The organism is Amnibacterium endophyticum (assembly GCF_042680685.1).
Classification (GTDB): domain Bacteria; phylum Actinomycetota; class Actinomycetes; order Actinomycetales; family Microbacteriaceae; genus Amnibacterium; species Amnibacterium endophyticum.
Genome location: NZ_JBHUEA010000017.1, coordinates 1 through 84,009, shown reverse-complemented (window position 1 = coordinate 84,009; position 84,009 = coordinate 1). Strand labels below are relative to the sequence as shown.

Below are 84,009 nucleotides of genomic sequence, written 5' to 3'. Positions count from 1 at the left end.
GCCCTCCCGCGAGCCCGCGGCCGAGGCGCCGGGCCGTGCGGCCGAGGAGCGCCCGGAGGCGCCGGCCGAGGAGCAGCGGTCGGAGGCGCCCGCCGGGCCCGCCATCGACCTGCCCGAGCCCCAGCGGGACGCGCCGGCGCGCCTCCCTCGGCGCGAGGCGGAGGACCTGCTCGGCAGCGTCCTCGACTCGCTGCCGCAGCCGAAGGCCGCGGGTCAGGGCCGGCGCCGCAGCCGCCGCGTGACGACGAGCACCCTCACCGCCGGCGAGGACTGACCCGTCCTCTCGCGGATCCGCAGAACTTCCGCGGATCCGCGAGAACCGGCCCGACACGCCGTGCCCGACGCGATCGGCACGTCGTGTCGTGCAGGAACTGCGGATCCGCGAGACCCCTCGCGGCTGCGGCTGCGGCTGCGGCTGCGGCGACGGCTGTCGGATGCGGTGCGTCCTCGGCGGATGCGGTGCACCCAGCAGGTCGTGAGGCGTACCGGACCCGACGAGCGGGCACCGGATCCCACGAACACGCGCCCGACCCGGCGAGCGCGCACCGGAGCCGCGGTGCGTCAGCGGCGGTCGCGGGCGCGCACGCGGAGGCCGGAGGCGATGAGGCGGCGGGTCAGCTCGCCCGCCGACACCGCCTCCGCGCCCTGGGCGACCAGATCCGGCACGCGCTCGGCCGGCACGTCGTAGTGGTCGCGGTCGAAGCCGCGCGGAGGCAGGCCCGCGCGCCGGGCGAACGCGTGCAGCTCGTCCAGCGAGGCGTCGCTGACGAGGTGCGCCCAGAGCCGTCCGTGCGCGGGCCACATCGGGGTGTCGACCAGCACCGTCATCCCGTCATCGTGCAGCACCCCGGCCGGGTGGCCGCTGCTGCTCGGATGCGCTAACCTTGCGGGTCGGTGCGTCCGCCGCGATCTCGCGTGGCCGGTGACGCTCCGAACGACTCGAACCGGTCGCGCCGCACGGACCCGTGCAGGCCGGCGCCCGGTGCTCCAGACGTGGGATTGAGGCTGACGAGATGGTGTACGCGATCGTGCGCGCCGGTGGGCGCCAGGAGAAGGTGGAGGTCGGCACCGTGCTGACCGTCGACCGTCAGAAGGCGGGCGAGGACGGCAGCGTCACCTTCGCGCCGGTGCTGCTCGTCGACGGCGAGACCGTGACGCACGCGGCCGACGACCTCGCCAAGGTGACGGTGACGGGCGAGCTGCTGGGCCACACCCGCGGCAAGAAGATCGTCATCCAGAAGTTCAAGAACAAGACCGGCTACAAGAAGCGCCAGGGCCACCGCCAGGAGCTGAGCCGCGTCCGCATCACCGCGATCGGCTGAGGAGGCCCCCGCATGGCACACAAGAAGGGCGCGAGCTCGACCCGCAACGGTCGCGACTCCAACGCGCAGCGGCTCGGCGTGAAGCGCTTTGGCGGCCAGGTCGTGAAGGCCGGCGAGATCATCGTCCGCCAGCGCGGCACGCACTTCCACCCCGGCGCGAACGTCGGCCGGGGCGGCGACGACACCCTGTTCGCCCTCGAGGCGGGCTCGGTGCAGTTCGGCGCCAAGGGCGGCCGCAAGGTCGTCAACATCGTGGCGGTCCCGGCGGAGGCCTCCGCCTGACACGAGCACTGACGGCAACGGGCGGGATCCTTCGGGACCCGCCCGTTTCCGCATGAAGGAGGAGGAGTCGTGGCGACGTTCGTCGATGCGGTGACGCTGCACCTGGCCGCGGGCCGGGGCGGCAACGGCTGCGTGTCCATCCGGCGCGAGAAGTTCAAGCCGCTGGCCGGCCCCGACGGCGGCAACGGCGGGGACGGCGGGGACATCGTGCTCGTCGCCGACCCGCAGGTCACGACGCTGCTCGGCTACCACCGCGGCCCCCACCGGTCCTCCGGCAACGGCGCCGCCGGCGCCGGCGACCTGCGCTCCGGCGCGGACGCGGAGCAGCTCGAGCTGCCCGTCCCGATCGGCACGGTGGTCACCGACGCCGACGGTGAGCCGCTCGCCGACCTCAGCGAGGCCGGCATGCGCTTCGTCGCGGCGGCGGGCGGCCGCGGCGGCCTCGGCAACGCCGCGATCGCGACGCCCAAGCGCAAGGCGCCCGGCTTCGCCCTGCTCGGCACCGACGGCGAGCAGCGGGACGTGCGCCTCGAGCTGAAGACGATCGCGGACGTCGCGCTCGTCGGCTTCCCCTCCGCCGGCAAGTCGAGCCTGATCGCCGCCATGAGCGCGGCCCGTCCGAAGATCGCGGACTACCCCTTCACGACGCTGCAGCCGAACCTCGGCGTCGTCGAGGCCGGCGGCACCCGCTACATGATCGCCGACGTGCCGGGGCTCATCGAGGGGGCGAGCGAGGGGCGCGGCCTCGGGCTCGACTTCCTCCGGCACATCGAGCGCTGCAGCGTCATCGTGCACGTGATCGACTGCGCGACCATCGACCCCGGCCGCGACCCGCTCACGGACCTCGACGTGATCCGCGCGGAGCTCGCGGCGTACCCGGTGCCGGCCGGCGAGGTGCCGCTGATCGACCGACCGCAGCTGATCGCGCTGAACAAGATGGACTCGCCGGACGCGCGCGACCTCGCCGAGCTCGTGCGGCCGGACCTCGAGGAGCGCGGCTTCCGCGTCTTCGCGGTGTCGGCCGCGAGCCACGAGGGGCTGCCGCCGCTGTCCTACGCCCTCGCCGCGCTCGTCGAGGAGGACCGCGAGAGCCGGGCCGCCGAGATCGCCGCGCCGCGCATCGTGATCCGACCCCGCGCCGTCGACGAGCAGGGGTTCACGGTGCGGTTCGAGGGCGGGACCGAGCCGTTCTACCGGGTGCTCGGCGGCAAGCCGGAGCGCTGGGTGCAGCAGACCGACTTCCAGAACGAGGAGGCGATCGGCTACCTGGCCGACCGGCTCGCGAAGCTGGGCGTCGAGGAGTCGCTGTTCGAGGCGGGCGCCCGCGCGGGCGACACCGTGGTGATCGGGGCGGGCGACGGCGTGGTGTTCGACTGGGAGCCGACGCTCTCGTCGGTCGCCGAGCTGGTGACCGCGCCCCGCGGCACGGACGCCCGCATCGGCGGCTCCGACCGTCGCACCACGGCGCAGCGCCGCGAGGGGTACCGGGAGCGGATGGACGCGAAGACGGCCGCCCGAGACGAGCTGGAGCGCGAGCGACTCGGCGAGCGGGCCGTGCGCGAGCGCGACTCGTGACGGCGCCCGCGGGGCCCGAGCAGATCGAGGTCGCGCACCGGATCGTCGTCAAGGTCGGGTCGTCCTCCATCAGCGGGCCCCGCGCCGGGCAGATCGCCCCGCTCGTCGAGGCCCTCGCCGGCGCGCACGCCCGCGGCGCCGAGGTGGTGCTCGTCTCCTCCGGGGCGATCGCGACGGGCCTGCCCTACCTGCGGCTCGACGAGCGGCCGACCGACCTCGCCGTGCAGCAGGCGGCGGCGGCCGTCGGGCAGAGCCTGCTCGTGCACCGCTACCAGGAGCGGCTCGACCCGTTCCGCATCACGGCCGGGCAGGTGCTGCTGACCGCCGGCGACATCGACGACGAGGCGCACCGGGAGAACGCGAAGCGCGCGCTCGACACGCTGCTGCACCTGCGGATCCTGCCGATCGTGAACGAGAACGACACGGTGGCGACCCACGAGATCCGCTTCGGCGACAACGACCGGCTGGCGGCGCTCGTCGCACGGCTGATCGGCGCGGACCTGCTCGTGCTGCTGTCCGACGTCGACGCCCTCTACACGCGACCGCCGGGGGAGCCCGGTGCGGAGCGGATCCCCTTCGTCGCGGCGGGGGACCCGCTCGCCGGCGTCGTCGCGGGCGAGTCGGACACCGGGGTCGGCACCGGCGGCGCGGTCACCAAGCTGTCGGCCGCGCGGCTCGCCGCGGACGCCGGCATCGCGGTGCTGCTGACGGCGACGGACCGCGTCTCGTCCGCGCTCGCGGGCGAGCGCGTCGGCACCTGGTTCGAGCCCGTCCGCTGACCGCTGCGCCGGCCGAGCCCGGTCGGCCGGCCCGGCCTGTCGGTATCAGGACCCCGTCGGTAGGATCCCGGGGCATGACGGACGTGCTCGCCCCCGCCGCCGCGCCCACCGCCGAGGGCCGGTTCCGCGCCGCGAAGGCGGCCTCCGTGCGGCTCGCGACCGCGACGACGCTGCAGAAGGACCGGGGGCTCGAAGCGATCGCCGCCGCCCTGCTGGCCCGCTCGGCCGAGGTCGTCGCCGCGAACGCCCGCGACCTCGAGGCGGCGCGGGCCGCCGGCATGGCGGCCGGGCTCGTGGACCGGCTGAGCCTCGACGAGCGCCGCGTGGCGCGGCTCGCCGACGCGGTGCTCGCGGTCGCGCAGCTGCCGGATCCCGTCGGCGGCGTGGTCCGCGGCGGCGCGCTCGCGAACGGCCTGCAGCTGACGCAGGTGCGGGTGCCGTTCGGTGTTGTCGGCGCGATCTACGAGGCGCGGCCGAACGTCACCGTCGACATCGCGGCGCTCGCGCTGAAGAGCGGCAACGCCGTCGTGCTGCGCGGCGGCACCGCCGCGCAGCACTCGAACGAGGCGCTCGTGGCCGTGCTGCAGGACGCCCTCGCCGAGGCGGGGCTGCCCGCCGACGCCGTGCAGACCATCGACGAGTTCGGACGGGACGGCGCCGCGGAGCTGATGCGGGCGCGCGGGCTCGTCGACGTGCTCGTCCCGCGGGGCAGCGCCGGGCTGATCCAGGCGGTGGTGGAGCAGTCGAAGGTGCCGGTCATCGAGACGGGCGCGGGCGTCGTCCACATCGTGCTCGACGCCTCTGCGGACGAGGCGATGGCCACCGGGATCGTGCTGAACGCGAAGACCCAGCGGGTCGGGGTCTGCAACGCCGTCGAGACCCTGCTCGTGCACGCGGACGCGGCGGAGCGGCTGCTGCCGCCCGTGCTCGGCGCCCTGACCGCGGCCGGGGTGACCGTCCACGCGGACGACCGCACGCGCCGGGTCGTCGACGGGCTCGAGGCGGCCACCGACGAGGACTGGGCGGCGGAGTACGGGTCGATGGACCTCGCGGTCGGCGTCGTCGACGACCTGGACGCCGCGATCGCGCACATCGCCCGCTGGTCCACCCACCACACCGAGTCGATCGTCACGGCCGACCTGGCGTCGGCCGAGCGGTTCCTCGCCGAGGTCGACTCCGCGGTGGTGATGGTGAACGCCTCGACCCGCTTCACCGACGGCGGCGAGTTCGGCTTCGGGGCGGAGGTCGGGATCTCGACGCAGAAGCTGCACGCCCGCGGCCCGATGGGGCTGTCCGAGCTGACGAGCACGAAGTGGCTCGTGCGCGGCACGGGCCAGACGCGACCCTGAGCCGAGCCCTACACTTGTCGAGCCGCGACGCATGCCGCGGCAGGGATGGAGGACGTCGATGTCGATGCTGCCCGCGCTCGTGCTGGCCTCGGCCGAGCACCACGAGCTCGTCGCGCCGAGCGTCATCTTCCCGCTGATCGCGGTCGGCGTGTTCCTGCTGCTCGGCGCCGTCACCTGGTCGTACCGGGACGTCGCGCACCGCCACGCGGACAAGGGCCGCACGCGCGGCGCCGGCCAGGGTCAGGGGCACTGACCCCGGACGAGGTGGGGGAGGAGACGCCGCCCGGCGTCCGCCGTCGCATCGGCGTGATGGGCGGCACGTTCGACCCCATCCACCACGGTCACCTGGTCGCGGCGAGCGAGGTCGCGCGGGTCTTCGCCCTCGACGAGGTCGTCTTCGTGCCGACCGGGCAGCCCTGGCACAAGACGCCCGTCACCGCCGCCGAGCACCGCTACCTGATGACGGTGGTCGCGACCGCTTCGAACCCCCGATTCACCACGAGCAGGGTCGACATCGAGCGCGGCGGGACGACGTACACGGTCGACACGCTGCGCGACCTCACCGCGCAGCACCCGGACGCCGACCTGTTCTTCATCTCGGGCGCCGACGCGATCGCGCAGATCGTGTCCTGGAAGGACCTGGACGAGCTGTGGGGGCTCGCCCACTTCGTCGCGGTCACCCGCCCCGGGCACGTGATGGACACCGCGGGCCTGCCCGCCGAGCACCTGAGCGTGCTCGAGGTGCCCGCACTCGCCATCTCGTCGACGGACTGCCGGGCGCGTGTGCGACACGGCGCCCCGGTTTGGTACCTCGTCCCCGACGGTGTGGTTCAGTACATCAGCAAGCACCGGCTGTACAGGAGCGAAGCATGACGTCGTGGCAGGACGAGCCCATCGGGAGCCCATTCGCTCGAGGCGGAGCCGACCCCTCGGGACGGCCGCTGAGCCGCCGCGAGGCGCGCGAGGCCGAGCGCCGGGCGGCCGAGACGATGCTCGAGAAGCCGCCGCACCCCTCGGGCGTGGTCGACTTCGAGGCGCACGACTTCAGCAGCGACTTCACCCCTGACCAGGACTTCGCCGTCGGCGACACGCAGGACATCTGGCGGGCGCTGACGCGGGGTGCGCAGCCCGAGGCGACGCGGGACGCACGCGCTCCCGAGGCCGGTGCGATGCCTGAGACCATGGACCGGGTCCGCGAGGCGCTGCTGCGCCGCCGGGCGCAGACCGGCCCCGCCGACACCGTGCGGACGCCGCAGCAGCGTCCGCCGGCCTTCGAGGCCTCGGCGTTCCCCGCCGGCGTCTTCGATGAGCAGGCGGCGCCCCAGCAGACCGCCGACCACGGCTTCTCCCGTCGCGAGCTGCGCCGCCGCGAGGCCGCCGGGCAGCGCGAGGACGGGCTGCCGGCCGACCTCTTCGCCGAGCGCCGCCCCGAGCCCGCGCAGCCGGAGTTCGACGAGTACGCGGCCTACGAGCAGGGCCACGCCCAGCAGGGGCAGTACGGGCAGCAGTACGACGACGACTACTACGACGAGCCCTACTCGCCGGAGCCCACCATCGCGATCCCGGTGCGTGACGCCGCGCCCGCGCCCGCGCCCGCGTCCGAGCCGCCGCGCTCCTACGACGAGCCCCGCGGCGACGACGCGCTCACCTTCTCCAGCGCGGCTCCGCAGTCGCGCGCGCAGGCCTGGACCGCCTGGTCGGAGGAGGAGGACGACGACCTCGACGAGGCGGACGACTCGTGGGAGGAGCCGCAGCGAGCGATCGCCCAGCCGCGGCCCGCGTCCGGTCCGGTGTCGTTCCTCGAGCCGCAGCAGTCGGCCTTCGGCGGCGCGCAGGTCGGGCCGCCGAGCGAGGTGACGGACCTCGCCGGGTTCGAGGCGCTGATCCGCAAGGCCCGGCAGCAGCCGGCGCAGCCCGCGGCCCAGGCCCCGAAGCCGGCGCTCGCGTGGGCCGACGACGAGGAGGCCCAGGAGGGCTTCGGCAGCCTGCTGAGCCGCCAGGTCCAGAGCTCCCACGGCACCTCGCCCGCCCTGATCCTGCCGAACGACCCGCAGCCGGTGGACCTCACGCAGGCCGTCAGCGGCACCGGCGACATCTTCATCACCGGCTCGATGAAGCTGTCCAACCGGTTCTCCTCCACGGGCGTCAGCGAGGAGCACTACGACTCCCACGACATCGACCGCCTCTACGACGCGAGCCAGGACGAGCCCGCGGCGGGCGTCGCGCCGAAGCGGGCCGCGAACGCGGTGAGCGGCGCGCCGCACAACCGCGTCGTCACCGGGCGGCCGAGCCGCGGCAACCTCGTGCCGACGGTGCTCGCCATCGTCGCCGGTGCGATGGCTGTGGGTGTGGTGACCCTGCTCGTCGGCAGCTGGATCTTCAAGATATTCTGATCGGCCAGATGGAGCAGTCGATCAGAGCCCAGGTCCAGCAGGCGGCGGACGCCGCCTCGTCCCGCAACGCCACCGATCCGGTCGCGCTGGACGTGTCGGGCCGGCTGCCGCTGACCGACGCGTTCCTCCTCGTCTCCGGCAGCAGCGAACGGAACGTCTCCGCGATCGCGGATGCGATCGACGAGCGGCTCGGCGCCTCCGGGGTGCAGCTGAAGCGCCGGGAGGGCCGCGGGTCGGGCCACTGGGAGCTGCTCGACTTCGGCGACGTCGTCGTGCACGTCTTCCTCGAGGAGGACCGGCAGTTCTACTCGCTCGAGCGCCTGTGGCGGGACTGCCCGCTGATCCCGCTCGAGGAGCCCGCCGCCGCGTCCTGACCCGCCCTCGCCGGCCGACCTCCGCCGGCCGAGCCCGTCGGGACCGCCGTCGGTGGTGCGACCGTCAGGACGCGACGCCGACGTGCTCCCGCGTCCGGTCGCCCTCGGCGAGGTCGACGACCGCGCGGGCGAAGTCGGCGCCCGAGATCGCGGTGGGGGAGCCGTCCTCGTTCGTCAGCGCGACCTCGCCGCCGATCCGGTAGCGCCCGGTCGCGTCGCCGGGCGCGTAGGCGCCGTACACCGCCGCCGGGCTGACGAACAGCCACTGCAGCTCCGGGTCCGCGGTGGGCAGCCACTCGAGCACGCGCACCATCTCGCGCGCCTCGTCGGCGAAGCGCGGGTCGACGTCGCCCTCGCTGAATCGGGGCGCGCCTTCGGCCGGCCGCAACCCGCTCCAGCCGCCGATGACGATCAGCCGCGTGCCCTCGGCCGCGGCCCGCTTCGCGAGGTGCGCGTAGAGCGGGAACAGGGCGCCCGCCAGGTCGCCGCGCGGTGCGAGGGCGGCGACGACGACGTCCGCGTCCACGACCGCGTCGAGCACGCCGTCGTCGGTGGCGTCGGCCTCCAGGTACTCGGCGCCCTCGACGCGCTCAGCCGGCGCGTGGCGCTGCACCGCGACGACGCGGTGGCCGCGCGACGCCGCCTCCCGCACCGTGCTCGAACCGGCGTAGCCGCTCCCGCCCAGCACCGTGATCCGCAGCGCCTCCGCCATGACCGTCCCCGCTCCCGGGGCGCCGGTCGCCCCGCCGATCACGGTAGCCGGGCCGTCGGGGACGGAGCCGAGCGTCGAACCGCCCGGGAACGACGAAGGCGCCGTCCTCGCGGACGGCGCCTCCTGAAGTGGATCTGAGGGGACTCGAACCCCTGACCCCCTGCATGCCATGCAGGTGCGCTACCAGCTGCGCCACAGACCCGTGCTCGCCGCGATGTGCGGCCCGTCGAGTGTACACGGGCGACGCGGCCCCTCGCCTGCTTCGCTGCTCCGTGACGCATTCGGCGCTGCTGACGGCAGAGGACGTCGCTGCGCAGCGGATCCTCCGGGTCAGGCGTTCGCGGTGTCGCGGAGCATCGGGCCGAGCCGCTCGCTGGAGCGCTCCGCGGGCGCCGAGTTGCTGATCTGCGCGATCGCGATCAGCACGATCCCGACGCCGACGACGATCCACCAGAGCGGGTGCGCGTCGGTGACGAACGACTTCGACACCTTCCCGCCGGTGGACGCGCCGGTGATCGAGCCGGCGAGCGCGATGCCGAGGGCGACGCCGATCTGCCGCGCGGTCGAAGCCACGGCCGAGGCGGCGCCCGCCTGCTCGTTCGGCATCCCGCCGACCGCCGTGTTCGTGATCGGGGCGTTCACGAGGCCGAAGCCCGCGCCGAAGACGAGGAACAGGACCGCCACCAGCGCGATCGGGGTCGACGCCGTGGTGAACGCGAGCGCCGCCGCGCCGGCCGCGAGCAGCACCCCGGACAGGGTCATCGGCAGCCGGGTGCCGCGCGAGCCGACGAGGCGGCCGGAGACGGGCGAGAGCACGAGGATCGCGAGCCCGGCGGGCATGAAGAGGAGCCCCGTGACGATGGGGGAGAAGCCGCGGACGCTCTGCAGCACGAGCGTGTTCGTGAAGAGGAACGCGCTCCACCCGCCGAACGCGAGCAGCGCGGCCGCGAAGGCGCCGGAGAACGGGATGCTCGAGAAGAAGCGGGGGTCGATCAGGGGATCCTTGCGCTTCAGCTCGACCGGCACGAACGCGACGAGGGCGGCCCCGGCGATGACGAAGGCGGCGATCGTCCCGGGAGAGGCCCAGCCGAGGCCCGGGCCCTCGATGATCGCGAAGACGAGCCCCGCGAGGCCGACGATGATGAGCGCCTGACCGGGCAGGTCGAAGCGGCGGCGGTGCTCCGCCTTCGACTCCGGCACGAAGACGGCGGTCAGCACGAGCGCGATGACGACGATCGGCACGTTGACCCAGAAGATCGACCGCCAGCCGATCGTCTCCACCAGCAGGCCCCCGACGAGGGGGCCGAAGCCGAGGGAGACGCCGCTGACCGCGCCCCAGACGCCGAGCGCGCCCGCCCTCGCGGCCTTGTCCGTGTAGACGTTCGTGATGATCGACAGCGAGACCGGGTTCAGCATGGAGCCGCCGACGGCCTGCAGCACGCGCGCGGCGATCAGCACCCCGACCGAGGGCGCGAGGCTGCTCGCGAGCGAACCGAGGCCGAAGACGACGAGCCCGATGCGGAACATGCGCCGCCGGCCGAAGCGGTCCCCGCTCGAGCCCGCCAGCACGAGCAGGCTCGCGAGGGTCAGCGTGTACGCGTCGAGCGTCCACTGCAGCCCGGAGACGCTCGCGCCCAGCTCCTTCCCGAGCGTCGGGAGGGCGACGTTCACGACGGTCGCGTCGAGCGTCACGATGAAGAGGCTCAGGCAGCAGGTCGCGAGGATGAGGGCCTTGTTCTGCCGTCGATCGGTCACCGCACGATGCTACGAACGGGTCAGTGGACGTTCGGCAACCATCCAGGTCTCGGGGCTGCTCACCCCGCCGGGGGCCCGAGCACCGCGGTCGCGATGGTCGTGAGGGCCGAGTCGTGGCTGGACGGGTTGAAGGCGCCCGCCAGCACGTCGCGGTAGAGGCGCGACAGCTCCGAGGTCGACGCGTAGCCGCTGCCGCCCGCGACCTGGACCGCCTCGTCCACGACGGCGCGGGCCGTCTCGGTGACCCGCACCTTCAGCCCCGACGCCTTCGCGAACCACCGCGGGCCGTGGTCGACGCGCTCGTCGAGGTCGCGGGCGAGACCGAGCACCTGCGCGTCGAGCCCGTCGTCGAGCAGGGCGGCCGAGGCGACCCGGCGGCGCACCAGCGGATCGTCGGACCGCGCCGCGCCGCCGAGCCGGAGCGAGGTGCGGCGCCGGGCCGCCTCGGCCGCGAGCTCCACGGCGCGGTGCGCGATGCCGGCGTAGACGGCGGCGAGCAGCACCTCGAAGCAGACGAACACGCCGAAGACCAGCGGGTCCGCGTTCGGGCCGGGCGGCAGGCGCCGCACGACGCGCTCGGCCGGCGCGACGGCGCCGTCGAGCCGCACGGAGTCCGAGCGGGTCGCCCGCTGCCCGAGCACGTCCCAGTCCTCGACGACCTCGACGCCGGGGGTCGCGCGGTCGAGGAACGCCCACACGATCCGCGGACCCGCAGGGTCCGCCTCGTCCAGGCCGAAGGTGCCGAGGCGGGTCCAGACCGGGCCGAGCGACACGGGCGTCTTCAGCCCCGTGTAGGCGACCGAGCCGTCGTCGGCGGTCTCGGCGCGCACCGTCGAGCCGAAGAGCACGAGGTCGTTGCCGGGCTCGCTGACGCCGAACGCGAACAGCTCCCCGTCCGCGGCGCCGCGCAGCACGAGGTCGAGCGAGGCGTCCCCGCGGTCGTGCAGGGTGCGGGCCACCGCGGTCCACACCAGGTGCATGTTCACCGCGAGCGCGGTCGCGGGCGCCGCCGAGGAGAGCCGCATCTGCTCCCGCGCGACCTGCTCGATCGTCGCGCCCCCGCCGCCCATCGCCGTCGGGACCAGGGCCGCGAGGTACCCGGCGGCGCGCAGCTCCGCGAGGTCCTCGTGCGGGAAGGACCCGTCGCGGTCGTGCGCGGGCGCGCGCTCGTGCACGCGCCGCAGCAGGTCGTCCGGCAGCGGCGTCACGCCCCCAGCACCTCCTCGAGGAAGGGGTTGCCGAAGACCCGGTCCGGGTCCGCGGCGTCGCGCATCGCGGCGAAGTCGTCGAAGCGGGGCAGCCCCTCGCGCACTTGGTCCCGGCGCGCGTGGAACAGCTTCGCCCAGTGGGGCCGTGCGCCGAGCGGCAGCAGGTGCTCCTCGATCCGCGGCAGCAGGGGCATGACCAGCTCGGGCGCGTCGCGCCAGGTGAAGCCGATGGCGAGCACGTCCCCGCCCGAGGCGGGGGAGAGCCACAGGCGGTCCGCCGCGACCGTCCGCAGCTCCGTGACGTGCAGCGCCTCGTCGATGTCGGCCCCCATGGAGCGCAGCGCGTCGAGCGCGGCGCGCGCCTCCGCCCGCGGGACGAAGTACTCGCTCTGCAGCTCCTCGCCGACGCTCGGGACCGCGGCGATGCGGAAGTGCGGCAGGCGGTCCCAGGAGGGCCCGGGGGCGCCGACCTCCGTGCTCTTCGTGTCCGCCTCGATCTCGGCGGGCGTACGGTGCACCGGCTCCGCGCCGAATAGCTCGGTCACCGGCTCGGCGCCGCGGGACTTCACGAGCGCGTTGCGGGCGTCACCGGTCCACTTCGTGAAGACGCTGACGGAGTAGCCGGACGCGAACACCTCGTCCAGGTGCTCCTCGAGCGCCGACCAGCGCAGCGCGCCGAAGGGGTCCTGCCGCACGTCGAACGCGGGCTCGACCGCGAGCGTCAGGCGGGTGACGACGCCGAGCGCGCCGTAGGACATGACCGCGCCGGCGAGGTCCTCCCCGGCGATCTCCCGCAGCTCGCCGCCCGGCCCGACGACCTGCATCCCGCGGACCAGCGTCGCGAGCATCCCGAGCCCGTCGCCGGAGCCGTGGGTGGCCGTCGCGACGGTGCCGCCGAGGGAGACGTGGGGCAGCGACGGGTAGTTCGCGATCGCGAGGCCCTCGTCGGCGAGCAGGCGGCCGAGGTCGCCGAGCCGGATGCCGGCGCCCACCGTCGCGGTGCCCGCGTCCTGGTCCACGACGAGGTCGGGGTCGATCCGGTCCTGCGCGAGGATCAGGCCGTCGGTGTCCGCGCACGGGCTGAACGCGTGCCGCGTGCCGAGGGCGTGCACCCTGCTCGCGCCCGCCACGGCCTCCCGCAGCGCCTCGACGCTCCCCGGGTGCTCGATGCGGCCCGTGTACTCGAGGTTCCTCGCCCAGTTGCGCTCGCCCGGCATGGCCGCACGGTAGCGCGGGCACCCGGGACGTCCCCAGAGCGCCATCAGTACGCTCCCGGCCGTGACGGCGACGACCACCATGCTCATCCTCGGCGCGAGCGGCGACCTGACGCGCCGGCTGCTGCTGCCCGGCATCGGCAGCCTCATCGCGGGCGGCGAGGACTCGGACCTCGAGCTGCTGCAGGGGCTGAAGCTGATCGGCAGCGGCCGCAGCGAGCACTCCGACGACGAGTGGCGGCAGGAGGTCCGCGACGCGTTCGGCGACGCGGACGCGAGCGGCGACCTCGCGGACGCCCTCGTGGGCGACGCCGAGTACGTGGTCGGCGACCCGACGTCGAAGGACGACTTCGCCCGGCTGCTCGAGCACGTCGAGGGCGACCTGGTCGTCTACTTCGCGCTGCCGCCGAGCGTCGTCGTGAAGGTCGCGGCGGTGCTGCAGGCGATCGACCTGCCGGAGCACACGGTGCTCGCGCTCGAGAAGCCGTTCGGCGACGACGCGGAGGGCGCCGCGCACCTGAACGACGAGCTCGCCAAGGTGGTGCCGGAGGACCGCATCCACCGGGTCGACCACTTCCTCGCCCACCGGGCGGCGCTCGCCATGCTCGCGATGCGCTTCAACAACCGGCTGCTCGAGCGGTCCTGGAGCGCCGAGGACGTCGAGCGCGTCGAGATCGTCTACGACGAGCAGCTCGGCCTCGAGGGCCGGGCCGGCTACTACGACGGCGCGGGCGCGCTGAAGGACATGCTGCAGTCCCACCTGCTGCAGGTGCTCGCGGTCTCCACCGCGGAGGAGCCGCTGGCGTTCGACGCGGAGCACCTCCGCGACGCGCTCGCGACGGCGCTCCAGGCGACCCGCGTGTGGCCGCACGGGCCGGTCTTCCCCGGCACGGACCGGCCCTCGCGGCGCGCCAGGTACACGGCGGGCGAGGTTGACGGCAAGCGCCTGCCCTCCTACGCGGACGAGGACGGGGTCGACCCCGACCGCGGCACCGAGACCCTGGCCGAGATCGCGCTCGAGGTCGCGACCCCGCGCTGGGCGGGCGTCCCGTTCGTGCTGCGCTCCGGCAAGGCGATCGGGTCGCCGCGCAACGAGATCGCGGCCGAGTTCCGCCCCGTCCGCACCCGGCCGGAGGGGCAGCGGGGCAGCGGGCAGCCGGAGCGGCTCGTGCTCGGCTTCAAGCCGCCGCGCGTCGAGATGCGGTTCACGTCCGGCGGCGGCGACATGCCCTTCGAGCTCGAGCCCGTCGAGGTGACGGGCGCGCTGCCGCGGAGCGGGGTGACGGAGTACGGCGAGGTGCTGCGCGGCATCCTCGGCGACGACCCGACCCTGTCGATCCGCGGCGACGTCGCGGTGCGCTGCTGGGAGATCGTGCAGCCGGTGCTCGACGCGTGGGCCTCGGGCGACGTGCCCCTCGAGGAGTACCAGGCGGGCAGCGACGGCCCGGCCGGCTGGTCCGCCCGCTGACGTTCATCTTGTAGGCAGATCTCGGTCCCAGGGCGAGATCTGCCTACAAGATGGAACGGCGTCCTAGAGGAGGCCCCGCGCCTCCAGGGCGCGGGCGAAGTCGTTGCCGTCGGGGGCGAAGATCCAGTCGACCTCGGTGACGTCCTCCCGCCAGCGCTCGCGGGAGCGGCCGCCCGCCAGCACCGCCTCGCTGTCCGAGAGCTGCCGGATGCCGATCGCCGCGACGTTCTCGGGATGGGCCTCGGCGAACCCGCTGTAGGTCTCCTCGTCGTGCTGGCCGTCGTCGCCGATCAGCAGCCACTTCACGTCGGGGAACTCGGCCGCCAGGCGCTCGAGCTCGTCGATCTTGTGCGCGCGCCCGGAGCGGAAGATGCGGTCGGGCTCCGGGCCCCAGTCGGTCAGCAGGAGCGGCCCGGCCGGGTACAGGTTGCGGCTGAGGAAGCGGCGCAGGGTGGGCGCGACGTTCCAGGCGCCGGTCGAGAGGTAGAGGAACGGCGCCGCCGGGTGCGCGCGCCGGATGCGGTCGTAGAGCACCGACATCCCCGGCGTCGGGTTGCGGGCGTGCTCGTTCAGCACGAACGTGTTCCAGGCCGCGAGCAGCGGCCGCGGCAGCGCGGTCACCATCACCGTGTCGTCGATGTCGGACACGACGCCGAACGGCGCGTCCGGGTCGAGCACGAACACGGGCGCCGTGAACTCGTCCGCGTCGGGGACGTCCTCGCAGCGCAGGGTGACGTCGTGCCAGCCGGGCGTCAGCGCCACCTCGATCTTGACGTCGATCACGCCGCCTCGGTCCGCGAGGACGTGGTGGCGGGTGCCTCCCGCCTCGACGAGGACCGGCGCGCGGTCGACGGGGATGCCGGTGAAGCTGCGCCAGCCGCGGATCGACTCGAGCCCCTCCGCCGACGGGTCGCGGTTCGTGATCAGCACGCGGCCGAGCACCCGGATCCAGCTCGTCGACCCGTAGCCGGCGTAGGGGATCACGATGGGCGTGCGCCCCTTGCGGCGGGCCCGCTGCTCGCGGAACTCGCGGATCGCCTGGTCGACGCGCATCGCTCTTCCGACGGCCTGCTCGACCGCGGGGGAGGGCGTGCGCCGGCGGAACCGGCGGCGGTGCGAGGCGGCTTCGGGCGTCGTCGGCACGCGGGCAGTCTCGCAGACACGATTCCTGAGCACTGGCTGCAAGCCTGACCGCCGGTATGGGCCGCGTCCGACCCCTTGGGTAGGTTTGGCGGCCGGCCGGAGCCCGTCCGGTGGAACCGCTCACGAAGGATGCGCCTGTGGGAATCGAGTTCCGCCATGTCCGCAAGACGTACCCGGACGGCACGACCGCCGTCGAGGACTTCTCGCTGACGATCCCGTCGCGGTCCACGACCGTCTTCGTCGGCTCGTCCGGCTGCGGCAAGACGACCCTGCTGCGGATGATCAACCGCATGGTCGACGCCTCCGGCGGCGAGATCCTCATCGACGGCGAGAACGTCTCCGACATCCCGCCCGTCCAGCTGCGGCGGCGCATCGGCTACGTGATGCAGAACTCCGGCCTGCTGCCGCACCGCACCGTCGTCGACAACGTCGCCACCGTGCCGATCCTCACCGGCACACCGAAGGCCGCCGCGCGCGAGGCGGCGCTCGGGCTGCTCGACGTCGTCGGGCTCGACCGCTCCATGGCGAAGCGGTACCCCGCGCAGCTCTCCGGCGGCCAGCAGCAGCGCGTCGGCGTCGCCCGCGGCCTCGCCGCGGACCCGAACATCCTGCTCATGGACGAGCCGTTCGGCGCCGTCGACCCGCTCGTCCGCGACGAGCTGCAGCAGGAGCTGCTGCGGCTGCAGCGCGAGCTCGGCAAGACCGTCGTCTTCGTCACGCACGACATCGACGAGGCGTTCCTGCTCGGCACCCAGGTCGTGATCCTGAGACGCGGCGGGATCGTCGCGCAGATCGGCACGCCGCAGGAGATCCTCGCGCGCCCGGCCGACGACTTCGTCGCGGACTTCATCGGGGCCAAGCGCGGCAAGCGCCGGCTCACCGCCGAGCGCGACGGGGACGGCGACGACGTGCTGCTCGTCGACGGCACCGGCTACCCGGCGGGCCTGGTCAGCGCGCCCGGCGGCAGGCTGGAGCTCGCCGCCGCGGGCGCCGGGCCGAAGTCGCGCAGCGTCTCGAACAAGACGGACCAGGCGGGGGACGCCTGATGGACTGGGTGCTGAGCCATCTCGACGACCTGGCCTCGTACACCGCTGCGCACGTCGCGCAATGCGTCCCGGCCATCGTCATCGGGTTCGTGGTCTCGGTGCCCCTCGGCTACCTCGCCTCCCGCTCGCGGGTGGCGCGCGCGGTGCTGCTGACCGGCGGCAACATCCTCTACACGATCCCCGGCCTCGCCCTCGTGATCCTCGTGCCGGTCACGCTCGGCCTGCCGCTGCTCGACTCGCGCAACGTCGTGTTCGCCCTGCTCATCTACGCCGTCGCGCTCATGGTCCGCTCGGCGACCGACGCCTTCTCGTCGGTGTCGCCGGAGGTGCGGCAGTCCGCGGTCGCGCAGGGCTACTCGCCGGCGCAGCGCTTCTGGCGCGTCGAGCTGCCGCTCGCCGGGCCGGTCCTGCTCGCCGGCGTCCGGGTCGTCAGCGTGAGCACGATCAGCCTCGCCACGATCGGCGCGCTGATCGGCATCCAGAACCTCGGCACCCTCTTCACCGACGCGCAGTCGCGCGCCTTCCTGCTCGAGGCGTTCGTCGGCATCGTGCTGGTGCTGCTGCTCGCGGCGGTCTTCGACGTCGTGCTGACCCTGCTCGGCCGCCTGCTGATGCCGTGGCAGGCGGCGACCTCGACCCGGCGCAGGCGGCGGGCGGTCCGGGCCGCCGCGACCGAGGGGCGGGCCGCCTGATGCTGTTCGTGCAGGCGGTCCAGTGGATCCTCGACCCGGCCAACTGGGCGTCGGTGAACTTCGGGCCCGGCATCCTCGACGCGCTCGGCGCGCACCTGCTGCTCACCGGCCTCAGCGTGCTCGTGGTCGCGCTGGTCGCGCTGCCGATCGGCCTCTACATCGGGCACACCGGCCGCGGCACGCGCTACGCGGTCGTCGTCGCCAACGTCGTCCGGGCCTTCCCGACGCTCGGCCTGCTCGCGCTGCTGTTCATCGCCTTCACGCTCGGCATCGGGCCCGCGGTCTTCGTCTTCGTCCTGCTCGGCGTCCCGCCCCTGCTCGCCGGCGCCTACTCCGGGCTCGCCGCCGTCGACCGGCAGACGATCGACGCGGCCCGGGCGATGGGCTTCACCGAGTGGCAGATCCTGCTGCGCGTCGAGCTGCCGCTCGCGGCGCCGCTGATCCTCGGCGGCCTGCGCAGCACCGTGCTGCAGATCATCGCCTCGGTGACACTCGTCTCGCAGGTCGGCCTCGTCTCGCTCGGCCTGTTCATCATCGGCGGCCAGGCGAGCCGCGACTACGTCCAGGTGGTCGCCGGCTCGATCCTCGTCACCGTCCTCGCACTCCTCGTCGACGGCATCCTGGCCGTCGTCGAGCGGGCGGCCGCACCGCGCGGGGTGTCCCGCGGCGCGGAGCGCACCACAGCACGGAGCCGACGCAGCCGCGTCGCTCCGACCCGGGCACCCGCACCCGAAGGGAACTGAACGCACCATGTCCATCATCCGCAAGGGCCTCACCCGCCGCGGCGTCCTCGGCACCGCCGCGGCCACCGCCGCCGTCGTGCTCGGCCTCGCCGGCTGCGCGAGCTCGGGCAGCATCGGCGCCACGTCCGCCCCGTCCGCCTCCTCCAGCGGCAGCAGCGCCGCGGGCGGCGACAAGTCGCTCGTCGTCGGCTTCGCGAACTTCCCGGAGAACGAGATCCTCGCCCACCTGTACGGCGGGGCGCTGGCAGCCAAGGGCTACGACATCACGTACAAGTCCGCGGGCGCCCGCGACGCCTACCTGCCGGCGCTGAAGAACGGCGAGATCGACCTGATCCCGGAGTACGCGGGCTCGCTGCTGTCGTACCTCGACCAGAGCGCGAACGCGAAGAGCGGCGACGCCGTCAAGCAGGCGATCGACCAGCAGGTCGGCTCCCTGAACGCGACCGCGTACGAGCTGGCCCAGGCGGCCGACTCCGACTCGCTCAACGTGACGCAGGAGTTCGCGAAGAAGAACGGCCTGACCTCGATCGGCGACCTGAAGAAGCTCGACTCCTTCACCCTCGCGGCGAACCCCGAGTTCGCCACGCGGCCGGACGGCATCAAGGGCCTCAAGTCGGTCTACGGCCTGGACAACGTGAAGTTCCGCGCCATCAACGACGGCGGCGGCAACACGACGCTGAAGGCGCTGACGAGCGGTCAGGTCCAGGTCGCCGACATCTACTCGACGACCCCGTCGATCGCCGAGAACGACCTCGTCACGCTCACCGACCCGAAGAACCTCTTCGCGTCGCAGCAGATCGTGCCGCTCGTGTCGAAGTCGAAGGCGTCCGAGGAGGTCGGCCAGGCGCTGAACGCCGTGTCGCAGCAGCTGACGACGAAGGACCTGCTCCAGCTGAACCGCGAGGTGCAGGGCGCCGACAAGACCGACCCGTCGACCGCCGCGGAGCAGTGGCTGAAGGACAAGGACCTGGGCTGATCCGCCCCGCCCGCACGCGGCCGATGCCGTCTCCCGTCCCCGGGAGGCGGCATCGGCCGTCTGCGGCCCGGCTCAGCGCTCGTCGACGCGGTGCAGCAGCCGCTTGCCGAGCGCGACGGCCACGAGGAAGAGCACCAGCGCGCCGAGCACGATCCACCCGACGCTGTGGACCTGGCCCACGAACTGCCGGTAGCCGGAGCCCGCGGCGGTGCCGACCGAGACGTAGAGCAGCGCCCAGGCGACGCAGGCCGGTGTGGTCCACGCCATGAACCGGCCGTAGGGGAACCCGCCCGCACCGGCCGTGACCGGCATCAGCGCGTGCATGATCGGCAGGAAGCGCGACAGCAGGATCGCGACCCCGCCGCGCCGATCCATCCAGCGCTGCGCCCGCAGCACCTGGCGCTCGCCGATGCGCCGCCCGATCCGGCTCAGCCGCAGGCGCTCGCCGAAGAAGCGGCCGATCGCCCAGCCCACGCTCTCGCCGGCGAGCGACCCGACGACGACGGCGGCCAGCATGAGGCCCCACTGCCCCCACCCGTCGTTGCCGGACGAGGCGAGCAGCACGACCGTGTCGCCCGGCACCAGCAGCCCGATGAACAGCGACGTCTCGCAGAACATGCCGACGAAGGCGAGGACGAACCGCCACGCCCCGAGCCCCGCGATCCCGTCGAGCAGGGCGGTCAGCCAGGCGTCCAGCGGGCGCTCCTTCGCGGGTCGAGCGTGACCTTCAGCGTAGGCGCCCGCCCCGTAGGCTGGGCGGCTGTCCCTGCACGACCACCTGAGGAAACGCCATGGCCGAGACCCCCGACGAGCTGCCGACCTTCTCGCAGCTGCAGGACAAGTGGCAGCCGATCTGGCGCGAGGGGGACTTCTTCCGCACGGACCGGGAGGGCGACACCCGCCCCCGCAAGTACATCCTCGACATGTTCCCGTACCCCTCCGGCGACCTGCACATGGGGCACGCGGAGGCGTTCGCCTTCGGCGACATCGTCGCCCGCTACTGGCGGCAGCGCGGCTTCAACGTGCTCCACCCGATCGGCTGGGACAGCTTCGGGCTGCCCGCCGAGAACGCGGCCATCAAGCGCGGGGTCGACCCGAAGGAGTGGACCTACGCGAACATCGCGACGCAGAAGGCGTCGTTCGAGCGGTACGGCATCAGCTTCGACTGGAGCCGCGAGCTCCACACCTCGGACCCCGAGTACTACCGCTGGAACCAGTGGCTGTTCCTCAAGCTGTACGAGAAGGGCCTGGCGTACCGGAAGGACAGCTGGGTCAACTGGGACCCGGTGGACCAGACGGTGCTGGCGAACGAGCAGGTGCTGCCCGACGGCACGAGCGACCGCAGCGGCGCCGTCGTCGAGAAGAAGAAGCTGACGCAGTGGTACTTCCGGATCACGGAGTACGCGGACCGGCTGCTCGACGACCTGAAGCAGCTGGAGGGCACCTGGCCCGCCAAGGTCATCGCGATGCAGCGGAACTGGATCGGCCGCAGCAACGGGGCCGAGGTGGAGTTCCGCGTCGAGGGCCGTGACGAGCCGATCTCCGTGTTCACCACCCGGCCGGACACGCTCCACGGCGCGACCTACATGGTGGTCGCACCGGACTCCGACCTGGCGGCGGAGCTGATCGCGGGCCAGCCCGCCGAGTTCGCGGAGCCGTTCGCCGCCTACCTCGCGCGCGTCCAGTCGACGACCGAGGTCGAGCGGCTGTCCGCCGACCGGGTGAAGACGGGCGTGCCGCTCGGGCGCTGGGCGATCAACCCCGTCAACGGCGACCGGCTGCCGATCTGGAGCGCGGACTACGTGCTGTCCGACTACGGCACCGGCGCGATCATGGCCGTGCCCGCCCACGACCAGCGCGACCTCGACTTCGCCCGGGCCTTCGACCTGCCCGTGAAGACGGTGGTGGACACCTTCCAGCCGGTCACCGGCGTGATCCCCGTCATCCCCCCGGACGGCGAGCTGCCCGACATCGAGACCGTCGACCCGGCGAAGACCGGCATCGCGCTGACGGGCGAGGGCCGGATGGTCAACTCCGGCCCGCTGAACGGGATGTCCAAGGCGAACGCGATCGCCCGCATGATCAAGGACCTCGAGGCCGCGGGCACCGGTCGCGCCGCCAAGAGCTACCGCCTCCGCGACTGGCTGATCAGCCGGCAGCGGTTCTGGGGCACCCCGATCCCGATCATCCACGGGGCGGACGGCACCGAGATCCCGGTGCCCGAGGACCAGCTGCCGGTCGTGCTGCCCGACACCGCCGGGCTCGACCTGAAGCCGAAGGGCACCTCGCCCCTCGGCGCGGCGACCGACTGGGTGAACGTGCCGAACCCGGTGGACGGCACGCCCGCGAGGCGCGACGCGGACACGATGGACACGTTCGTCGACAGCTCCTGGTACTTCCTGCGCTTCCTGTCGGCGACCGACGACCAGCGGGCGTTCGATCCCGCGGCCGCCGACACCTGGGCGCCCGTCGACCAGTACGTGGGCGGCGTCGAGCACGCGATCCTGCACCTGCTGTACTCCCGCTTCATCACGAAGGTGCTGTTCGACCTCGGCCTCGTGCACTTCACCGAGCCCTTCAGCGCCCTGCTGAACCAGGGCATGGTGCTGGCCGGCGGCCAGAAGATGTCGAAGAGCCGCGGCGGCGTCGACCTCGGTGACGAGCTCGCGCGCTTCGGCGTCGACGCGATCCGGCTGACGATGGCCTTCGCCGGGCCGCCCGAGGACACGATCGACTGGGAGGACGTGCGGCCGGGCGGTCAGGTCAAGTTCCTGAACCGCGCGCTGCGGCTCGCGACCGAGGTCACGAGCAGCCCCGACGTCGTCTGGGCGACCGGCGACGCGGCGCTGCGCCGCCAGACGCACCGCTTCCTCGCCGACGCGCCGGGCCTGGCCGAGACGTTCAAGTTCAACGTGCTGATCGCACGGATCATGGAGCTGACGAACGCCGTCCGCAAGGCGGTCGACGGCGACGCGGGTCCCGCCGACGGGGCCGTGCGCGAGGCCGTCGAGACCATCGCGCTGGCCCTCAGCCTCTTCGCGCCCTACACGGCGGAGGAGATGTGGGAGCGGCTGGGCTACGCACCGTCGGTCGCCCTGCACGGCTGGCGCAAGGCGGACCCGACGCTGCTCGTCGAGGAGTCCGTCACCGCGATCGTGCAGGTCGACGGCAAGGTGCGCGACCGGCTCGACGTGTCCCCGAAGATCACGGCGGAGGACCTCGAGCGGCTCGCGACCTCGTCCGACGCGGTGCGGCGCACGGTCGGCACCCGGCGCATCGCCCGCGTCGTGGTGCGCGCGCCGAAGGTCGTGAGCATCGCGACGGAGTGATCCGCTCCTCCCCAGGCGCGGATCCGGCCGAGTCCCGGATCCGCGCCGCCTGACGGCCCGGCGCCGCACCGCGCCTCCCTAGCGTCGCGGCGTGGATCCGCTGCAGCGCCGGTTCGCGAGCGGGCCGCGGCGGCGCCTGGTCGCGGTGGTCGCGGTCGCGGGCGGGGCCGTCGTGCTCGCGATCGCCGTGGCGCTGGCGTCCGCGGGTGCGGCGGGCAGCGAGACGTCGGTGCCGGCCGTCGCGGTCGAGCGGCCTCCGGCACCCGAGCCCACGCCGCTGCTGGTGCACGTGTCGGGCGCGGTCCGCCGACCCGGCCTCGTGTCGCTGCCACCCGGCAGCCGCACCATCGACGCCGTCGCCGCTGCCGGCGGGCCGGCCGCAGGCGCGGACCAGGGCGCGGTGAACCTCGCGGCGCCGGTGGTCGACGGGCAGCAGGTCGTCGTACCCGTTCGGGGCGCCGCGCCGAGAACCGCGAGCGGGCCCGGCGGCGCGGCGGCCGGAGCGGGCGCCGGCACGGTCGCCCTGAACAGCGCGACCGCCGAGCAGCTCGAGACGCTGCCGCGGATCGGCCCCGCGCTCGCGCAGCGCATCGTCGCCTACCGGACGGCGCACGGGCCGTTCCGCTCGGTCGACGAGCTGGGCGAGGTCGGCGGCATCGGCCCGAAGACCCTCGCCGGGCTGCGGGACGCGGTGACGCTGTGAGCCCGGGACTCGTCCGCTCCGGGCTGCTGCTGCCGGCGACCGCCGTGTGGGGCGCCGCGCTGCTCGCGACGGCCGTCCCCGGCGCCGGAGCACCGCTGCTCGCGGTCGCGGCGGTCGTCGCGGCGGTCGCGCTCCCGGTCGCCCGCCGCTCCCGGAGCAGGGCCGCGCACCTGGTCGTCGCGGGCGCGGTGCTCGTCGGCCTCGTCGCCGGCGCGGCCCTCGTCGGTCAGGCGGAGCGGGATCCGCCCGGCCTCGAGACCGGGCGCCGGGTCACCGCGACCGTGCGCGTCGCCTCGACCGGGGCGACCGCCTCCCGCACGGTGCTCCGGGGCACGATCACCGCGGTGGCGGCGGTGGTCGTGCTCCGGCGGGCGCCGCCCGCCGACGCGTCGGCGGTGCTCGGCTCCGTCCGAGGGCGCCTGCGGGTGCTCGCGCCCGCCCCGCCGTGGGAGGCCGCCGCGCAGGCGCTCCGCGACCGCTTCGCCGCGCTGACGGCGGGCCTGCCCGGCGACGGCGGGGCGCTCCTGCCCGGGCTCGCCATCGGCGACACCCGTCGGGTCGGGCGCGACCTGCTGCAGGCGATGCGCGACGCGTCGCTCACGCACCTCACGGCGGTCTCGGGCGCGAACTGCGCGGTCGTCGTGCTCGCCGTCCTCGCGCTCGGTGCGCAGGCGCGGCTCCCGCGGGCCGCCCGCACCGCGCTCGCCGGGGCGGCGCTCGCCGGCTTCGTCGTGCTCGTCACCCCGCAGCCGTCGGTGGTGCGCGCGGCGGTCATGACCGGCATCGGGCTCGGCTGCGTCGTCGCCGGGCGCCGGACCGCCGGGGCCGCTGCGCTCTCGCTGACGACGACGGTCCTGCTGCTGCTCGATCCCTGGATCGCCTGGAGCGCCGGCTTCGTGCTCAGCGTCGCGGCGACGGCGGGGCTGCTGCTCCTCGCCCCGCCGCTCGCCGAGCGCCTCGCCCGGGTGATGCCGCCGCGTCTCGCCCTGCTGCTCGCGGTCCCCGTCGCCGCGCAGGCGGCGTGCCAGCCCGTCCTGGTGCTGCTGCAGCCGGGCATCCCGGTGCTCGGCGTGCTCGCGAACCTGCTGGCAGAGCCCGCGGCACCGGTCGCGACCGTCCTCGGGCTCTGCGCCTGCCTGCTCGCGCCCGCGGTCCCTGCGCTCGCGGCCGGGCTGGCGCTGCTGGCGTGGGTGCCCGCCGCCTGGATCGCGGCGGTCGCCCGCGTCATCGGCGCCCTGCCGCAGCTCGGGTGGCTGCCGGGCCTCGCCGGCGCCGCGCTCGCCGCCCTGCTCACGGTGCTCGGGATCCTCGCGCTGCGGCGCCGCACGGCGAACCGGATCCGGCTGGCCGCAGCAACCTGTGTCGGCGCCGCGGTCCTGGCGCTCGGTGGCGCGGTCGTCGGCGGCGGCGTCGGCCGATCCGTCGGCACCCCGACGGACTGGACGCTCGCCGCCTGCGACGTCGGGCAGGGCGACGGGCTCGTGCTCTCGAGCGCGGGACGCTTCGCCGTCGTCGACACCGGGCGCGAGCCCGGCGCGATCCTCGGCTGCCTCGACCGGCTCGGCGTCCGTCGCATCGACCTGCTGGTGCTCACGCACTGGGACGACGACCACGTCGGCGCCGCCGACGCCGTGGCTCCGCGGGTGGCCACGGCGCTCGTCGGGCCGGCGGACGGCGGCAAGCAGGTCCGCGCGCTCAGCGCCCTGCGCGCCGCGGGGGCGCGCGTCCAGGAAGCCGGTCGAGGCGACGTCGCGCGGGTCGGGGCGCTCCGGCTCGAGGTCCTCTGGCCGCCTCGACCCCTCGGCGGCGTCGAGCCGGGCAACCCGGCGAGCATCACCCTGGCCGTGACCGGCCCCGGGCCCTCCGTGCTGATGACCGGCGACCTGGGGGAGGAGGCGCAGGACGCGCTGCTGGCGCTCGGGCCGCTGCCCCGGGTCGACGTGGTCAAGGTGTCCCACCACGGTTCGGCCGATCAGAGCCCGCGGTTCTACGCCGCAGCGGGCGCGGCGCTCGGGATCGTGTCGGCGGGAGCCGGGAACGACTACGGCCACCCGACCGCCCGGCTGCTCGACATCCTCCGCAGCACGGGCACGGCCCCCGTGCGCACCGACCAGGACGGGATGGTGCTCGTCGGGCAGCGGGACGGGCGGCTGCGGCTGTGGACCGAGCACCCCGTCACCGCGGCGGTGTGGACGCCGGCGAAGTAGGTTCGATCCATGCCCGCTCGCGCCGCCTCGACGAGGGCGACGAAGTCGAAGATCCCGCAGGTCGAGTGGTCGGCGGCGCGTCCGGCCCCGGTCGTCCTCGTGTCGGGGCCGGAGGAGCTGCTGGCCGAGCGGGCGATCCGGGCGATCCGCGACGCGCTCGTCGCCGCCGATCCGAGCGTCGAGGTCAGCGACCTCGACGCGTCGTCGGCTGCGCCCGGCGACCTCGTCACGCTCGCGTCGCCGTCGCTCTTCGGCGAGCCCCGGCTGATCCGGGTGACCTCCGTCGAGCGGCTGGCCGAGTCGTTCCAGGCCGAGGCGCTCCGCTACCTCGAGGCGCCGGCCGACGACACGACGCTCGTGCTCAGGCATGCGGGCGGCCAGCGCGGCAAGAAGCTGCTCGACGCCGTCCGCAGCGGGGCGGGCGGCGGCATCGAGATCCCCTGCGCGGAGGTCAAGCGCGATGCGGACCGGTCCGCGTTCGCCGCCGCCGAGTTCCGCGCCGCCGGGCGGCGCATCAGCCCGGGGGCCCTCCGCATCCTCGTGTCGGCGTTCCAGGCCGACCTCGCGGAGCTCGCAGCCGCCTGCCGCCAGCTGATCGTCGACGTGACCGGCGACATCGGCGAGACGACGGTCCGCACCTACTACGCGGGGCGGATGGAGACCGACGCGTTCGCGGTCGCGGACGCAGCCCTCGCGGGCCGCCGCGGCGACGCGCTCGTGCTGCTGCGGCACGCGATCTCGACCGGCGCGGACCCGGTGCCGATCGTCGCCGCGATCGCCGCCAAGCTGCGCGCGATGGCGAAGGTGCTCGACGCCCACGGGTCGGCGGCGCAGGTCGCGTCGGACCACGGGCTGGCGCCCTGGCAGGTCGACCGCGCGCGGCGCGACGCGCAGGGCTGGCGTCCCGAGGGGGTCGGCCGGGCCATCGTGATGACGGCTCGGACCGACGAGCGCGTCAAGGGCGGCGCACGCGACCCCGAGTTCGCGGTCGAGCGCCTGCTCACCTTCCTCGCGAGCCGCGGCGAGCCCTGATCCCCGCGCCGCCGCCCGCGCCCGCGATGCGCGACACCGGGTGCGGTGCGAGGATCGGCGCGTGAGCGACGACGCGGTGGAGCAGGCGAGGCGAGCTGCCGAGGACGCCGCGGCGGAGGCGGCCCGGCTGCAGGCCGAGGCGCGGGTCGCCCTGCAGCGGGCGCAGGAGGCGGCGGCCGCGGCCGCCGCAGCGGCGCAGGCGGCGATCCCGCCCGCCGCCCCGGCGCGCGCGGCCGAGACCTCCGGCCCGCTCGACGACGACGAGGTCGCCCGCATCCGCGACGGCTACGCCTTCGAGGGCGCGGCGCTCGAGCTCGGCGCGCTGATGAACGGCGCACCCGTGCCCGATGCGCAGATCCGGATCCCGGTCGCGATGCTGAATCGGCACGGCCTCGTCGCCGGCGCCACCGGCACCGGCAAGACGCGCACGCTGCAGGCGCTCGCCGAGCAGCTGTCCGCGCACGGCGTCCCGGTCTTCGCGGCGGACATCAAGGGCGACCTGTCCGGGATCGGCGCTCCGGGAGCCTCCAGCCCGAAGCTGACCGCGCGGACCGCGGCGATCGGGCAGGACTGGAGCGCGACGTCCTTCCCGGTCGAGTTCTTCTCACTCGGTGGCGCCGGCACCGGGGTGCCGATCCGCGCGACGGTCGCCGGCTTCGGCCCGCTGCTGCTGTCGAAGGCCCTCGGGCTGAACGACACGCAGGAGTCGAGCCTCGCGCTCGTGTTCCACTACGCGGAGGCGCACGGCCTCGCGCTCGCCGACCTCGCGGACCTGCGTGCGGTGCTGCAGTGGCTGTCGGGCGACGAGGGCAAGGCGGACCTCGCCGGCCTCGGCGGCATCTCTCCCGCGACCATCGGCGTCATCCTGCGCGAGCTGATCGGCTTCGCCGACGGCGGCGCGGACGCGTTCTTCGGCGAGCCGGAGATCGACACCGCTGAGTTCCTCCGCACCGCGCCGGACGGCCGCGGGATCGTCAGCCTGCTCGAGGTGCCGGGTGTCGCGGACAAGCCGCGGCTGTACTCCACCTTCCTGATGTGGCTGCTCGCGGACCTGTTCAACGACCTGCCCGAGGTCGGGGACGCCGACAAGCCGAAGCTGGTGTTCTTCTTCGACGAGGCGCACCTGCTGTTCGCCGACGCGTCGAAGGACTTCCTCGACCAGGTGATCCGCACCGTGCGGCTGATCCGGTCGAAGGGCGTCGGCATCGTGTTCGTCACCCAGACCCCGAAGGACGTGCCGGGGGAGGTGCTCGGGCAGCTGGGCAGCCGCGTGCAGCACCAGCTGCGCGCCTTCACCCCGGATGACGCGAAGTCGCTGCGGGCGACCGTGCAGACCTACCCGCGGTCGGCGTACGACCTGGAGGAGGTGCTCACGACCCTCGGCATCGGGGAGGCCGTCGTCACCGTGATGAACGAGCGCGGCGCGCCGACTCCGGTCGCCTGGACGCGGCTGCGCGCACCGCAGGCGCTGATGTCGCCGATGGCGGAGGACGCCATGGCGGCGGCCGTCGCGGCCTCCCCGCTGCAGGCGCGGTACGGCGAGGCGCTCGACCGCGAGAGCGCCGCGGAGATCCTGACGGCGCGGATGAACGCCGCTGCGGCGAAGGCGCAGGCCGAGAAGGACGCCGCCGCGGCCGAGAAGGCCCGCGTGGCCGCGGAGCGGCAGGCCGCGGCGGAGGCGCGCAAGCGGGAGGCGGACCGCAAGCGGGAGGAACGGGAGGACGCGGCCGACCGCCGCCAGGCGGAGAAGGAGGCCCGCGATCGCCAGCGCGCCGCCGAGGCCGCTGCCCGCGATCGTCAGCGGCAGATCCAGACCGGCGCGCGCGTGCTCGGCCAGGTGCTGAACTCGAGGGCGACGCGCGGCGTCCTGAACGACGTCATCGGCGGCATCTTCGGGACCCGCCGCCGCCGCTGAGACGCGGCGAGGCGATCCCGCCCCACGACGCCGCCGACCCTCCCGCCGATCGAGCTCCCCGCCGATCGAGCCTGCCGAGATCACCCGGGGACGGCGGAAGGGCCGCCCGCCGATGCGGACAGCCCTTCGTGAGGCACGAGGTCGCAGCTCGCCGCGCGCCTCAGCACGGCGACGCGACACGGCTTCGGAGCGCTCGCGCGTCGAAGCCCATGAACTCAGAGCGCGGCGACCTGCTTGGCGATCGCGGACTTGCGGTTCGCGGCCTGGTTCTTGTGGATGACGCCCTTCGAGGCGGCCTTGTCCAGCTTCTTCGCCGCGAGGGCGAGGGCGCTGCCGGCCTTGTCCTTGTCGCCGGCGGCGACCGCGGTGCGGACGGCGCGGATGTGGGTCTTCAGCTCGCTCTTGACGGCCTTGTTGCGCTCCTGCGCCTTCTGGTTCGTCGCGATGCGCTTGATCTGGCTCTTGATGTTGGCCATGCGGATGCTCCTGCGGTTCGCTCGATGGGGGAGGCGGTGCGCCGCCTCGACGGGGGCCCGTGCGGGGACGCACATGATCGCCCGAAAGCCGACGAGTACCTTACCAGCCCGCCTGCGGCGCCGCGACGGCGGTTGGATGTCCCCGTGCCGTCGTTCACGTCCAACGCGCTGGCCGTCCCCGGCAGCGGGATCCGCCGCGTCCACGAGCTGGCGATCACCCTGCCGGACGTGCTCATGCTCGCCGTCGGGGAGCCGGACGTGCCGGTCGCGCCGCACGTGCTCGCGGCGGCGAGCGAGGCCTGGCTCGCGGACGAGACGGACTACACCGCGAACGGCGGGCTGATCGAGCTGCGGTCCGCGATCGCCTCGCGGCTGGAGGGGTTCGACGCGGGGCCCGACCAGGTGTGGGTCACGCCGGGCGGCACGGAGGCGATCTTCCTGGCCCTCGGCCTGGTGCTGTCGCCGGGCGACGAGGTGCTCGTGCCGGACCCGGGGTACACCACCTTCACGATGGCGCCGCGGATGCTGCACGCGACGCCGGTGCCCTACCGGCTGGAGGCGGCCCGCGGGTTCCTGCCCGAGGCAGCGGACCTCGACGCCCTCGTCACGTCGCGGACCCGGGCGATCATCGTCAACTCGCCGTCGAACCCGCTCGGCGTGGTGTTCCCCGAGCGGGTGGTGGCCGACCTCGTCGCGTTCGCGCAGCGCCACGACCTCTGGGTCCTCTCCGACGAGGTGTACGAGGCCTTCACCTACGGCGCCCCGCACGTGCCGCCCGCCCGGTTCGACCCGGCGAGGACCCTCACGGTGCGCTCGTTCTCGAAGACCTACGCGCTGACCGGCGGCCGGGTCGGGTACCTGGTGACCCCGCCCGGCCGCGGCGACGTGCTCCGGAACTTCCAGGAGGCGCTGATCAGCTGCGTGAACACGCCCGCGCAGCGTGCGGCGATCGCGGCGCTGACGGGGCCGCAGGACGCGGTGCGGGCAGCGGCCGACCGCTACCGAGAGCACCTCGAGGCCGCGACGGCGCTGCTCGACGACCGCGGCATCGGCTACCTGCGGCCGCAGGGCGCCTTCTACCTCTGGATCGACGTGTCGCACGCGTCCGACGGCGGCGTGGCGGGCTGGGCGGAGCGGTTCCTGCTCGAGCAGCGGGTCGCCGTCGCGCCCGGCAGCGCCTTCGGGGCGGCCGGCGAGGGCTGGATCCGCGTCTGCGTCGCGGCCGACCGCGCGACCCTCCTCGAGGGCCTGTCCCGCCTCCCCGCCCCTCGGTGACCCGCTCGGTCAGGCGCGGAGCGCGAGCGCGAAGGGCAGCACGGCCGGCGCGCCGGCCCGCAGCAGCAGGCGAGCCGCCACGGTGAAGGTCCAGCGGCTGTCCGCCGCGTCGTCGACGAGCAGCACGGGACCGGCCAGGCCCTCGAGCCGCTCGCGGAGCGCGTCCGGCACCCGGAACGCGTCCCACACGCCGGCCAGCCGCGCCAGGCTGGCGCCGCCTCCACCGCCCGGTGCCCCCTCGCCCGTCGCCTCGAGCGACCCGAGCAGCGGGAGCCGCCCGATCTCGGACAGCGCCCGAGCGGTCGAGCCGACGAGCAGCGGGTGCGCCGACGACGGCATCGCGACGATCCCGACCGGCCGGGCCGCCCAGTCCCAGTCCCGCAGCACCGCGACCGCGGCGTCGACGAGGCCGCGCGGCACCTCCTGGTCCGGCGCGCCGGCGTCGAGCAGCCGGCGCAGCGGACCGCCCCAGCCGAGGTCGGTGAGCCGGGCGATCGCCCGGCCCTCCTCGGGCCGCTCGCCGGGCGCGATGTTCCCCTTCACGGGCAGGCCGCGGGCGTCCGCACCGCTCGGCCACTGCTTCCGCGCCTCGATCGCGACCCCGACCCGGGTCAGCGCGGCCCCGGCCGCGCCTGCCGCGCCGCCCGAGACGTCGCTCGGGAACCACGCGCCGGCGCAGGAGTCGCAGCGGCCGCACGGCGCCGCGGTCGGGTCGTCGAGCACCCGCTGCAGGAACTGCATCCGGCAGCCGTCGGGCCCCGCGGGCAGCGCCTCGTAGTCGAGCATGTGCTGCTGCTCGGCCCGTCGCGCGGCCGCGATCCGCTCGTACCGCTCCGCGTCGTAGGCCCACGGCCGCCCGGTGGCGACCCAGCCGCCGCGGACGCGCCGCACGGCGCCGTCGACGTCGAGCACCTTCAGCAGCAGCTCGAGCCGGCTGCGCTTCACGTCCACGAGCGCCTCGAGCGCCGGCGTCGAGATCGGGCGCTCCGCGTCCAGCTCGGCCAGCACCGCGGCCGCCCGCTCCTGCGTCGGCATGCTCGCGGTCGCGAAGTACTGCCAGACGGCCTCGTCCTCCGCGCCGGGCAGCAGCAGCACGTCGGCGGAGGCGGTCGCCCTGCCGGCGCGGCCGACCTGCTGGTAGTAGGCGACGGGGGAGGAGGGGGCGCCGAGGTGCACCACGAAGCCGAGGTCGGGCTTGTCGAACCCCATGCCGAGCGCGCTGGTGGCGACGAGCGCCTTGACCCGGTTGTCCTTGAGGGCCTGCTCGGCCGACTCGCGCTCCGCGTTCTCGGTGCGCCCGGTGTAGGCGAGCACGTCGTAGCCGGCCTCGCGCAGGAGCCGCGCGGTGTCCTCCGCCGCCGAGACCGTGAGCGCGTACACGATGCCGGAGCCGGGCAGGTCGCGCAGGTGCTCGACCAGCCAGCCGAGCCGGGTGGCCTGGTCCGGCGTCCGCAGCACGCCGAGCCGGAGCGACGCACGGGCCAGCGGGCCGCGGATCGTCAGCACGTCGTCGGCTCCGAGCTGCGTCGCCACGTCGTCCACGACGCGCCCGTTCGCCGTCGCGGTGGTCGCGAGCACCGGGGTGGCGCCGGCCACGGCGACCAGCTCGCGCAGCCGCCGGTAGTCGGGGCGGAAGTCGTGGCCCCAGTCCGAGATGCAGTGCGCCTCGTCGATCACGATCAGGCCGGTGCGCTCGATCAGGGCGGGCAGCTGCGTGTCGCGGAAGTCGGGGTTATTCAGGCGCTCGGGCGAGACGAGCAGCACGTCGATCTCGTCCGCGTCGAGCGAGGCCCGGACTCCGTCCCACAGGTGCGGGTTCGCGGAGTCGATGGACGCCGCCCGCACGCCGGCCCGGGCGGCGGCCGCGACCTGGTCGCGCATCAGCGCGAGCAGCGGGGACACGAGCAGCGTCGGCCCGGCGCCGCGCTGCCGCAGCAGCCTCGTCGCCACGAAGTAGACGGCGGACTTCCCCCACCCCGTGCGCTGCACGACGAGCGCGCGGCGGGCGTCGTCGACGATCGCCGAGATCGCCTCGAACTGGCCGTCGTGGAAGTCGGCGTCGTCCCGCCCGACGAGCGAGCGGAGCACGTCGAGCGCGGCGGCGCGGGTGTCGGTCCGCAGGTCGGTCATGCGCCCGACCGTGCCACCCGCCTCCGACAGCTTCATCTTGTAGGCGGATCTCGTCGTGACGACGCGATCCGCCTACAAGATGAAAGCGCGTCAGGCCTCGGGGCCGCGGACGAGGATCGTGTCGGCGCGGTCCTCGAGCGCGCGGGCGATGCGCTGCGCGTACCGCTCCGGCATCGGCGGCAGGTCGTCGAGGCGGAACCAGCCGACGGCGGTCGACTCGTCGTCGCCGACCTCGGGCTCGCCCGACACCCAGCGGAGGCGGTAGGTGTGGTCGGTGTACCGGGTGCGGTCGCCGTTCGGGTACTCGTACTCCTCCGTGACCCCGACGGCGGCCAGCCGCTCGACCACGGCCCGCACCCGCGCCTCCTCCCACACCTCGCGCTCGGCGGTGTCGGCGGTGTGCTCGCCCGGCTCGACGATGCCCGCGACGGGCGACCAGTCGCCGCTGTCGGCGCGCTTCACCAGCAGCACCTCCTCCCCGCGGAGCACGACCGCGGTCGTGCCGGTCAGCCAGAGGGGCGCGTTCCCCACTCGCTCGCGCAGCTGCAGGACGAAGTCGGGGGTCGGCACGCGTCCGACGCTACCCGCGGCGTCTTCGATGGGAGACTGTCGGCGCCATGCCCCGTGCCCAGACGCCTCTCGAGCCCGCCGCGACGGACCCGGCTCGCATCCGCAACTTCTGCATCATCGCCCACATCGACCACGGCAAGTCGACGCTGGCGGACCGGATGCTGGGGATCACGGGCGTGCTGTCGGACCGCGACGCGCGGGCGCAGTACCTCGACCGGATGGACATCGAGCGCGAGCGCGGCATCACGATCAAGAGCCAGGCGGTCCGCATGCCGTGGCAGGTGGGCGGCGACGCGTACGCGCTGAACATGATCGACACGCCCGGCCACGTCGACTTCACGTACGAGGTGTCCCGATCGCTCGCCGCCTGCGAGGGCGCGATCCTGCTGGTCGACGCCGCCCAGGGCATCGAGGCGCAGACGCTCGCGAACCTGTACCTGGCGCTCGAGAACGACCTCGAGATCGTGCCGGTGCTGAACAAGATCGACCTGCCCGCGGCCGACCCGGAGAAGTACGCCGAGGAGCTCGCGAACCTGATCGGCGGCGACCCGGCCGACGTGCTCCGCGTCAGCGGCAAGACCGGCATGGGCGTCGAGGCGCTGCTCGACCGCGTCGTGCAGCGCATCCCGCCGCCCACCGGCGACCCCGCGGCGCCCGCGCGCGCGGCGATCTTCGACTCGGTGTACGACGCCTACCGCGGCGTCATCACGTACGTGCGCATGGTCGACGGGAAGCTGAACCCTCGCGAGCGGATCCAGATGATGTCGACGCGCGCCGCCCACGACGTCCTCGAGATCGGCGTCTCCTCGCCGGAGCCCGTGCCGACGAAGGGCCTCGGGGTCGGCGAGGTCGGCTACCTGATCACCGGCGTGAAGGACGTGCGCCAGTCGAAGGTCGGCGACACGGTCACCACGGCGGTGAAGCCGGCGGCCGAGCCGCTCGCCGGGTACACCGAGCCGAAGCCGATGGTCTTCAGCGGCCTCTACCCGATCGACGCCTCCGACTACCCCGAGCTGCGCGAGGCGCTCGACAAGCTGAAGCTGTCGGACGCGGCGCTCGTCTACGAGCCGGAGACCTCGGTCGCGCTGGGCTTCGGCTTCCGCTGCGGCTTCCTCGGCCTGCTGCACCTCGAGATCGTGACCGAGCGCCTGGAGCGCGAGTTCGGGCTCGACCTCATCGCCACCGCCCCGAGCGTGGTCTACGAGGTGGCGACCGACGACGGCAAGCAGGTCACGGTCACGAACCCGTCCGAGTACCCGGTCGGCAAGGTCGCCGAGGTGCGGGAGCCGGTCGTGAAGGCGGCGATCCTCACGCCGAAGGACTACGTCGGCGTGGTGATGGAGCTGTGCCAGAGCCGTCGGGGATCGTTGCAGGGGATGGAGTACCTGTCCGAGGACCGCGTGGAGATCACGTACACGATGCCGCTCGGCGAGATCGTGTTCGACTTCTTCGACAACCTGAAGAGCCGCACCGCCGGCTACGCGAGCCTCGACTACGAGCCGGTGGGGGAGCAGACCGCCGACCTCGTGAAGGTCGACATCCTGCTGCAGGGGGAGCGGGTCGACGCGTTCAGCGCGATCGTGCACCGCGACAAGGCGTACGCCTACGGCGTGCTGATGACGGAGCGGCTGAAGAAGCTGATCCCGCGCCAGCAGTTCGAGGTGCCGATCCAGGCCGCGATCGGCGCCCGGATCATCGCCCGCGAGTCGATCCGCGCGATGCGGAAGGACGTGCTGGCGAAGTGCTACGGCGGTGACATCACCCGCAAGCGCAAGCTGCTCGAGAAGCAGAAGGAGGGCAAGAAGCGGATGAAGACGATCGGACGGGTCGACGTGCCCCAGGAGGCGTTCATCGCGGCGCTCTCCGGGGACACCGAGGTTGCCAAGAAGTGAGCGCGCAGGGCCCTGCGCGCCGGTCCACCGCCGCGCAGGCGGTGCCCGGCCTCAACTACACCGCGCTCGGCGCGAGCGTCTCGCCGGACGTCGTCGCCTACCCGCCGGCCGGCTTCGCGGCGGCGGAGCAGCGGCACCGCCTCGGCAGCGGCGCGCACCGCTTCGAGACCGCGGTGCGCTCGCTGATGACCTGGGGCGCGCTCCGCGCGGCCGGGTTCGGCGTGGAGGACGTGCGCGCGGACGACGCGAGCCGCACCGACGCGCCGCGCTTCCTCGACGACGGCACGCCGTGGGTGACCCCCGGGATGACGGCGACCATCACCTCCGCGGACGCCGCGGCCTGGGCCGGGCCGGTCAAGGTCGTGACCGTGGTGGAGGAGCCCGGCCGCACGGGCTTCGCGTTCGGCTCGATGCCCGGTCACGCGGCCTGCATGGAGCAGTACCTGCAGGTCGAGCACGCCGACGACGACGCCGTCTGGACCGTGCTGCGCACCGTCTGGGCCTCCTCCGGCGGCCGCTTCAGCCCGGCCGCACGGCTCACCGCGACGCGGCTGAAGCGCCTGGACGAGCGGATCGTGCGCGCGCTGCACCCCTCCAACGCGGCATGACGCCGACGTACCGCTTCGCGACCGGAGCGGTGCTCACCGACGCGGTGCCGGTCGGGTTCCGCGCGCTGCGGCGCACCGCGGACGTCGGCCCGGCGGAGGTCTTCGAACGGCAGGGCGCCGCGGTGCTCGACTGGGCCGTGCAGCGGCGCAGCGGCATCGCCGTGCGCGACCCGTCCAGCCGGGACGCGAGGCGGGTCGAGGAGGGGCTGGAGGCGCGGGTCGCGATCCCGCTGCTGCGGCTCGGTGCGGTCCGCCTCGAGGTCGCGGCGCCCGTGCGCGTGGTGCGGGTGCTCGACGGGCCGGACGCGATCGGCTTCGTCTACGGCACGCTGCGCGGGCACCCGGAGGTCGGCGAGGAGTCGTTCGTCGTCCGCCGCGAGCGCGGCCGCTGCGTCCTCGAGCTGCGCGCGCTGTCCCGGCCCGCCTTCCCGTACTCGCTGGCGCCGCTCGTCGGCCGCACGTTCCAGGCGCGGTACACGACCCGCTACCTCGAGGCCCTCGCCGTTCCGCTTTGAAGGTGATCCGGCGCAGCCGGATCACCTTCAAAACGGAACCGGTCAGAGCGCCGTCAGCGTCTCGAGGAGGGCGGGGAGGCCCTCGACGAGGTCGGGGATCACGAGCACCGCGGACGTGGCCCGCAGCGCCTCCTGGTCGTACGCGCCGGTCGCGACCGCGATGAACGGGAAGCCGACCGCGTCGGCCGCCGCACCGTCGGCCGGGGTGTCGCCGAGGATCACCGCCGCGGCGCCGTCGAGCGCGTCCCGCGCCGTCGCGGTGAGGTCCGAGCGCACCGGGGTCCGGTCGCCGAAGAACGAGCGGTCCCAGTCGAAGGCGTCGACGTCGACGCCCGCGCCCTGCAGCTTGACCTGCGCGCGATGGCGGGAGTTGCCGGTGAGCAGGCCGTTCGTCCACCCGGCGCCCGCGACGGCGTGCAGCGCGTCGTCGACGCCGGCCGTGGCGGTGCGGCGCGCGGCGTCGGTGAGGTAGGCGTCCGACAGCTCGTCGAGCCGGCGGGAGACCGCCTCGCGGTAGGCGGGGTCGCCGCCCCACCGCGTCAGGCGCTCGAGCACGATCCCGGCGTCGGTCTTCCCGTGCTCCACCGCGTGCGGCTCGCCCGGCGCCGGTCCGACGCCCGCGACCTGCCGGATCGCGTCGTGGTAGAAGGTCCCGGCCTTCGCCGAGTTGTACAGCAGGGTCCCGTCGACGTCCCAGAGCACGATGCGCACGCGTCCATCCTCCCGGGCTGGGACGATGGGGTCGTCATGCCCAGCGCCCTGCCGATCGCCGACCCGGCGCCCGAGGACGGCCTGCTGCCGGCATCGGCGCGGGACGGCGCCCCGGACCGCCGCTTCGGCGTCTACCTGCACGTGCCCTTCTGCCGCGTCCGCTGCGGCTACTGCGACTTCAACACGTACACGGCCGGCGAGCTGCGCGGGGAGCGCCGCGAGGACTTCGCGGGCCGCGCCGAGGCGGAGCTGGCCTTCGCGCAGCGGGTCCTCGCGGGCAGCGGGCTGCCGGAGCGCCCCGCGAGCACGGTGTTCTTCGGCGGCGGCACCCCGACCCTGCTGCCCGCCCACGACCTCGCCCGGATGCTCGGCGCCGTCCGCGACCGCTTCGGGCTCGCCGACGGCGCCGAGGTGACGACGGAGGCGAATCCCGACTCGATCGACGCCGCCGGCCTCAGGCTGCTCGCCGACGCCGGCTTCACCCGCGTCTCCTTCGGCGTGCAGTCCGCCGTCCCGCACGTGCTCCGCACGCTCGACCGCACCCACGACCCGGAACGGGTGCCGCAGGTCGTGGGGTGGGCGAGGGAGGCGGGCCTGCAGGTCAGCCTCGACCTCATCTACGGGACGCCGGGGGAGTCGCTGGCCGACTGGCGCACGAGCCTCGACGCGGTGCTCGCGCTCGAGCCCGACCACGTGTCGGCCTACGCGCTGATCGTGGAGGACGGCACCGCGCTCGCCCGCCGCATCCGGTCCGGCGAGGTGCCGGAGCCCGACGACGACCTGCAGGCCGACATGTACGACCTCGCGGACGAGCGCTTCGGCGAGGCGGGCCTGCGCTGGTACGAGGTGAGCAACTGGGCGCGCAGCGACGCGCACCGCTCGCGGCACAACCTCGCCTACTGGACCGGCGAGGACTGGTGGGGCGTCGGCCCGGGCGCCCACAGCCACGTGGGCGGCGTCCGCTGGTGGAACGTGAAGCACCCCGCGGCGTACGCGCAGCGGCTCGTCGCCGGGCGGTCGCCGGCGGCGGGGCGCGAGACGCTCGCCCCCGACGTGCGGGACGTGGAGCGGGTGCTGCTCGAGACCCGCCTGGTCGACGGGCTCCCCGTGTCCCGCCTCGCGCCCGAGGGGCGCCGGCAGGTGGCGGGGCTGATCGCCGACGGGCTCGTCGACCCCGCGGCGGCGTTCGCGGGACGGGTCGTGCTGACGCGGCCCGGGCGCCTGCTGGCCGACGCGGTGGTGCGCCGGCTGCTGCCCGTCGCCTGAGGGTGCTCCTCCCGCGTCAGCGGATCATCGGGAACGACAGGGGGTAGGTGTACGGCCGCCCCTTGTTCGCGGAGACCGCCGCGATGATCGAGAACACGATGGTCACGACGTAGATCGCCGCGGTCAGCAGGAAGCCGACCAGCACGATCCAGAGCGCGATGGCGATCACGCTCGCGATCGCCATCGTGATCTGGAAGTTCAGGGTGGTCGCCGCCTGCTGCCGGACGAAGGGGCTGCGGTCCTTGAAGACGAGGAAGATGATCAGCGGGCCGAGCCAGCCGATCGTGCCGACGCCGACCACGATCCCGACGAGCGCGGAGACGTGGGACATGACCGCCCACAGCCGCTCGTTCTCGGGCGTCAGCGGCTGCGCCGCGGGTGCTGGATCGGTCACGGGGGTCTCCTCCTGGTCGGGCGCCTCGCGGCGCGTGCCGCTACTTCACGAACGCGATGGTGAGCGGGTAGCGGTACACCTCGCCCCGGTTCGCGGCGACCGCGGCGATGATCGAGAACACCACGTTCACGACCGCGACCGCGAGCGGCAGGAAGAACAGGATGCCGAACGAGATGGCCGTCAGGATGTACGCGACGACCGCGGCGATCGTGATCGTGATCTGGAAGTTCAGGGCGTTCCGCGCGTTGTCGCGCACGAAGACGCCGCGGTCCTTCAGCAGCAGGTAGCCGATGATCGGCGAGATCACGCCGATCACGATGCCGCCCACGTGGATGAGCGTCGAGTAGAGCCGCTCGTTTTCGGGCGTCAGCGGCTGCGCCGTGGACTGCTCGTACGACATGGGTGTGGTCCTCTTCCGGTTCAGCGCACGAGGCGCAGGGCGATGGGATAGCGGTAGCCGCCGCCGTGCTGCACGCGCAGCCCGGCGATGATCGAGAGCACGACGACCACGACCCAGACGGCGAGCTGGGCGAGGCCGACGAGGAAGCCGAGCAGGTCGGGCACGAGGGCGACGGCGACGGGCAGCGCGCGGCCGACGAGATCGAGGATCTGCCCGAGGATCGCGAGCCCGACCCAGGCGATCAGCGCCGTGAGCGAGAAGTTCAGCGCCTCCCGCGACTCGCTGCGCACGAAGGCGCCGCGGCCGCCGAGGATCACGAGGACCAGCAGCGACGGCAGGAAGCCGACGATGTTGCCGAAGTGCGCGAGGGAGGCGTAGAGGCGTTCGTCGGCGTCGGACAGCGGCGGCCTGGCAGGGGACGGGGCCGACATCGTGCCCTCCTCGTCGCGCTCGGCGGTCCTTTCGGGTGACGCTCAGGGTAGCGATCCGCGGACCGGTCGCGCCAGAGGCCGGAGCCCCTTCGGTACGATTGGCAGTCAGGATCGGGGAGTGCCAGCGGAGGGAGCGGGATGGTCTCGGAGCGGGGGCTGGAGGTGCTGCGCGTGATCGTGCAGGACTACGTCGCCTCGCGCGAGCCGGTGGGCTCGAAGACCATCGTGGATCGGCATGCCTTCGGCGTCTCGGCCGCGACGATCCGCAACGACATGGCGGCGCTCGAGGAGGACGGCCTGATCGCTGCGCCGCACACCTCCAGCGGGCGCGTGCCGACCGACAAGGGCTACCGCCTCTTCGTCGACCACCTCGCCGAGGTGCGGGCCCTGAGCCCGGCGCAGCGGGTCGCGATCCGGGCGTTCCTCGAGGGCGGCGTCGACCTCGACGAGCTGCTCGGCCGCACCGTCCGGGTGCTCGCCCAGCTGACGAACCAGGTCGCGCTGGTGCAGGTACCGGTCGTGCCCCGCTCCTACGTCCGGCACGTCGAGCTCGTGCTGCTGTCATCGGCCCGCCTGCTCGTCGTGCTCATCACGGACTCCGGCCGCGTGGACCAGCGCGTCGTCGAGCTCGCGCCGGAGCACCGGGACCAGCTGGACGACGAGGCGCTCGCCGACCTGCGCGCCCGGATCAACGGCACGCTGGTGGGCCGGCTCATCGCGGACGTCCCGCCCGCGCTCGCGGCGGTGGGCGAGGCGCTGCCGCCGGCGCGCCGGGGCGTCCTCGACCGGATCGGCGCCGCGCTCGCCGAGGCCGTCGACGACCGTCGGCAGGACCGGCTCGTCATGGCGGGCGCCGCCAACCTCGCGCGCACCGAGCGCGACTTCCCGGGCAGCATCCTCCCCGTCCTCGAGGCGATCGAGGAGCAGGTGGTGCTGCTGCGCCTCTTCCGCGAGATGGAGCTCGACGGGCGGGGCGTGTCCGTCTCGATCGGCCGCGAGAACCCCTCCGAGGGCCTCGCGGAGGCGTCGATCCTCGCGGGCGGCTACCGTTCCCAGGCCGGCGGGCTCGCCCGCATCGGGGTGCTCGGGCCCACCCGCATGGACTACTCGGGCAACATCGGCGCGATCCGCGCCGTCGCCCGCTACCTCTCCAGACTCCTCGGCGAGGAGTGATCCGACCCGCCGCCGCGAGGCGGCCCCGCACGTCCCGCGCAGGCGGGAGGAGGAACCGCTGTGGCTGACCACTACGAGGTGCTGGGCGTCGCCCGCGACGCCTCCGCCGACGACATCAAGAAGGCCTACCGGCGGCTGGCGCGCCAGCTGCACCCCGACGTGAACCCCGGCGCCGACGCGGCGGAGCGGTTCAAGGACGTCACGCACGCCTACGACGTGCTGTCGGACCCGCGGCAGCGCCAGGAGTACGACCTCGGCGGCTCGGGCGGCGGCCAGCAGTTCGGCTTCGGGGACATCTTCGAGACGTTCTTCGGCGGGGGCGGCGGCCGCGCCGCTGGCCCGAAGTCGCGGCAGGAGCGCGGCCAGGACGCCCTGCTGCGCGTCGAGATCGACCTGCAGGACGTGGTCTTCGGCGTGCACCGCGACCTCGAGATCGACACCGCCGTGCTCTGCGACGTCTGCGACGGCGCCTGCACCCAGCCCGGCACCACCGTCCGCACCTGCGACATCTGCCACGGGTCGGGCCAGATCCAGCGCACGGTCCGCTCCCTGCTCGGCAACGTGATGACGGCGAGCCCCTGCACGGTCTGCCGCGGCTACGGCACCGTCATCCCCTACCCGTGCACGAACTGCGCCGGCCAGGGCCGGGTGCGCGCGCGCAAGACGGTTGCCGTCGACATCCCCGCGGGCGTCGAGACCGGCCTCCGGCTGCAGCTGGCGGGCCAGGGCGAGATCGGTCAGGCCGGCGGCCCGGCCGGCGACCTGTACCTCGAGATCAAGGTGCGGCACCACGACACCTTCAGCCGGGCGGGCGACGACCTGCTCGCGACGCTGGAGGTGCAGATGAGCGACGCGATCCTCGGCACCACGATCACGCTCGACTCGCTCGACGGGCCCGTGGACCTCGAGGTGCGGCCCGGCGTGCAGAGCGCCGACGTGCTGACGATCGCGGGCCGCGGGATCACCCGGCTGCGCGGCGGCGGGCGCGGCGACCTGAAGGTCGGCGTGCAGGTGCTGACGCCGACGAAGCTGGACCACAAGGAGCGCGAGCTGATCCGGCAGTTCGCCGGCCGCCGCAAGGCGCAGCCGCCGCAGTTCGCGCACTTCCAGCAGGGCCTCTTCACGAAGCTGCGCGACCGCTTCCTCGGCGTCTGATGCTCCCCGCGCTCCCGTCCGCCCCGGATCCCGGGCGGGCCCGCTCCCGCGCCGCTGGTCGAGGTGCGAGCGCAGCGAGCCTCTGCGCTGGTCGAGGTGCGAGCGCAGCGAGCCTTTCCGCTGGTCGAGGTGCGAGCGCAGCGAGCCTCGAGACCACCCCCGCACGCTGATGGCGCACTTCTACCTCGCGACCGCGCTCTCCGCCGAGCACGCGGAGCTGACGGGCGAGGAGGCGCGGCACGCGGCGCAGGTCGCCCGCCTGCGCGCGGGGGAGCGGGTCGTCGTGGGCGACGGGCGCGGCCGCACCGCGGACGCGGAGGCGGTCGCCGTCGCCCGGGACCGCGTCGAGCTGCGCGTGCTGGACCTCCGCGAGGAGCCGGAGCCGAGCCCCAGGATCACGCTGGTGCAGGCGCTCGCGAAGGGCGGCCGCGACGAGCAGGCGGTGCAGGCCGCGGTCGAGCTCGGCGTCGCCGCGATCGTCCCGTGGCAGGCGACGCGGAGCGTGAGCCGCTGGACCGGCGCGAAGGTCGAGTCGGGCCGGGAGCGCTGGGCGGCGATCGCTCGGGAGGCGGGCAAGCAGGCGATGCGCCCGTGGGCCGCGGAGGTCCTGCCGCTGCGTTCGACCGCCGAGGTCGCGGCGCTGCCCGGGCTCGTCGTGCTCGAGCCGGGCGCGCCCGTGCGGATCGCGGACCTCCCGCCCGGCGACGCGACCCTCGTCGTCGGCCCGGAGGGCGGCATCGCCCCCGAGGAGCTCGCGGCCTTCGACGCGGCGGGCGCGGCCCGCGCGCGCCTCGGCCCGCACGTGCTGCGCACCTCGACCGCGGGCCCCGCCGCGCTCGCGGCGCTCCTCGCCCCGCGCTGGCCCTGACCCCGCCGTCCGCGTATTCGGAGCCAGGTCACGGATTCGGCGCTGCTGGCGGGCGATTCCGGCACTGTGCGGCGAATCCGCGGGCGGTGCGAGCGAATGCGCGCGCGGACGCGATCGCGGGTCAGTCGGTGCCGAACTCCATCGCCGCGGCGTCGAGGGCGTCCTCGGCGGAGTCGTCCTTGCCCGAGCTCGCGATGTGCGACGCACGGCCGGGGGTCAGGTCGCCGACGAGGTCCGCGACCGTGGAGCCGAGCACCGCGTGGCCGTCGAAGAACTCGAGCTTCGAGCGCGAGTCGGCCAGGTCGAGGTTCCGCATCGTCAGCTGGCCGATCCGGTCGTCCGGGCTGAAGGCCGCGTCCTCCGTGCGCTCCATCGACAGGCGGTCGGGGTGGTACGTCGCGTTCGGCGAGACGGTGTCGAGGATCGTCCAGTCGTTCCCGCGGCGCAGCCGGATCGTCACCTCGCCGGTGATCGGCAGGCCCACCCAGCGCGTCAGCGACTGGCGCAGCATCAGCGACTGCGGCTCGAGCCAGCGGCCCTCGTAGAGCAGGCGGCCGAGCCGGCGGCCCTCCGTCATGTAGGAGGCGAGCACGTCCTCGTTGTGGATCGCGCTCACGAGCCGCTCGTAGGCGAGGAACAGCAGCGCCATGCCCGGCGCCTCGTAGATGCCGCGGCTCTTCGCCTCGATGATGCGGTTCTCGATCTGGTCCGTCATGCCGAGGCCGTGCCGGCCGCCGACCGCGTTCGCCTCCTGCACCAGCGCGACCGCGTCGTCGAAGCGGCGCCCGCCGATCGACACCGGCCGCCCCTCCTCGAAGCCGACGGTCACGTCCTCGGTCGCGATCTCGACGGAGGGGTCGGTGGCCTTCACGCCCATGATCGGCTCGACGAGCTCGATGGAGGCGTCGAGGTCCTCCAGCTTCTTCGCCTCGTGCGTGGCGCCCCAGATGTTCGCGTCGGTCGAGTACGCCTTCTCGGCGCTGGCCCGGTAGGGCAGCCCGCGCTCGGTCAGCCAGGCGGACATCTCCGCGCGGCCGCCGAGCTCGCCGACGAACCGGCGGTCGAGCCACGGCTTGTAGATGCGCAGGTCCGGGTTCGCGAGCAGCCCGTAGCGGTAGAAGCGCTCGATGTCGTTGCCCTTGAAGGTGGAGCCGTCGCCCCAGATGGAGACGCCGTCGTCCGCCATCGCGCGCACGAGCATCGTGCCGGTGACCGCGCGGCCGAGGGGCGTGGTGTTGAAGTAGGGCATGCCGCCGGCGCGGATGTGGAACGCGCCGCAGGCGAGGGCGGCGAGGCCCTCCTCCACGAGCGCCGCGCGGCAGTCGACGAGCCGCGCGCCCTCGGCGCCGTAGGAGCGGGCGCGGTCCGGCAGCGCGGAGAGGTCCGTCTCGTCGTACTGGCCGAGGTCCGCCGTGTAGGCGAAGGGCACGGCGCCCTGCTCGCGCATCCAGGCCACCGCGACGGAGGTGTCCAGGCCCCCGGAGAAGGCGATGCCGACGCGCTCGCCGACGGGCAGGTCCGAGAGGATCTTCGACACGGGACGAGACGCTACCGGCAGGCGCGCTCCGCCTTCCCGCGCGGGCAGCGCCCCCGGGGTGCGCGCGGGTACGCTCTTCGGCCATGGCGGAGCACGCGAGCACGGAGCCCTCGGTGTTCACGCGCATCCTGCGCGGCGAGATCCCGGGCGAGGTCCTGCTGTCGACGGAGGACGTCTTCGTGCTCCGCGACATCAACCCGCAGGCGCCGATCCACCTGCTCGTGATCCCGAAGACGCAGGCGTACCCGGACGTCGTCGCGCTCGCGGCGGACGACCCGAAGCTGCTCGCGCACATGGTCGAGGTCGCCCGTCTCGCCGCGGCGCAGCAGGGGGCCACCGACTTCCGACTGATCTTCAACACCGGCGCCGGTGCCGGCCAGACCGTCTTCCACGTCCACGCGCACGTCCTCGCGAGCACCGCCTACGACCTCGGCGAGGGCACGATGACCGCGGGCATGCCCGAACCCGCAGAACGGACCTCTTGACCGACACGGACGACCTCCCCGCGGGCCGCACGGCCCGCTCCGTCACCCGCCGCTACCCGGCCGCCGGGTCCGAGACGCGCAGCATGGCCGTCGACGGCATCGCCATGGTGCGGCTGCTCGGCCCGCAGGACCGGCTGCTCGGGCAGATCGAGAAGCAGTTCCCGCTCGTCGAGGTGCTGGTCCGCGGCAACGAGATCACGCTCGACGGCGAGCCCGCGCAGGTGCGGGCGGCCGAGCGGCTGATCGAGGAGCTGCTGGCGATGGTCCGCAACGGGCAGGACCTCGGCCCGGTCGACGTCGACAGCTCCGCCCGCATCCTCGACGCGGACCGCGACTCGCACCCCTCCGAGCTGCTCGGGCAGGTGATCGTCACCGCGCGCGGCAGGTCCATCCGGGCGAAGACCCTGGGTCAGAAGTCGTACGTCGAGGCGATCGACCACAACACGATCACCTTCGGCATCGGGCCCGCGGGCACCGGCAAGACGTACCTGGCGATGGCGAAGGCGGTGCAGGCGCTCGGGCGCAAGCAGGTCTCGCGGATCATCCTCACCCGGCCCGCGGTCGAGGCCGGCGAGCGCCTCGGATACCTGCCCGGCACGCTGACGGACAAGATCGACCCGTACCTGCGCCCGCTCTACGACGCGCTGAACGAGATGATGGACCCGGAGCTGGTCCCGAAGCTCATGGCGACCTCGACCATCGAGGTCGCGCCGCTCGCGTACATGCGCGGCCGCACCCTGAACGACTCGTTCGTCGTGCTCGACGAGGCGCAGAACACGACGCCGGAGCAGATGAAGATGTTCCTCACCCGGCTCGGCTTCAACTCGAAGATGGTCGTCACCGGCGACATCACCCAGGTGGACCTGCCCGGCAACGTCTCCGGCCTCCGCACCGTGCAGCGCATCGTCGACGGCATCGACGACATCCACTTCGCGCGGCTCGGCAGCGAGGACGTCGTGCGGCACTCGCTGGTCGGCCGGATCGTCGACGCCTACAGCCGCTACGACGAGGAGCGGCAGGCGGCCGCGGCGGCGCGGCGGCCGGAGCGGCAGGGCGGCGCGGAGCCGGGGCCGTCGCGCCCGCCGACCGACTACCGGCCGCCGGCGAACCGCGCCGACCGCCGTGCCGCCGACCGCGACCGCCGCGACACCGGTCGGCACCGATGAGCGTCGGGACCGGCACGGGGGCGGGCGCATGAGCATCGAGACCGACGCGGGCTCAGGAGTCGTGCGGTGAGCATCGAGATCAACAACGAGTCCGGCTTCGCGGTCGACGAGGCCGCCGTGCAGCGGCTCGTCACCTTCGGGCTCGACCTGCTGCACGTGCACCCCGACGCGGACCTCGCGATCCTGTTCGTCGACGAGGCCGCCATGGAGCGGCTCCACGTGCAGTGGATGGACGAGCCGGGGCCGACCGACGTGCTCAGCTTCCCGATGGACGAGCTGCGGCCCGGCACCGACGACGCGCCGACCCCGCCCGGGCTGCTCGGCGACATCGTCGTGTGCCCGCAGGTGGCCGAGTCGCAGGCGAAGGGCGCCGGCCACTCCACGCTGGAGGAGATCCAGCTGCTGACCGCGCACGGGCTGCTGCACCTGCTCGGCTTCGACCACGCGGAGCCGCAGGACGAGCGGGAGATGTTCGGCATCCAGCGCGACATCCTCGTCGGCTTCGCCGTGCAGGAGCGGCAGCAGCAGCGACGCCAGTCCCGATGACCCCGCTCTTCCTCGTCGCCGCGTTCCTGCTCGTGGCGTTCGGCGGCCTCATGGCCGCGTGCGACTCCGCGATGGTGTCGCTGTCGCGCGCCGAGCTGCAGGAGGCCGCGCTCCGCGCGCGGTTCCGCGGCGCCCTGCTCGCGATCGCCGCGGACGCCGGCGCGCACGGCAACGCGGTGAACTTCCTGCGCGTGCTCGCGGAGACCGCCGCGGCCGTGCTGGTGACGCTGGCCGTCGCGCCGGCGTTCGAGAACCCGTGGCTGACGCTGCTGGTCGCCGCCCTGATCATGACCGCGGTCTCGTTCGTGCTCGTCGGCGCGAGCCCCCGCAGCGTGGGCAGGGCGCACCCGCGTGGACTCCTCCGCGCCGCGGCGCCGGTGGTGCGCGGCGCCCGGCTGCTGCTCGGGCCGCTCGCGGACCTGCTGGTCCTGATCGGCAACCGCGTCACGCCCGGGCGCCCCCGCAACGCCGCGATCAGCAGCGAGGAGCAGCTGCTCAGCATGGTCGACCAGGCGACCGAGGCGCAGGTCGTCGAGCAGGACGACCGCGAGCTGATCCACTCCATCTTCGAGTGGGGCGACACCGTGATCCGCGAGGTGATGGTGCCGCGCACCGACATGGTCACCGTGGACGGCGGGACGGCCGCCGATCAGGCGATGCGGGTGCTGCTCGACCGGGCGCTGTCCCGGGTCCCGGTGCGGGCGCGCAACGCCGACGACATCATCGGGGTCCTGCACCTGCGGGACGTCGCCCGGGTGCTCACCGAGCAGCCGCGCCGCACGCCGCCGACCGCGGCCGAGCTGGCCCGCCCGGTGCTGTTCGTGCCCGACTCGAAGAAGGCGGACGAGACGCTGCGCCAGATGCAGACCGCGGCGAACCACCTGGCGATGGTCGTCGACGAGTACGGCGGCATCGCCGGCCTCGTGACGCTGGAGGACCTGATCGAGGAGCTGGTGGGCGAGATCACCGACGAGTCGGACCGGAACGCGCCCGAGGCGCAGCCGGTCGGCGACGACCGCTGGCTCGTGCCGGCGCGGATGCAGCTGGACGAGCTGTCGGACCTGCTCGACCGCGAGGTGGAGGACGAGGACGTCGACTCGGTCGGTGGCCTGCTGACGAAGCACCTGGACCGGCTGCCGATGCAGGGCGACCGGGTCGAGGTGGACGGGCTCGCGCTGACCGCGGATCACATCGAGGGCCGCCGCCGCGGGCTCACTCGGGTGCTGGTCGAGGTGCTGGTGCACGAGGACGAGCCGGAGGGCGCGGCCGGGATGGTGGGCGCATGACCGACCGGCAGGGCGGCTACCGCTCCGGGTTCCTCACGTTCGTGGGGCGGCCGAACGTCGGCAAGTCGACGCTGATGAACGCGATGGTCGGCGAGAAGGTCGCGATCACGTCGCCGAAGCCGCAGACGACCCGCCGCGCGATCCGCGGCATCGTCACCCGGCCGGACGGGCAGCTGGTCGTCGTCGACACCCCGGGCCTGCACCGCCCGCGCACCCTGCTCGGGGAGCGGCTGAACGACGTGGTGGCCGCGACGCTCGCGGACGTCGACGTGATCGGGTTCTGCGTGCCCGCGGGCGAGCCGATCGGGCCGGGCGACCGGTTCATCCACGCGCGCCTGGACGAGGCGCCGCGCGCGAAGCGGATCGCCGTCGTCACGAAGCTGGACGCGGTGCCGCGCGACCGGGTGGTGCAGCAGCTCGCCGCCGTCGACGCGATGGGGGAGTGGGCGGCCGTGGTGCCCGTCTCGGCGCAGGACGGCATCCAGCTCGACGTGCTGGCGACCGAGGCGCTCGCGCTCATGCCCGAGGGGCCGGCGCTGTACCCGGAGGAGGCCGTGACCGACGAGTCCCTCGAGCAGCGCATCGCCGAGCTGATCCGCGAGGCGGCGCTCGCCGGCGCCCGCGAGGAGCTGCCGCACTCCCTCGCCGTCACCGTCGACGACGTCGAGGAGGAGGACGGCCTGACCCGGATCTACGCGAACGTGTGGGTCGAGCGGGACAGCCAGCGGATCATCATGATCGGCCGCAAGGGCGCGCGGCTGCGCGAGGTCGGGACCGCCGCCCGCGCCCAGATCGAGCCGCTGGTCGGCTCGAAGGTCTTCCTCTCCCTGCACGTGAAGGTCGCGAAGGAGTGGCAGCGCGACCCCAAGCAGCTGGGCCGCCTCGGCTTCTAGGGGCGCTCGCGCTGGTCGAGGTGCGGAGCGCAGCCCACCCCGCTGGTCGAGGTGCGGAGCGCAGCGGAGCCTCGAGACCACCTCCGCCCGTGGTGCAGCGCCCAGCGACACGGTCGGTGTTGCGCAACGCCGCTCGTGTCGCTGCGCCCTGCACAGCCGCGGTTCAGGCCGCGAGCGCGGGCCGGCCGGCGAGCAGCGGCAGCAGGCCCGCGAGGTGCGCCTCCGCCGAGAACATCCTCGCGGTCGTGCGGGCGCCGTCGGCGGCTCGGCGCACGCGGGCGGGGTCGAGCGCGAGCTCGACGAGCAGGTCCGCGATGCCGCGCGCCGACGGCTCCGCGACGAGCAGCCCCGCGCGGTCGAGCCCCTCGGTCAGCCTCGGATCGGTGTGCAGGACGCCGCGGCCCGCCCGTACCGACTCGACGATCGTCATCGGCTGGTTGTCGAAGCCGAGGGAGGTCAGCGCCGACAGGTGCGACGCGTCGAGGAGCGTGCGGACGGCGGTGCGGTCGAGGCGGCCGAGGAGGACGAGACCGGGGACACTCGTCGCCAGCAGCCGCGCAGCCGGGAGCGACAGCCCGGCCCCGGCGATCGCGACGCGCAGCCGCCCGGCCGGCAGCCGCCGCTGGGCGAGGGCGACGCCGCGGACGAACGTCGTCAGGCGCTTCTCCGGCACGCAGCGGCCGATCCAGGCGACGCGGAGGTGGTCGACGTCCGGCAGCGGCACCGGCTCGGCCGGCGTCGGGTCGCAGTTCAGCAGCACGAGGTCGACGGGCCCGCCGAGGCGGGCGAGGTCCGCCGCCTGGTGCGCCGACGGCGACACCACGGCGTCCGCGGCCGCCGCAGCGGCGAGGGTGTGGTCGAGCAGCGGGTTCGGCGTCCGTCGCGGCACCGGCCCGGCGAGCCGGGCGAGCAGCCCGCGGGCGGCGGGCGCGAGCGGGGCGGGCACTGCGGGCCAGTACGCGGTGTGCACCGTGTGCGCGACCGGGAGCCCCAGCCGCGCGGCCGCCGCACGGGCCGCCGCGGCGTGCCCGAACTCGCTGTGCAGGTGCACGGCGTCGATCCGCTCCGCCCGGAAGCGAGCCCTGAGCCGGTCGCGGAGCGCCGCGTCGTCCGCGACGAGCGGGAAGTCGAGGGCGGGCAGCCGGCGGCCGTCCGTCCAGAGCACCGAGGCGCCTGCGACCTCGAGGGACCGGGCGGGCCGCGGCCCGACGACGAGGACGTGGTGCCCCGCCTGCAGCAGGGCCGTCGCCTCGTTCAGCGCGGCGCGCTGCGCCCCGCCGATCAGGTCCAGGGAGTAGTCGACGACGATCGCGATGCGCATGACGGCAGTCGATCGGGCCACCCGTGTCGCGCAGCAGCCCCGCGAGGTGGATCAGGGTCCGCTGCGAGGATGATTCGCGAGTCCGAATGGTTCGACGGGCCTGCTCGATCCCTACTCTGTCGCCGTGATCACCCGCCTCCTCCGCGTCCCGCTGACGAATCGGACCTTCCGGACCCTCGTCGCGGCGTTGAGCGCGACCCTGTGCTTCTGGACGATCTGGACCTCGGAGCTGGGCCGCAACGGCGGGCTCGCCTTCGTCTACGCGATCCCGGCCGTCCTGGTCCTCGTCTTCTGGCGCACCCGACCGGTGCTCGCGCTCGCGCTCTCGCTGCTCGCGCTGATCATCGTCCTCTTCGGGGCGGCGAACGGCACACCCGTCAACTCGGGCGGCGTGCTGGCGTCCGCGACCGCGTGGTTCGTCGTGCTCGGCACGTCCCTGAGCGACGACCGGCGCATCCGGATCGCGGGCTGGTCGCTGCTCGGCCTCGACGCCCTCCTGGCGCTGCTGAACTCCGGGCTGCCGAGCTTCGTCATCGTGCTCGCCCTGGGCGGCGGGGCCGCGGGCATCGGCTGGGTCGTGCGGCAGCTCCGGGAGGCCTCGACGCTGCAGGTCGCGCTCGCGGAGACGTCGCAGCGCGGCGAGGCCGCCGAGCGCGACGTGCTCGTCGAGCTCGAGCGCAACCGGATCGCGCGCGAGGTGCACGACGTCGTCGCGCACTCGCTCGCCGTCGTGATCGCGCAGGCCGACGGCGCCCGCTTCGCCGCGGAGACGAAGCCCGAGACGGTCGCCCCCGCGCTCGAGTCGATCAGCGACACCGCCCGGCGCGCGCTCGGCGAGGTGCGCACGATGCTGCACGACCTCCGCACCAGCGGCGACGCCGGGGTCGTGCCCGGCCCCGCGGACCTCGCGGCGCTCGTCGAAGGGGTCCGGGGTCTGGGCGTCGAGGTCGAGGAGGCCGTGTACGGCGAGCCCCGGCGCATGGAGCGCGACCCCGGCATCGCGCTCTACCGGGTGGCGCAGGAGGCGCTGACGAACGCGATGCGGCACGGCGACCGCGCCCGGCCCGTCGGCTTCGAGGTCGACTGGGGCGAGCGGCAGGTCGTGCTCACGGTGACGAACGGCGTGCCCGACGAGGCGCTCGGGGCCACGGAGCGCGCGGGCCACGGGGTGCTCGGCATGCGCGAGCGGGCGGTCGACGCGGGCGGGGACTGCAGCGCGGGCGTCGGCTCGAACGGCCGGTTCCGCGTCCGGGTCGCGCTGCCCCTCGCCGCAGACGAGCCGACAGCGGCGGCGCCGACGCCGCCCGAGGCGCAGCCGAACCCCCTGCTCGCGCTCTTCGCGCCCGCCGAGGCGACCGGCTCCCGTGGCTGACGACGGGACCGGTGCACCGATCCGCGTCGTCCTCGCCGACGACCAGGCGCTGTTCCGCTCGGGCCTGCGGATGCTGCTCGACTCGCAGCCCGACATCGAGGTGGTGGGGGAGGCGGCGGACGGCGCCGCCGCGCTCGCCGAGGTCGAGCGCACCGATCCGGACGTCGTGCTGATGGACATCCGGATGCCGCGGATGGACGGCGTCGCCGCCACCGAGCGCATCGCCGCGGCGGGGGAGCGGCCACGGGTGCTCGTGCTCACCACCTTCGACCTCGACGAGGCGGCCGCCCGGGCGCTGCGGGCCGGCGCCTCCGGCTTCGTGCTGAAGGACGCCCGTCCGGAGTTCCTGCTCGCCGCCGTCCGCACCGTGCACGCGGGCGCCGCGGTCATCGCGCCGGCCGCGATCGGGCACCTGCTCGAGACCTTCGGCTCGAACCGGAGCCGGGACGACGACCGGCTCGCGGCGCTCAGCCCGCGGGAGCGCGAGATCTACGAGCTCGCGGGGCGCGGGCTCTCGAACGCGGAGATCGCCGCGCACGAGTACGTCAGCGAGGCGACCGTGAAGACCCACCTGTCGCGGGTGCTCGCGAAGCTGGGCCTGCGCGACCGCGTCCAGCTGGTCGTGCACGCGCACGGCGGCTGAACGCGCGCCGAAGGCACCGGACGAGGCCGGCCGACATCCCCTGCGAGATGCTTGAGCGCTAGCACACGTCGCCCTGGTCGCCTCAGGGTGCTCCGAGCCGTTCCATAGGGTCCGCATGGGCGTCGCTTGCCCCGCTCAGCACCGGCGGGCGGCACCATCACGCGGCCCCGCGATGGGGACGCAGGACGGAAGGAGACCCCGGTGCCCGGGTGGTTGCGCTCGATCCCGATCGAGGACGTCGGCGTGCTGGCGGCGGTCTACGTCGTCGCCGCCCTGCTGGTGGTCGTGCTGGTGCTGCCGCGCCCCGGCACGGCGGGCCGGACGCGGACGCGGATCGGCTGGACCGCGCTCGCGGCGGGCATCGGCGCCGCCGTCGGGCTCGTCGCCGTCTGGCAGGTCGTCGACGTGCAGGACGTCTTCGGCGTCGCGGCCTCCACGGTGATCCGCGCCGCGGCCGCCGCGGGCGGCGCAGGGGTCGGCGTCGCCGTCGTGAACCTGGTGCGCACGCGCTGGTGGCGGAAGGCGCTCGCGGTCGTGGCGATCCCGGCGGTGCTCGCGGCCTCCGCGATGATGATCAACCGCGACGTCGCCTACTACCCGACGCTCGGCGACGCGTTCGGCGACACCGGCGTCGGGTCGCTGGCCTTCGACGAAGCCGCGGGCCAGGACCGCTCGCTGGCGACGTGGCGGCCGCCGGCCGACATGCCGCGGACGGGCACCGTCGGGACCGAGCAGATCCCCGGCACGGTCTCCCACTGGCACGGCCGCGCCGCCTGGGTCTACCTCCCGCCCGCCGCTCGGGTCGCGCACCCGCCGCGACTGCCCGTCGTCATCGCCTTCTCGGGGGAACCCGGCGGCCCGTCGGACGTCTTCCTCGCCGGCGGCCTGCAGAAGACGCTCGACGCGATCGCGGCGCAGCACGAGGGCGTCGCACCCGTCGTCGTCGTGCCGGACCAGCTGGGGTCCTACTCCGCCAACCCGATGTGCCTCGACTCCCGCCTCGGGAACGTCGCCACCTACGTCACCGTCGACGTGCGGCACTGGATCCTCGACCACCTGCCCGTCGCGGCGAGCCGCAAGGAGTGGACCGTGGCCGGCTTCTCGGAGGGCGGCACCTGCGCCGTGCAGTTCGGCACCGAGCACCCCGGCATCTTCAGCTCGTTCATCGCGGTGTCACCGGAGCTCGCGCCCTTCAACCGCTCGGTCGCGCACACGATCGCGGTCGGCTTCGGGGGGAGCCGGGCGGCCTACGAGGCGGCGAAGCCCATCGCGGTCATGCACCGCATCGGCCACTACGCGCGGACCCGCGCGATCTACAGCGTGGGCGGCCTGGACAAGCGCTACGGCGCCGACGCCCCGCAGCTCGCGAAGGCGTCGCGCAGCGTCGGGATGGACACCTCCTACCGCGTCTTCCCGGCCCTCGCCCACAACTGGAACACCGGCAGCGCCGGCCTGTCCTGGGGGCTCCAGCAGCTGACGTCGTGGTGGAGGCTGCCGGCATGAGGCGCTGGGCACGGGACCGCGCGGTCGGGATCGCGCTCGCCGCCGTCACCCTGGTCGTCGCCGTGGCGACGCGGTCCCTCCTCGGCCCCGACGCCGGGACGCGGCAGGCGTTCGGGCTCAGCGTCCGCGCCCTCGTCGAGGAGGGCCGGGTCGGCACGCTGCTCGGGTCGCTGCTGCTCGCGAGCGGGCCGGTCGAGCTGATCCTCGTCCTCGCCGCGCTGGTGCTGGTGGTCGGCGGGTTCGAACGCCTCGTCGGGCACGGGCGCGTGCTCGGCCTCTGGCTCCTCACCGGCATCGGCGGGGGCCTGCTCGGCGTCGGCCTGGAGGCGGCGGGGCTGCTCGCCCGCGGCGTCTGGACGACCCCGCCGATCACGCTCGCGACGCTGCAGCCCGAGACCCCGGTGCTCGGCGTGCTGCTGGCCGGCAGCGCCTGGTGCGGGCCGCTCTGGCGCCGGCGCATCCGCCTGATCGGGCTCACCGCGCTCGTGGTCCTGCTGCTCTACTCCGGCCAGCCGGAGGACCTGGACCACCTCGCGGGCGCCTTCGTCGGCCTCGTCGCCGGCGCGGTGATGACCCGGCGCTCCGCCCGGCCGGTCTTCCCCCGCAGCTCCAGCCACGAGTCGCGGACGCTGCTCGCCGCGGGCATCGCCGTGTCCGCGGTCGGGCCCTTCATCGCGGCGGTGCAGCCGCGCGGGTACGGGCTGCTGCGCCCGCTCGGCCGGCTCTTCCACGACCCCCTTCCCTTCGCGGCGGGGGTCCGCGAGCGCTGCGCCGCGGACCCGACCGCCGCCCGCTGCCTCGAGGCGGCGCGGCTCGCGCACCTGAACGGACCGGGCCCCCTCCTGCTCAGCGTGCTGCCGCTGCTGGTCCTGCTGGTCGCCGCGGCCGCCGTGCTCCAGGGCCGTGCCGTGGGGGCGTGGGCCGCCACCGCGGTCGGCGGGCTGCTCGCGGTGCTCGGCGCGGTCTACTACGGCCTCCTCCCGGTCCTCGGCGACCCCGACCAGGTGCAGGACCTCCGCGCGGCCGTCACGGTGCAGTCGGTGCTGGCCGTGCTCGTGCCGCTCGCCGTCGCGGTGGCCTCCTTCCTCGGCCGGAGGTGGTGCGGGGTGCTCCCGACGCGGCGCGCGCTCGTCGTCGGCGGGGCCTCGGTCGTGGCGGCGGCCGGCATCGGCATCGGCGCCTGGCTGCTGGTCGGCCTGCTGGTCCGCGGCCAGTTCCACCCGACGCCCACAGCCGCGCAGCTGCTGCTCGACCTGCCCCAGCGGTTCGTGCCCACCGGGTTCCTGCGCTTCCGGCGACCGGAGATCGTGCCGGTCGGCCCCGTCGCCGACCTGCTCAGCGGCGGCATCGGGGCCGCGTTCTGGACCGTCCTGCTGGTCGCGGTCGCGGGCGTCGCGCTCAGCGTCCGACGCACCACGACGCCCCGCGACCAGGAGCGGCTGCGGGCGCTGCTGCGCGAGGGCTCGAACGGCTCGATCGGCTGGATGACGACCTGGGCCGGGAACCGCACCTGGTTCAGCCCGGACGGCGCCCACGCGATCGCGTACCGGGACGCCGGCGGCGTGGCCCTCACCGTCGGCGAGCCGGCCGGCCCCGCCGAGGGCGCCGACGACGCGGCCCGCGCCTTCGCGCTGCACTGCGACGACCGCGGGCTGATCCCCGCGTTCTACGCCGTGCGCCCCGAGTTCGCCGCCGCGCTCGGCGGCCCGGGCGCCGCCTGGGCGACCGTCGAGGTCGGCGAGGACACGATCATCGACCCCGGCGCGTTCACCATGCGCGGCAAGCACTGGCAGGACGTCCGGTCCTCCTTCAACCGCGCCGATCGGGCCGGGGTCCGCGCGATGTGGACGGACTGGGCGTCGCTCCCGCTCGTGCAGCGGACGCGCATCGAGGCGATCAGCGAGGAGTGGGTCGCGGAGCGGCGGCTGCCCGAGCTGGGCTTCACCCTCGGCGGCCAGGCCGAGCTGGAGGACCCGGAGGTGCGCCTCATGCTCGCCGTCGGGCCGGGCGACCGCGTGGAGGCCGTGACCTCCTGGCTGCCGACGTGGCGGGACGGGGAGCTCGTCGGGCTCACGCTCGACTTCATGCGCCGCGACCCGGTCTCGATGAACGGGGTGATGGAGTTCCTGATCGCCAGCGTGATCGGCATCGCGCAGCAGCGCGGGCTCGAGTTCGTGAGCCTGTCGGTCGCGCCGCTGTCGGGCGTCGACGAGCAGGGCGAGGACCGCGTCGAGCGCCTGCTGGCCGTGATCGCGCGCCGGCTCGAGCCCGCCTACGGCTTCCGCTCGCTGGCCGCCTACAAGGAGAAGTTCAAGCCGGAGCACCGCACGCAGGTCCTCGCGGTCCCGGACGCGGTCGCGCTGCCCGCGGTGACCGTGGCCGTCGCGCGGGCGTACCTGCCCGAGCCGGTGCTGCGGGGCGCGCGCCGCATCGTCGACGCGCTGCGGCCCGAGGCGCCGGCGGCAGCCGGAGCGGATCGGTGAGCGCGACCGCTCGGACGACCGCTCAGGGCACCGGGTAGCCCCACGCGCCCGCCACGGCCCGCAGCGCGGGCGGGACCTCGTCGGCCGCGGGCAGCGGCCTGCCCTCCTGGATGCGGCCGCTGCGGATCTTGTCGGACCAGTCCCCGATGCCCTTGACGAACTCGCCCTCGCGGCCGCCCTCGACCGCCGCGTAGTCGAGCATCGACTCCTCCCAGGGCACCCCGAGGAACTCGCAGAGGCGCCTCGTCTCCGTCTCCGGGTCGGCGACCAGGTCCTCGTACCGGAGCGAGTGCCCCGGGTGCCGCTTCCGCGCCGACTCGACCGCCCGCGTGTAGCGGCCGACGTGCTCGATCGCGGCGGGCATGGGGCGCTCCGCCGGCTTGCTCTCGTGCCACGAGCGCGCGGCCGACAGGGGGTGGCGCAGCAGGAACACGAACCGCGCGTCCGGCCAGCAGGTCGTCAGCCTGCCCATCGCGAACACGTTGCTCGGCGTCTTCTCGACCACGATCCGCTTGCTGCTGCGCTGCAGCTCGCGATGGAGCAGGCGGTCCCAGAGCAGGTGCTCGAGGTCGGCGCTGTTCAGGTCGAGCGCCGTCATGGCCTGCTCCGCCGGCGGCGTCGACATCGTGACGTGCAGCCGCCGCTGATGCAGCTCGATCGGCGCGCAGACCTGCGAGTGGCTGTCGAGCACGGCGCGCAGCAGCGTCGACCCGGAGCGCACGCTGGAGATGAGGAAGACGGGGGCGGTCACGAGGCGGTCCTCCGGGCCGCGGGGCGGTCGCGGCTCGGCGGGCGGCGGGACGGCCGCGGGGCTCGTCACCCGCAGGCCGGTGGTGCGCTGCAGCGCGTCGTTCAGGGCGCGGAGAGGGTTCACGCGTCCATCGTGCCGGTGCCGACATGGACCGGCCCGCCCGGATCTCCGGCTGGTAGGGTGCGGCCATGCTCTCGGCGCTCCTCCTCCTTCGCCGCCGCGACGAGGCCTAGACCACCGGCCCTCCTCGTCGCGGAGTCTCGCGCTGGCCGCACCCCGACGAGAGATGAAGGAAGCACTCCCATGCAGAACCGGCAGCAGCCGTCCCCGATGCCCGTGCATCGGTACCGCCCCTACCTGGACCAGTTCCGCGTCGACCTGACCGACCGCACCTGGCCCGCGAACCGCATCGAGCGGGCGCCGCGCTGGTGCGCCGTCGACCTCCGCGACGGCAACCAGGCGCTGATCGACCCGATGAGCCCCGAGCGCAAGCGGATCATGTTCGACCTGCTCGTGCGCATGGGCTACAAGGAGATCGAGGTCGGCTTCCCGTCGGCCAGCCAGACCGACTTCGACTTCGTCCGCTCGCTGATCGAGGAGGGGGCGATCCCCGACGACGTCACGATCCAGGTCCTGACGCAGGCGCGCGAGCACCTCATCGCGCGCACCTACGAGTCGATCCGGGGCGCGAAGCAGGCGATCGTGCACCTGTACAACTCCACGAGCGTGCTGCAGCGCGACGTCGTCTTCCGCACCGGGCGGCAGGGCATCGTGGACATCGCGGTCGAGGGCGCGCGGATCTGCAAGCGCTACGAGGCGACGGTGCCGGAGACGACCGTCTACTACGAGTACTCGCCCGAGTCCTACACGGGCACCGAGCTCGAGTTCGCGGCCGAGGTCTGCAACCGCGTGATGGAGGTGTTCGTCCCCACCGCGGAGCGCAACGTGATCATCAACCTGCCCGCCACCGTCGAGATGGCGACGCCGAACGTCTACGCCGACTCGATCGAGTGGATGAACCGGCACCTCGACCACCGCGAGCACGTGATCCTGTCCCTGCACCCGCACAACGACCGCGGCACCGCGATCGCGGCGGCGGAGCTGGGATACCTGGCGGGCGCGGACCGCATCGAGGGCTGCCTGTTCGGCAACGGCGAGCGCACCGGGAACGTGGACCTGGTCGCCCTCGGCATCAACCTGTTCACGCAGGGCATCGACCCGCAGATCGACTTCTCGGACCTCGACCGCATCCGCGCCACCGCCGAGCACTGCAACCAGCTCCGCGTCCACGAGCGCAGCCCCTGGGCCGGCGACCTCGTCTACACGGCGTTCTCGGGCAGCCACCAGGACGCGATCAAGAAGGGCTTCGAGGCGATGGCTGCGGCCGCCGAGGTCGCCGGGAAGCCGGTCGACGAGCTGGAGTGGGCCGTGCCCTACCTGCCGGTCGACCCGAAGGACCTCGGCCGCAGCTACGAGGCCGTGATCCGCGTCAACTCGCAGTCCGGCAAGGGCGGCGTCGCGTACCTGCTGAAGACCGACCACGCCCTCGACCTGCCGCGCAAGCTGCAGATCGAGTTCTCCGGCGTCGTGCAGGCCAAGACGGACGCCGAGGGCGGCGAGGTGACGAGCGACCAGATCTGGGCGGCGTTCGAGGACGAGTACCTTCCGAACCCGGAGCCGTCGGCCAAGTGGGGCCGCTTCGAGGTGCTGCGCACCCGCACGTCGAGCGAGATGAGCGGCGACGTCGAGCTCGGCGTCCGGCTGCGCGTCGACGACGAGGTGCGGGACGTCGAGTCGCGCGGCAACGGCCCGGTCGACGCGTTCCTCAAGGTCATGGGGGAGCAGGGGTTCCGGATCTCGCTCTACGACTACGTGGAGCACGCGCTCAGCGCCGGCGGCGACGCCCGCGCGGCCGCCTACGTCGACCTCGAGGTGAACGGCGTCCGGCTCTGGGGCGTCGGGATCGACGGGGACATCGCGACCGCGTCCCTGAAGGCGATCGTCTCGAGCGTCAACCGCGCGGTGCGGTCGCAGGTCGGCGAGCTCGCCCTCGTCTGATCGCGGCCTGCGGGCCGGGGCTTGAGACCTTCCCGGCCCGCGGGCGTCGGCCGCGACCATTCGGCGGTGCCCGCGGAAGTCGGGGCAGGATCGGGCCGCGCAGCCCCTCCACCGTTCGTCGATCGCGAACATCGGCGCCGCAGGGCGAACATTCCGTGAACGGTCCTGGCGGGTCGGCCGCACGTCCGGCACCCTTGGCCCATGACGCTCACGACTTCGACCCTCGATTCCGTCATCGTCATCTGGCACGTCGCGGTGAACAACAAGGACGGCGCCACTGCTGCCGCCGCCTGCACCGAGGACGTCGTCGTCAGCGGCCCCAAGGGCGAGGCCGCAGGACGCGACGAGATGCGCCGATGGGTGGAGACGGCGGGGGTGCGGCTGATGCCGCGGGACTGCTACGACGTGCCGGGAGGCATCGTGGTGGAGCAGGATGCGACCTGGGACAGCGACGGCACGAGCACGCCGGTCACCGTCTTCTCGTCCTTCGGGCTCCGGAACGGCTCGATCTCGAGCATCCACCGGTTCGCCTCGCTCGATGAGGCGCGGGCCTACCCGCTGGCCGCCTGACCGTCGGGCGGCGACGCGGCCCCGCGCCACCGCCCGACGGTCGTCCGCCTACATCCGGTCGCGGCTCGTGGTCGGGTCGGTCGTGCGGCCCTGCTGCGAGCCCTCGTTCCCGACCCGGTCGTCGGCGGCGTCGCGCGCCTGCTCGATCTTGTCGGTGTGCTTGCCGCCGGTCTTCTCGTCGGCGAAGCGGGCCGCCTTGTCGAGCACCGAGTCGCTCGTGCTCTCGCCCTTGTCGCTGTTCAGCGCGTCCTTCGCCTTGTCGAACAGTCCTGCCATGGCCGCTCCCTCCGTGTGCGCGCACGGGTCGCTCCCGCGCCCCTCCTGGCTACACGGCGAACCGCAGGATGCGGTGGGAGCCGGGTGTCGGCGCGCGGCGCGAGAATGGTGCCGTGCCCACCTACCGTGACGAGGCCGTCGTGCTGCGCACCCACCAGCTGGGCGAGGCCGACCGCATCGTGACGATGCTGGGCCGGCGGCGGGGCAAGATCCGCGCGGTCGCGAAGGGCGTGCGCCGCACCTCGAGCCGGTTCGGGGCGCGGCTCGAGCCGGCGATGGTCGTCGACCTGCAGTGCTACGAGGGCCGCAGCCTCGACGTGATCCAGCAGGCCGAGTCGATCGGCACCTACGGCGCGTCGATCGCGACCGACTACGCGGGCTTCACGGCTGCGAACGTGATCCTCGAGACCGCGGACCGGCTGACCGACGAGGCGTCGCAGCCGCAGTACCTGCTGCTGATCGGGGCGCTGCGCTCGCTCGCGCGGCAGGACCACGACCCCGCGCTGATCCTCGACTCCTACCTGCTGCGGGCGCTGTCGATCGCGGGCTGGGCGCCGACCTTCGGCGACTGCGCCGTCACCGGGGCGCCCGGTCCGCACACCGCCTTCGTCGCGCAGCTCGGCGGGGTCGTCGCCGACGAGGTCGCCCCGCCCGGCGTGCCGCGCCTGTCCGTCGAGACAATCGAGCTGCTCGGCGCGCTGCTGTCGGGGGAGTGGGACGTCGCCGACGCGGCGGCGCAGCGCACGCGCGGCCAGGCCTCCGGCGTCATCGCCGCCTACGTGCAGTTCCACCTCGAGCGCGGCCTCAAGTCCCTCGGGCACCTCGACCGCGCCCCGCGCCTGCCGGCGGCGAGCGCGTGACCCCGGGCGGAGGCGAGGGCTGATGGCGCGCGTGCAGCTGGATCCGATCCGCCCCGTCGACTGGACGGGCGAGCACCCGCCGGCGTTCGCGCGGGTGCCGAAGCACGTCGCGGTGGTGATGGACGGCAACGGGCGCTGGGCGAACCGGCAGGGCCTGCCGCGCATCGAGGGGCACCGGGCGGGGGAGGCGGCGCTGCTCGACGTGGTCGCGGGCGCCCTCCAGGCCGGGGTCGAGCACCTGTCGGCCTACGCCTTCTCGACGGAGAACTGGACGCGCTCGCCCGACGAGGTGCGCTTCATCCTCGGATTCAACCGCGACGTGCTGCGCCGCAGGCGCGAGCAGCTGAACGAGTGGGGGGTGCGCATCCGCTGGGCCGGGCGCACGCCGCGGCTGTGGCGCACGGTGATCGGCGACCTGCGGAGCGCGGAGCAGCTGACCCGCGACAACCGCACGCTCACGCTGACGATGTGCATCAACTACGGCGGCCGCGTCGAGATCCAGGACGCGGTGCGGCAGGTCGCGGCGGAGGTCGCGGCCGGCCGGCTGAAGCCGAACGCGATCACCGAGAAGACGATCGCGCGGCACCTGTACCTCCCCGACATGCCCGACGTCGACCTGTTCGTCCGCTCGTCGGGGGAGCAGCGGACCTCCAACTTCCTGCTGTGGCAGTCCGCCTACGCCGAGATGGTGTTCCAGGACACCCTGTGGCCCGACTACCGCCGCACCCACCTCTGGGACGCGATCGCGCAGTACGCGGACCGCGAGCGCCGCTTCGGCGCGGCGGTCGACGCGCCGACCGCCGCCCGCTGACCGCTTTCCGCCCCGCTCGTGCGGTCCTCAGGTGCAGTTGCGGTGCCTCGTGCGACCGCAACTGCACCTGGGGGCCGCATCAGCGCTCGGCCGCGAGGCGCACGACCCGCACCAGGACGAGCGGCCGGGGCAGGTCGAGCCAGATCAGCAGCTCCGCCCGTGAGGCGAGCACCGGCAGCACCCGGCGGTACTGCAGCTCGGTGATCCAGGCCCCACCGGCGACCAGCCCGGCGACGTCCGCCTCGAAGGTCGCGCTCGGCGTCCAGCCGGCCCGCCAGTGCAGGGCGCCGATCTCGACGTGCGGCACGCCGTTGAGCGTCGCGATCCTGGCGGCGAGCGTCGTCTTGCCGCTGCCGGAGGAGCCGGCCACCAGGATCCGCCGCGCCGTCGCCGTGGTGCGCCGCTCCGTCACCGGGACATCCTGCTCCTGCGGTCCTCAGGTGCAGTTGCGGTGCGCCGTGCGGCCACAACTGCACCTGATGACCGCACCTCGGTGACCGCGACCGGTCCGGGTCCCGAGGCGCTCCGCCGCTAGGCTCTCGGACCGACACAGCGACCCCGCAGCCTGCGGGGTCCAGGACGGGAGATCCGTGGCCGCCAGCTCGCTCGACAGCGTCATCGCCCTCGCCAAGCGGCGGGGCTTCGTCTTCCAGTCGGGGGAGATCTACGGCGGGTCCCGCTCCGCCTGGGACTACGGGCCCCTCGGGGTCGAGCTGAAGGAGAACATCAAGCGCCAGTGGTGGCGCACGATGGTGCAGGGCCGCGACGACGTCGTCGGCCTCGACTCAGCTGTGATCCTGCCGCGTCAGGTGTGGGAGGCCTCCGGCCACGTCGAGGTGTTCAGCGACCCGCTGGTCGAGAGCCTCCACACGCACAAGCGGTACCGCGCCGACCACCTGATCGAGGCGTACGAGGCGAAGCACGGCCACCCGCCGGAGAACGGCCTCGCCGACATCCGCGACCCGGAGACCGGCCAGCCGGGCTCGTGGACGGAGCCGCGCGCGTTCTCCGGCCTGATGAAGACCTTCCTCGGCCCGGTCGACGACGAGGCGGGGATGCACTACCTGCGGCCCGAGACGGCGCAGGGCATCTTCGTGAACTTCGCGAACGTCGTGCAGGCGTCGCGGATGAAGCCGCCGTTCGGCATCGGCCAGATCGGCAAGAGCTTCCGCAACGAGATCACCCCCGGCAACTTCATCTTCCGCACCCGCGAGTTCGAGCAGATGGAGATGGAGTTCTTCGTCGAGCCGGGTACCGACGAGACCTGGCACCAGTACTGGATCGACGAGTCGTACCGCTTCTACACGGAGCTCGGCATCGCCGCGGACAACCTCCGGCTGTACGAGCACCCGCGGGAGAAGCTGTCGCACTACTCCAAGCGCACGGTCGACGTGGAGTACCGCTTCGGCTTCACCGGCAGCGAGTGGGGCGAGCTGATGGGCGTCGCGAACCGCACCGACTTCGACCTCCGGACGCACGCGGAGGCCTCGGGCAAGGACCTGTCGTTCTTCGACCAGGCGCAGAACACGCGCTGGACGCCGTTCGTGATCGAGCCGGCGTTCGGGCTGACCCGTGCGCTGATGGCCTTCCTCGTCGACGCGTACGCGGAGGACGAGGCGCCGAACACGAAGGGCGGCGTCGACAAGCGCACGGTGCTGCGCCTCGACCCGCGGCTCTCCCCCGTGAAGGCCGCGGTGCTGCCGCTCAGCCGCAACGAGCGCCTCTCGCCGCTCGCGAAGCAGGTCGCCGCCGACCTCCGCCGCGAGTGGAACGTCGAGTTCGACGACGCCGGTGCCATCGGCCGCCGGTACCGCCGGCAGGACGAGATCGGCACCCCGTTCTGCATCACCGTCGACTTCGACTCGCTCGACGACCAGGCGGTCACCGTGCGCGGGCGCGACACGATGCAGCAGGACCGAGTCGGCCTCGACCGCCTCCGCAGCTACCTGGGCGCGGCTCTGATCGGGGCGTGACGCCGAGCCGGGTCCGTTGCGGACATCCGGCCGCGCCCCGGCGGGCCCGGATGTCCGGAACGCGCCCGGATGCGCAGGCGCGGCGCGGTTGACTGGCGGCGTGGTCGAGCGAGCGGAGTCGATCGGCGCGGCGCGGCCGCTGCCCGGGCGCGCGGTGATCCGCCAGCACTGGGCCGACGCGGTCTTCCTGCACTGGCGGGTGGACCCGGCCGAGGTCGCGCCCTGGCTGCCCGAGGGGACGCGCCCGGACACGACCGACGACGGCGCGAGCTGGGTCGGGCTGATCCCGTTCCGGCTCGAGCGGACGGCCTTCCCGCCGCTGCCCGTCGTGCCGTGGCTCGGCACCTTCCTCGAGACGAACGTGCGGCTCTACGCGGTGGACGACCGCGGGCGGCGCAGCGTCGTCTTCCGCAGCCTCGACGCGCAGCACCTGCTGCCGGTGCTCGCGGCCCGGGTCGGCCTCGGGCTCCCGTACCGCTGGGCGCGGATGCGCGCCCGCCGCGAGGGGGACGTGCTCGCCTACTCCTCGGAGCGGCTCGAGGGCGCGACCCGGCCCCGCACCCGGATCCGGGTCCGGCTCGGCGGACCGGTGGAGGCGGACCCCCTGGCCGCGTTCCTCACGGCGCGGTGGGCGATGCACGTGCACCACCTCGGGGCGACCCGCTACTGGCGCAACGAGCACGAGGCGTGGCCGCTGCGGTCGGCCGAGCTGCTGGACCTCGACGACGAGCTGCTCGCCGCCGCGGGCTTCCCGGCGCTCGCCGAGCGCGCGCCGGACTCCGTGCTCTTCTCGCCCGGCGTGACGACCCGCTTCTCCGCGCCCGCCTGACCGCGTCGCGCTCGGAGGCGCCGTGCGGTTCAATCCACCCGTGGGGGAGCGGTGGGACGTCGTCGTCGTCGGCGCGGGTCCCGCCGGCTCGACCGCCGCGCGCGTGGCCGCGGAACGGGGTGCGCGGGTGCTGCTGCTCGACGCCGCCCGCTTCCCGAGGTACAAGACCTGCGGCGGCGGACTGCTCGGCACGTCCCTCGACCTGCTGCCGCCCGCGGCGCTCGGCGCTGTGGAGCGCCGGGTCGCCACGGCGTCCTTCTCGCTGCGGGGCGGTGAAGCGCGCCGCATCCGCAGCGGACGGCCCTTCCTCGCCCTCGCACGCCGGGAGGTGCTCGACCAGGCGCTCGTCGACGCGGCGGTCGCCGCCGGAGCCCGGTTCCGGGACCACGTGCGCGTCACCGGGCTGGTGGAGACGGGCGACGAGGTGGCGGTGCGCACCTCCGGCGGGGTCGAACGGGCCGCGGCCGTCATCGGCGCGGACGGCTCCGCGAGCACGACCGCGCGGCACGTCGGGGTGCGGATCGCGCGCAGCGACCTCGGGCTCGAGGTCGAGCTCGCCGGGACCGGGCGGGAGTGGGACGGCCGGGTGCACCTCGACTGGGGTCGCGACCCGGGCACCTACGGCTGGGTCTTCCCGAAGGGCGACCGACTGACCGTCGGCGTGATCCAGCGCAAGGGGGAGGGTGCGGCCACCCGCGCCTACCTGGCGCGCCTGCTGGACGGGCTCGGGCTGGCCGACCGCGAGCGGCTCCACGAGTCCGGCCACCTCACCCGCTGGCGCACGCCGGGCTCCCCGGTCCGCCGGGGCAGGGTGGTCGTGGCCGGCGACGCCGCCGGGCTCCTCGAGCCCTGGACGCGGGAGGGCATCTCGTTCGCCCTCCGCTCCGGCGCGGCCTCGGGAGCCGCGGCCGCGCGCGGCGACCTCGACGCGTACGAGCGGTACGTCGCCCGCGAGCTGGAGCCCGAGCAGCGGTCGGGCGCCCGGCTGCTGGCGCTCTTCGAGCGCACGCCGACGCCGGTGCACCTGCTCATCACCCGGACCGGACGGGGCGCTCGCCGCTTCGTCCGCTTCAGTCGCGGCGAGGCGGGCCTCAGCCTCTGCGGCTGACCGCCGCGAGCACCTGCACATCGCGGCTCGAGCCGTCTCGCCCGGGCCTGGGGCCCGATCGTCCGTCGCGCGCATGTCGTCCTCACCCGGCACGGGCAGGAGCAGGATCGCGAGGGCCTCCGTCATCGGCCGGAGGGCGACGACGCGGCGTCAGGCGCTGATGTCGGCGACCGTCGCGTCCAGGGCGGCGAGCAGCGCGGCCGCGTCGACGAACGCGCTGAACCCGTGCTCGCCCGCCCCCATCGCGATCCGCCCGGCGATCCGCTCGTCCGCGAACACCGGCCAGGCGTGCGCCGACCCGAGCGGCGTGATCGTGCCCCGCTCGTAGCCGGTCGCCTCCCGCGCCTCGTCCGCGCTCGGCAGCCGCAGCCTGTTCACGCCCACCGCCGCGCGCAGCCCCGCCCAGGCGATCTGCCGGTCCCCGGGCACCAGCGCGAAGAGGAAGGTGCCGTCGCTGCGACCGACCACGAGCGACTTCACGACCCCGGACGGCGGGAGACCGAGCAGCGCCGCCGCGGCCTCGCGCGAGTCGGCGGCCGGGCGCTGCACGACCTCGACGTCGATGCCCAGCCGCTCAGCCGCGGCGACGACGCGTTCGGTGCCCACGCCGCCACGCTAACGGGGCGGCGGCCGAACGGGCGCTCGGGGGGAATGCGCCGCGCGGCAGCGCGGTTCGCCCGGTCGTGACGGATCCCGTGAAGGTCGACGTCTGGTCCGACGTCGCGTGCCCCTGGTGCTACATCGGCAAGCGGAGGTTCGAGGCCGGCGCGGCCGCCTCGGGCGTGCCGGTCGAGGTCGAGTACCACTCCTTCGAGCTGTCGCCCGACACCCCGGTGGACTTCGAGGGCAGCGCGACCGAGTTCCTGTCCGGGCACAAGGGCATCCCGCTCGAGCAGGCGCGGGCGATGACGGACCAGGTGACCGCGATCGCCGCCGAGGTCGGGCTCGACTACCGCTACGACGACATCCGCCACACGAAGACGCTGCTCGCGCACGAGCTGCTCCACTTCGCCAAGGCGCAGGGGAAGCAGCTCGAGACGGCGGAGGCGCTCTTCCGCGCCTACTTCGTCGACGGCGGCCACGTGGGCCGCGTCGACGACCTCGTCGCGATCGCGAAGTCGGTCGGCCTCGACGGCCCCGCGGCCCGCGCCGCCCTCGAGGACCACCGCCACGCCGAGGACGTGCAGGCGGACCTCGCGCAGGCGGTCGCCTACGGCATCCGCGGCGTCCCCTTCTTCGTCGTCGACGGCCGGTACGGGGTCTCGGGCGCCCAGGCCTCCGAGGTGTTCGCGGGCGCGCTCAGGCAGGTCGCCGACGAGCGGGAGGCGGTCCGATGAGCGGCGTCGTCCCGTTCACGATGCTGCCCGGCGCCGGGCCCGCCTGCGAGGGCGACGCCTGCCTGCCCGAGGTGCCGGAGCCTGCGGACCCCTGACGGCCCCGCTCGTCAGACGACGAGCCGCCGCCGCGCCGCCGGCAGCCGGAACGCGGCCGGAGGCACCGCCGCGTCGTCGGTCGCGAGGTCCGCGAGGATCCGGCCGACCGCGGGCGCGAACTTGAAGCCGTGCCCCGAGAAGCCCGCGCCGACCACGACCGGGCCCACGCGGTCGAGCACGAAGTCCTCCGTCGGCGTCGTCGTGTAGGTGCAGCTGATCGGGTCGGCCGCATCCGCGTCCACGCCGGGCAGCCAGGCCCGCGCGTAGGCCTGCAGGGCGGCCAGCTGCGCGGGCACCGGCGCGCGGTCGCGGTGGTCGGGGTCGACGACGGGGCCGGTGCCGTGCCAACCGGCCTTGATCCCCTCGCCGGCGGTGCGCATGCCGTAGATCCCTGACAACCAGCCGTCGTGCCGCGAGCGGTCCAGGTCGTGCATGAACGTCGGCCACTCGAGCCCGGGGTCGAGCGGCCGGAAGTGCGCCGGCTGCTCCTGCGTCACCCGCAGCTCCGGCAGCGGCACCGCGTCGCCCAGCAGCTTCGCCGTCCAGCCGCCGACCGTCACCACCGCGCGCCGCGCCGTCGTACAGCCCTCCGCCGTGGCCACCTCGACCTCGTCGTCACCCAGGACCCGCACACCGGTGACGGCCGTGCCGAAGCGGACCTCGCCGCCCTCCGCCTCGACGCCCGCGAGCATCGCGCGCCACGCGTCCTCGGCCCGCACGCGCCCGGCCTCCGGGATCCAGAGCGCCTCCCGGTCGACGCGGATCTGCGGCCAGCGGGCCTGCGCCTCCGCGGCGGGCAGCACCTCCGCGGCCTGCCCGACCGAGGCGAGGGCGGCGACGACGTCCGGGTAGACCGGGGAGCCGCCGTGCCGCACCAGCCCCACCGGCTCGATGAGGCCCGCGCCGAGCTCGCCGTACAGGCGCCGCGCCTCCACGAGCATGGCGACGTACGGCTCCGCCGCGTAGCTGGTGTTGAAGTTGCGCATCGCGCCGTGGGAGCTGCCGCGGTCGTGCGCGGGGCCGAACCGCTCGAGCAGCAGCACGTCCGCCCCGCGCCGCGCGAGCAGCCAGGCGGTCGCCGCGCCCATCACGCCGCCGCCGACGACCACCACCTGCCGATCCGTCACACCACGACGCTACGGCCCCGGCCGCGAGGTGTCCGAGGGTCCGCGAGAATGGGGGCGTGACCACGGCACTCGCGCCCGCGCGCCCGCTGACCATCGGGCCCATGACGCTCGACGTCCCGGTCGTGCTCGCCCCGATGGCCGGCATCACGAACACGGCCTACCGGCGGCTCTGCGCGGAGTACGGGGCCGGGCTCTACGTCAGCGAGATGATCACCTCGCGCGCGCTCGTCGAGCGCACCCGCGAGTCGATGCGCCTCATCCGCTTCCACCCGTCGGAGACGACCCGGTCCGTGCAGCTCTACGGCGTCGACCCCGCCACGGTCGAGGCGGCGGTGACGATGCTGCGCGAGGAGGACCGGGCCGACCACGTCGACCTGAACTTCGGCTGCCCGGTGCCGAAGGTGACCCGCAAGGGCGGCGGGTCCGCGCTGCCCTGGAAGCTCGACCTGTTCCGCGACATCGTCGAGCGCGCGGTGCGCGCGGCCGGGCCCCTGCCGCTGACGGTGAAGATGCGCAAGGGAATCGACGCCGACCACCTCACCTACCTGGAGGCGGGGCGGATCGCGGAGGGCGTCGGCGTCGCCTCGATCGCGCTGCACGCCCGCACCGCGGCCGAGTTCTACTCCGGGCACGCGGACTGGAGCGCGATCGCGCGGCTCAAGGAGGCCGTCACCGACGTGCCCGTCCTCGGCAACGGCGACATCTGGAGCGCCGAGGACGCGGTCCGCATGATGGCGGAGACCGGCTGCGACGGCGTCGTGGTGGGGCGCGGGTGCCTCGGCCGTCCGTGGCTCTTCGGCGACCTCGCCGCGGCGTTCGGCTCGGGGGAGCGGCCGCCGCTGCCGAGCCTCGGCGACGTCGCTCGCGCCTTCCGCCGGCACGCGGAGCTGCTGGTCGACTTCTTCGGCGACGACCCCGACGGCGGGATGCACCGCGGCTGCCGCGACATCCGCAAGCACGTCGCCTGGTACTTCAAGGGCTACGGCGTCGGCGGCGCGCTGCGGGCGCAGCTGGCGCAGGTGGAGTCCCTCGAGCAGCTCGACGGGCTGCTCGCGCAGCTCGACCACGACCAGCCGTACCCGGGCGAGGCGGCCGAGGGGCAGCGCGGCCGGGCCGGCACGCCGAAGTCCCCGGCCCTGCCCGACCGCTGGCTCGAGTCCCGCACGCTGGACACCGCCGGGCGGGAGCACCTGGCGGGCGCCGAGCTGGACTCCAGCGGTGGTTGAGGCCCCGCAGGCCGACCGCGGGTACACCGAGGCGGACCTGGAGCGCTGGCTGCCCGAGCAGCACTCCTCGCGCCGCAGCGACTTCGCCCGCGACCGCGCGCGCCTGCTGCACTCGGGGGCGCTGCGCCGACTCGCCGCGAAGACGCAGGTGCTGTCGCCGACCGTGGGCCTCGACTTCGCGCGCACCCGGCTGACCCACTCGCTCGAGGTCGCGCAGGTGGGCCGCGAGCTCGCCGGCAGCCTCGGGCTCGCCGCCGACGTCGTCGACACCGCCTGCCTCGCGCACGACCTCGGCCACCCGCCGTTCGGGCACAACGGGGAGCGGGCGCTGAACGAGTGGTCGGCGTCCATCGGCGGGTTCGAGGGCAACGCGCAGTCGCTCAGGCTGCTCACCCGCCTCGAGCCGAAGGTGTTCGGCGACGACGGCAGGCCCTACGGGCTGAACCTCACCCGCGCATCCCTGGACGCGAGCGTCAAGTACCCGTGGGGGCTCGACGCGCCCGTCGGCGACCCGAGCGGCCGCGCCAAGTTCGGCTTCTACCCGGAGGACGAGGCGGCCTTCCGCTGGCTGCGGTCCGGGGCGCCCGAGCGCCGGCCGTGCATCGAGGCCCAGGTGATGGACCTCTCCGACGACATCGCCTACTCCGTGCACGACTTCGAGGACGCCGTGGTGGCGGGCTCGGTCGACGTCGCCGCGCTGCGCTCGAACGCCGCGCAGCGCGACGTCGTGGGCGCGATGCACGCCTGGGTCGGCGGCGCGTTCGACCAGGACGAGCTGGTGGAGGCGCTGCACCGGCTGCGCGCGACGGATGCCTGGATCGTGGAGTGGGACGGGTCCCGCCGCGCCCACGGCGCGCTGAAGAACCTGACCAGCCAGCTGATCGGGCGCTTCGCGGGCGCCGCGACCGCGGCGACGCGGCGGGCGCACCCGGCCGGCGAGCTGGTGCGCTTCCAGGCCGACGTGCACGTGCCGCGGGGCATCCAGGCGGAGATCGCCGCGCTCAAGGGCATCGTCGCCGCCTTCGTGATGGCGAACGACGTGCGCCGCCCGGTGTACGTGCAGCAGCGCGAGCTGCTGCAGCAGCTCGCCGACGCGCTGCTGGCCGCACCGCAGCACCTCGACACGGCGTTCGCCGCCGACTGGGCAGCGGCCGACGACGACCGGCAGCGCCATCGCGTGATCGTCGACCAGGTCGCGAGCCTCACGGACCAGTCGGCGCTCGCCTGGCACGGACGGCTGGTCCGCTGAGCCGGCGCGCACGCCGCATTCCCTCGGCCGCTGGGCTGCAGCTGGAGGGGGTCCTGCTCGCGGGCGGCCTCCGCGCCCTGATGCTGCAGCTCGCGCACCCGGCCGTCGGGCACGGCGTCGCGGCGCACAGCGACTTCGCCGCGGACCCGCTCGGGCGCCTGCGGGGCACCCTCGAGTTCGTGTACGTCTGCGCGGCGGGGGACGAGGCGCTCGTGCGGCGCGCCGCACGGGCGGTGGGGGTCGCGCACCGGCCGGTGGTCAGCGCCCCGGGCGAGCCCGTCGCCTACGACGCCCGGGAGCCCGACCTGCAGCTCTGGGTCGCCGCCACGATCCACGACACCGCCATGCGCATCGCAGAGGCCGTGTGGGGGCCGATGCCCGCGCCGCTCGCCGACGAGCTGCTCGCGCGGAACGGCCTCGTCGCGACCGCGCTCGGGCTGCCGGCGTCGTCCTGGCCGGCGGACCGGGCCGCGTTCGACGCCGCCTTCGCGGAGTCGGCTCGGGCGCTCGCGTGGCACGACGGCACCCTCGAGGTCGTGCGGGCGCTCGTCGCGGCGCGGGCGACCCCGTGGTGGGTGCGGCTGCTGATGCCGCCGCTGGCGTCCGCGACGCTCGCCTCGCTGTCGGGGTCCGCGCGCCCCGACGGCGTCGCCACGGCATCCCCGCGCCTGCTCGCCGTCGCCCGTGCTGCGGCGCCGGCGTGGCGCGCGCTCCCGGTGGGGCTTCGCCGCCTCCCCGCGCGGCGGCTGCTGCGGGCGGCCGCCCGACGACCCGCCTGATGCGGCGCTCAGGTGCTGATGCGGCAGCACGTGCCCGCGCATCTGCACCTGCGCACCGCACGATGACGGCGCGCACCGCTGTCGGCAGGTCCTCCTAGACTCCGGCGCCGTGGCAGGCCGGATCCGCGCGAGCGACATCGACGAGGTGCGCGCGCGGACGGACATCGCCGCGGTCGTCGGCGACCACGTCGCGCTGAAGTCGGCGGGCGTCGGATCGCTGAAGGGGCTGTGCCCGTTCCACGACGAGCGGAGCCCGAGCTTCACGGTGCGCCCCGGCGTCGGCCGCTACCACTGCTTCGGCTGCGGCGAGGACGGCGACGCGATCGCCTTCCTGATGCGGCTCGACCACCTCACCTTCCCCGACGCCGTGGAGTCGCTCGCGCAGCGCATCGGCTACTCCCTCACCTACGAGGACGGCGGCCGCGGCGGCGAGGAGACCGCGAACCGGGTGCGCCTGCTCGAGGCGAACCGCCTCGCCGCCGAGTTCTTCACCTCCCAGCTGCCGACGGCGCAGGCGGCGCCCGGGCAGCGCTTCCTCATGGAGCGCGGGTTCGACGAGCAGGCCGCGGACCGGTTCGGCGTCGGCTGGGCGCCGAAGTCGTGGGACGCCCTGACGAAGCACCTGCGCGGCCACGGCTTCTCCGACCAGGAGTTGAGCACCGCCGGGCTCGTCTCCAGCGGGGACCGGGGGATCTACGACCGGTTCCGCGGGCGGCTCACCTGGCCGATCCGCGACCTCACCGGTGCGGTCGTCGGGTTCGGGGCGCGGCGGCTGCTCGAGGACGACCAGGGTCCGAAGTACCTCAACACCCCCGAGACGCCGGTGTACCACAAGTCGCAGGTGCTCTACGGGCTCGATCTCGCGAAGCGGGACATGTCCCGGGAGCACCGGGCGGTCGTGGTGGAGGGCTACACGGACGTGATGGCCTGCCACCTCGCCGGCGTCACCACGGCGATCGCCACCTGCGGCACCGCGTTCGGCGTCGAGCACATCAAGGTGCTGCGCCGGGTGCTCGGCGACTCCACCGACGCCCACGGCGAGATCGTCTTCACCTTCGACCCGGACGCCGCGGGGCAGAAGGCGGCGGTGCGGGCGTTCGCGGAGGAGCAGCGGTTCAGCGCCCGCACCTTCGTCGCGGTCGGCGTCGACGGGCTCGACCCCTGCGACCTGCGGGCGCAGAGGGGTGACGAGGCCGTGCAGGCGATGCTCGACGCCAAGCGGCCGATGTTCGAGTACATGATCCGCCGCGCGCTCGACCAGCACGACCTCGACACGGTGGAGGGCCGGGCGGCGGCGCTGCGGGAGGCGGCGCCGATCGTCGCCGAGATCCGCGACCCGCAGGTCCGGCCGGGCTACGCCCGAGAGCTGGCGCGCTGGCTCGGGCTCGACCTCGCCGAGGTGCAGCGCGCGATGCGGGCGCCGCGGCGCGAGCAGCCCGAGCAGCGCCGGGGGCGGGAGGAGCCCGCTCCCGAGCCCCGGCGCCCTCCGGCGTCGCTCCGGTCGCTGCCGGACGACCCCGCGACCCGGCTCGAGCGCGAGGCCCTGATGATGATCGTGCAGGTGCCGCACCTGGTGGGCGGCGAGCTGATCCACCGGGCGACGGGCGCCGGCTTCCACAACGGGACGCTCGCCGTGGTGCGCGACGCGATCGGCTCGCAGCTCGGTGCCCTCGGCGGCGCCGGCTGGCTGGAGCGGCTGACGGAGGAGGCGGGGGAGCAGGTCGCGCCGATCGTGCAGGAGCTCGCCTTCCTGCCGCTGCCCGTCGTCGGCGACGACGCGGAGCGCCTCACGCGCACCGCCAGGGCGACCGTCGCGGCGCTCGTCGACCGGCACCTGCTGCGCCAGAAGGCCGACCTGGTGCGGCAGCTCCAACGCAGCGAGGCGGGAGCCGACCCGGCCCGGCTCCGCGAGCTGCGGCAGCGCCTGGTCGGCGTGGAGGCGGACCGGCGGGTGCTCCGCGGCGCCTGACCGCGTGGCGTCCGCGCCGCGACCGCCGCCCGAATTACGCTCCTGGCATTCGCTGACGGGGGTGGCATGGTCGACGGCGCGGTGGTGCACGCGAGGGACCTCACGGTCGCCTACCCGGGTGCGCCCCGGTACGAGGCGGTCCGCGGCGTCGACCTGCGTGTCGAGCCCGGCGAGATGGTCGGGATCGTCGGCGAGGCCGGTGCCGGCAAGTCGACCCTCGCCCGCGTACTCGCGGGCCGGGTCGCGAAGTTCCGGGAGCGCGGCCCCCGGGTGGTCGGCGGGAGCCTGCACGTGCTCGGGATGCGCGCGGCGCAGCCCGGACGGGCCGTGTCGCGGGCGCTCGCCGCGCAGATCGGCTACCTCCCGCAGCACGCCGGGCGCACGCTGGCCGCGCGCATGACCGTCGCGGAGAACGTGACGGAGCCGCTGTTCGAGCGCGACCGCCACGCGGACGTCCGGGAGGCCGGAGCGCGGGCGGCGGAGCTGATCGACGCCGTGCAGCTGCCGCTCGCGATCATGGACCGCTACCCCTGGGAGCTGTCGGCCGGACAGCGTCAGCGCGTCGCGATCGCGAGGTCGCTGATCCTGCGACCGACGCTGTGGATCGCGGACGAGCCGACGGCCTCCGTGGACGTGACGACCCGGGCACGGGTGCTGGACACCCTCTTCGAGCTGCACGGCGAGCAGGTCTTCTCGGCCGTCGTCGTCAGCCACGACGCGGCGGTCATGCGCCGCACGACCCAGCGCCTCGTGGTCCTGCACCGCGGCGTCGTCGCGGCCGCAGGCACCCTCGACGAGGTCCTGGCGACGCCGGAGCACCCCTACGTGCGCGGCCTGCGTGACGACTACCGGGCGCGGACGGGCTCGATCCAGGTCCCCTGACCGACGGCTCGCGCCGGCCGCCCGTCCGGAGGCGCTGCCGGCATCGCTTCAACGTCCTACTCGGTCGGCGCCCCTGCCGCGAGGAGCGGATGCACCGCCTCGTTGTGCTCGGCGACGCGGACGTCGGCGCCGGTCGCGTCCTCGCCCCAGTCCTCCTCGAGGCCGCACTCGACGTCGATGACAAAGATCGCGTCGGGATCCTGCCGGGTCTCTGCTGCCATGGCGTGCTCCTCCGGCTGACGCCGTCGGCACCACGGTAGCCCGTGCGCCGGGCAGGACGCCGAGCGGGGCGGGCACTGGAGGAGGAGGAGCTCCCCGAGTTGGACTCGAACCAACAACCTGCCGGTTAACAGCCGGCTGCTCTGCCAATTGAGCTATCGAGGATCGGCGGGAGGCGAGCCCCGCGCGGCGACCACTGTAGCAAGCCCGCGGGGCTCCCGATCCGCGTCCGGGTCGCCCGGCGTGCCGCGCTGTGCCTCCCCGGCGGCAGACCCGTCCGTTCGTATGCTCCGGGCATGCCCATCCCGACCGATCCCGCGGTGCTCCTCGTCGCGGGCGTCGTCCTCGTGGCGCTCGTCGTCCTCGTCCTGCTCTGGCGGCGCGCCGTGCGTCGCGCGAAGCGACTCGCCCTCCGGCTCGCGGCCGCCGAGCGCCGGGCGGCGGAGCTCGCCGTCGCGGACGCCGACCACGGCGGGCGGCTGAAGATCGTCCGCGAGCTGCACGACGTCGCGGTGCACCGCGTCTCGGCGATGATCGCCCAGGCCGACGGCGCGCGCTACGCCGGCGCGACGGACCCGTCCGCCGCCGTGCGGGCAGCGCAGACCATCGCCGAGACCGGCCGGACGACGCTCGCGGACCTGCGCCGGGTCATGACGCTCGTGCGCGAGGGGGAGGCGGACGCGGCGCCGCAGCCCGCGCTCCGCTCGACCCGCGAGCTGTTCCGCCTCATGCGGGAGGCGGGGCTGCAGGTCGAGTACGAGGAGACCGGCGAGCCGTACGCCCTCGAGTCCGGGGCCGAGCTGACCGTCTACCGGATCCTCCAGGAGGCGATGAGCAACGCGCTGAAGCACGGCGGCGACGGCACGCGAGTCCGGGTGGGACTCACCTGGACCGGGTCCGGCCTCGCGCTCCGCGTCGAGGACGACGGCTTCCGCGCCGCGGTGCTGCGCCGGGGGCTGCCGCAGGAGACGGCCGACGCCGAGCTCGCGTACGGCGTCGAGGAGGACGTGCGGGCGCTCACGCAGCAGGTCGCAGGTCCGGGCATCGACGACATGCGCGCCCGCGCCGAGCTGTACGGCGGCACGCTCACCGTCACCGAGACCCCCGGCGTCGGGTTCGGGATCAGCGCCGCCTTCCCGACCATCCGCTTCCACAACGGGGTGCACGGCGTCGACCTCGGCGCCCGGTGACCGCACCGTCGCGGGCGGTGCTGCTGGCGGACGCCGACCCGCTGCACCGCGAGGGCTGGCGGCTCGTGATCGACGCGCAGCCCGACCTGGCGGTGGTGGGGGAGGTGCCGGACGGGATCCAGCTGCTGGCGCACCTCCGGCGGCACGCGGTCGACGTCGTGGTCGCGGACGTGCGGATGCCGCGCCTCGGCGGCGTCCAGGCCCTGCGCCGCGCCGAGGAGGACGCGACGATCCGGCTCACGCAGCGGGAGACCCGGCTGCGCACCGTGCTCGTCACCGCGACGGACCTCGACCGGCACGGTCCGGCCGCGCTCGCGGCCGGGGCGCACGCCGTGCTCTGGAAGGGCGCGCACCCGGAGGAGCTGCTCGCCGCGATCCGCGGCTGAGCGGTCAGGCCAGCAGGTGCGCCCGCTCGGGATGCGCCTCGAACCAGTCGGCGACGTACCAGCACATCGCCCGCACGCGCCGGCCGGCGGCCTCCGCCTCGTCGACCGCGTGCGCGGTGATCCGCCCCGCCAGGCCCTGCCCGCGGAACTCGGGGTTCGTGAAGGTGCGGGTCATGGAGACCACCGCGCCGTCGTCCGCGTAGTCGAGCGAGGTCGCGACCCGTCCGTCGATCCGGCCGAGGTAGCGGTGCCGCGCCGCGTCGTGCTCGATGTCCACGCTCACGCCTCCAGGTCGTCGACGCCCGGCGTCCAGGCGTTGCCGGGGCGCCCCCACTTGTTGCCGTTGATCGCCTTCTTCGCCCGTCGGGCGTGGAGGAAGTCGAGCCGGTCGACGTAGAGCACGCCGTCGAGGTGGTCGTTCTCGTGCTGCAGGATCCGGGCGAACCAGCCGCGGGCCTCGAGGGAGTAGGGCTCGCCGTCGAGGTCCTGCGCCTCGAGTCGCGCGCGGACGGCCCGGTGCAGCGGGAACCGCTCGCCGGGGACCGACAGGCAGCCCTCGCTGTCGGCCTCGTCGTCGGGCTCGCCCGTCGGGGTCGGGGTGATCCAGAGCGTCGGGTTGATCGCGACGCCCCGCTTCGGCCCCTCGGGGTCGTGCTCGTAGCCGTACACGAACACGCGCAGCGGCACGCCTACCTGCGGGCCGGCGAGGCCGACGCCGGGCGCCGCGTCCATCGTCTCGAACATGTCGGCGACCAGCGTCCGCAGCTCGTCGTCGAACCGGGTCACCGGCGCCGCCGGCGCGTGCAGCACCGGGTCGCCGGTGATGCGGATGGGCAGCACCGTCATGCCGGCGGACCTCCAAGCACGTCGAAACAGCGGTCTCATCAGCGTAGTGCCGATCGGGCACGGGAGCCGGACGCTAGCCTGCAGCGGTGCTGCTGGACGTCCCGATGGCGCTCGACCCGCGCGTGATCAACACCGCGCAGGCGATCGGCATCCCGATCGCGCTGACGGGGGCGGTCTTCCTGAGCCTCGGGGCGCAGTTCCAGTCCCGCGGGGTCAAGCAGGTGGACCTGCAGGAGGCGCCGGACCCCGGTTCCGGGCTCGCCAAGCTCATGCGGCTCGTGCGCAACCGCTCCTGGCTCTTCGGCACCATCGCGCTCGGCCTCGCGATCGTGCTGCAGCTGACCAGCCTCCGCTTCGCCGCGCTGATCGTCGTGCAGCCGCTCGGCGCCATCGCGCTCGTGGTGACGGCGATCCTGAACGCGCGCATGACCCGCACGCACCTGAGCCGCAAGGTCGTGCGCGCGATCGTGCTCTGCGTCGTGGGCGTGGGCGCGTTCGTCGCGATCGCGGCGCCCAACGCGACCGACACCCTGATCAGCGACGACGACCTTCGCACGATCCTCGTGCTGCTCGCGATCGTGCTCGTCGCCCTCGGCGTCCTGTGGGCCCTCTACCGCTCCCGGGCGACGCCGATCGCCTACATCGTCGGCGCCGGGGTGCTGTACGGCTTCGTGGCGACGATGGCGAAGACGGTCATCAACCGGCTGGTCGGCGGTCAGCTCGACCTGTTCACGCTGCTGTCGGTCGTCGGGCTGCTCGCCGCGGGCCTCTCGGGCTTCTACCTGGTCCAGACCGCCTACGCGGTGGGGCCGCCGGACCTCGTCATCGCCGGGCTCACCGTCGTCGACCCGATGGTCGCCGTCGGCATCGGCGTGCTGGTGCTCGGCGAGGCGGCGAACGCCGAGTGGTGGGCCGGCCCGGCGTTCCTCGTCACCGGCGCGGTGGCGGTCTTCGGCGTCCTGCAGCTGTCGCGCCACCATCCCGAGGTGCGCCCGCAGGAGGCCGCGAAGGCGTCCTGACCGGCCGGGTGCCGCCGGACCGCCGTCCGCGTGCGCTAGCGTCGAGACGCCCAGGTGCCCCCGTCATCACGGGGGCGCGCCGCCTCCGAGGGGACGAGCCATTCCAGACCCGGTCGACCACGAAGCCCTGCCCCGGCTCACGGTCCTGATGGGTGGCGACACCTTCCCGCCGGACGTCAACGGCGCCGCCAGCTTCTCGGTGCGGCTCGCCGCGGGCATCGCCTCGCGCGGCCACGACGTGCACATCATCGCGCAGTCCCACGACGGCAGGCAGGGCGCGTTCCGCGAGGAGCACGACGGGCAGATGCTGACCGTCCACCGGCTGAAGAGCTTCCGCTACCCGCTCCACGACTGGCTGCGCGCGGTCTACCCGTGGGCGATCCACCGCAACGCGCGGCGGATCCTCAAGGCGGTGCGGCCCGACGTCTCGCACATGCAGTCGCACATGCTGATCGGCCGCGGCCTGACGACCGAGTCGGCGAAGCGCGGCGTCCGCGTCGTCGCCACGAACCACTTCATGCCCGAGAACCTGATCGAGCACACGCCGTTCCCGCGGTTCACGCACCGCTTCATCGCCTGGCTGGCGTGGAAGGACTGCACCCGGCTCTACCGGAAGGCCGCCGAGCTCACGACGCCGACCAAGCGGGCCGCGGCGTACCTCGAGTCCCGGACGGGGCTGCGCGGCGTCCACGCCGTCTCCTGCGGCATCCGCATGAGCGACTACACGCCCGACTTCGAGGACAAGCCCGAGCTGCGCATCGCGTTCTGCGGCCGCATCACGGGCGAGAAGATGCTGCCCGACCTCGTCGACGCGCTCGCCCGGCTGCCGCGCGACCTCGACGCGCAGCTGGACCTGATCGGCGAGGGCGATCAGCGCCGTGCGCTCGAGCTGCAGGCGCAGCGGCTCGGCGTCGCCGACCGCGTGCACTTCCCGGGGCGGGTCAGCGACGCCGAGCTGCGGCGGATCCTGACCCGGGCGACCGTCTTCGCGATGCCGTCCACCGCGGAGCTGCAGTCGATCGCCACGATGGAGGGCATGGCGAGCGGGCTGCCCGTGGTCGCCGCCGACGCGATGGCGCTGCCGCACCTCGTCAGGGACGGGGAGAACGGGTACCTCTTCCCGCCCCGGGACGTGGCGGCGCTCGCGGACCGGCTCGAGCGGGTGCTGCGGATGCCGCGCGAGGAGCGCGAGGTGATGCAGCGCGCCTCCCTGCGCCTGCTCGAGCCGCACGACATCGACACGACCATCACGGTCTTCGAGCACCTCTACCGGGGCGAGCCGGTCACCGATCCGGTCACCGACGTCGGCCCGCTGACCTCGAAGGTGCGCGAGCAGTTCCGCGTGCTCGCCCGCCGGGCGAAGGGCGCCGTCGCCGAATGAGGCCGGGCGGATCGGCGACGCTCCGGCGCCGCTCGTCGCTGGAGCGCGCGCACCGCGTTGACTCGTCCCCCGGACGAGGGGGAGGTGTCGCGATGCGCAGGTCCGGTGCCTTGGCCGCGGTGCTGGCCGCGGCGATGCTGCTGAGCGGATGCGCGCCGAGCGGGTCCGCCCCCGCCCGTGGGGTCGGACCGAGCACGGGGGCCGTCGCCTCTGCTGCGCCTGCGGCCTCGGCGCGGCCGACGCCGAGCCGGCCGCCGAGCATCGACGAGCGCGCGGCCGAGCTGGTGGCGCACATGTCGCGCAGCGAGCGCGCCGGCCAGCTGCTCATGACGGCGGCGACGGTGAGCGGGCTCCGCGGCCTCGCGTCCCCGGTGCGGCGCTACCACCTCGGCGGGGTGATGGTCCGCGGGCGCAGCGCCGCCGGCGCATCCGCCGTCGCGAGCGCGCTCGCCCCGGCCAGGGCCGCGGCGCCCGACGGGCTCCCCCTGCTCACCGCGACGGACCAGGAGGGCGGCACCGTGCAGGTGCTGACCGGCCCCGGGTTCCATCGCATTCCGAGCGCCGTCGAGCAGGGGCGGCGCGGCCACGCGGCGCTGCGGAGGGACGCCGCGTCGTGGGGGCGCAGCCTCGCGAGGGCGGGGGTGCGGCTGGACCTCGGGCCCGTCGCCGACGTCCCCTGCGCCTCGACGCTGCACGACAACCCGCCGGTGGCGGACCTCCGGCGGCAGTACGGCTCGGACCCGCAGGCGGCCGGCCGGCACGTCGCCGCGTTCGTCCGGGGGATGCGCGACGCCGGGGTGCAGACCACGGTCAAGCACTTCCCGGGCCTCGGCTGCGTGCGCCAGAACACGGACACCGCCGCGCACGTCGTCGACGCCGTGACCACCGCGTCGTCGCCGCGGCTCTCGGCGTTCCGCGACGGCATCGCCGCGGACCCCGGGTTCGTGATGATGTCGAGCGCCTCGTACTCGAGGATCGACCGGGGGGTGCCCGCGCTCTTCTCCCGGCCGATCGTGACCGGCCTGCTGCGGGAGCGGCTCGGGTTCCACGGCGTGGTGATGTCCGACGACGTCGGCGGCGCCGTCGCGCTGCGCGGCGTCCCGCTCGGGGAGCGCGCCACCCGATTCGTCGCCGCGGGCGGCGACCTCGTGCTCGACATCGTCCCCGCGCACCTCCCGGTGCTGCACGGGGCGCTGATGAAGAAGGCGGCGTCGGACCCGGCGTTCGACGCGCGGCTGACCGCGGCGGCGGAGCGGGTCGTCGCGGCGCGTCTGCGCCAGGGGGAGCTCGCGCGCTGATCAGCGGGTGAGGAAGGCGGCGGCGCGACCGCCCGCGCCCCGCAGGGCCTCCCCGTCCCGCATCACGTCCAGCGCGGCGTTCGGCAGCAGCTCGAGCAGGCGCTCCGCGGTCGACATCGGGTGGCCGGGGTCGCCGGTCCACGGCATCAGCAGCACGTCGTGCTCGAGACCGGCGACGTCCGCCTCGGGCGGCAGGTCGCTCCCGGCAGCGCCGCGGAGCACCGACGGCAGCAGCGCTCCGTCGACGTCGGGCGGCAGGGCGGCGGCACCGGCCTCCTCGGCGACGGGTGGTCCGGGCAGCGAGGCGGTGCCGCGGACCCAGGCGTCCATCCCGCGCTGCTCGACGAAGCGGGCGCTCGACTCGTAGAGGTCCCGCTGCGCGGCTCGGGAGGACCAGGCGGTCGGCGGCAGCACGAGCACGAGGCGGCGGAACCGCTCGGGGCGCCGCACGGCGAGCGTCAGCAGGGTGCCCGTGCCCATGGAGACGCCGATCCCGTCCACCGGTTCGTCCGGGGAGACCTCGTCCAGCACAGCGAGCAGGTCGTCCGCGAGCGCCTCCCAGCGGTAGGCCGCCGGCTGCGGTGCCCCGCTCGAGCGGCCGTGCCCGCGCGCGTCGTAGCGGACCAGCGTGCGCCCCGCCTCGGCGACCGCCGTCCAGCCGAAGAAGCCGTCGGCGTCCTCGTTCGCCCGCGACGAGCCCAGGCCGTGGAGGGCGACGACGGCCGGGCCCGACCCTCGGCGCACGTCGGCGGCCAGTCGCGCCCCGGTCACCTCGAGCATCGCGTCGGCCACGGCGGGCAGCCTAGGTCGGTCGGCCGCCGGGCCGGTTCAGGAGGAGAACTCGGGGACGAGCACGCCGTGGTCGTCGAGGGTGAGCACCACGCGGTCCTTCGGCCAGTTGAGCAGCCGGATCGCGAGGAAGAGCAGCCAGATGCCGCCGGTGACGAGGGTGAGCGCGACGTTGAGCAGGACGTGCACCCGCTGACGGCGCTCGAGGACGGCGCGCCGCGGGCTGAGGAACACGACCTGGAAGCCGTGCCCGACGTAGGTGGCGACGGCCCGGTCGAGCTCGTCCGACGCCGTGCCGCCGGGCCCGCGCGGGGCGGTCGGGGGCGGAGCCATGCGGCGAGACTAGCCGCTGGGGCGATCGTGGCCGCGGCCGGCGCGGCGATGTGACCACGCTCGGAGCGTCCGCCGCCGCGGTAGGGCGGACGGGACTTGAACCCGTGACCGACGGATTATGAGTCCGCTGCTCTGACCGGCTGAGCTACCGCCCCGCGACGACCCTAGCCCCGGCGGCGGCGCCTGGCAGGCTGGTGCCGTGCGGCGGATCCTGCTCTCGGCGGCGGCCCTGGTGCTGCTCGCGGGCTGCTCGGCGGCGCCCGGCGCGGCGGAGCGCTCCGCCTCCGCGCCGTCCTCCCCGACCGGGACCTCGTCGGTCCGCGCGCTGCTCGACGGGCTCGTCGTGCGCCCCGAGCGCAGCGGTGCGGGCTACGACCGGGATCGCTTCGGCTACGGCGGCGACCTCGATCCGGACGGCGACGGCTGCTGGACCCGGCGCGAGGTGCTGATCCGCGACAGCGTCGTGCCGCCGACGATCGGGGCGTCCTGCCGCGTGACGGGGGAGTGGCGCTCCGCATTCGACGGGAGGACGACGACGGACCCGGACGCCTTCACGATCGACCACCTCGTGCCGCTGCTCGAGGCCTGGCGCTCCGGTGCGGAGCGGTGGGACCCCCGGCGGCTCGTCGCCTACGGCAACGACCTCGGCTACCGGCCGAGCCTGCAGGCGGTGACCGCGGCCCTGAACGAGCAGAAGGGGAACGCCGACCCGGCGCGATGGCTGCCGCCCCGGGACCACTGCGGGTACGTCGCCGACTGGGTCGGCGTCAAGGCGCGGTGGCGGCTCGCGGTCGACCCCGCGGAGCTCGCCGCGATCGAGCGGGTGCTCGACGGCTGCGGCGACCTCCGGATCCCGTCGCCCGGCGAGCCCGACCTCGACTCGCTCACCTGAGGAGCCGTCGGCCCCGCGACGCGCCGCGCGGCGGAAAACCGCTTCGCGTCGATCTCGCGACTCGGCCGGAGCACGGCCTGCGTCCAGCCGAGCCTCAGGTCCGGTCGGGGAGAGACGGCTTCCAGGCGTCGGTCGGCCCCCGAACGGGGGTCGGGGAGCCCCTTCCTGCACCTTTGCGGGCGGCCGGGTCGGCGCGGGCGTCCGCACGGCGGTCTCCCGAGGTCGTCAGCGAACGCCGGAGGGATCGGCGCCGCTCCAGCGGATCGGGAGCGATGCGGGGCGTCCTGGTGGGACCTTTCGCCTGCGGCGTCGCCGGCGCCCACCGCTGCTGATCAGTCGGCTTCCAGCAAGTGGTCGAGCGACTCCCCGCCCGCGGCCGAGAGGCATATCGCAGCCGTCTCGTCCCCGCACCACGACACGCGAGATCGTGACCGAATCGTTTGACTCGCCCTTGGAACCCATGGCACTCTCATGCCGCTCGATCGGGCGTCGGCGAACAGGAACCGCCGGCACCCCCTCCCGACGGGCCTCGCCCGGTCCGGCCACGCCTCACGCTGCCCACATGCCGAACCGCTCCACGACCACGACTCGTCAGGGTGGGCAGCAGCGTGTCGAGACCCAGGGATGGGACGAGCGGAGGCGGACCCGCCGGAGCGACGTCATGACGATCCTGACCAACACCCGTGCCGCCCTCTCCGGCGTCGCCGTCGCAGCCCTCGCCCTCACCGGCGTCGCGCTGGGCGCCGCGCCGGCGAACGCCGCCCCCACCAGCACCTGGGACCGCGTCGCCCAGTGCGAGTCGGGCGGCAACTGGCACATCAACACCGGCAACGGCTACTACGGCGGCCTGCAGTTCAGCATGTCCACGTGGCGCGGCTACGGCGGAACCGGCAACCCGGCGAACGCCAGCAAGGCCACGCAGATCCGGATCGCGGAGCGCGTGCTCGCGGGCCAGGGCTGGGGGGCTTGGCCGGTCTGCTCCGTCAAGGCGGGTGCGCGCGGCACCTCCAGCAGTGTCAGCGCCTCGCACGCGAAGAAGGCGACCAAGCACGTCGCGAAGTCGACCCACGCGAAGAAGGCCGTCAAGCACACCGTCAAGCACCGCGGCTCGGTCAAGCTGTCCGGCAAGGTCTACACGGTCAAGCGCGGCGACACGCTCGCCAAGATCGCTGCGAAGCTGCACGTCAAGGGCGGCTGGCACCGGCTCGCGGACGCGAACCGTCTCGCGAACCCGAACTTCATCGTGGTGGGTCAGCGCCTGCACCTGCCGGCCTGAGGTCGACTCGACGACGGCGCCCGCGGCTGATGCCCGGGCGCCGTCGTCGTGCGTCACGCAACACGATCGTCATGCGGGCGCTCCTACAGTGGCGGGGGTGACCGCCCTCACCGAGACCTTCGACGCCGCCGCCTTCCGGCAGGTGCTCGCGCACTTCGCGACAGGGGTCGTCGTGATCACCGGCACCACGCCCGAGGGGCCGGCCGGCCTCACCTGCCAGTCGTTCTCCTCCCTGTCCCTCGATCCGCCCCTCGTGCTGCTCAGCACCGCCCGCTCGTCGAGCACCTGGCCGCGCATCGCCGCGACCGGCCGCTTCGCCGTCAACGTGCTAGGGGCGGACCAGCGGGACGTCAGCGCGCGCTTCGCCGTGAGCGGCGGCGACAAGTTCGCCGGTCAGGGCTTCCGCGCCGGTGCGCTCGGGAACCCGCTGCTCGACGGCGCCATCGCGCACGTGGAGTGCGACCTCGAGGCGGTGCACGACGGCGGCGACCACCACATCGTCGTCGGCAGGGTCCGCGCGCTCGAGGCGCAGGGGCTCGACGACGCGGCGCCGCTGCTCTACTTCCGGAGCGCCTACCGGGCGCTCGCGCCGACCGCCGGCTGAGCCCGGCTCGACGCCGTCCCGCTCAGTACCAGTACGGGACGTGGCTCGTCTCGAACGCGAGCGCGCCGCAGGGGGTCTGGTAGCGGGCCTGGATGTACCCGAGCCCCCACTCGATCTGCGTCCTCGAACTGGTCGTCCAGTCGCCGCCCGCCGTCGCCATCTTCGAGCCCGGCAGGGACTGCGGGATGCCGTAGGCGCCGGAGGAGGCGTTGTAGGCGTTCCAGCGCCAGCCGGACTCGATGTTCCAGAGTCGCGTCAGGCAGCCCATCTGGCCGCTGCTCCAGCCGTACGCGCCGAGTCGGGACGCGGCGTAGGCCTGCGCGTCGGCGGGGGAGAGCGAGCCCGGTCCCGTGCCCAGGCCCGACAGGGAGCCGCCGCCGCCGTCGGCGTGACCGGCCGCCGCGGCGGCGCGCTTCGCCGCCTGCGCGGCGGCGTACGAGGCCTGCAGCGAGCTCGAGGTCGCCTGCAGGTCGTGGAGCTGCGCCTGGAGCCGCTCCCGGCGCGCGCGGGTGGCCGCCACCTGCGCCTCGGCCGCGCGCTCCGCCGCCTTCGCCTCGGC

84 protein-coding genes, 3 tRNA genes and 1 pseudogene are annotated in these 84,009 nt (G+C 74.5%); 58 read left to right on the top strand and 30 right to left on the bottom strand.

What is annotated here, in order from left to right; all coding sequences use genetic code 11:
* Positions 1-274: pseudogene (locus ACFSBI_RS11710) on the top strand (hypothetical protein); the annotation flags it as partial.
* A 287-nt stretch (positions 275-561) separates the two neighbouring features.
* Here ACFSBI_RS11710 and ACFSBI_RS11705 read toward each other — a convergent pair.
* On the bottom strand, positions 562-828 hold the full coding sequence (locus ACFSBI_RS11705; protein WP_377935119.1) for a DUF4031 domain-containing protein: 267 nt from the start codon (positions 826-828) through the stop codon (positions 562-564).
* A gap of 185 nt (positions 829-1,013) precedes the next feature.
* Here ACFSBI_RS11705 and rplU point away from each other — a divergent pair, with 185 nt between their 5' ends.
* The 9 genes from rplU (at position 1,014) to rsfS (ending at position 8,074) form a co-directional block, all read left to right on the top strand.
* Positions 1,014-1,322 carry a 50S ribosomal protein L21 gene (gene rplU, locus ACFSBI_RS11700; RefSeq protein WP_377935117.1) on the top strand — a complete coding sequence of 103 codons (309 nt, stop codon included), beginning with the start codon at positions 1,014-1,016 and terminating at the stop codon, positions 1,320-1,322.
* Positions 1,323-1,334: 12 nt separating this feature from the next.
* Complete coding sequence (rpmA, locus tag ACFSBI_RS11695) at positions 1,335-1,604, top strand: 50S ribosomal protein L27 (RefSeq protein ID WP_377935115.1); 270 nt, start codon at positions 1,335-1,337, stop codon at positions 1,602-1,604.
* Between the two features lie 69 nt (positions 1,605-1,673).
* Positions 1,674-3,179 (top strand): GTPase ObgE, encoded by a 1,506-nt coding sequence (obgE, locus tag ACFSBI_RS11690; protein ID WP_377935113.1) that lies wholly within the window; start codon positions 1,674-1,676, stop codon positions 3,177-3,179.
* Positions 3,176-3,958 carry a glutamate 5-kinase gene (gene proB / locus ACFSBI_RS11685; RefSeq protein WP_377935111.1) on the top strand — a complete coding sequence of 261 codons (783 nt, stop codon included), beginning with the start codon at positions 3,176-3,178 and terminating at the stop codon, positions 3,956-3,958. The genes obgE and proB overlap by 4 nt, the downstream gene beginning before the upstream one ends.
* 74 nt (positions 3,959-4,032) lie before the next feature.
* Positions 4,033-5,307 carry a glutamate-5-semialdehyde dehydrogenase gene (locus ACFSBI_RS11680; RefSeq protein ID WP_377935110.1) on the top strand — a complete coding sequence of 425 codons (1,275 nt, stop codon included), beginning with the start codon at positions 4,033-4,035 and terminating at the stop codon, positions 5,305-5,307.
* 58 nt (positions 5,308-5,365) lie between these two features.
* Positions 5,366-5,560, top strand: coding sequence for a hypothetical protein (locus tag ACFSBI_RS11675; RefSeq protein ID WP_377935108.1), 195 nt, complete (start codon positions 5,366-5,368; stop codon positions 5,558-5,560).
* A gap of 11 nt (positions 5,561-5,571) precedes the next feature.
* The gene (gene nadD / locus ACFSBI_RS11670) at positions 5,572-6,180 is read left to right on the top strand and encodes a nicotinate-nucleotide adenylyltransferase (RefSeq protein ID WP_377935106.1); all 609 of its coding nucleotides are present in this window, start codon (positions 5,572-5,574) and stop codon (positions 6,178-6,180) included.
* Positions 6,177-7,700: a hypothetical protein gene (locus ACFSBI_RS11665; protein ID WP_377935104.1), complete on the top strand. Its 1,524-nt coding sequence runs from the start codon at positions 6,177-6,179 to the stop codon at positions 7,698-7,700. Before nadD ends, ACFSBI_RS11665 begins: the two co-directional genes overlap by 4 nt.
* A gap of 8 nt (positions 7,701-7,708) precedes the next feature.
* On the top strand, positions 7,709-8,074 hold the full coding sequence (rsfS, locus tag ACFSBI_RS11660; RefSeq protein ID WP_377935102.1) for a ribosome silencing factor: 366 nt from the start codon (positions 7,709-7,711) through the stop codon (positions 8,072-8,074).
* 64 nt (positions 8,075-8,138) lie between these two features.
* On the opposite strand, the gene ACFSBI_RS11655 is transcribed toward rsfS, so the two are convergent.
* The 5 genes from ACFSBI_RS11655 to ACFSBI_RS11635 form a co-directional block, all read right to left on the bottom strand.
* On the bottom strand, positions 8,139-8,786 hold the full coding sequence (locus tag ACFSBI_RS11655) for an NAD(P)-dependent oxidoreductase (protein ID WP_377935100.1): 648 nt from the start codon (positions 8,784-8,786) through the stop codon (positions 8,139-8,141).
* A gap of 129 nt (positions 8,787-8,915) precedes the next feature.
* Positions 8,916-8,988, bottom strand: a tRNA-Ala gene (locus tag ACFSBI_RS11650).
* Positions 8,989-9,116: 128 nt separating this feature from the next.
* Complete coding sequence (locus ACFSBI_RS11645; protein ID WP_377935098.1) at positions 9,117-10,541, bottom strand: MFS transporter; 1,425 nt, start codon at positions 10,539-10,541, stop codon at positions 9,117-9,119.
* A 59-nt stretch (positions 10,542-10,600) separates the two neighbouring features.
* Positions 10,601-11,749, bottom strand: coding sequence for an acyl-CoA dehydrogenase family protein (locus ACFSBI_RS11640; RefSeq protein WP_377935096.1), 1,149 nt, complete (start codon positions 11,747-11,749; stop codon positions 10,601-10,603).
* Positions 11,746-12,966, bottom strand: a complete 1,221-nt coding sequence (locus ACFSBI_RS11635) for a D-arabinono-1,4-lactone oxidase (RefSeq protein ID WP_377935094.1) — start codon at positions 12,964-12,966, stop codon at positions 11,746-11,748. Before ACFSBI_RS11635 ends, ACFSBI_RS11640 begins: the two co-directional genes overlap by 4 nt.
* A 61-nt stretch (positions 12,967-13,027) precedes the next feature.
* Between ACFSBI_RS11635 and ACFSBI_RS11630 the strand changes: the two genes are divergently transcribed.
* Positions 13,028-14,431 (top strand): glucose-6-phosphate dehydrogenase, encoded by a 1,404-nt coding sequence (locus ACFSBI_RS11630; protein ID WP_377935092.1) that lies wholly within the window; start codon positions 13,028-13,030, stop codon positions 14,429-14,431.
* A gap of 63 nt (positions 14,432-14,494) precedes the next feature.
* On the opposite strand, the gene ACFSBI_RS11625 is transcribed toward ACFSBI_RS11630, so the two are convergent.
* Positions 14,495-15,574: an App1 family protein gene (locus ACFSBI_RS11625; RefSeq protein WP_377935090.1), complete on the bottom strand. Its 1,080-nt coding sequence runs from the start codon at positions 15,572-15,574 to the stop codon at positions 14,495-14,497.
* A 137-nt stretch (positions 15,575-15,711) separates the two neighbouring features.
* Here ACFSBI_RS11625 and ACFSBI_RS11620 point away from each other — a divergent pair, with 137 nt between their 5' ends.
* From ACFSBI_RS11620 to ACFSBI_RS11605, 4 genes are read left to right on the top strand one after another with little or no spacing between them, the layout of a single operon-like run.
* Entirely contained in the window at positions 15,712-16,620 is a 909-nt protein-coding gene (locus ACFSBI_RS11620) for an ABC transporter ATP-binding protein (RefSeq protein ID WP_377935088.1), read from the top strand.
* Positions 16,620-17,312 (top strand): ABC transporter permease, encoded by a 693-nt coding sequence (locus ACFSBI_RS11615; RefSeq protein WP_377935086.1) that lies wholly within the window; start codon positions 16,620-16,622, stop codon positions 17,310-17,312. The genes ACFSBI_RS11620 and ACFSBI_RS11615 overlap by 1 nt, the downstream gene beginning before the upstream one ends.
* On the top strand, positions 17,237-18,055 hold the full coding sequence (locus tag ACFSBI_RS11610) for an ABC transporter permease (RefSeq protein ID WP_377935084.1): 819 nt from the start codon (positions 17,237-17,239) through the stop codon (positions 18,053-18,055). The genes ACFSBI_RS11615 and ACFSBI_RS11610 overlap by 76 nt, the downstream gene beginning before the upstream one ends.
* Positions 18,056-18,062: 7 nt before the next feature.
* Positions 18,063-19,031 carry an ABC transporter substrate-binding protein gene (locus ACFSBI_RS11605; RefSeq protein WP_377935082.1) on the top strand — a complete coding sequence of 323 codons (969 nt, stop codon included), beginning with the start codon at positions 18,063-18,065 and terminating at the stop codon, positions 19,029-19,031.
* A 72-nt stretch (positions 19,032-19,103) separates the two neighbouring features.
* Here the strand turns inward: ACFSBI_RS11605 and ACFSBI_RS11600 are convergent, their stop codons facing one another.
* Positions 19,104-19,649 (bottom strand): DedA family protein, encoded by a 546-nt coding sequence (locus ACFSBI_RS11600; RefSeq protein WP_377935080.1) that lies wholly within the window; start codon positions 19,647-19,649, stop codon positions 19,104-19,106.
* Positions 19,650-19,822: 173 nt separating this feature from the next.
* Here ACFSBI_RS11600 and leuS point away from each other — a divergent pair, with 173 nt between their 5' ends.
* The 5 genes from leuS to ACFSBI_RS11575 all read left to right on the top strand — a co-directional run bounded on the left by leuS (position 19,823) and on the right by ACFSBI_RS11575 (position 28,217).
* Complete coding sequence (gene leuS / locus ACFSBI_RS11595; protein ID WP_377935078.1) at positions 19,823-22,360, top strand: leucine--tRNA ligase; 2,538 nt, start codon at positions 19,823-19,825, stop codon at positions 22,358-22,360.
* A 91-nt stretch (positions 22,361-22,451) separates the two neighbouring features.
* Positions 22,452-23,063 (top strand): ComEA family DNA-binding protein, encoded by a 612-nt coding sequence (locus tag ACFSBI_RS11590; protein WP_377935076.1) that lies wholly within the window; start codon positions 22,452-22,454, stop codon positions 23,061-23,063.
* Positions 23,060-25,270, top strand: coding sequence for a ComEC/Rec2 family competence protein (locus ACFSBI_RS11585; RefSeq protein WP_377935074.1), 2,211 nt, complete (start codon positions 23,060-23,062; stop codon positions 25,268-25,270). Before ACFSBI_RS11590 ends, ACFSBI_RS11585 begins: the two co-directional genes overlap by 4 nt.
* Before the next feature lie 9 nt (positions 25,271-25,279).
* A complete protein-coding gene (gene holA / locus ACFSBI_RS11580; protein ID WP_377935072.1) occupies positions 25,280-26,302 on the top strand; it encodes a DNA polymerase III subunit delta in 1,023 nt (340 codons plus the stop codon).
* 61 nt (positions 26,303-26,363) lie between these two features.
* A complete protein-coding gene (locus ACFSBI_RS11575) occupies positions 26,364-28,217 on the top strand; it encodes a helicase HerA-like domain-containing protein (protein WP_377935070.1) in 1,854 nt (617 codons plus the stop codon).
* A 215-nt stretch (positions 28,218-28,432) separates the two neighbouring features.
* On the opposite strand, the gene rpsT is transcribed toward ACFSBI_RS11575, so the two are convergent.
* Positions 28,433-28,693, bottom strand: a complete 261-nt coding sequence (gene rpsT / locus ACFSBI_RS11570; RefSeq protein ID WP_377935066.1) for a 30S ribosomal protein S20 — start codon at positions 28,691-28,693, stop codon at positions 28,433-28,435.
* A 144-nt stretch (positions 28,694-28,837) separates the two neighbouring features.
* On the opposite strand from rpsT, the gene ACFSBI_RS11565 reads away from it, so the two are divergent.
* Complete coding sequence (locus ACFSBI_RS11565; RefSeq protein ID WP_377935064.1) at positions 28,838-29,968, top strand: pyridoxal phosphate-dependent aminotransferase; 1,131 nt, start codon at positions 28,838-28,840, stop codon at positions 29,966-29,968.
* A gap of 9 nt (positions 29,969-29,977) precedes the next feature.
* Here ACFSBI_RS11565 and ACFSBI_RS11560 read toward each other — a convergent pair whose 3' ends face one another.
* Both ACFSBI_RS11560 and ACFSBI_RS11555 read right to left on the bottom strand, forming a co-directional pair.
* Positions 29,978-32,098 carry a RecQ family ATP-dependent DNA helicase gene (locus ACFSBI_RS11560; protein WP_377935062.1) on the bottom strand — a complete coding sequence of 707 codons (2,121 nt, stop codon included), beginning with the start codon at positions 32,096-32,098 and terminating at the stop codon, positions 29,978-29,980.
* A 90-nt stretch (positions 32,099-32,188) separates the two neighbouring features.
* Positions 32,189-32,668, bottom strand: a complete 480-nt coding sequence (locus tag ACFSBI_RS11555; protein WP_377935060.1) for an NUDIX hydrolase — start codon at positions 32,666-32,668, stop codon at positions 32,189-32,191.
* 47 nt (positions 32,669-32,715) lie between these two features.
* On the opposite strand from ACFSBI_RS11555, the gene lepA reads away from it, so the two are divergent.
* From lepA to ACFSBI_RS11540, 3 genes are read left to right on the top strand one after another with little or no spacing between them, the layout of a single operon-like run.
* Positions 32,716-34,560 carry a translation elongation factor 4 gene (lepA, locus tag ACFSBI_RS11550; protein ID WP_377935058.1) on the top strand — a complete coding sequence of 615 codons (1,845 nt, stop codon included), beginning with the start codon at positions 32,716-32,718 and terminating at the stop codon, positions 34,558-34,560.
* Positions 34,557-35,168, top strand: a complete 612-nt coding sequence (locus ACFSBI_RS11545) for a DUF1990 family protein (RefSeq protein ID WP_377935056.1) — start codon at positions 34,557-34,559, stop codon at positions 35,166-35,168. The genes lepA and ACFSBI_RS11545 overlap by 4 nt, the downstream gene beginning before the upstream one ends.
* Complete coding sequence (locus ACFSBI_RS11540; protein WP_377935054.1) at positions 35,165-35,683, top strand: DUF1990 family protein; 519 nt, start codon at positions 35,165-35,167, stop codon at positions 35,681-35,683. The genes ACFSBI_RS11545 and ACFSBI_RS11540 overlap by 4 nt, the downstream gene beginning before the upstream one ends.
* 42 nt (positions 35,684-35,725) lie before the next feature.
* On the opposite strand, the gene ACFSBI_RS11535 is transcribed toward ACFSBI_RS11540, so the two are convergent.
* Positions 35,726-36,394 carry an HAD family hydrolase gene (locus ACFSBI_RS11535; RefSeq protein WP_377935052.1) on the bottom strand — a complete coding sequence of 223 codons (669 nt, stop codon included), beginning with the start codon at positions 36,392-36,394 and terminating at the stop codon, positions 35,726-35,728.
* A 36-nt stretch (positions 36,395-36,430) separates the two neighbouring features.
* Between ACFSBI_RS11535 and hemW the strand changes: the two genes are divergently transcribed.
* On the top strand, positions 36,431-37,660 hold the full coding sequence (gene hemW / locus ACFSBI_RS11530; RefSeq protein WP_377935050.1) for a radical SAM family heme chaperone HemW: 1,230 nt from the start codon (positions 36,431-36,433) through the stop codon (positions 37,658-37,660).
* A gap of 16 nt (positions 37,661-37,676) precedes the next feature.
* Here hemW and ACFSBI_RS11525 read toward each other — a convergent pair whose 3' ends face one another.
* The 3 genes from ACFSBI_RS11525 to ACFSBI_RS11515 are packed head-to-tail and all read right to left on the bottom strand — an operon-like array spanning position 37,677 to position 38,885.
* The gene (locus tag ACFSBI_RS11525; protein ID WP_377935048.1) at positions 37,677-38,054 is read right to left on the bottom strand and encodes a DUF4870 domain-containing protein; all 378 of its coding nucleotides are present in this window, start codon (positions 38,052-38,054) and stop codon (positions 37,677-37,679) included.
* Between the two features lie 40 nt (positions 38,055-38,094).
* A complete protein-coding gene (locus ACFSBI_RS11520; protein ID WP_377935046.1) occupies positions 38,095-38,454 on the bottom strand; it encodes a DUF4870 domain-containing protein in 360 nt (119 codons plus the stop codon).
* 20 nt (positions 38,455-38,474) lie between these two features.
* On the bottom strand, positions 38,475-38,885 hold the full coding sequence (locus ACFSBI_RS11515; RefSeq protein WP_377935044.1) for a DUF4870 domain-containing protein: 411 nt from the start codon (positions 38,883-38,885) through the stop codon (positions 38,475-38,477).
* Between the two features lie 138 nt (positions 38,886-39,023).
* On the opposite strand from ACFSBI_RS11515, the gene hrcA reads away from it, so the two are divergent.
* The 3 genes from hrcA (at position 39,024) to ACFSBI_RS11500 (ending at position 42,081) form a co-directional block, all read left to right on the top strand.
* The gene (hrcA, locus tag ACFSBI_RS11510) at positions 39,024-40,058 is read left to right on the top strand and encodes a heat-inducible transcriptional repressor HrcA (protein ID WP_377935042.1); all 1,035 of its coding nucleotides are present in this window, start codon (positions 39,024-39,026) and stop codon (positions 40,056-40,058) included.
* Between the two features lie 60 nt (positions 40,059-40,118).
* A complete protein-coding gene (gene dnaJ / locus ACFSBI_RS11505) occupies positions 40,119-41,213 on the top strand; it encodes a molecular chaperone DnaJ (protein ID WP_377935040.1) in 1,095 nt (364 codons plus the stop codon).
* Between the two features lie 169 nt (positions 41,214-41,382).
* The gene (locus ACFSBI_RS11500) at positions 41,383-42,081 is read left to right on the top strand and encodes a 16S rRNA (uracil(1498)-N(3))-methyltransferase (protein WP_377935038.1); all 699 of its coding nucleotides are present in this window, start codon (positions 41,383-41,385) and stop codon (positions 42,079-42,081) included.
* A 121-nt stretch (positions 42,082-42,202) separates the two neighbouring features.
* On the opposite strand, the gene argG is transcribed toward ACFSBI_RS11500, so the two are convergent.
* Entirely contained in the window at positions 42,203-43,618 is a 1,416-nt protein-coding gene (gene argG, locus ACFSBI_RS11495; protein ID WP_377935036.1) for an argininosuccinate synthase, read from the bottom strand.
* Between the two features lie 83 nt (positions 43,619-43,701).
* Here argG and ACFSBI_RS11490 point away from each other — a divergent pair, with 83 nt between their 5' ends.
* From ACFSBI_RS11490 to era, 5 genes are all read left to right on the top strand, one after another.
* Positions 43,702-44,103 (top strand): HIT domain-containing protein, encoded by a 402-nt coding sequence (locus tag ACFSBI_RS11490; protein ID WP_377935035.1) that lies wholly within the window; start codon positions 43,702-43,704, stop codon positions 44,101-44,103.
* 83 nt (positions 44,104-44,186) lie between these two features.
* Positions 44,187-45,269, top strand: coding sequence for a PhoH family protein (locus ACFSBI_RS11485; protein WP_377935126.1), 1,083 nt, complete (start codon positions 44,187-44,189; stop codon positions 45,267-45,269).
* A gap of 66 nt (positions 45,270-45,335) precedes the next feature.
* Positions 45,336-45,815, top strand: coding sequence for an rRNA maturation RNase YbeY (ybeY, locus tag ACFSBI_RS11480; protein ID WP_377935033.1), 480 nt, complete (start codon positions 45,336-45,338; stop codon positions 45,813-45,815).
* Positions 45,812-47,101 carry a hemolysin family protein gene (locus tag ACFSBI_RS11475; RefSeq protein WP_377935031.1) on the top strand — a complete coding sequence of 430 codons (1,290 nt, stop codon included), beginning with the start codon at positions 45,812-45,814 and terminating at the stop codon, positions 47,099-47,101. Before ybeY ends, ACFSBI_RS11475 begins: the two co-directional genes overlap by 4 nt.
* Complete coding sequence (gene era / locus ACFSBI_RS11470) at positions 47,098-47,994, top strand: GTPase Era (protein WP_377935029.1); 897 nt, start codon at positions 47,098-47,100, stop codon at positions 47,992-47,994. Before ACFSBI_RS11475 ends, era begins: the two co-directional genes overlap by 4 nt.
* Positions 47,995-48,157: 163 nt before the next feature.
* On the opposite strand, the gene ACFSBI_RS11465 is transcribed toward era, so the two are convergent.
* Positions 48,158-49,315, bottom strand: a complete 1,158-nt coding sequence (locus tag ACFSBI_RS11465) for a glycosyltransferase family 4 protein (RefSeq protein ID WP_377935027.1) — start codon at positions 49,313-49,315, stop codon at positions 48,158-48,160.
* A 124-nt stretch (positions 49,316-49,439) separates the two neighbouring features.
* Here ACFSBI_RS11465 and ACFSBI_RS11460 point away from each other — a divergent pair, with 124 nt between their 5' ends.
* The 4 genes from ACFSBI_RS11460 (at position 49,440) to ACFSBI_RS11445 (ending at position 55,316) form a co-directional block, all read left to right on the top strand.
* Positions 49,440-50,687 carry a sensor histidine kinase gene (locus ACFSBI_RS11460; RefSeq protein WP_377935025.1) on the top strand — a complete coding sequence of 416 codons (1,248 nt, stop codon included), beginning with the start codon at positions 49,440-49,442 and terminating at the stop codon, positions 50,685-50,687.
* Between the two features lie 70 nt (positions 50,688-50,757).
* Positions 50,758-51,330, top strand: a complete 573-nt coding sequence (locus ACFSBI_RS11455) for a response regulator (RefSeq protein ID WP_377935124.1) — start codon at positions 50,758-50,760, stop codon at positions 51,328-51,330.
* 201 nt (positions 51,331-51,531) lie between these two features.
* Positions 51,532-52,833 carry an alpha/beta hydrolase gene (locus ACFSBI_RS11450; RefSeq protein WP_377935023.1) on the top strand — a complete coding sequence of 434 codons (1,302 nt, stop codon included), beginning with the start codon at positions 51,532-51,534 and terminating at the stop codon, positions 52,831-52,833.
* On the top strand, positions 52,830-55,316 hold the full coding sequence (locus ACFSBI_RS11445) for a bifunctional lysylphosphatidylglycerol flippase/synthetase MprF (protein ID WP_377935022.1): 2,487 nt from the start codon (positions 52,830-52,832) through the stop codon (positions 55,314-55,316). The genes ACFSBI_RS11450 and ACFSBI_RS11445 overlap by 4 nt, the downstream gene beginning before the upstream one ends.
* Before the next feature lie 22 nt (positions 55,317-55,338).
* On the opposite strand, the gene ACFSBI_RS11440 is transcribed toward ACFSBI_RS11445, so the two are convergent.
* The gene (locus tag ACFSBI_RS11440) at positions 55,339-56,190 is read right to left on the bottom strand and encodes a sulfotransferase family protein (RefSeq protein ID WP_377935021.1); all 852 of its coding nucleotides are present in this window, start codon (positions 56,188-56,190) and stop codon (positions 55,339-55,341) included.
* A gap of 180 nt (positions 56,191-56,370) precedes the next feature.
* Here ACFSBI_RS11440 and leuA point away from each other — a divergent pair, with 180 nt between their 5' ends.
* Together leuA and ACFSBI_RS11430 are read left to right on the top strand one after the other, a co-directional pair.
* On the top strand, positions 56,371-58,125 hold the full coding sequence (leuA, locus tag ACFSBI_RS11435; protein ID WP_377935019.1) for a 2-isopropylmalate synthase: 1,755 nt from the start codon (positions 56,371-56,373) through the stop codon (positions 58,123-58,125).
* 201 nt (positions 58,126-58,326) lie between these two features.
* Positions 58,327-58,695 (top strand): nuclear transport factor 2 family protein, encoded by a 369-nt coding sequence (locus ACFSBI_RS11430; RefSeq protein WP_377935017.1) that lies wholly within the window; start codon positions 58,327-58,329, stop codon positions 58,693-58,695.
* Positions 58,696-58,743: 48 nt separating this feature from the next.
* Here the strand turns inward: ACFSBI_RS11430 and ACFSBI_RS11425 are convergent, their stop codons facing one another.
* Entirely contained in the window at positions 58,744-58,971 is a 228-nt protein-coding gene (locus ACFSBI_RS11425) for an antitoxin (RefSeq protein ID WP_377935015.1), read from the bottom strand.
* Positions 58,972-59,084: 113 nt separating this feature from the next.
* Here ACFSBI_RS11425 and recO point away from each other — a divergent pair, with 113 nt between their 5' ends.
* Together recO and ACFSBI_RS11415 are read left to right on the top strand one after the other, a co-directional pair.
* Positions 59,085-59,831 (top strand): DNA repair protein RecO, encoded by a 747-nt coding sequence (recO, locus tag ACFSBI_RS11420; protein WP_377935013.1) that lies wholly within the window; start codon positions 59,085-59,087, stop codon positions 59,829-59,831.
* A 22-nt stretch (positions 59,832-59,853) separates the two neighbouring features.
* Positions 59,854-60,642: an isoprenyl transferase gene (locus ACFSBI_RS11415; protein ID WP_377935011.1), complete on the top strand. Its 789-nt coding sequence runs from the start codon at positions 59,854-59,856 to the stop codon at positions 60,640-60,642.
* Between the two features lie 79 nt (positions 60,643-60,721).
* Here ACFSBI_RS11415 and ACFSBI_RS11410 read toward each other — a convergent pair whose 3' ends face one another.
* Positions 60,722-61,054 carry a P-loop NTPase family protein gene (locus tag ACFSBI_RS11410; protein ID WP_377935010.1) on the bottom strand — a complete coding sequence of 111 codons (333 nt, stop codon included), beginning with the start codon at positions 61,052-61,054 and terminating at the stop codon, positions 60,722-60,724.
* A 178-nt stretch (positions 61,055-61,232) separates the two neighbouring features.
* Between ACFSBI_RS11410 and ACFSBI_RS11405 the strand changes: the two genes are divergently transcribed.
* From ACFSBI_RS11405 to ACFSBI_RS11395, 3 genes are all read left to right on the top strand, one after another.
* Positions 61,233-62,615: a glycine--tRNA ligase gene (locus tag ACFSBI_RS11405; RefSeq protein WP_377935008.1), complete on the top strand. Its 1,383-nt coding sequence runs from the start codon at positions 61,233-61,235 to the stop codon at positions 62,613-62,615.
* 100 nt (positions 62,616-62,715) lie between these two features.
* On the top strand, positions 62,716-63,444 hold the full coding sequence (locus tag ACFSBI_RS11400) for a YqjF family protein (protein ID WP_377935006.1): 729 nt from the start codon (positions 62,716-62,718) through the stop codon (positions 63,442-63,444).
* A 40-nt stretch (positions 63,445-63,484) separates the two neighbouring features.
* Positions 63,485-64,552: a geranylgeranyl reductase family protein gene (locus tag ACFSBI_RS11395; protein ID WP_377935004.1), complete on the top strand. Its 1,068-nt coding sequence runs from the start codon at positions 63,485-63,487 to the stop codon at positions 64,550-64,552.
* Between the two features lie 150 nt (positions 64,553-64,702).
* On the opposite strand, the gene ACFSBI_RS11390 is transcribed toward ACFSBI_RS11395, so the two are convergent.
* Positions 64,703-65,158: an aminoacyl-tRNA deacylase gene (locus ACFSBI_RS11390; protein WP_377935002.1), complete on the bottom strand. Its 456-nt coding sequence runs from the start codon at positions 65,156-65,158 to the stop codon at positions 64,703-64,705.
* Between the two features lie 77 nt (positions 65,159-65,235).
* On the opposite strand from ACFSBI_RS11390, the gene ACFSBI_RS11385 reads away from it, so the two are divergent.
* Positions 65,236-65,889 (top strand): DsbA family oxidoreductase, encoded by a 654-nt coding sequence (locus tag ACFSBI_RS11385; RefSeq protein WP_377935000.1) that lies wholly within the window; start codon positions 65,236-65,238, stop codon positions 65,887-65,889.
* A 107-nt stretch (positions 65,890-65,996) separates the two neighbouring features.
* Here ACFSBI_RS11385 and ACFSBI_RS11380 read toward each other — a convergent pair whose 3' ends face one another.
* Complete coding sequence (locus tag ACFSBI_RS11380) at positions 65,997-67,112, bottom strand: FAD-dependent oxidoreductase (RefSeq protein ID WP_377934998.1); 1,116 nt, start codon at positions 67,110-67,112, stop codon at positions 65,997-65,999.
* Between the two features lie 101 nt (positions 67,113-67,213).
* Between ACFSBI_RS11380 and dusB the strand changes: the two genes are divergently transcribed.
* The 5 genes from dusB (at position 67,214) to ACFSBI_RS11355 (ending at position 73,217) form a co-directional block, all read left to right on the top strand.
* On the top strand, positions 67,214-68,338 hold the full coding sequence (gene dusB, locus ACFSBI_RS11375) for a tRNA dihydrouridine synthase DusB (protein WP_377935122.1): 1,125 nt from the start codon (positions 67,214-67,216) through the stop codon (positions 68,336-68,338).
* Entirely contained in the window at positions 68,331-69,587 is a 1,257-nt protein-coding gene (locus ACFSBI_RS11370; RefSeq protein ID WP_377934996.1) for a deoxyguanosinetriphosphate triphosphohydrolase, read from the top strand. Before dusB ends, ACFSBI_RS11370 begins: the two co-directional genes overlap by 8 nt.
* Positions 69,479-70,366, top strand: a complete 888-nt coding sequence (locus ACFSBI_RS11365; RefSeq protein WP_377935121.1) for an oxygenase MpaB family protein — start codon at positions 69,479-69,481, stop codon at positions 70,364-70,366. The genes ACFSBI_RS11370 and ACFSBI_RS11365 overlap by 109 nt, the downstream gene beginning before the upstream one ends.
* Before the next feature lie 109 nt (positions 70,367-70,475).
* The gene (dnaG, locus tag ACFSBI_RS11360) at positions 70,476-72,335 is read left to right on the top strand and encodes a DNA primase (RefSeq protein ID WP_377934994.1); all 1,860 of its coding nucleotides are present in this window, start codon (positions 70,476-70,478) and stop codon (positions 72,333-72,335) included.
* A 66-nt stretch (positions 72,336-72,401) separates the two neighbouring features.
* The gene (locus ACFSBI_RS11355; protein WP_377934992.1) at positions 72,402-73,217 is read left to right on the top strand and encodes an ATP-binding cassette domain-containing protein; all 816 of its coding nucleotides are present in this window, start codon (positions 72,402-72,404) and stop codon (positions 73,215-73,217) included.
* A 56-nt stretch (positions 73,218-73,273) separates the two neighbouring features.
* Here the strand turns inward: ACFSBI_RS11355 and ACFSBI_RS11350 are convergent, their stop codons facing one another.
* Positions 73,274-73,438, bottom strand: coding sequence for a hypothetical protein (locus ACFSBI_RS11350; protein WP_377934990.1), 165 nt, complete (start codon positions 73,436-73,438; stop codon positions 73,274-73,276).
* A 90-nt stretch (positions 73,439-73,528) separates the two neighbouring features.
* Positions 73,529-73,601: transfer RNA gene (locus ACFSBI_RS11345), tRNA-Asn, on the bottom strand.
* Between the two features lie 131 nt (positions 73,602-73,732).
* Here ACFSBI_RS11345 and ACFSBI_RS11340 point away from each other — a divergent pair.
* Together ACFSBI_RS11340 and ACFSBI_RS11335 are read left to right on the top strand one after the other, a co-directional pair.
* Entirely contained in the window at positions 73,733-74,626 is an 894-nt protein-coding gene (locus ACFSBI_RS11340) for a sensor histidine kinase (protein ID WP_377934988.1), read from the top strand.
* Entirely contained in the window at positions 74,623-75,012 is a 390-nt protein-coding gene (locus ACFSBI_RS11335; RefSeq protein ID WP_377934986.1) for a response regulator, read from the top strand. Before ACFSBI_RS11340 ends, ACFSBI_RS11335 begins: the two co-directional genes overlap by 4 nt.
* Before the next feature lie 4 nt (positions 75,013-75,016).
* Here the strand turns inward: ACFSBI_RS11335 and ACFSBI_RS11330 are convergent, their stop codons facing one another.
* Both ACFSBI_RS11330 and def read right to left on the bottom strand, forming a co-directional pair.
* Positions 75,017-75,295 (bottom strand): GNAT family N-acetyltransferase, encoded by a 279-nt coding sequence (locus ACFSBI_RS11330; protein ID WP_377934984.1) that lies wholly within the window; start codon positions 75,293-75,295, stop codon positions 75,017-75,019.
* A complete protein-coding gene (gene def / locus ACFSBI_RS11325) occupies positions 75,292-75,858 on the bottom strand; it encodes a peptide deformylase (protein ID WP_377934982.1) in 567 nt (188 codons plus the stop codon). Before def ends, ACFSBI_RS11330 begins: the two co-directional genes overlap by 4 nt.
* Before the next feature lie 86 nt (positions 75,859-75,944).
* Between def and ACFSBI_RS11320 the strand changes: the two genes are divergently transcribed.
* The 3 genes from ACFSBI_RS11320 (at position 75,945) to ACFSBI_RS11310 (ending at position 79,556) form a co-directional block, all read left to right on the top strand.
* Positions 75,945-76,877: a DMT family transporter gene (locus ACFSBI_RS11320; RefSeq protein ID WP_377934980.1), complete on the top strand. Its 933-nt coding sequence runs from the start codon at positions 75,945-75,947 to the stop codon at positions 76,875-76,877.
* 148 nt (positions 76,878-77,025) lie between these two features.
* Positions 77,026-78,258, top strand: coding sequence for a glycosyltransferase (locus ACFSBI_RS11315; protein WP_377934978.1), 1,233 nt, complete (start codon positions 77,026-77,028; stop codon positions 78,256-78,258).
* 92 nt (positions 78,259-78,350) lie between these two features.
* Positions 78,351-79,556, top strand: coding sequence for a glycoside hydrolase family 3 N-terminal domain-containing protein (locus ACFSBI_RS11310; RefSeq protein ID WP_377934977.1), 1,206 nt, complete (start codon positions 78,351-78,353; stop codon positions 79,554-79,556).
* Here ACFSBI_RS11310 and ACFSBI_RS11305 read toward each other — a convergent pair whose 3' ends face one another.
* From ACFSBI_RS11305 to ACFSBI_RS11295, 3 genes are all read right to left on the bottom strand, one after another.
* Positions 79,557-80,348, bottom strand: coding sequence for an alpha/beta fold hydrolase (locus ACFSBI_RS11305; protein ID WP_377934975.1), 792 nt, complete (start codon positions 80,346-80,348; stop codon positions 79,557-79,559).
* 36 nt (positions 80,349-80,384) lie between these two features.
* The gene (locus ACFSBI_RS11300; RefSeq protein WP_377934973.1) at positions 80,385-80,678 is read right to left on the bottom strand and encodes a hypothetical protein; all 294 of its coding nucleotides are present in this window, start codon (positions 80,676-80,678) and stop codon (positions 80,385-80,387) included.
* Between the two features lie 81 nt (positions 80,679-80,759).
* Positions 80,760-80,833, bottom strand: a tRNA-Ile gene (locus tag ACFSBI_RS11295).
* Between the two features lie 44 nt (positions 80,834-80,877).
* Here ACFSBI_RS11295 and ACFSBI_RS11290 point away from each other — a divergent pair.
* The 3 genes from ACFSBI_RS11290 (at position 80,878) to ACFSBI_RS11280 (ending at position 83,450) form a co-directional block, all read left to right on the top strand.
* Positions 80,878-81,570, top strand: coding sequence for an HNH endonuclease family protein (locus ACFSBI_RS11290; RefSeq protein ID WP_377934971.1), 693 nt, complete (start codon positions 80,878-80,880; stop codon positions 81,568-81,570).
* Between the two features lie 661 nt (positions 81,571-82,231).
* Complete coding sequence (locus ACFSBI_RS11285) at positions 82,232-82,846, top strand: transglycosylase family protein (protein WP_377934969.1); 615 nt, start codon at positions 82,232-82,234, stop codon at positions 82,844-82,846.
* A 97-nt stretch (positions 82,847-82,943) separates the two neighbouring features.
* The gene (locus ACFSBI_RS11280; protein ID WP_377934967.1) at positions 82,944-83,450 is read left to right on the top strand and encodes a flavin reductase family protein; all 507 of its coding nucleotides are present in this window, start codon (positions 82,944-82,946) and stop codon (positions 83,448-83,450) included.
* A 22-nt stretch (positions 83,451-83,472) separates the two neighbouring features.
* On the opposite strand, the gene ACFSBI_RS11275 is transcribed toward ACFSBI_RS11280, so the two are convergent.
* Positions 83,473-84,009: aggregation-promoting factor C-terminal-like domain-containing protein (locus ACFSBI_RS11275; protein ID WP_465252515.1), on the bottom strand; the 537-nt coding region annotated here is incomplete at its 5' end.

Excerpts from the sequence above, each read along its gene's own strand:
- ACFSBI_RS11540 (WP_377935054.1), top strand. The coding sequence starts at position 35,165 with ATGACGCCGACGTACCGCTTCGCGACCGGAGCGGTGCTCACCGACGCG.
- ACFSBI_RS11350 (WP_377934990.1), bottom strand. The coding sequence starts at position 73,438 with ATGGCAGCAGAGACCCGGCAGGATCCCGACGCGATCTTTGTCATCGAC.
- ACFSBI_RS11560 (WP_377935062.1), bottom strand. The coding sequence starts at position 32,098 with ATGACCGACCTGCGGACCGACACCCGCGCCGCCGCGCTCGACGTGCTC.
- ACFSBI_RS11465 (WP_377935027.1), bottom strand. The coding sequence starts at position 49,315 with ATGCGCATCGCGATCGTCGTCGACTACTCCCTGGACCTGATCGGCGGG.
- ACFSBI_RS11310 (WP_377934977.1), top strand. The coding sequence starts at position 78,351 with ATGCGCAGGTCCGGTGCCTTGGCCGCGGTGCTGGCCGCGGCGATGCTG.
- ACFSBI_RS11425 (WP_377935015.1), bottom strand. The coding sequence starts at position 58,971 with ATGGCAGGACTGTTCGACAAGGCGAAGGACGCGCTGAACAGCGACAAG.
- ACFSBI_RS11445 (WP_377935022.1), top strand. The coding sequence starts at position 52,830 with ATGAGGCGCTGGGCACGGGACCGCGCGGTCGGGATCGCGCTCGCCGCC.
- ACFSBI_RS11665 (WP_377935104.1), top strand. The coding sequence starts at position 6,177 with ATGACGTCGTGGCAGGACGAGCCCATCGGGAGCCCATTCGCTCGAGGC.
- ACFSBI_RS11515 (WP_377935044.1), bottom strand. The coding sequence starts at position 38,885 with ATGTCGGCCCCGTCCCCTGCCAGGCCGCCGCTGTCCGACGCCGACGAA.
- lepA (WP_377935058.1), top strand. The coding sequence starts at position 32,716 with ATGCCCCGTGCCCAGACGCCTCTCGAGCCCGCCGCGACGGACCCGGCT.
- rpmA (WP_377935115.1), top strand. The coding sequence starts at position 1,335 with ATGGCACACAAGAAGGGCGCGAGCTCGACCCGCAACGGTCGCGACTCC.
- ACFSBI_RS11635 (WP_377935094.1), bottom strand. The coding sequence starts at position 12,966 with ATGCCGGGCGAGCGCAACTGGGCGAGGAACCTCGAGTACACGGGCCGC.
- def (WP_377934982.1), bottom strand. The coding sequence starts at position 75,858 with ATGACGGTGCTGCCCATCCGCATCACCGGCGACCCGGTGCTGCACGCG.
- ACFSBI_RS11485 (WP_377935126.1), top strand. The coding sequence starts at position 44,187 with ATGGCCGTCGACGGCATCGCCATGGTGCGGCTGCTCGGCCCGCAGGAC.
- hrcA (WP_377935042.1), top strand. The coding sequence starts at position 39,024 with ATGGTCTCGGAGCGGGGGCTGGAGGTGCTGCGCGTGATCGTGCAGGAC.
- rpsT (WP_377935066.1), bottom strand. The coding sequence starts at position 28,693 with ATGGCCAACATCAAGAGCCAGATCAAGCGCATCGCGACGAACCAGAAG.
- ACFSBI_RS11680 (WP_377935110.1), top strand. The coding sequence starts at position 4,033 with ATGACGGACGTGCTCGCCCCCGCCGCCGCGCCCACCGCCGAGGGCCGG.
- holA (WP_377935072.1), top strand. The coding sequence starts at position 25,280 with ATGCCCGCTCGCGCCGCCTCGACGAGGGCGACGAAGTCGAAGATCCCG.
- ACFSBI_RS11615 (WP_377935086.1), top strand. The coding sequence starts at position 16,620 with ATGGACTGGGTGCTGAGCCATCTCGACGACCTGGCCTCGTACACCGCT.
- ACFSBI_RS11605 (WP_377935082.1), top strand. The coding sequence starts at position 18,063 with ATGTCCATCATCCGCAAGGGCCTCACCCGCCGCGGCGTCCTCGGCACC.
- dusB (WP_377935122.1), top strand. The coding sequence starts at position 67,214 with ATGACGCTCGACGTCCCGGTCGTGCTCGCCCCGATGGCCGGCATCACG.
- ACFSBI_RS11675 (WP_377935108.1), top strand. The coding sequence starts at position 5,366 with ATGTCGATGCTGCCCGCGCTCGTGCTGGCCTCGGCCGAGCACCACGAG.
- ACFSBI_RS11415 (WP_377935011.1), top strand. The coding sequence starts at position 59,854 with ATGGCGCGCGTGCAGCTGGATCCGATCCGCCCCGTCGACTGGACGGGC.
- era (WP_377935029.1), top strand. The coding sequence starts at position 47,098 with ATGACCGACCGGCAGGGCGGCTACCGCTCCGGGTTCCTCACGTTCGTG.
- ACFSBI_RS11520 (WP_377935046.1), bottom strand. The coding sequence starts at position 38,454 with ATGTCGTACGAGCAGTCCACGGCGCAGCCGCTGACGCCCGAAAACGAG.
- ACFSBI_RS11315 (WP_377934978.1), top strand. The coding sequence starts at position 77,026 with ATGGGTGGCGACACCTTCCCGCCGGACGTCAACGGCGCCGCCAGCTTC.
- ACFSBI_RS11500 (WP_377935038.1), top strand. The coding sequence starts at position 41,383 with ATGGCGCACTTCTACCTCGCGACCGCGCTCTCCGCCGAGCACGCGGAG.
- ACFSBI_RS11655 (WP_377935100.1), bottom strand. The coding sequence starts at position 8,786 with ATGGCGGAGGCGCTGCGGATCACGGTGCTGGGCGGGAGCGGCTACGCC.
- hemW (WP_377935050.1), top strand. The coding sequence starts at position 36,431 with ATGCCCAGCGCCCTGCCGATCGCCGACCCGGCGCCCGAGGACGGCCTG.
- ACFSBI_RS11340 (WP_377934988.1), top strand. The coding sequence starts at position 73,733 with ATGCCCATCCCGACCGATCCCGCGGTGCTCCTCGTCGCGGGCGTCGTC.
- ACFSBI_RS11355 (WP_377934992.1), top strand. The coding sequence starts at position 72,402 with ATGGTCGACGGCGCGGTGGTGCACGCGAGGGACCTCACGGTCGCCTAC.
- ACFSBI_RS11600 (WP_377935080.1), bottom strand. The coding sequence starts at position 19,649 with ATGTTCTGCGAGACGTCGCTGTTCATCGGGCTGCTGGTGCCGGGCGAC.
- leuS (WP_377935078.1), top strand. The coding sequence starts at position 19,823 with ATGGCCGAGACCCCCGACGAGCTGCCGACCTTCTCGCAGCTGCAGGAC.
- rplU (WP_377935117.1), top strand. The coding sequence starts at position 1,014 with ATGGTGTACGCGATCGTGCGCGCCGGTGGGCGCCAGGAGAAGGTGGAG.
- ACFSBI_RS11455 (WP_377935124.1), top strand. The coding sequence starts at position 50,758 with ATGCTGCTCGACTCGCAGCCCGACATCGAGGTGGTGGGGGAGGCGGCG.
- ACFSBI_RS11300 (WP_377934973.1), bottom strand. The coding sequence starts at position 80,678 with ATGGCTCCGCCCCCGACCGCCCCGCGCGGGCCCGGCGGCACGGCGTCG.
- rsfS (WP_377935102.1), top strand. The coding sequence starts at position 7,709 with ATGGAGCAGTCGATCAGAGCCCAGGTCCAGCAGGCGGCGGACGCCGCC.
- ACFSBI_RS11475 (WP_377935031.1), top strand. The coding sequence starts at position 45,812 with ATGACCCCGCTCTTCCTCGTCGCCGCGTTCCTGCTCGTGGCGTTCGGC.
- ACFSBI_RS11490 (WP_377935035.1), top strand. The coding sequence starts at position 43,702 with ATGGCGGAGCACGCGAGCACGGAGCCCTCGGTGTTCACGCGCATCCTG.
- ACFSBI_RS11430 (WP_377935017.1), top strand. The coding sequence starts at position 58,327 with ATGACGCTCACGACTTCGACCCTCGATTCCGTCATCGTCATCTGGCAC.
- ACFSBI_RS11705 (WP_377935119.1), bottom strand. The coding sequence starts at position 828 with ATGACGGTGCTGGTCGACACCCCGATGTGGCCCGCGCACGGACGGCTC.
- ACFSBI_RS11285 (WP_377934969.1), top strand. The coding sequence starts at position 82,232 with ATGACGATCCTGACCAACACCCGTGCCGCCCTCTCCGGCGTCGCCGTC.
- leuA (WP_377935019.1), top strand. The coding sequence starts at position 56,371 with ATGCAGAACCGGCAGCAGCCGTCCCCGATGCCCGTGCATCGGTACCGC.